This window comes from Actinotalea sp. Marseille-Q4924 (genome assembly GCF_916618755.1).
Taxonomy (GTDB): domain Bacteria; phylum Actinomycetota; class Actinomycetes; order Actinomycetales; family Cellulomonadaceae; genus Actinotalea.
Genome location: NZ_CAKAKB010000003.1, coordinates 569,605 through 684,130 on the forward strand (window position 1 = coordinate 569,605; position 114,526 = coordinate 684,130).

Annotated in this window: 104 protein-coding genes, 2 tRNA genes and 1 pseudogene (1 of these 107 cut by a window edge); 76 read left to right on the forward strand and 31 right to left on the reverse strand. The window is 73.8% G+C overall.

Going from position 1 to position 114,526, the window contains the following annotated elements:
- From LG379_RS09340 to LG379_RS09350, 3 genes are all read left to right on the forward strand, one after another.
- A protein-coding gene (locus LG379_RS09340; protein WP_225754923.1) for a GNAT family N-acetyltransferase crosses the window boundary here: on the forward strand, nt 1–44 show its final stretch. The gene continues 460 nt to the left of window position 1, outside the view; only the last 44 of its 504 coding nucleotides appear in the window; the start codon falls outside the window, past its left edge; the stop codon is at nt 42–44.
- Nucleotides 45–107: 63 nt separating this feature from the next.
- Nucleotides 108–2,204: a M3 family metallopeptidase gene (locus LG379_RS09345; RefSeq protein ID WP_225754284.1), complete on the forward strand. Its 2,097-nt coding sequence runs from the start codon at nt 108–110 to the stop codon at nt 2,202–2,204.
- Nucleotides 2,205–2,271: 67 nt separating this feature from the next.
- Nucleotides 2,272–3,609, forward strand: a complete 1,338-nt coding sequence (locus LG379_RS09350; protein WP_225754285.1) for a M20/M25/M40 family metallo-hydrolase — start codon at nt 2,272–2,274, stop codon at nt 3,607–3,609.
- 36 nt (nt 3,610–3,645) lie between these two features.
- Here the strand turns inward: LG379_RS09350 and LG379_RS09355 are convergent, their stop codons facing one another.
- Nucleotides 3,646–3,879 (reverse strand): DUF5703 family protein, encoded by a 234-nt coding sequence (locus LG379_RS09355; protein ID WP_225754286.1) that lies wholly within the window; start codon nt 3,877–3,879, stop codon nt 3,646–3,648.
- Nucleotides 3,880–3,943: 64 nt separating this feature from the next.
- Between LG379_RS09355 and LG379_RS09360 the strand changes: the two genes are divergently transcribed.
- Nucleotides 3,944–4,231 (forward strand): primosomal protein, encoded by a 288-nt coding sequence (locus tag LG379_RS09360; protein WP_225754287.1) that lies wholly within the window; start codon nt 3,944–3,946, stop codon nt 4,229–4,231.
- A 15-nt stretch (nt 4,232–4,246) separates the two neighbouring features.
- Here LG379_RS09360 and LG379_RS09365 read toward each other — a convergent pair whose 3' ends face one another.
- Entirely contained in the window at nt 4,247–5,203 is a 957-nt protein-coding gene (locus LG379_RS09365; RefSeq protein WP_225754288.1) for an aldo/keto reductase, read from the reverse strand.
- A gap of 168 nt (nt 5,204–5,371) precedes the next feature.
- On the opposite strand from LG379_RS09365, the gene LG379_RS09370 reads away from it, so the two are divergent.
- Nucleotides 5,372–6,247: an undecaprenyl-diphosphate phosphatase gene (locus LG379_RS09370; RefSeq protein ID WP_225754289.1), complete on the forward strand. Its 876-nt coding sequence runs from the start codon at nt 5,372–5,374 to the stop codon at nt 6,245–6,247.
- 47 nt (nt 6,248–6,294) lie between these two features.
- Here the strand turns inward: LG379_RS09370 and LG379_RS09375 are convergent, their stop codons facing one another.
- The 4 genes from LG379_RS09375 to LG379_RS09390 all read right to left on the reverse strand — a co-directional run bounded on the left by LG379_RS09375 (nt 6,295) and on the right by LG379_RS09390 (nt 9,995).
- Complete coding sequence (locus tag LG379_RS09375; RefSeq protein WP_225754290.1) at nt 6,295–6,927, reverse strand: nucleoside/nucleotide kinase family protein; 633 nt, start codon at nt 6,925–6,927, stop codon at nt 6,295–6,297.
- Complete coding sequence (locus LG379_RS09380) at nt 6,924–7,796, reverse strand: ATP-binding cassette domain-containing protein (protein WP_225754291.1); 873 nt, start codon at nt 7,794–7,796, stop codon at nt 6,924–6,926. The genes LG379_RS09375 and LG379_RS09380 overlap by 4 nt, the downstream gene beginning before the upstream one ends.
- On the reverse strand, nt 7,793–8,815 hold the full coding sequence (locus LG379_RS09385; RefSeq protein ID WP_225754292.1) for an ABC transporter permease: 1,023 nt from the start codon (nt 8,813–8,815) through the stop codon (nt 7,793–7,795). Before LG379_RS09385 ends, LG379_RS09380 begins: the two co-directional genes overlap by 4 nt.
- A gap of 133 nt (nt 8,816–8,948) precedes the next feature.
- Nucleotides 8,949–9,995 (reverse strand): substrate-binding domain-containing protein, encoded by a 1,047-nt coding sequence (locus LG379_RS09390; protein ID WP_225754293.1) that lies wholly within the window; start codon nt 9,993–9,995, stop codon nt 8,949–8,951.
- A gap of 126 nt (nt 9,996–10,121) precedes the next feature.
- Here LG379_RS09390 and LG379_RS09395 point away from each other — a divergent pair, with 126 nt between their 5' ends.
- Together LG379_RS09395 and mshC are read left to right on the forward strand one after the other, a co-directional pair.
- A complete protein-coding gene (locus LG379_RS09395) occupies nt 10,122–11,132 on the forward strand; it encodes a LacI family DNA-binding transcriptional regulator (protein WP_225754294.1) in 1,011 nt (336 codons plus the stop codon).
- Nucleotides 11,133–11,236: 104 nt separating this feature from the next.
- Complete coding sequence (gene mshC / locus LG379_RS09400) at nt 11,237–12,496, forward strand: cysteine--1-D-myo-inosityl 2-amino-2-deoxy-alpha-D-glucopyranoside ligase (protein ID WP_225754295.1); 1,260 nt, start codon at nt 11,237–11,239, stop codon at nt 12,494–12,496.
- Between the two features lie 25 nt (nt 12,497–12,521).
- Here the strand turns inward: mshC and LG379_RS09405 are convergent, their stop codons facing one another.
- Nucleotides 12,522–13,382 (reverse strand): PAC2 family protein, encoded by an 861-nt coding sequence (locus LG379_RS09405; RefSeq protein ID WP_225754296.1) that lies wholly within the window; start codon nt 13,380–13,382, stop codon nt 12,522–12,524.
- Nucleotides 13,383–13,478: 96 nt separating this feature from the next.
- Here LG379_RS09405 and LG379_RS09410 point away from each other — a divergent pair, with 96 nt between their 5' ends.
- Complete coding sequence (locus LG379_RS09410; RefSeq protein ID WP_225754297.1) at nt 13,479–14,231, forward strand: HAD family phosphatase; 753 nt, start codon at nt 13,479–13,481, stop codon at nt 14,229–14,231.
- Between the two features lie 9 nt (nt 14,232–14,240).
- On the opposite strand, the gene LG379_RS09415 is transcribed toward LG379_RS09410, so the two are convergent.
- The gene (locus LG379_RS09415; RefSeq protein ID WP_225754924.1) at nt 14,241–15,110 is read right to left on the reverse strand and encodes a PD-(D/E)XK nuclease family protein; all 870 of its coding nucleotides are present in this window, start codon (nt 15,108–15,110) and stop codon (nt 14,241–14,243) included.
- Between the two features lie 221 nt (nt 15,111–15,331).
- Here LG379_RS09415 and LG379_RS09420 point away from each other — a divergent pair, with 221 nt between their 5' ends.
- The 10 genes from LG379_RS09420 to hisF all read left to right on the forward strand — a co-directional run bounded on the left by LG379_RS09420 (nt 15,332) and on the right by hisF (nt 26,296).
- Nucleotides 15,332–16,474, forward strand: coding sequence for a site-2 protease family protein (locus LG379_RS09420; protein WP_225754298.1), 1,143 nt, complete (start codon nt 15,332–15,334; stop codon nt 16,472–16,474).
- An 11-nt stretch (nt 16,475–16,485) separates the two neighbouring features.
- Nucleotides 16,486–17,598, forward strand: a complete 1,113-nt coding sequence (locus LG379_RS09425) for a tRNA (adenine-N1)-methyltransferase (RefSeq protein WP_370634483.1) — start codon at nt 16,486–16,488, stop codon at nt 17,596–17,598.
- A 111-nt stretch (nt 17,599–17,709) separates the two neighbouring features.
- Nucleotides 17,710–19,470, forward strand: a complete 1,761-nt coding sequence (gene arc, locus LG379_RS09430) for a proteasome ATPase (protein WP_225754299.1) — start codon at nt 17,710–17,712, stop codon at nt 19,468–19,470.
- Nucleotides 19,471–19,566: 96 nt separating this feature from the next.
- Nucleotides 19,567–21,216, forward strand: a complete 1,650-nt coding sequence (gene dop / locus LG379_RS09435; RefSeq protein WP_225754300.1) for a depupylase/deamidase Dop — start codon at nt 19,567–19,569, stop codon at nt 21,214–21,216.
- A 155-nt stretch (nt 21,217–21,371) separates the two neighbouring features.
- Nucleotides 21,372–21,572, forward strand: a complete 201-nt coding sequence (locus LG379_RS09440; RefSeq protein WP_225754301.1) for a ubiquitin-like protein Pup — start codon at nt 21,372–21,374, stop codon at nt 21,570–21,572.
- 6 nt (nt 21,573–21,578) lie between these two features.
- Nucleotides 21,579–22,403, forward strand: a complete 825-nt coding sequence (prcB, locus tag LG379_RS09445) for a proteasome subunit beta (RefSeq protein WP_225754302.1) — start codon at nt 21,579–21,581, stop codon at nt 22,401–22,403.
- On the forward strand, nt 22,400–23,107 hold the full coding sequence (gene prcA / locus LG379_RS09450) for a proteasome subunit alpha (protein WP_225754303.1): 708 nt from the start codon (nt 22,400–22,402) through the stop codon (nt 23,105–23,107). The genes prcB and prcA overlap by 4 nt, the downstream gene beginning before the upstream one ends.
- A 3-nt stretch (nt 23,108–23,110) precedes the next feature.
- The gene (gene pafA / locus LG379_RS09455; RefSeq protein WP_225754304.1) at nt 23,111–24,472 is read left to right on the forward strand and encodes a Pup--protein ligase; all 1,362 of its coding nucleotides are present in this window, start codon (nt 23,111–23,113) and stop codon (nt 24,470–24,472) included.
- 169 nt (nt 24,473–24,641) lie between these two features.
- Nucleotides 24,642–25,526, forward strand: coding sequence for an FKBP-type peptidyl-prolyl cis-trans isomerase (locus tag LG379_RS09460; protein WP_225754305.1), 885 nt, complete (start codon nt 24,642–24,644; stop codon nt 25,524–25,526).
- Nucleotides 25,526–26,296, forward strand: coding sequence for an imidazole glycerol phosphate synthase subunit HisF (gene hisF, locus LG379_RS09465; protein WP_225754306.1), 771 nt, complete (start codon nt 25,526–25,528; stop codon nt 26,294–26,296). Before LG379_RS09460 ends, hisF begins: the two co-directional genes overlap by 1 nt.
- A gap of 46 nt (nt 26,297–26,342) precedes the next feature.
- On the opposite strand, the gene LG379_RS09470 is transcribed toward hisF, so the two are convergent.
- Complete coding sequence (locus tag LG379_RS09470; RefSeq protein WP_225754307.1) at nt 26,343–26,993, reverse strand: TIGR03085 family metal-binding protein; 651 nt, start codon at nt 26,991–26,993, stop codon at nt 26,343–26,345.
- A 267-nt stretch (nt 26,994–27,260) separates the two neighbouring features.
- Here LG379_RS09470 and LG379_RS09475 point away from each other — a divergent pair, with 267 nt between their 5' ends.
- The 15 genes from LG379_RS09475 (at nt 27,261) to pyk (ending at nt 46,993) form a co-directional block, all read left to right on the forward strand.
- The gene (locus LG379_RS09475; protein ID WP_225754926.1) at nt 27,261–29,027 is read left to right on the forward strand and encodes an ABC transporter ATP-binding protein; all 1,767 of its coding nucleotides are present in this window, start codon (nt 27,261–27,263) and stop codon (nt 29,025–29,027) included.
- Nucleotides 29,024–30,880: an ABC transporter ATP-binding protein gene (locus tag LG379_RS09480; protein ID WP_225754308.1), complete on the forward strand. Its 1,857-nt coding sequence runs from the start codon at nt 29,024–29,026 to the stop codon at nt 30,878–30,880. Before LG379_RS09475 ends, LG379_RS09480 begins: the two co-directional genes overlap by 4 nt.
- A 66-nt stretch (nt 30,881–30,946) precedes the next feature.
- Nucleotides 30,947–31,366, forward strand: coding sequence for a phosphoribosyl-AMP cyclohydrolase (hisI, locus tag LG379_RS09485; protein WP_225754309.1), 420 nt, complete (start codon nt 30,947–30,949; stop codon nt 31,364–31,366).
- Nucleotides 31,367–31,407: 41 nt separating this feature from the next.
- The gene (locus LG379_RS09490; RefSeq protein ID WP_225754927.1) at nt 31,408–32,979 is read left to right on the forward strand and encodes an anthranilate synthase component I; all 1,572 of its coding nucleotides are present in this window, start codon (nt 31,408–31,410) and stop codon (nt 32,977–32,979) included.
- On the forward strand, nt 32,976–33,626 hold the full coding sequence (locus LG379_RS09495; protein WP_225754310.1) for a Trp biosynthesis-associated membrane protein: 651 nt from the start codon (nt 32,976–32,978) through the stop codon (nt 33,624–33,626). The genes LG379_RS09490 and LG379_RS09495 overlap by 4 nt, the downstream gene beginning before the upstream one ends.
- A gap of 87 nt (nt 33,627–33,713) precedes the next feature.
- A complete protein-coding gene (locus LG379_RS09500; RefSeq protein ID WP_225754311.1) occupies nt 33,714–34,016 on the forward strand; it encodes an HGxxPAAW family protein in 303 nt (100 codons plus the stop codon).
- 18 nt (nt 34,017–34,034) lie between these two features.
- Nucleotides 34,035–34,544 carry a DUF4190 domain-containing protein gene (locus LG379_RS09505; RefSeq protein WP_225754312.1) on the forward strand — a complete coding sequence of 170 codons (510 nt, stop codon included), beginning with the start codon at nt 34,035–34,037 and terminating at the stop codon, nt 34,542–34,544.
- A gap of 37 nt (nt 34,545–34,581) precedes the next feature.
- On the forward strand, nt 34,582–35,118 hold the full coding sequence (locus tag LG379_RS09510; RefSeq protein ID WP_225754313.1) for a DUF2752 domain-containing protein: 537 nt from the start codon (nt 34,582–34,584) through the stop codon (nt 35,116–35,118).
- Between the two features lie 124 nt (nt 35,119–35,242).
- On the forward strand, nt 35,243–36,055 hold the full coding sequence (gene trpC / locus LG379_RS09515) for an indole-3-glycerol phosphate synthase TrpC (RefSeq protein WP_225754314.1): 813 nt from the start codon (nt 35,243–35,245) through the stop codon (nt 36,053–36,055).
- 189 nt (nt 36,056–36,244) lie between these two features.
- Complete coding sequence (gene trpB, locus LG379_RS09520; protein WP_225754315.1) at nt 36,245–37,543, forward strand: tryptophan synthase subunit beta; 1,299 nt, start codon at nt 36,245–36,247, stop codon at nt 37,541–37,543.
- A 56-nt stretch (nt 37,544–37,599) separates the two neighbouring features.
- Nucleotides 37,600–38,403: a tryptophan synthase subunit alpha gene (gene trpA / locus LG379_RS09525; protein WP_225754928.1), complete on the forward strand. Its 804-nt coding sequence runs from the start codon at nt 37,600–37,602 to the stop codon at nt 38,401–38,403.
- Nucleotides 38,400–39,287 carry a prolipoprotein diacylglyceryl transferase gene (gene lgt / locus LG379_RS09530; RefSeq protein WP_225754316.1) on the forward strand — a complete coding sequence of 296 codons (888 nt, stop codon included), beginning with the start codon at nt 38,400–38,402 and terminating at the stop codon, nt 39,285–39,287. The genes trpA and lgt overlap by 4 nt, the downstream gene beginning before the upstream one ends.
- A gap of 155 nt (nt 39,288–39,442) precedes the next feature.
- The gene (gltB, locus tag LG379_RS09535) at nt 39,443–44,002 is read left to right on the forward strand and encodes a glutamate synthase large subunit (RefSeq protein ID WP_225754317.1); all 4,560 of its coding nucleotides are present in this window, start codon (nt 39,443–39,445) and stop codon (nt 44,000–44,002) included.
- Entirely contained in the window at nt 43,995–45,476 is a 1,482-nt protein-coding gene (locus LG379_RS09540; protein WP_225754318.1) for a glutamate synthase subunit beta, read from the forward strand. Before gltB ends, LG379_RS09540 begins: the two co-directional genes overlap by 8 nt.
- An 89-nt stretch (nt 45,477–45,565) precedes the next feature.
- On the forward strand, nt 45,566–46,993 hold the full coding sequence (pyk, locus tag LG379_RS09545; RefSeq protein WP_225754319.1) for a pyruvate kinase: 1,428 nt from the start codon (nt 45,566–45,568) through the stop codon (nt 46,991–46,993).
- Nucleotides 46,994–47,051: 58 nt separating this feature from the next.
- On the opposite strand, the gene LG379_RS09550 is transcribed toward pyk, so the two are convergent.
- Nucleotides 47,052–48,437: an FAD-dependent oxidoreductase gene (locus tag LG379_RS09550; RefSeq protein ID WP_225754320.1), complete on the reverse strand. Its 1,386-nt coding sequence runs from the start codon at nt 48,435–48,437 to the stop codon at nt 47,052–47,054.
- A 108-nt stretch (nt 48,438–48,545) separates the two neighbouring features.
- Complete coding sequence (locus tag LG379_RS09555) at nt 48,546–48,989, reverse strand: DUF4383 domain-containing protein (RefSeq protein WP_225754321.1); 444 nt, start codon at nt 48,987–48,989, stop codon at nt 48,546–48,548.
- A 188-nt stretch (nt 48,990–49,177) separates the two neighbouring features.
- Between LG379_RS09555 and LG379_RS09560 the strand changes: the two genes are divergently transcribed.
- Nucleotides 49,178–49,381: a hypothetical protein gene (locus LG379_RS09560; RefSeq protein ID WP_225754322.1), complete on the forward strand. Its 204-nt coding sequence runs from the start codon at nt 49,178–49,180 to the stop codon at nt 49,379–49,381.
- A 31-nt stretch (nt 49,382–49,412) separates the two neighbouring features.
- On the opposite strand, the gene LG379_RS09565 is transcribed toward LG379_RS09560, so the two are convergent.
- Entirely contained in the window at nt 49,413–50,885 is a 1,473-nt protein-coding gene (locus LG379_RS09565; protein ID WP_225754323.1) for an NAD(P)/FAD-dependent oxidoreductase, read from the reverse strand.
- 89 nt (nt 50,886–50,974) lie between these two features.
- Between LG379_RS09565 and LG379_RS09570 the strand changes: the two genes are divergently transcribed.
- The 4 genes from LG379_RS09570 (at nt 50,975) to LG379_RS09585 (ending at nt 54,932) form a co-directional block, all read left to right on the forward strand.
- On the forward strand, nt 50,975–51,517 hold the full coding sequence (locus tag LG379_RS09570) for a metallophosphoesterase (RefSeq protein ID WP_225754324.1): 543 nt from the start codon (nt 50,975–50,977) through the stop codon (nt 51,515–51,517).
- Between the two features lie 54 nt (nt 51,518–51,571).
- Complete coding sequence (locus LG379_RS09575) at nt 51,572–52,327, forward strand: LamB/YcsF family protein (protein ID WP_225754325.1); 756 nt, start codon at nt 51,572–51,574, stop codon at nt 52,325–52,327.
- A complete protein-coding gene (locus LG379_RS09580; protein WP_225754326.1) occupies nt 52,324–53,976 on the forward strand; it encodes a 5-oxoprolinase/urea amidolyase family protein in 1,653 nt (550 codons plus the stop codon). The genes LG379_RS09575 and LG379_RS09580 overlap by 4 nt, the downstream gene beginning before the upstream one ends.
- A gap of 89 nt (nt 53,977–54,065) precedes the next feature.
- On the forward strand, nt 54,066–54,932 hold the full coding sequence (locus LG379_RS09585) for an SMP-30/gluconolactonase/LRE family protein (protein WP_225754327.1): 867 nt from the start codon (nt 54,066–54,068) through the stop codon (nt 54,930–54,932).
- A gap of 84 nt (nt 54,933–55,016) precedes the next feature.
- Here LG379_RS09585 and LG379_RS09590 read toward each other — a convergent pair whose 3' ends face one another.
- The 3 genes from LG379_RS09590 to LG379_RS09600 all read right to left on the reverse strand — a co-directional run bounded on the left by LG379_RS09590 (nt 55,017) and on the right by LG379_RS09600 (nt 57,286).
- Complete coding sequence (locus LG379_RS09590; protein WP_225754328.1) at nt 55,017–55,271, reverse strand: hypothetical protein; 255 nt, start codon at nt 55,269–55,271, stop codon at nt 55,017–55,019.
- A 56-nt stretch (nt 55,272–55,327) separates the two neighbouring features.
- Complete coding sequence (locus tag LG379_RS09595) at nt 55,328–55,774, reverse strand: ATP-binding protein (RefSeq protein ID WP_225754329.1); 447 nt, start codon at nt 55,772–55,774, stop codon at nt 55,328–55,330.
- Nucleotides 55,775–55,858: 84 nt separating this feature from the next.
- Complete coding sequence (locus tag LG379_RS09600; RefSeq protein ID WP_225754330.1) at nt 55,859–57,286, reverse strand: hemolysin family protein; 1,428 nt, start codon at nt 57,284–57,286, stop codon at nt 55,859–55,861.
- 274 nt (nt 57,287–57,560) lie between these two features.
- Here LG379_RS09600 and LG379_RS09605 point away from each other — a divergent pair, with 274 nt between their 5' ends.
- Both LG379_RS09605 and LG379_RS09610 read left to right on the forward strand, forming a co-directional pair.
- Complete coding sequence (locus LG379_RS09605) at nt 57,561–58,658, forward strand: TerC family protein (RefSeq protein ID WP_370634484.1); 1,098 nt, start codon at nt 57,561–57,563, stop codon at nt 58,656–58,658.
- A gap of 121 nt (nt 58,659–58,779) precedes the next feature.
- The gene (locus LG379_RS09610; protein WP_225754332.1) at nt 58,780–59,121 is read left to right on the forward strand and encodes a cupin; all 342 of its coding nucleotides are present in this window, start codon (nt 58,780–58,782) and stop codon (nt 59,119–59,121) included.
- Between the two features lie 10 nt (nt 59,122–59,131).
- Here LG379_RS09610 and LG379_RS09615 read toward each other — a convergent pair whose 3' ends face one another.
- Nucleotides 59,132–59,803 (reverse strand): alpha/beta family hydrolase, encoded by a 672-nt coding sequence (locus tag LG379_RS09615; RefSeq protein ID WP_225754333.1) that lies wholly within the window; start codon nt 59,801–59,803, stop codon nt 59,132–59,134.
- 16 nt (nt 59,804–59,819) lie between these two features.
- Nucleotides 59,820–59,893, reverse strand: a tRNA-Leu gene (locus tag LG379_RS09620).
- A 107-nt stretch (nt 59,894–60,000) separates the two neighbouring features.
- On the opposite strand from LG379_RS09620, the gene LG379_RS09625 reads away from it, so the two are divergent.
- Both LG379_RS09625 and LG379_RS09630 read left to right on the forward strand, forming a co-directional pair.
- Complete coding sequence (locus LG379_RS09625) at nt 60,001–60,681, forward strand: ANTAR domain-containing response regulator (protein WP_225754334.1); 681 nt, start codon at nt 60,001–60,003, stop codon at nt 60,679–60,681.
- A gap of 233 nt (nt 60,682–60,914) precedes the next feature.
- Nucleotides 60,915–62,204 (forward strand): ABC transporter substrate-binding protein, encoded by a 1,290-nt coding sequence (locus LG379_RS09630; RefSeq protein WP_225754335.1) that lies wholly within the window; start codon nt 60,915–60,917, stop codon nt 62,202–62,204.
- A 182-nt stretch (nt 62,205–62,386) separates the two neighbouring features.
- Here LG379_RS09630 and LG379_RS09635 read toward each other — a convergent pair whose 3' ends face one another.
- From LG379_RS09635 to LG379_RS09650, 4 genes are read right to left on the reverse strand one after another with little or no spacing between them, the layout of a single operon-like run.
- Nucleotides 62,387–63,211 (reverse strand): ABC transporter ATP-binding protein, encoded by an 825-nt coding sequence (locus LG379_RS09635; protein WP_225754336.1) that lies wholly within the window; start codon nt 63,209–63,211, stop codon nt 62,387–62,389.
- Nucleotides 63,208–64,131, reverse strand: a complete 924-nt coding sequence (locus tag LG379_RS09640; protein WP_225754337.1) for an ABC transporter ATP-binding protein — start codon at nt 64,129–64,131, stop codon at nt 63,208–63,210. The genes LG379_RS09635 and LG379_RS09640 overlap by 4 nt, the downstream gene beginning before the upstream one ends.
- The gene (locus LG379_RS09645; protein ID WP_225754338.1) at nt 64,121–65,107 is read right to left on the reverse strand and encodes a branched-chain amino acid ABC transporter permease; all 987 of its coding nucleotides are present in this window, start codon (nt 65,105–65,107) and stop codon (nt 64,121–64,123) included. The genes LG379_RS09640 and LG379_RS09645 overlap by 11 nt, the downstream gene beginning before the upstream one ends.
- A 10-nt stretch (nt 65,108–65,117) precedes the next feature.
- Nucleotides 65,118–66,500: a branched-chain amino acid ABC transporter permease gene (locus LG379_RS09650; protein ID WP_225754339.1), complete on the reverse strand. Its 1,383-nt coding sequence runs from the start codon at nt 66,498–66,500 to the stop codon at nt 65,118–65,120.
- Between the two features lie 377 nt (nt 66,501–66,877).
- Between LG379_RS09650 and LG379_RS09655 the strand changes: the two genes are divergently transcribed.
- Nucleotides 66,878–67,612: a GNAT family N-acetyltransferase gene (locus LG379_RS09655; RefSeq protein WP_225754340.1), complete on the forward strand. Its 735-nt coding sequence runs from the start codon at nt 66,878–66,880 to the stop codon at nt 67,610–67,612.
- Here the strand turns inward: LG379_RS09655 and LG379_RS09660 are convergent.
- Complete coding sequence (locus tag LG379_RS09660) at nt 67,525–67,989, reverse strand: PaaI family thioesterase (protein ID WP_370634485.1); 465 nt, start codon at nt 67,987–67,989, stop codon at nt 67,525–67,527. The genes LG379_RS09655 and LG379_RS09660 overlap by 88 nt on opposite strands.
- On the opposite strand from LG379_RS09660, the gene polA reads away from it, so the two are divergent.
- Nucleotides 67,988–70,693, forward strand: coding sequence for a DNA polymerase I (polA, locus tag LG379_RS09665; RefSeq protein WP_225754341.1), 2,706 nt, complete (start codon nt 67,988–67,990; stop codon nt 70,691–70,693). The two genes, LG379_RS09660 and polA, sit on opposite strands and share 2 nt — an antisense overlap.
- On the opposite strand, the gene LG379_RS09670 is transcribed toward polA, so the two are convergent.
- The gene (locus LG379_RS09670) at nt 70,690–71,502 is read right to left on the reverse strand and encodes a class I SAM-dependent methyltransferase (RefSeq protein ID WP_225754342.1); all 813 of its coding nucleotides are present in this window, start codon (nt 71,500–71,502) and stop codon (nt 70,690–70,692) included. The two genes, polA and LG379_RS09670, sit on opposite strands and share 4 nt — an antisense overlap.
- A gap of 48 nt (nt 71,503–71,550) precedes the next feature.
- Here LG379_RS09670 and LG379_RS09675 point away from each other — a divergent pair.
- The 7 genes and pseudogenes from LG379_RS09675 to LG379_RS09705 all read left to right on the forward strand — a co-directional run.
- Nucleotides 71,551–71,862, forward strand: a pseudogene (locus LG379_RS09675) (hypothetical protein); the annotation flags it as partial.
- A 123-nt stretch (nt 71,863–71,985) separates the two neighbouring features.
- Nucleotides 71,986–73,011, forward strand: a complete 1,026-nt coding sequence (locus LG379_RS09680) for a 6-phosphofructokinase (RefSeq protein WP_225754343.1) — start codon at nt 71,986–71,988, stop codon at nt 73,009–73,011.
- Between the two features lie 202 nt (nt 73,012–73,213).
- Nucleotides 73,214–74,731, forward strand: a complete 1,518-nt coding sequence (rpsA, locus tag LG379_RS09685) for a 30S ribosomal protein S1 (protein ID WP_225754344.1) — start codon at nt 73,214–73,216, stop codon at nt 74,729–74,731.
- A gap of 110 nt (nt 74,732–74,841) precedes the next feature.
- A complete protein-coding gene (coaE, locus tag LG379_RS09690) occupies nt 74,842–75,477 on the forward strand; it encodes a dephospho-CoA kinase (RefSeq protein WP_225754345.1) in 636 nt (211 codons plus the stop codon).
- Complete coding sequence (pcp, locus tag LG379_RS09695; protein WP_225754346.1) at nt 75,474–76,136, forward strand: pyroglutamyl-peptidase I; 663 nt, start codon at nt 75,474–75,476, stop codon at nt 76,134–76,136. Before coaE ends, pcp begins: the two co-directional genes overlap by 4 nt.
- A 56-nt stretch (nt 76,137–76,192) precedes the next feature.
- Nucleotides 76,193–78,322 carry an excinuclease ABC subunit UvrB gene (gene uvrB / locus LG379_RS09700; protein ID WP_304522433.1) on the forward strand — a complete coding sequence of 710 codons (2,130 nt, stop codon included), beginning with the start codon at nt 76,193–76,195 and terminating at the stop codon, nt 78,320–78,322.
- A gap of 261 nt (nt 78,323–78,583) precedes the next feature.
- On the forward strand, nt 78,584–79,714 hold the full coding sequence (locus LG379_RS09705) for a TerC family protein (protein ID WP_225754347.1): 1,131 nt from the start codon (nt 78,584–78,586) through the stop codon (nt 79,712–79,714).
- 26 nt (nt 79,715–79,740) lie between these two features.
- On the opposite strand, the gene LG379_RS09710 is transcribed toward LG379_RS09705, so the two are convergent.
- The gene (locus LG379_RS09710; RefSeq protein WP_225754348.1) at nt 79,741–80,064 is read right to left on the reverse strand and encodes a YciI family protein; all 324 of its coding nucleotides are present in this window, start codon (nt 80,062–80,064) and stop codon (nt 79,741–79,743) included.
- 152 nt (nt 80,065–80,216) lie between these two features.
- Between LG379_RS09710 and LG379_RS09715 the strand changes: the two genes are divergently transcribed.
- Both LG379_RS09715 and LG379_RS09720 read left to right on the forward strand, forming a co-directional pair.
- Nucleotides 80,217–81,581: a serine/threonine-protein kinase gene (locus tag LG379_RS09715; RefSeq protein ID WP_225754349.1), complete on the forward strand. Its 1,365-nt coding sequence runs from the start codon at nt 80,217–80,219 to the stop codon at nt 81,579–81,581.
- Nucleotides 81,578–82,207, forward strand: a complete 630-nt coding sequence (locus LG379_RS09720) for a hypothetical protein (RefSeq protein ID WP_225754350.1) — start codon at nt 81,578–81,580, stop codon at nt 82,205–82,207. The genes LG379_RS09715 and LG379_RS09720 overlap by 4 nt, the downstream gene beginning before the upstream one ends.
- A 10-nt stretch (nt 82,208–82,217) precedes the next feature.
- Here LG379_RS09720 and LG379_RS09725 read toward each other — a convergent pair whose 3' ends face one another.
- Nucleotides 82,218–82,919, reverse strand: a complete 702-nt coding sequence (locus LG379_RS09725; protein WP_225754351.1) for an MBL fold metallo-hydrolase — start codon at nt 82,917–82,919, stop codon at nt 82,218–82,220.
- A gap of 119 nt (nt 82,920–83,038) precedes the next feature.
- Between LG379_RS09725 and uvrA the strand changes: the two genes are divergently transcribed.
- Nucleotides 83,039–85,900 (forward strand): excinuclease ABC subunit UvrA, encoded by a 2,862-nt coding sequence (uvrA, locus tag LG379_RS09730; protein WP_225754352.1) that lies wholly within the window; start codon nt 83,039–83,041, stop codon nt 85,898–85,900.
- Between the two features lie 2 nt (nt 85,901–85,902).
- Here the strand turns inward: uvrA and LG379_RS09735 are convergent, their stop codons facing one another.
- On the reverse strand, nt 85,903–86,412 hold the full coding sequence (locus tag LG379_RS09735) for an OsmC family protein (protein WP_225754353.1): 510 nt from the start codon (nt 86,410–86,412) through the stop codon (nt 85,903–85,905).
- A 133-nt stretch (nt 86,413–86,545) separates the two neighbouring features.
- On the opposite strand from LG379_RS09735, the gene uvrC reads away from it, so the two are divergent.
- The 9 genes from uvrC (at nt 86,546) to LG379_RS09780 (ending at nt 95,725) form a co-directional block, all read left to right on the forward strand.
- Nucleotides 86,546–88,654: an excinuclease ABC subunit UvrC gene (gene uvrC, locus LG379_RS09740; protein ID WP_225754354.1), complete on the forward strand. Its 2,109-nt coding sequence runs from the start codon at nt 86,546–86,548 to the stop codon at nt 88,652–88,654.
- Nucleotides 88,651–89,589, forward strand: coding sequence for an RNase adapter RapZ (gene rapZ, locus LG379_RS09745; RefSeq protein ID WP_225754355.1), 939 nt, complete (start codon nt 88,651–88,653; stop codon nt 89,587–89,589). The genes uvrC and rapZ overlap by 4 nt, the downstream gene beginning before the upstream one ends.
- Nucleotides 89,586–90,587 carry a uridine diphosphate-N-acetylglucosamine-binding protein YvcK gene (gene yvcK / locus LG379_RS09750; protein ID WP_225754356.1) on the forward strand — a complete coding sequence of 334 codons (1,002 nt, stop codon included), beginning with the start codon at nt 89,586–89,588 and terminating at the stop codon, nt 90,585–90,587. The genes rapZ and yvcK overlap by 4 nt, the downstream gene beginning before the upstream one ends.
- Before the next feature lie 16 nt (nt 90,588–90,603).
- Nucleotides 90,604–91,584 (forward strand): DNA-binding protein WhiA, encoded by a 981-nt coding sequence (gene whiA / locus LG379_RS09755; RefSeq protein WP_225754357.1) that lies wholly within the window; start codon nt 90,604–90,606, stop codon nt 91,582–91,584.
- Between the two features lie 239 nt (nt 91,585–91,823).
- Nucleotides 91,824–92,831: a type I glyceraldehyde-3-phosphate dehydrogenase gene (gap, locus tag LG379_RS09760; RefSeq protein WP_225754358.1), complete on the forward strand. Its 1,008-nt coding sequence runs from the start codon at nt 91,824–91,826 to the stop codon at nt 92,829–92,831.
- Nucleotides 92,832–92,953: 122 nt separating this feature from the next.
- Nucleotides 92,954–94,165 carry a phosphoglycerate kinase gene (pgk, locus tag LG379_RS09765; RefSeq protein ID WP_225754359.1) on the forward strand — a complete coding sequence of 404 codons (1,212 nt, stop codon included), beginning with the start codon at nt 92,954–92,956 and terminating at the stop codon, nt 94,163–94,165.
- Between the two features lie 2 nt (nt 94,166–94,167).
- Complete coding sequence (gene tpiA / locus LG379_RS09770; RefSeq protein WP_225754360.1) at nt 94,168–94,965, forward strand: triose-phosphate isomerase; 798 nt, start codon at nt 94,168–94,170, stop codon at nt 94,963–94,965.
- Between the two features lie 154 nt (nt 94,966–95,119).
- Nucleotides 95,120–95,362: a preprotein translocase subunit SecG gene (secG, locus tag LG379_RS09775; RefSeq protein ID WP_225754361.1), complete on the forward strand. Its 243-nt coding sequence runs from the start codon at nt 95,120–95,122 to the stop codon at nt 95,360–95,362.
- A 15-nt stretch (nt 95,363–95,377) separates the two neighbouring features.
- Nucleotides 95,378–95,725 (forward strand): RNA polymerase-binding protein RbpA, encoded by a 348-nt coding sequence (locus LG379_RS09780; protein WP_225754362.1) that lies wholly within the window; start codon nt 95,378–95,380, stop codon nt 95,723–95,725.
- 76 nt (nt 95,726–95,801) lie between these two features.
- Here the strand turns inward: LG379_RS09780 and pgl are convergent, their stop codons facing one another.
- The 5 genes from pgl to tkt form a co-directional block, all read right to left on the reverse strand.
- Complete coding sequence (pgl, locus tag LG379_RS09785; protein ID WP_225754363.1) at nt 95,802–96,590, reverse strand: 6-phosphogluconolactonase; 789 nt, start codon at nt 96,588–96,590, stop codon at nt 95,802–95,804.
- The gene (gene opcA, locus LG379_RS09790; protein WP_225754364.1) at nt 96,587–97,501 is read right to left on the reverse strand and encodes a glucose-6-phosphate dehydrogenase assembly protein OpcA; all 915 of its coding nucleotides are present in this window, start codon (nt 97,499–97,501) and stop codon (nt 96,587–96,589) included. The genes pgl and opcA overlap by 4 nt, the downstream gene beginning before the upstream one ends.
- A 40-nt stretch (nt 97,502–97,541) precedes the next feature.
- Nucleotides 97,542–99,083 (reverse strand): glucose-6-phosphate dehydrogenase, encoded by a 1,542-nt coding sequence (gene zwf / locus LG379_RS09795; protein ID WP_225754365.1) that lies wholly within the window; start codon nt 99,081–99,083, stop codon nt 97,542–97,544.
- Nucleotides 99,080–100,234 carry a transaldolase gene (tal, locus tag LG379_RS09800; protein WP_225754366.1) on the reverse strand — a complete coding sequence of 385 codons (1,155 nt, stop codon included), beginning with the start codon at nt 100,232–100,234 and terminating at the stop codon, nt 99,080–99,082. The genes zwf and tal overlap by 4 nt, the downstream gene beginning before the upstream one ends.
- A 169-nt stretch (nt 100,235–100,403) precedes the next feature.
- Nucleotides 100,404–102,572: a transketolase gene (tkt, locus tag LG379_RS09805; protein ID WP_225754367.1), complete on the reverse strand. Its 2,169-nt coding sequence runs from the start codon at nt 102,570–102,572 to the stop codon at nt 100,404–100,406.
- A 243-nt stretch (nt 102,573–102,815) separates the two neighbouring features.
- Here tkt and LG379_RS09810 point away from each other — a divergent pair, with 243 nt between their 5' ends.
- The 13 genes from LG379_RS09810 (at nt 102,816) to LG379_RS09870 (ending at nt 114,351) form a co-directional block, all read left to right on the forward strand.
- Entirely contained in the window at nt 102,816–103,820 is a 1,005-nt protein-coding gene (locus LG379_RS09810) for a heme o synthase (protein WP_370634487.1), read from the forward strand.
- Nucleotides 103,821–103,837: 17 nt separating this feature from the next.
- Nucleotides 103,838–104,845: a site-specific tyrosine recombinase XerD gene (gene xerD, locus LG379_RS09815; RefSeq protein WP_225754368.1), complete on the forward strand. Its 1,008-nt coding sequence runs from the start codon at nt 103,838–103,840 to the stop codon at nt 104,843–104,845.
- 50 nt (nt 104,846–104,895) lie between these two features.
- On the forward strand, nt 104,896–105,771 hold the full coding sequence (locus LG379_RS09820; protein WP_225754369.1) for a ParA family protein: 876 nt from the start codon (nt 104,896–104,898) through the stop codon (nt 105,769–105,771).
- Nucleotides 105,761–106,639 carry a ScpA family protein gene (locus tag LG379_RS09825; RefSeq protein WP_225754932.1) on the forward strand — a complete coding sequence of 293 codons (879 nt, stop codon included), beginning with the start codon at nt 105,761–105,763 and terminating at the stop codon, nt 106,637–106,639. The genes LG379_RS09820 and LG379_RS09825 overlap by 11 nt, the downstream gene beginning before the upstream one ends.
- Entirely contained in the window at nt 106,636–107,325 is a 690-nt protein-coding gene (locus LG379_RS09830; protein WP_225754370.1) for an SMC-Scp complex subunit ScpB, read from the forward strand. Before LG379_RS09825 ends, LG379_RS09830 begins: the two co-directional genes overlap by 4 nt.
- 220 nt (nt 107,326–107,545) lie before the next feature.
- Nucleotides 107,546–108,262: a pseudouridine synthase gene (locus LG379_RS09835; protein WP_370634488.1), complete on the forward strand. Its 717-nt coding sequence runs from the start codon at nt 107,546–107,548 to the stop codon at nt 108,260–108,262.
- 136 nt (nt 108,263–108,398) lie between these two features.
- Nucleotides 108,399–108,761, forward strand: a complete 363-nt coding sequence (gene aroH, locus LG379_RS09840; RefSeq protein ID WP_225754372.1) for a chorismate mutase — start codon at nt 108,399–108,401, stop codon at nt 108,759–108,761.
- Nucleotides 108,758–109,918 carry a prephenate dehydrogenase gene (locus LG379_RS09845; protein ID WP_225754373.1) on the forward strand — a complete coding sequence of 387 codons (1,161 nt, stop codon included), beginning with the start codon at nt 108,758–108,760 and terminating at the stop codon, nt 109,916–109,918. Before aroH ends, LG379_RS09845 begins: the two co-directional genes overlap by 4 nt.
- Nucleotides 109,915–110,682, forward strand: coding sequence for a (d)CMP kinase (gene cmk, locus LG379_RS09850; RefSeq protein ID WP_225754374.1), 768 nt, complete (start codon nt 109,915–109,917; stop codon nt 110,680–110,682). Before LG379_RS09845 ends, cmk begins: the two co-directional genes overlap by 4 nt.
- Nucleotides 110,683–110,700: 18 nt before the next feature.
- Entirely contained in the window at nt 110,701–111,405 is a 705-nt protein-coding gene (locus LG379_RS09855) for a 1-acyl-sn-glycerol-3-phosphate acyltransferase (protein ID WP_225754375.1), read from the forward strand.
- Between the two features lie 67 nt (nt 111,406–111,472).
- Nucleotides 111,473–113,122, forward strand: coding sequence for a ribosome biogenesis GTPase Der (gene der / locus LG379_RS09860; protein ID WP_225754376.1), 1,650 nt, complete (start codon nt 111,473–111,475; stop codon nt 113,120–113,122).
- Nucleotides 113,119–114,252 (forward strand): hypothetical protein, encoded by a 1,134-nt coding sequence (locus tag LG379_RS09865; RefSeq protein ID WP_225754377.1) that lies wholly within the window; start codon nt 113,119–113,121, stop codon nt 114,250–114,252. Before der ends, LG379_RS09865 begins: the two co-directional genes overlap by 4 nt.
- Nucleotides 114,253–114,277: 25 nt before the next feature.
- A tRNA-Pro gene (locus LG379_RS09870) sits at nt 114,278–114,351 on the forward strand.
- Nucleotides 114,352–114,526: the final 175 nt, after the last annotated feature.

Below are 114,526 nucleotides of genomic sequence, written 5' to 3' on the forward strand. Positions count from 1 at the left end.
CACCACCGTGGAGGTCGCGCTGCCACCGGCATGAACCCCCGTGAGCACAGCGCCACCGGCGTGACCCCCGGGGGCGCGTCCGGTCCGACCACGAGAGGATCCACCCCATGACATCGACGACCTCGACCGTCCCCGCCCTCGACCCGGCCAACCCCTTCGCGACGCCGTCGGACCTCCCGTACGCCCTGCCCGACTTCGCCGCGATCCGCGACGAGCACTACCTGCCCGCGTTCGAGGCAGGCATGGCCGAGGAGCGCGCGGAGGTCGAGACGATCGTCACGAACCCGGAGCCGCCGACCGAGGAGAACCTGCTCCTGGAGCTCGAGCTCTCCGGCGCGCTCCTGGACCGCGTGAGCACGGTGTTCTTCAGCCGCACCAGCGCGGACACGACGGACGCCCTCGACGCCCTCGAGGAGCAGCTCGCACCGCGGCTCGCGGAGCACCACGACGCCATCTACCTCGACCGTCGGCTGCACGACCGGCTCGAGGCGCTCCAGGCGCGGGTGGAGGCCGGCGAGGTCACGCTGCCCGACGACTCCGCCTGGCTGCTGCACACCCTGCGCCGCGACGTGCGCCGGGCCGGGGTCGCGCTGGAGGAGGGCGCCAAGACCCGCCTGCGCGAGCTGAACGCCCGCATCACCTCTCTGGAGACCGCCTTCGGGCGGGAGCTCCTCGCCGACACCAACGCCTCCGCCGTCCTGCTCGAGGACGAGGCGGACCTGGAGGGTCTGCCGGAGGACGCCGTCGCCGCGGCCCGCCAGGCCGCGCAGGACCGCGGGCACGACACCGGCTGGCTCGTCGAGCTCATGCTGTACAGCCAGCAGCCCGTGCTGGCCTCGCTGCGGCGCCGCGACGTCCGACGCCGCGTCCACGAGGCGTCGGTCCGGCGCGGTGGCCACGGGGGCGAGCACGACACCCGCGCGATCCTGCTCGAGCTGGCGCTACTGCGGGCCGAGCGCGCGCGCCTCCTGGGGTTCGATCACCACGGCGCGTACGTCGCCGACGACTCCACCGCGCGGACGACCGAGGCCGTCGACGGCATGCTTCACCGGCTGGCTCCCGCGGCGGCGGCGAACGCCCGCCGCGAGGCGGCCGACCTCGAGCGCGCGCTCCAGGCGGACGAGCCCGGCGCGACGCTCGAGCCGTGGGACTGGTCCTTCTACGCCGAGCGGGTGCGCCAGGAGCGCTACGCCCTCGACGACGCCCTGCTGCGGCCGTACCTCGAGCTGGACCGGGTGCTCCACGACGGCGTCTTCCACGCGGCCACCGAGCTCTACGGCATCACCTTCACCCGCCGCAAGGACCTGGTCGGCTACCACCACGACGTCCAGGTCTACGAGGTGCACGACGCGGACGGCACGGGCATCGGCCTGTTCCTCGCCGACTGGTACACCCGTGCCTCCAAGCGCGGCGGCGCGTGGATGAACAACCTCGTCGACCAGAGCGGCCTGCTGGGCGACCTGCCGGTCGTCATGAACAACCTCAACATCCCCAAGCCGCCGGCGGACGAGCCGACGCTGCTGTCGTGGGACGAGGTCATCACCATGTTCCACGAGTTCGGCCACGCGCTGCACGGCCTGTTCTCGGCGGTCCGTCTGCCCTCGCAGTCCGGGACCGCCGTACCGCGCGACTTCGTGGAGTACCCCTCGCAGGTGAACGAGATGTGGGCGTGGGAGCCGTCGGTCCTGCGCCGCTACGCCGTGCACCACGAGACGGGCGAGCCGATGCCGGAGGAGTGGGTCGGGACGATGATCGCGTCGCGGCAGTTCAACGAGGGCTTCTCCACGACCGAGTACCTCGCCGCCGCGCTGCTGGACCAGGCGTGGCACCAGCTCCAGGCGGACGAGGTGCCCACCGACGTCGAGGAGGTCGAGGCGTTCGAGGCCCGGGCGCTGGAGGCCGCAGGTGTCGCGGTGCATGCCGTCCCCCCGCGCTACCGCACGACCTACTTCAACCACGTCTTCGGCGGCGGGTACGCCGCGGCGTACTACTCGTACATCTGGTCCGAGGTGCTGGACGCGGACACGGTCGAGTGGTTCGCGGAGAACGGCGGACTGCTCCGGGAGACCGGCGACCGGTTCCGGCAGGCGCTGCTGTCCCGCGGTGGCTCGCTGGACGTCATGGACACCTTCCGCGAGCTGCGCGGACGCGAGCCCCGCATCGAGCCGCTGCTCGCGCGGCGGGGCCTGGCGGACGGCGCCTGAGCCGTCGGGGCGCCCTCGGCCGCTCCGGCGCAGGAAGCACCGGAGCGCGGCGGGTAGCGTGCAGCGCATGACGTCGCACGCCCCCGCCGGCACCGCCCACCCGACCGCCGAGGACGAGGTCGTCGGCCTCTGCCAGGACCTGCTGCGGATCGACACGTCCAACTTCGGCGACGGCAGCGGACCGGGGGAGCGCGTCGCGGCCGAGTACGTCATGGGCGCGCTCACCGACGTGGGCCTGGACCCGGAGCTCTTCGAGAGCGCGCCGGGGCGGGCGAACGTCGTCGTGCGCCTGCCCGGCGTGGACCGCTCGAGGCCCGCCCTCGTCCTGCACGGTCACCTCGACGTCGTGCCCGCCGCCGCGGAGGACTGGTCCGTGGACCCCTTCGCCGGCGAGGAGCGCGACGGGCTGCTGTGGGGACGCGGCGCCGTGGACATGAAGGACATGGACGCGATGATCCTGTCCGTCGTGCGCCAGATGGCTCGCGAGGACCGCCGCCCGGCGCGCGACGTCGTCGTGGCGATGTTCGCCGACGAGGAGGCCGGTGGGCGCTTCGGCGCGGGCTGGGCGGTCGAGCACCGCCCCGACCTCTTCGAGGGCGCCACCGAGGCGATCAGCGAGGTCGGCGGGTTCTCCGTGGACGTCGGTGGGCACCGCACCTACCTGCTCCAGACGGCCGAGAAGGGCATCGGGTGGCTCCGGCTCGTCGCGGAGGGCCGGGCCGGCCACGGCTCGCAGGTCAACACCGAGAACGCCGTCACCGAGCTGGCTGCCGCCGTCGCCCGCGTCGGCACGTACGCCTGGCCGCAGCAGCTGACGCCGACGGTCCGAGCGCTGCTCGAGGGCGTGGCCGAGCTGACCGGCCTGCCCTTCGAGCCGGAGGACGAGGGGGCGGTGGGCCGGCTCGTCGACGCCCTCGGGCCGGCGGCGCGGTTCGTCGGGGCGACGGTCCGCAACACGGCCAACCCCACCCAGCTCGCGGCGGGCTACAAGGCGAACGTCATCCCGGGGCGCGCGGAGGCGGTCCTGGACACGCGCTTCCTGCCGGGCCGCGAGGACGAGGCACGGGCCACGCTCGAGCGGCTCGCCGGGGAGCACGTGCGCGTCGAGGACATCCACCGGGACGTCGCGCTGGAGGTGCCCTTCGAGGGCGACCTCGTCGACGCGATGGTGGCGGCCCTGCACCAGGAGGACCCGGAGGCGACGGTCCTGCCGTACATGCTCTCCGGCGGCACGGACAACAAGTCCCTGTCGCGCCTCGGGATCACCGGCTACGGCTTCGCGCCGCTGCGGCTGCCCGGTTCGCTGGACTTCTCGGCGATGTTCCACGGCGTCGACGAGCGCGTCCCCGTCGACGCCCTGAGGTTCGGCACGCGCGTCCTGGACCGGCTGCTGGCGACCTGCTGAGGCCGGCCGGGCGACATCACCCGGGAGGACGAGTCCTCAGAGGGTGCTGACCGCTCGGATGATCTTCCGCCGCAGCCAGACCTTCCGCTCGCCGCCCGCCTGGACCAAGGTCCGGGCGAGCTCCCAGCGGCCGTACTCGGCCTCCTCGGTGAGCAGCCGGCGGGCGTCGTTGACCCGCGTGCCACGGTCGAGGGTCAGCACGCGGTACGCGTACTCGCCCCGTGCGCGCCACCCCTGCACGGCCGGACGCCGCGTCGTGCTGATCTCCACGTGGACCTCCGTGGTGTCGACGGATCGAGTGTCATTGTGCACGTCCCGGCGCTACGGTCAGGGCATGACGGTAGACCCGCGCGCCGCGCTCGACAGGTTCCAGGCAGCGCTCGAGGCCCACTTCCACGCCGTGAGCACCCGGCGCAACGAGGACGACCCGGCCGTCGACGACGCGTACGACGTCCTGGCCGACGCGTTCGAGGTCTACGACGACGCCCTGGTCCGTGTGCACGGCGAGACGCTCCCGTTCTACCCGGCCGACGACGAGGCGGACGAGGACGACGACATCGACGAGGACGACCTCGACGAGGACGACGAGCTCGACGGCACGGAGCTCGACGAGGACGTCTGACCCTCTCCGGGGCCGTCAGCGGCGCTCGGGGTACCCGACGACGGGTGCGCTGACCTCGTCCAGGGCCGCGGTGATCGCGTCCGGCAGGTCGGTCTGCGCCGTGAGCGCCGCCCGCAGCTGCGCCGCCGTCCTGGCCCCGACGACGGCCGAGGCCACCTGCGGGCGGCCCAGCACCCAGCCGAGCGCCACCTCCAGCGGGCTGCGCGCCAGCCCGTCGGCGGCGGTCACCAGCGCCTCGACGACCGGCGCGGCCTCCCGGCCGAGGTAGGGCTCGACGAACCCGGCCAGGTGCGCGGACGCCGCCCGCGAGTCGGCGGGCACCGCCCGGCGGTACTTGCCCGTCAGGACGCCCCGACCCAGTGGTGACCACGCGAGGACACCCACGCCCAGGTCCGCGGCGGCGGGGACGACCTCGCGCTCGACGCCGCGCTGGAGCAGCGAGTACTCCACCTCGACGGCGGCGAGGCGGCCCGGTCCGAGCAGCGTGGCCGCGCGCGCCGTCTGCCAGCCGGGGTGGTTGGACAGCCCGACGTACCGGGCCCGCCCGGAGGCGAGGGCCAGCTCCAGCGCGCTCACCGTCTCGGCCAGGGGCGTCCGCGGGTCCGGCGTCTGCACGAGCCACAGGTCGACGTGGTCCGTGCCGAGGCGCTCCAGCGACCCGTCCAGGGAGGACAGCAGCGCGCCCCGGGAGGCGTCGACGACCCGGCCGCCGGGGGAGTGGCGCACGCCCGCCTTGGTGCACAGGACGACGTCGTCGCGGGAGACCGCCGTGCGCAGCAGGTGACCGATGAGCTCCTCGGCGGACCCGTCGGCGTACGAGGCGGCCGTGTCGAGGAGCGTGCCACCCGCCTCGACGAAGTCGCGCAGCTGCTCGGCTGCCTCGTGCTCGTCGGTGTCGCGGCTCCAGGTGAGCGTCCCCAGCCCCAGGGCCGAGACACGCAGACCGGTGCTCCCGACGAGTCGTTCCTCCATGGTCGTGCAGGCTACCGGCGGGGAGGGGGACCCGGCCGCAGCGCGCGCGGGGGCGGCAGGGCAGGTGGGCTGCAGGTCGGCTGCAGGTCGGCTGCACGTCGGCTGCACGTCGGCTGCACGTCGGCTGCACGTCGGAGGCTCGTCCGCTCCCGGGTAACGTTGCCCGCCGTGACATGGTGGGAGTCGGTCGTCCTCGGACTCGTGCAGGGGCTCACCGAGTTCCTCCCGGTGTCCTCCAGCGCGCACCTGCGCATCGTCGGGCAGGTCCTGCCGGGCGGGTCCGACCCGGGCGCGGCGTTCACCGCCGTGACCCAGATCGGCACGGAGACGGCCGTCCTCCTCTACTTCCGCAAGGACATCGCGCGGATCGTCGTGGCGTGGTGGCGGGCCGTCTCCGGGCGGAACGGCACGACCCGGCGTGACCGCCTCGGTGCTGACGACCCGGACGCGCGCATCGCCTGGTGGATCGCGCTCGGCAGCGTGCCGATCGTCGTCCTCGGCCTGCTCTTCGAGGAGCAGATCGTCGGGCCGTTCCGCAACCTCTACGTCGTCGCGGGGATGCTCGCGCTCTTCGCCGTGTTCCTCGGGATCGCGGACCGCGTCGGCGCCAAGCACCGCACCCTGGACCGGCTGACGTGGAAGCACGCCGTCCTCTTCGGCTTCGCGCAGGCGATGGCGCTGGTGCCGGGCGTGTCGCGCTCCGGCGGCACCATCACCGCGGGGCTGCTCATGGGCTACACCCGGGAGGCAGCGGCGAGGTACTCCTTCCTCCTGGCCATCCCGGCCGTGCTCGGCTCGGGCTTCCAGCAGCTGTTCACCAGCCTGGACGAGTTCGGGACCGCCGGGACGCCCTCGCTGGCGCTCACCGCCCTGGCCACCGTCGTGGCGTTCGGCGTCGGGTACGTCGTCATCATCGGCTTCCTCAAGGTCGTGTCGACGTACAGCTACATGCCCTTCGTCCTCTACCGCATCGCGCTCGCGGTCGTCGTCGTCGTCCTGCTCGTGGTGGGCGTGCTGGCGCCGCTCGCCGGCGCGGACGCCTGACCGACCGGTCCCGCCCTGGTGAGGGCAGGACCGGCCGGCCGCATGCCTCAGCGGACGATCAGATCGGCACGCTGCCGCGTGGCCGCTATGAGCTCTGCGTTGCGCTGGTCCGATCCGACGGAGCGCTCACGCGCCTCCGTCGGTGAGCGGCCGAACCGCTGGTGACGGGCGATGAGTCGCTCGAGCCGCGGGCCCTCGCCGGGCTCCACGTACCAGCACTCGTCCAGGAGCGGCCCTACGGCGCCCCAGGCCCCCTCGTCGAGCAGGAGGTAGTTGCCCTCGGTGATGACGAGGGGGACGTCGCGGGGGACGGGCACCGACCCGGCGATGGCCTCCTCGATCGACCGGTCGAAGAACGGGGCGTAGACCACTGCGTCGTCGGCGGACCGCAGACGACGCAGGAGCGCCACGTAGCCGAGAGCGTCGAACGTGTCCGGTGCGCCCTTGCGGTCGCGGACGCCGAGCCGGCGGAGCTCCGCCTCCGCGAGGTGGAACCCGTCCATGCCGACCAGTCGGGCACGGTCGCCGAGCTCGGCGGCGAGCGCCTCGGCGAGGGTGGACTTCCCCGCGCCGGGGGCGCCGGTGATGCCGAGGATCCGGCGCCCGCCCGCGTCCGCGAGGCGGTGCGCCCGCTCCAGCAGCGCGGGGTCGAGCGCCGGCACCGGGTCCGTGCTGCTCATGCCTTGCCCGTCTCGCGTCGGTGCGCCCGCTCGTCGTAGTGGCTGCGTCCCCCGACCTCGTCCGGCTCCACGGCGCCCGTCATGATCGCCACGGCGTCGGACATGGTGTGCGTCTGAGGGCTGACGACCGCGATCCGCTTGCCGAGGCGGTGGATGTGGATGCGGTCCGCGATGTCGAAGACGTGCGGCATGTTGTGGGAGATGAGCACCACGGGCAGGCCGCGCGCGCTGATCCGGCGGATGAGGTCGAGGACCATGCCCGACTCCCGCACACCCAGGGCGGCCGTCGGCTCGTCCATGATGACGAGCTTCGTGCCGAAGGCGGCGGCCCGCGCCACCGCCACGCTCTGCCGCTGCCCGCCGGAGAGGCTCTCCACCGGTTGGCGGACGTCCGGGATGCGGACCCCGAGGGAGTCGAGCTGGTGCTGCGCCTCCTCCCGCATCGCGCGAGCGTCGACCATGCGCAGGAGACTGCCGAGCGGTCCGGACCGGCGCACCTCCCTGCCGAGGTACAGGTTGGAGGCGATGTCGAGCGCCGGGGCCACCGCCAGGTCCTGGTAGACCGTCTCGATGCCCTGGGCGCGCGCCTCGATCGGCGAGTGGAACGAGACCGGCTCTCCGTCGAGCAGCAGCTCGCCGCTGTCCGGTGTCACGGCGCCGGACAGCGCCTTCACCAGGGTGGACTTGCCGGCGCCGTTGTCACCGATGACGGCGAGGACCTCCCCGGGCATGAGCTCGAAGTCCGCGTCGACCATCGCGCGCACGTGTCCGTACGACTTCGACAGCTTCCGCCCCTCGAGGACCGGCGTCCGGTCGTCGCCGCGTGCCGCGGTCGCACCGCGCCCGTCCGTGCCTGTGCTGCTGCTCATCGTGCTGCCCTCCTGCGTGACGCCTGGTCGAGAGAGACCGCGACGATGACGAGGACCCCGGTGGCGAGGTCCTGGTACAGGTTGTCGATGCCCGCCTGGGTGAGCCCCGAGCGCAGGACACCGACGATGAGAGCCCCGATCAGCGTCCCGACGACGCTGCCGCGGCCGCCGAACAGGCTCGTGCCCCCGATGACGACCGCCGTGATGCTGTCCAGGTTGGCGGTCTGGTAGGCGTTCGGGTCGGCGTTGGGGATGCGACCCAGAGCCTGCCACGCCGCGAGTCCGTAGAGCGCCCCGGCGGCGACGTACACGGACAGGATCGTCCGGTTGACCTTGATGCCGACCAGCCGGGCCGACTCGGGTGCGTTGCCCACGGCGTACACGTGGCGGCCCCAGGAGGTCTTCGCGAGTGCGAACCAGAAGGCCGAGAAGACCACGATGAGCAGGAGGGTCCCCCAGGTGATCCGGACGCCCCCCACCGTCGTGCCCTGTCCCCAGATCCGCAGGAGCGGCTCGCTCACGGAGTAGCTGCGTGAGCCGGAGTACAGCCGTGCCAGGGCGTAGACGACGGTGAGCATGCCCAGCGTCACGATGAACGGCGGGAGCCCCAGCCGGGTGACGAGGAGGCCGCTGACCGTGCCGAGCGCGATGGTGACGGTCATGCCCAGCAGGAGGGCCAGCAGCGGGTCCCCGCCGTCGAAGACCCACTTGGCCATGACGATGGTCCCCAGCACCGCGATCGCGCCGTTGGCCAGGTCGATGCCGGCAGTGAGGATGATGAGGGTCTGCCCCAGCGCGAGCGTGCCGATGACGATCGACTGCTGGAGGATCAGCGACGCGTTGCCCGCGGTCGCGAAGGTGTCGGTCGTGACCGTGAAGACCACGATCGCGAAGAGAAGTGCTGCGAGCGGACCCACGAGCGGGTTCCGCAGTGCTCGTCCGAGCGCCTCCCGGCGTTCGGTCGACGCGGGGGCCGGTCCGCCCGAGGGCGGGTCGGCGGCAGTGGTCGTGTCGGTCATGGTCGGTCCTCGTCTCGTCGTCAGGTCCCTGCGGCGGCTCGGCCGCGGCGACCGCGGTGGGGAGGGCGCTGTGCCGCCCTCCCCACCGCGGCCGGGCGCCGGCCGCGGTGGGGACGTCTGCGTCCGTGCGCGGTCAGCCCCAGCAGTTCTCCAGGCCCCACTCGGTGTCCTCGGACTCGATGCCTTCCACCGGGTCGTCGGTGATGACGACACTGCCCGTGTCGACGAAGCCCGACGGCGGTTCGCCGCCCTCGGCGGCCTCGATGATGGCGTCGATGCCCTGGCGCACCATCTCGGCGGGGAACTGCATGACGGTGGCCGCGTACTTGCCGTCGGCGACGTCCTGGACGCCCTCGCAGCCGCCGTCGATCGAGCCGATGGTGATCTGGTCGGTGAGGCCCCGGGCCTCGATGGCGGCGTAGGCACCGCGCGCCGCCGGCTCGTTGATCGTGTACACCGCGTTGACGTCCGGGCTGCGCTGGAGGAGGTTCTCCATCGCTGTCTGCGCCGTGTTCTGGTCGCCCTGGGTGTTCTCCATGCCGACGATCTCCGGGTCGCCCTCCTCCAGCCCGAATCCCTCGAGGAAGCCGTCGTGCCGGAGGGTGTCGACCGTGCCCCCGGCCGTGCCGTCGAGCATGATGAGCTTCGGCTCCTCGTCGCCGAGGACGGCGCGGACGTAGGCGCCCTGGAGCCGCCCGGCCTCGAAGTTGTCCGTGGCGAAGGTCGCGTCGACCGCGTCCTCGGGATCGGTGGCCGTGTCCAGGGCGACGACGACGATGCCCTGCGAGCGGGCCTGCTCGATCGCGCCGAGCACGCCGCTGGAGTTGCTCGGCGTGATCATGATGCCGTCGACACCCTGCGCGATGAGGTCCTCGATCGCCCGGACCTGGCCCTCGTTGTCCCCGTCGAACTCGCCCGCGAGCGCGGTCAGCTCGGCGCCCTGCTCCTGGGCGTACTCCGACGCGACCTCACGCATGGTGACGAAGAACGGGTTGGTCTCGGTCTTGGTGACGAGCCCGATGCTGACGTCACCGCCCCCGGTCTCGCCGCCCGCCCCGTCGTCGGGTGCTTCTCCCTCGGAGCCGCACGCGGCCACCAGGCCTGCCACGGCGACCGCCGCGATCACGTGGCCGGGCAGGCGCCGTGGCCGTCCGCTGGTCCTCGGTCGGTGGGTTCTCACTGTGGCGCTCCTTTGCGTTACTGGTGCGTTTCTTTGGCACCTTTGTGGGTACAGCGAGTGAAACAGATCACAGTTAGGACGGGCAAGCGTTTGCGCAAACGCTTGTCTGGGAGCGATCATTGAGGCGTGGTCACCATCACCGACGTCGCACGGCGGGCCGGCGTGTCCGCCTCCACCGTGTCCCACGTGCTCAACAGCACCCGCTTCGTGAGCCAGGAGGCGCGGGACAGGGTGCTCGAGGCCATCGACGCCCTCGACTACGTGCCCAACCACCAGGCGCGTTCGCTGGTGCGGTCGCAGACGCAGCAGATCGGCGTCGCGATGTCTGCGTTGACGAACCTCTACTTCGGTGAGGTCGTCCACGCCATCGAGGAGGCCACGAGCAAGGTCGGATACACCCTTGTCCTCGCCGACACGCACGACGACCCCGCGACGGAGGCGAAGGTCGTCGCGGCGCTGCGCGAGCGACGCCTGGACGGGCTCCTCCTGGCGCCGTCCGCCGGAGCAGGGACCGTCCTCGACCGCCTCGCCCGGAGCGGCCTCCCGACCGTGCTCGTCGACCGGTCACCCGATCCTCGTTTCGACTCGGTCTGCAGCGAGAACGTCAAGCCGATGGCGCAGCTGGTGCTGCACCTGGCGCAGCGCGGTCACCGGAGGATCGCCATGGTGTCGGGGATGCCAGGCCTGACCACCAGCGACGAACGGGTGACGGGCTACCGCAGGGGCCTGGCGGCGGCAGGTCTGCCCGAGGTGCCGGAGCTGATCGTCCGCGGCGACTCCGACGCCGAGCGGACCCATGCCGTCGTCGGGGCGCTCATGGACCTCCCGGAGCCCCCCACCGCGATCGTGGCGGCCCAGAACACGATGGTGATCGCCACCATGCGCACCCTGCGGAGCCGGGGGCTCGCCGTGCCGGCGGACGTCGCCGTCGTCGGCTTCGACGACTTCGAGTGGGCGGACGTGTTCTCACCCCGCCTCACGACGGTCGCGCAGGACGCCGGCGCGATCGGTGCCATGGCGGTGAAGCTGCTGCTGAGGCGCATCGCCGGCACGGCATCGGAGCCCAGGGCGGTGCGGATCCCCGCCACGGTGCAGCATCGCGACTCCTGCGGCTGCACCCATCGGCGCGCGGGATGACAGGTGTGGGCACGGACGCCGTGAGCCTGTGCGCACGCGGTCGCCGCCATCCGGCCGGGAGGACGTCGGCACGAGTGGTGGGACCACTGGCTTAGGCTTCGTGGGTGCAGACCTGGCCGGCCCCCCACGTGCCCGAGCTCCCCGGTCACGGCCCCGAGGTCCGGGTCGTGGACACCACCTCCGGCGAGCTGGTCGTCGCCGCCCCCGGTGCGGTCGCCGAGCTGTACGTCTGCGGGATCACCCCGTACGACGCGACCCACCTCGGTCACGCGGCCACCTACGTCGCCTTCGACCTGCTGCACCGTGCCTGGCTCGACGCCGGCAAGGAGGTGCACTACGCGTCCAACGTCACGGACGTCGACGACCCGCTCCTGGAACGTGCCACGGCCACGGGGGTGGACTGGGAGAAGCTCGCCGAGGAGCAGACCGCCCTGTTCGCGGAGGACATGACCGCTCTGGGTGTGCTCCCTCCGACCACGTACCTCGGTGCTGTGGAGACCATCCCCACCATCGCGGACGCCGTGCAGCGGCTGCTCGACCAGGGCCTGGCCTACCGCGTGCCCATCGAGGAGGGCGCGGGCGGCGACCGTCCCGACCTCGGCGACGTCTACGCGGACGTCCAGGCGGACCCGCACTTCGGCTCCGTGGCGGGCCTGGGCCACGACGAGACCGTCGCGCTGTTCGCGGAGCGGGGCGGCGACCCGAGGCGTCCCGGCAAGCGCGACCCGCTGGACCCGGCGCTGTGGCGCCGCGAGCGTCCCGGTGAGCCCGCCTGGGAGGCGGGGGAGCTGGGGACCGGACGGCCCGGCTGGCACATCGAGTGCACCGTCATCGCCCAGGACGCCCTCGGGTCCGAGTTCGACGTGCAGGGGGGCGGGCGTGACCTGTGCTTCCCCCACCACGAGATGAGCACGGCGCACGCCCGCGCCCTCGGGGGTGAGGGAGCGCGCGCCCACATGCACGCCGGGATGGTCGCCTACGACGGCGCCAAGATGAGCAAGTCGCTCGGGAACCTCGTCCTCGTCTCGCGCCTGCGGGAGCACGGCGTGGACCCGATGGCGGTGCGCCTGGCGATCCTCGCCCACCACTACCGCGAGGACTGGGAGTGGACCGACGAGGCGCTCCGCCGCGCCGCCGCGCGGCTCGAGCGGTGGCGCTCGGCGCTGTCCGGCAACGGCGGTCCCGACGCGACGTCGACGATCGAGGCGATCCGCACCGCGATGGCCGAGGACCTCGACGCCCCGGCCGCGCTGCGGGCCGTCGACACGTGGGCGGACGCCGCACTGAGCGTCGGCGGGGACGACATCGGCGCCCCGGGGCTCGTGGCCCGAGCGCTCGACGCCCTCCTCGGCGTCCGGGTCTGACGCTCCGGGTCCGACGTCGCGGGCGTCAGCCCCCGGTGCTGCCCGGTCCGCCGTCGCGACGCCGCAGGTAGCGCTCGAACTCGCGCGCGATGGCCTCGCCGGACGCCTCGGGCAGCTCGGCGGTGTCCTTCGCCTCCTCCAGCTGCGCGACGTACTCGGCGATCTCCGCGTCCTCGGACGCGAGCTCGTCGACGCCGATCTGCCATGCCTCGGCGTCCTCGGGGAGGTCCCCGAGCGGGACGCTCCCGCCGAGGAGCTCCTCGAGGCGTGCCAGCAGCGCCAGCGTCGCCTTGGGGGACGGTGGGTGCGCGACGTAGTGCGGGACGGCGCTCCACACGGACAGGGCGTGCATGCCCCGCCGGGCCGCCTCGTGCTGCAGCACGCCGACGATGCCCGTCGGCCCCTCGTAGCTGGCCGGCTCGAGGTTGAGCGCCTCGCGCAGCCGCCGGTCGTCGGACGTCGTCGTCACGGGGATGGGGCGCGTGTGGGGGACGTCCGCGAGCAGCGCGCCGACCGTCACCACCGTGCGGACGTGGAGCCGCTCGGCGATCTCCAGCAGCTCGGCGCAGTACGTGCGCCAGCGCATCGACGGCTCGATGCCGTGCACGAGCACCACCTGGCGCCCGGGAGCCGGCTCGGCGAGGGCCACCGTGGTGGACGGCCACGTGATGACACGCGTGCCGTCCTCGGTCGTGCCGATCGTCGGCCGGTTCACCTGGAAGTCGTGGTACTCCTCGGGGTCGAGCTCGTCGACCTGCTCGGCGCCCCAGACCTCGTGCAGGTGCGCGAGCGCCTGCGTCGCGGCGGAGCCCGCGTCGTTCCAGCCCTCGAACGCTGCGAGGAGCACCGGGCCGGGAAGCTGCTCGTCCGGGAGTCCTGCGGTCATGACGCCAGCCTAGGTGCTGCCCGTCAGGGCGCCCGGCCGACGCACGCGGGGGGCCGCGGCCGACGACGCGACCGGCGCCCTCCGTAGACTTCGCCGGTGCCCACCAGCCCAGCCGTGCCCCCGGCCCCGCCCCACGTCGACCGACCCGCCGTCCTGCCGGCAGCCGTCCTGTGGGACATGGACGGCACGCTCGTCGACACCGAGCCGTGCTGGATGGCGGCCGAGCGCCTTCTCGTGGCGGAGCACGGCGGGACGTGGGGGCAGGAGGACGCGGAGGCCGTCGTCGGCCTGCCGCTGACCGACGGCGCGGCGGCGCTGCAGGCGGCGGGCGTCGCGCTCCCCGTGCCGGAGATCGTGGAGCGGATGCTCGACCACGTCATCGCGACGCTGGACGAGCACGCCGACTGGCAGCCCGGCGCGCGCGAGCTGCTCGTCGCCCTGCGCGACGCGGGCGTGCCGTGCGCGCTGGTCACGATGTCCTACCGACGGCTGGCCGAGGCGGTCCTGCGGTCGGCCCCGGACGGGGCGTTCTCGGTCCTCGTCACGGGCGACGAGGTCACCCACGGCAAGCCGCACCCCGAGCCCTACCTCACCGCGGCCGCGGCGCTCGGCGTCGAGGTGACCGAGTGCGTCGCGATCGAGGACTCCCCGCCGGGGATCGGGTCCGCGCTGGCCTCCGGCGCGCGCACCCTCGGCGTCCAGCACATCGTCCCCGTCGACCCGCGGCCCGGCCTGAGCCGCGTGGGCTCGCTCGACGGCGTCACGCTCGACGACCTCGCCCGCCTGCGGGCCGGCGAGGTCATCGACCGCCTGCCCGCGCCGTCGTCGTCCGCCGCGGGCGCGCCCTGACCGACCTGGTCAGTCCCGCGGCGTGATGCCCAGGGCGAGCTCCACCGCCCCGGCGGGCAGGTCCGGTGGTTCCCCGCCGAACGCCGGGCACACGCTCTGGTGGGCGCACCATCCGCAGAGCGCGCTCGTCCGCGGCAGCCACCGACCGGTCTCGGCCGCCGAGCGGATGCCCGCCCAGATCGCTCGGATACGCCTCTCCGTCGTGGCGAGCTCCGCGGGGTCCGGGCAGTGGCGCAGCACCACGCCGTCGCCCAGGTAGACGAGCTGCAGCATCGCCGGCGCGCGCCCGCGCAGCCGCGAGACGACGAGCGCGTAGAACCGCATCTGGAACAGTGCTCCGGACTCGTAGCCCTCTCGCGGCGACCGGCCGGTCTTGTAGTCGACGATGCGGATGGCGCCGTCGGGCGCCACGTCGAGCCGGTCGACGATGCCGCGCAGCTCCAGGCCGTCCTCCAGCGACGTGGCGACGGCCATCTCCCGCTCCGCCGGCTCCAGCCGGTTCGGGTCCTCCAGCGTGAAGTACGTGTCGAGCAGCGCCCCCGCGCCCGAGAACCAGGCCTCGACGTCCTCCGGGTCCTCGAGCACCTCGACCACCTCGGGACGCTCGGTGACGAGGCGGTCCCACTCCTGGGGGACCAGGGCCCGCGCCGTCTGCGGCGTCCGGGTGCCGGCCGGCGCGTCGTAGAGGTTCTCGAGCACCGCGTGCACCAGGGTGCCCCGCACCGCCGCCGCGCTCGGCGGCTCCGGCAGCCGGTCCACCACGCGGAAGCGGAAGAGCAGGGGGCACTGGAGGAAGTCGTTCGCCCGGGACGGCGACAGGCCGGGTCGTCGTCGGCGCGCCGTCTCGTCCGTGCCCGCCGCGCCGTCCGGGGCCGCCACCTCGGCGACGCCACCGGGCAGCACCCCCCCGTCGGGCCCCGCCCCACCGGGCACCGGCCCGGTGGGCAGGGTCGGGGCGGTGGCAGGGTTCACGAGCTCGTCCGTCGGCACGCGCCCCAGGGTACGAGCCGCCACCGACACGGCCGGGCGCCGACCCACCCGCCTGAGGGCCAGGGCGCACGCGACGTGGTCGGCGGCGGTGCGGGACCTAGGGTGAGCGCGTGCGAGCGACGGGACACGACGGCGGGACGCGCGGCTGGGTCGTCGGCAGGGTGGCGGGTGCTCCCGTCGTCGTCTCGCCCGGCTGGCTCCTCGCTGCGGCCGTCCTCACCTACCTCTTCGCGCCGACGGTCCGCAGCCTCGTCGCCGTCTCCGAGGCCGGTGCCTACGCCGTCGCAGGCGTCTTCGTCCTGCTGCTGCTGGGTTCCGTCTTCCTCCACGAGCTCGCGCACGCGCTCATGGCGCGCCGCGTCGGCGTCCCGGTGCAGGAGCTCGCCGTGACGCTGCTCGGCGGGCACACGCGGATGGGCGCCGCCGCGCCGTCGCCGGGCAGCAGCGCCCTCGTGGCCGTCTCCGGTCCGCTCGTCAACCTGGCTCTCGGCGCGGCCGCCTGGCTGCTCGCCGCACCGACGGCGCCCGGTGGCGTCGCCTGGCTCGTGCTCTCCGCCGCCGCGCTGGCCAACGTGTTCGTCGGCGCCTTCAACCTCGTGCCCGGCCTGCCGCTCGACGGCGGGCGGGTGCTCGAGGCGCTCGTCTGGAGGGTCACCGGGGAGCGCGTGCGGGGCACGGTCGCCGCGGGATGGGTCGGCCGGCTCGTCGCCGTGGGCGTCCTGGCGTGGCTGCTCGTCCGGCCGCTGGTCCTCGGCGTGCAGGTCTCCCTGGTCAGCGTGGTGTGGGCGGCGCTCGTCGGGGCGTTCCTGTGGAGCGGGGCGGACCAGGCCGTGCGCGCCGCTCGCGCCGAGCGCACCGTGGACGCCCTCGCGGTCGCCGGGCTCATGCTGCCGGCGGTCGGTGTGCCGGCCCGGGGCACCGTCGGCGACCTCGACACGGTGCTCGTGGGCGCGGCGTCGTCGGCCCCGACCTCGCACGCGCTCCTGCAGGGTCCGGACGGTGCGGTGGTCGGGGTGGTGGACGCGGCAGCGGCGGCGGCCGTGCCGCCGGCGCTGCGGTCCACCACGCCGCTGTCGGCCGTCGCGACGCCGCTGCCCCCCGGCGCCGTGGTGCCGGTGGGCCTGACCGGGCGACGCGCGGTCGAGGCGGTCGCCGCCGTCGCGCGCCTCGCTCCGGTGCTGGCGGTCGTCGACGCCGGTCGGCCGGTCGGCGTGCTGCGCTCGGCCGACGTCGCCCGCGCCCTGCGCTCCTAGACTGCTCCGTCGTGACCACCCCCAGCGAGCCCGCAGCGAGCGACGACCGATCCGACACCGGCGGAGCCGCCCCGGCGCCCAGCACGGGTGCGGCGCAGCGTCGCGGGCTGCTGCGGGAGGGGGAGCGGGTCCAGCTCACCGACCCCCGTGGCCGCCTCCACACCATCACGCTCGCCGCGGGCGCCACGTTCCACACCCACAAGGGCTACTTCCGCCACGACGACCTCATCGACGCGCCCGAGGGCTCCGTCGTGACCAGCAGCGGGGGGGTCGAGTACCTGGCACTGCGCCCGCTGCTCGCCGACGCCGTCCTGTCGATGCCCCGCGGGGCAGCCGTCGTCTACCCCAAGGACGCCGGGCAGATCGTCACGATGGGGGACATCTACCCCGGCGCGCGCGTCGTGGAGGCCGGCGTGGGGTCCGGTGCGCTGACGATGTCCCTGCTCCGCGCCGTCGGCGACGGCGGCCTGCTGCACTCGATCGAGCGCCGAGAGGACTTCGCGGCGATCGCCCGCGCCAACGTGGAGACGTTCTTCGGCGGCCCGCACCCGGCGTGGCGCCTGTCGATCGGCGACCTCGCGGACGTGCTGCCGACCGTGGCGGAGCCGGGCACCGTCGACCGCGTCGTGCTCGACATGCTGGCGCCGTGGGAGAACGTCGACGCGGTCGCCCAGGCCCTGGCTCCCGGTGGGGTCCTGGTGGCGTACGTCGCGACGACCACCCAGCTGTCACGGCTGGCCGAGGGCCTGCGCGCCGACGGCCGTTTCACCGAGCCGCAGGCGTGGGAGTCGATGGTGCGCGGCTGGCACCTCGAGGGCCTGGCCGTGCGTCCCCAGCACCGCATGATCGGGCACACGGGCTTCCTCGTCACCACGCGGCGCATGGCCGACGGCGTCCAGGCGCCCGAGCGCAAGCGGCGCCCCGCGAAGGGCTCCTACCCGGCCGACGACGCCGCCTGGACGCCCGAGGAGCTGGGGGAGCGCGCCGTGTCGGACAAGAAGGTGCGGCGCGTGCGCCGCGACCTCGGGGCCACGGCGGGCGTCGCGGACGTGGCCGACCTGCCGGACGACCCGGAGGGTGACGGCGTGGCGGGAGCGGACGACGACGGGCTGTCCGGCACCTGAGCGCCATCCCGCGCCGGGGACCAGCCCGGACGTAGGGTTGAGGTGCTGCGAGGCGCACCGGACGTCGTCGGCCGACGACGCCCGGCCGGCCCCGTCGTCCAAGGAGGCACCATGAGCCAGACGCCTGAGCACGAGAACCGGCACGCCGCGGGCCCGGACCGTCCCGCCGTGGGCTCGCCGACCACGCCGTCCGCCCTGCCGTCCTCCGGAACCGTGCCCAGCACCTCCGAGCACTACGCCGAGCGGCGCCGCGCCGCCGACGACGCCCGACAGCTGGCCCTCCTCGCCGCGAAGAACGAGCGGCTCGCCGACGCGCTGCGCCAGGCCCGCGAGAAGCTCGCCGAGATGCAGGAGCAGCTGGACGAGCTGGGCCGTCCGCCCGCCACCTTCGCCACCTTCCTCGAGGCGCGTGGGGACGGGACCGCGGAGGTCATCTCCTCCGGGCGCAAGATGCAGCTGCAGGTGGCGCCGCAGGTGGAGCTCGGGACGTTGCGGCCCGGGCAGGAGGTCAAGCTCAACGAGGCGATGACCGTCGTCGAGGCGGGCGCCTACGAGAACGTCGGCGAGATCGTCACGGTGAAGGAGCTGCTCGAGGGCGGCCGCGCGCTGGTGGTCGGCCGTGCCGACGAGGAGCGGGTCGTCCGGCTCGCGGGCCAGGTGCTGGACGGGCCCCTGCGGGTGGGTGACGCGCTGACGGTCGAGTCGCGGACCGGCTTCGTCTTCGAGCGCATCCCGCGGGCCGAGGTCGAGGAGCTCGTCCTCGAGGAGGTGCCGGACATCGACTACACGGACATCGGCGGCCTCACCTCGCAGATCGAGCAGATCAAGGACGCCGTGGAGCTGCCGTTCAACCACCCGGACCTGTACCGGGAGCACGGGCTGCGCCCGCCCAAGGGCGTCCTGCTCTACGGCCCGCCCGGGTGCGGCAAGACCCTCATCGCGAAGGCGGTGGCGCGCTCCCTCGCGCAGACCCGCACCACGGTGGGACCGGACGGGACGTCCGTGCCGGCCGGGACGAGCTACTTCCTCAACGTCAAGGGCCCCGAGCTGCTCAACAAGTACGTCGGCGAGACCGAGCGGCACATCCGGCTGATCTTCGCCCGGGCCCGCGAGAAGGCCTCCCAGGGGACCCCCGTGGTCGTCTTCTTCGACGAGATGGAGTCGCTGTTCCGCACCCGCGGGACCGGCGTCTCCAGCGACGTGGAGACGACGGTCGTGCCGCAGCTGCTCAGCGAGATCGACGGCGTCGAGCGGCTCGACAACGTCATCGTCATCGGTGCCTCCAACCGCGAGGACATGATCGACCCCGCCATCCTCCGTCCCGGACGCCTCGACGTGAAGATCAAGATCGAGCGGCCGGACGCCGAGGCCGCGCGCGACATCTTCACCAAGTACCTGACGCCGGACCTGCCGCTGCACCCCGACGACCTCGCCGAGCACGGCGGCGACGCGTCGGCCGCCGTCGACGCCATGATCCAGCGGACGGTCGAGCGCATGTACGCGGAGACGTCGGAGAACGAGTTCCTCGAGGTCACGTACGCCTCGGGGGACAAGGAGGTCCTGTACTTCAAGGACTTCAGCTCCGGCGCGATGATCCAGAACGTCGTGGACCGCGCGAAGAAGTCCGCGATCAAGGAGTTCCTCGCCACGGGCACCCGCGGCATCCGGGTGGACCACCTGCTGGCGGCGTGCGTGGACGAGTTCAAGGAGAACGAGGACCTGCCGAACACGACCAACCCGGACGACTGGGCACGGATCTCCGGCAAGAAGGGCGAGCGGATCGTCTTCATCCGCACGATCGTCCAGGGCAAGGGCGGCAAGGAGGCCCACCGCTCGATCGAGACGATGACGCCCACCGGCCAGTACCTCTGACCTGCTCTCGCGGGTCCCGGCCGGAGGGTGCGGCCGGCCGAGCCCGACCGGACCCGAGCGAGCCCGGGCCGCCTGGCGCTGACCTACGCTGACGGGGTGACCGTGCGCCGGGTGATGGGGATCGAGACCGAGTTCGGCATCGTGGAACCCGGGCGGCCGCAGGCCAACCCGATGCTGCTGTCCAGCACCGTCGTCTCCGCGTACGCGGCGCTCGCAGCCGGGGCAGGGCGGGCGCGCTGGGACTACGAGGACGAGGACCCGCTGGCCGACGCCCGCGGCTTCCGCCTGCAGCGCGCGGCCGCGCACCCCTCGATGCTCACCGACGACCCGTCCCAGCCCGCCCCCTCGGGCGACGCGACCGCCGACGACGACGCCGCCGGCTGGGACGACGCGGCGGGGCCCCGGCTCGGAGCCACGCACCGCGAGCGGCCCCTCGTGGAGGAGTACGACGACCCGGGGGCCGCCACCACCATCCTGAGCAACGGCGCCCGGTTCTACGTCGACCACGCCCACCCGGAGTACTCCAGCCCGGAGGTGACCGGGCCCCGCGCCGGCGTCGTCTGGGACAAGGCGGGCGAGGAGGTGGCCCTCCAGGCGGTCCGAGCGCTCGCGGGCACACCCGGGATGCCCGACGTGGTCCTCTACAAGAACAACGTCGACGGCAAGGGCGCCTCCTACGGCACGCACGAGAACTACCTCGTCGACCGCGCGGTCCCGTTCGACGTCCTGTCGGCCGCTCTCATCCCGTTCCTCGTCACCCGGCAGGTGTTCACCGGGGCCGGCCGCGTCGGCCTGGGCCAGGCGGGGCAGTCCGCCGGGTTCCAGCTCTCCCAGCGGGCGGACTACATCGAGGCGGAGGTGGGCCTGGAGACGACACTGCGGCGGCCGATCGTGAACACCCGCGACGAGCCGCACGCGGACCGCACGCGCTGGCGCCGGCTCCACCTCATCATCGGGGACGCCACGATGCTCGAGGTGGCCACGTGGCTCCGGCTCGGCACGGCGTCCCTGGTGCTCTGGCTCGTCGAGGCGGCGCAGGCGCGACCGGACCTGCTCGGCACGGTGGCCGAGGTCGCCCTCGCGGACCCGGTCGCGGAGGTGCGCGAGGTGAGCCGCGACCTCGCGCTCACCCACCGCCTGACGCTGGCGGACGGCCGCCGGCTCACGGCGCTGGAGATCCAGCGGGTGTACCTCGAGGCCGTACGCGCCGCCGTCGGGGCCGACCTCGACGAGGAGACCCGGTCCGTGCTGGAGCGATGGGACTCGGTGCTGACGCGCCTCGCCGAGGACCCGCGTCTCTGCGCCCGCGAGGTCGAGTGGGTCGCGAAGCTGCGGCTGCTCGACGGGATGCGGCGGCGGGACCACCTCGCGTGGGACCACCCCCGGCTCGAGGCCATGGACATCCAGTGGTCGGACGTGCGTCCGGAGCGCGGGCTGTACCACCGGCTGCTCGCGGCAGGCGCGGTCGAGCGGCTGGTCGACCCGACGGAGGTCCAGGCGGCGGTCACGGAGCCGCCCACCGACACGCGCGCCTACTTCCGGGGCACGGTGGTGAGCCGGTACGGCCCCCAGGTGCGCGCCGCGAGCTGGGACTCGGTCGTCCTGGACGTGCCCGGCCTGGCGACCCTGCAGCGGATCCCGCTGCGGGACCCGTGGCGCGGCACGCGCGCGCACGTGGGGGCGCTGCTCGAGGAGTGCGCCGACGCCGGTGAGCTCGTGGCACGGTTGGCACCGGCGGCCCGCTGACGCCGACCTGAGGGCCCGCTGACCGGTGGGCCCCTCGAACGGACCACGACGGCGCACCGGTGTGCGGACACGCAGGCCAGGTGTCGGTGCGCATGCCTAGGATCGACAGTGTCCCGACCGTCCCCGGCCCGCCGGGGAGGAGGCAGGAGGTCACCATGGCCGACCAGGAGCACGTCCAGCGTCGTCACGAGGACGCGGAACCAGCCGGACCGCCCGAGAACCCGCCCGCGTCGGCGGCCCCCAGCACCCAGGCGCGCGACGCCGAGGTGGACTCCCTGCTGGAGGAGATCGACGAGGTGCTCGAGTCCAACGCGGAGTCGTTCGTGCGCGGGTTCGTGCAGAAGGGCGGTCAGTGAGCCGCGATGACCGACCTGCACGGAGCACTGCCGCCTGCCTTCCGGATGACGGGCACGTCGTCGTTCCTGGACTTCCTCGCCGCGCACGACCCGAGCCTGCTGCCGGGCGCGCGCGCCGTGCCTGCCGGTGAGGTGAGCGCGCCGCACGGCACGACGATCGTCGCGCTCGCCTTCGACGGCGGCGTCGTCATGGCCGGCGACCGGCGCGCGACGGCCGGGTCGATGATCGCCAGCCGCACGATCGAGAAGGTGTTCCCGGCCGACGAGTACTCCGCCGTGGGCATCGCCGGCACGGCCGGGCTCGCCCTGGAGCTCGTCCGGCTCTTCCAGCTCGAGCTGGAGCACTACGAGAAGATCGAGGGCTCGCTCCTCTCGCTGGAGGGCAAGGCGAACCGGCTCGCGACCATGGTGCGGGGAAGCCTCGGGATGGCCATGCAAGGCCTCGCGGTCGTCCCGCTCTTCGGCGGGTACGACCTGGACGCGGGCACCGGGCGGATCTTCTCGTTCGACGTGACGGGCGGTCGGTACGAGGAGCGGGAGCACCACGCCGTCGGTTCCGGCTCGGTCTTCGCCCGCGGCTCCCTGAAGAAGCTGTGGCGCCCCGGCATGGGCGTGCCCGAGGCGATCCGCACCGCGGTGCACGCCCTGGTCGACGCCGCGGACGACGACTCGGCCACGGGCGGGCCCGACACGCTGCGGCGGATCTACCCCGTCGTCGCGACGGTGACGGCGTCCGGGTACCTGCGGGTGCCGGACGCCGACCTCGCGGACGTCTGCCGCGAGGTCGACGCCCTCCGGCAGCGCACCGAGGGAGCGGGGGAGCCGACATGACCATGCCGTTCTACGTCTCGCCCGAGCAGCTCATGAAGGACCGGGCGGACTACGCGCGCAAGGGGATCGCGCGCGGCCGGTCGGTGGTCGTCGTGGCGTACGACGACGGCATCGCGTTCGCCACCGAGAACCCCTCGCGGGCCCTGCACAAGATCTCGGAGATCTACGACCGCATCGCCTTCGCGGCGGTCGGCAAGTACAACGAGTTCGAGAACCTGCGGGTCGCCGGCGTGCGCTACGCCGACCTGCGCGGCTACTCCTACGACCGCTCGGACGTCACCGCCCGCGGGCTCGCCAACGCCTACGCCCAGACGCTCGGCACCGTCTTCACGACCGAGTCCAAGCCGCTCGAGGTCGAGCTCGTCGTCGCGGAGGTCGGCGACTCGGCCGACGAGGACCAGGTCTACCGCCTGTCGTACGACGGATCGGTCGCGGACGAGCGCGGACACGTCGTCCTCGGCGGTCAGGCGGAGCTGCTCGCCGAGCGGCTCGAGGAGGGGTGGCGCCCGGGCATGGCCCTCGCCGAGGTCGTGAGCCTCGCCGTCGACGTCCTCGGGACGCAGCCGGAGGGACCCGTCCGCGTGCTGGAGCCGGCACAGCTCGAGGTCGCGGTCCTGGACCGGACACGCCCGCGCCGGGCCTTCCGCCGCCTGCCGGCCGTGCTGCTCGCCGACCTCCTGGCCGCCGACGTGGGCGAGGGCTGACGCGTGGACCGCCGGATCTTCGGCCTGGAGACCGAGTACGGCGTCACGTGCGCGGTCGACACCGGCCGGGGGCTGTCGGCGGACGAGGTCGCGCGCTACCTGTTCCGCAAGGTCGTCGCGTGGGGCCGCTCGTCCAACGTGTTCCTGCGCAACGGGTCGCGGCTGTACCTCGACGTGGGCTCGCACCCCGAGTACGCCACCGCCGAGTGCGACGACATCCGGGACCTCGTCGCCCACGACCGGGGTGGGGAGCGGATCCTCGAGGGGCTCGTGGCCGACGCCCAGCAGCGGCTGGAGCACGAGGGCCTGCCGGGGCGGATCCACCTGTTCAAGAACAACACCGACTCGGCCGGGAACTCCTACGGGTGCCACGAGAACTACCTGGTGCGGCGCCAGGGCGACTTCGGCCGGCTCGCCGACGTCCTCGTCCCGTTCCTCATCACTCGCCAGGTCCTCACCGGCGCCGGGAAGGTCCTGCCCACGCCGCGCGGCGCCGTGTACTGCCTCTCCCAGCGCGCGGACCACATCTGGGAGTCGGTCTCGAGCGCCACGACGAGGTCGCGCCCCATCATCAACACGCGCGACGAGCCGCACGCGGACGCCGAGTCCTACCGCCGGCTGCACGTCATCGTCGGCGACTCCTCGATGGCGGAGCCCACGACGCTGCTCAAGACCGGCGCGACGGACCTCGTCCTGCGGCTGGTCGAGGCCGGCGTCCCGATGCGGGAGATCGGTCTCGAGAACCCCATGCGCGCGATCCGGGAGATCAGCCACGACATGTCGGGACACGCGCAGGTGCGCCTGACCAGCGGTCGCACCGCGACCGCCATCGACATCCAGGAGGAGTACCTCGGGCGGGTCCAGGAGTTCGTGGCCCAGTCCGTGGAGCCGACCGACGTCATCAAGCGCACGCTCGACCTGTGGGAGCGGGGCCTGCGTGCCCTGCGCACCGGCGACCTGTCGCTCGTCGACCGCGAGCTGGACTGGGTGATCAAGCACCGGCTCATCGAGCGGTACCGCGCCAAGCACGACCTCGGGCTCGACGACCCGCGGGTGGCCCGGCTCGACCTGGCCTACCACGACATCTCCCGCACCGAGGGGCTGTACAACCTCCTGGCCGCCCGCGGCATGGTCGAGCGGGTCGTCACGGACCTGGACACCTTCGAGGCCACGGCGGTGCCGCCCCAGACGACCCGGGCGAAGCTCCGTGGGGACTTCGTGCGCCGTGCGCAGGAGGCGCGGCGGGACTACACCGTCGACTGGGTGCACCTGAAGCTCAACGACCAGGCCCAGCGGACCGTGCTCTGCAAGGACCCCTTCCGCAGCGTGGACGAGCGCGTCGAGAGGCTCCTGGAGTCGATGTGACCGGCGCCGGCGGACCGCCCGACCGGGTCCGCGCCGGCCGCCGACGCCGCCGGTCGGCCGCCGTCCCGGCGCCGTCGACCATGCCGTCGACCACCCAGCCGGCGCGCAGCCGGACCCCGTACAGTTCCTGACCGTGCCCGCCGTCACGACCACCCGCAGGAGGCCACGCGTGCGCCGTCGACCCGCCGTGACCACGGTCGTGCTCGCGCTCGTCGTGGGCCTGGCCGCGTGCACCACCGAGCCGGAGCCGACGGGCGAGGTCACCGTGCAGGGCGAGGCCGGCAGCGCTCCCGACCTCGTCTACGAGACGCCCCTCGTCGTCGCCGAGCCGACCGTGGAGGTGCTCGCCGAGGGCGACGGGCCCGAGCTCGTCGACGGCGAGCCGGTGCTCGTCGACTACTACGCCGAGGACGGCTCGGACGGCACGGTGGTGGGGGAGACCTACTCCTCCGAGCCGAAGCCGTACCTGCTGAGCGCCGAGTCGCTCGGCGTGGCCATCCACGACGCCCTGCAGGGCAGGACCGTCGGGTCGCGCATCCTCCACCTCGTGCCCCCGGAGGGCGACCGTGGCGGTCCGACCGTCGCCGTCTACGACATCCTGCCGACCCGCGCGTCGGGCGAGCCCGTCGAGCCCCGCGAGGGTCTGCCCACCGTCACGCTGGCGGACGACGGCGAGCCCGAGATCGAGGTGCCCCCGACGGCACCGCCGGAGGACCTCGTGGTGCAGCCGCTGCTGCGCGGCTCGGGCCCCCAGGTGCAGCCCGGCCAGGTGATCATCGTCCAGTACAAGGGCGTGACGTGGTCCGACGGCACCGTCTTCGACTCCAGCTGGGACGACGGCGAGCTCCCCACACCGTTCCCCATCGGGGTCAACTCGGTCCTGCCGGGCTGGGACCTGGGTCTCGTGGAGCAGACGGTCGGGTCGCAGGTGCTGCTGGTCGTCCCGCCGCGCCTGGGCTTCGGCGCCGGGGACACCGAGCTCGCCGACGAGACCCTCGTGTTCGTGGTGGACATCCTCGCCGCCCGGGGCGGCCCGACGGAGGTGGAGAGCTGATGGCTGTCGCGGTCCGGGTCATCCCGTGCCTGGACGTCGACGCGGGCCGTGTGGTCAAGGGCGTCAACTTCCAGGACCTGCAGGACGCCGGTGACCCCGTCGGGCTGGCGCGCCGCTACGACCTCGAGGGCGCCGACGAGATCACGTTCCTCGACGTGTCGGCGTCGTCGTCGGACCGCAGCACCACCTACGACATCGTGAGCAGGACGGCCGAGGAGATCTTCGTGCCGCTGACGGTCGGCGGCGGCGTCCGCACCACCGAGGACGTCGACCGGCTCCTGCGGGCGGGCGCCGACAAGGTGGGCGTCAACACGGCGGCGATCGCCCGGCCGCAGCTCATCTCCGAAATCGCCCGGCGCTTCGGCAGCCAGGTGCTCGTGCTGTCCCTGGACGCGCGCCGCGTGGTCGACGGGCCGCCCACGCCGTCCGGCTACGAGGTCACCACGCACGGCGGACGGCGCGGCACGGGGATCGACGCGGTGGCCTGGGCCCGTCAGGCGGTCGAGCTCGGCGCCGGTGAGGTGCTCCTCAACTCCATGGACGCCGACGGCACCAAGGACGGCTTCGACCTGCAGATGCTCGCGGACGTGCGCCGGGAGGTGCAGGTGCCGCTCATCGCCAGCGGCGGCGCCGGGACGGTCGAGCACTTCGTCCAGGCCGCCCGGGCCGGCGCCGACGCGCTGCTCGCGGCGAGCGTGTTCCACTTCGGCGTGCTGACCGTCGGCGACGTCAAGGCGGCCCTGCGCGACGCGGACGTCCCCGTCCGCTGACGCACGCCGGACGCGCGGTCCCCACGACCCGCGCTGCGTCAAGCCGTCACGAGGACTGGGGGCGGAACGCCTCCAGCGCGGCGAGCTGTTCCGGGCTCCCGGTCACCTCGACGTGCGCGACCGCGGGGCGCTCGTAGGCCCACAGCAGCAGCTCGCCGACGTCACCGTGCACCGTGGCAGGAGCGTCCCCACGGGGCCCCGCCCGCAGGACCTGGTCGCCGTCGGTCAGCACCACGGGGACGGGCGCACGGCCCAGCAGCAACGGCGCCATCCGGCGCAGTGCCGTCCACAGCGCCGCCGTGTGCCGGGCCTCCCGGGGGCGTCCCGGCACGGCTCGCCCGTCGGCACCGCCACGGCGCACGTCCTCGGTGTGCACGAAGTACTCCGCGAGCTGCGCCGGGTCGCCCGCCCACCGCAGCGGGCTCCAGACGGGCGGGCCCTCGGCGAGCCGGTGCAGCAGCGCCTCCCAGGCCGCGGGGGTCGCCGCGCGCGCACCGACCTCCTGCGTGCGGCGCTCCGTCCGGGCCGCCAGCGGCGGCACGACGACGCCCGCGGCGGTGAGCGGGTCGCGCTCCCGCAGGACGAGGTGGGCGGCGAGCTGCTCCGTCCGCCAGCCGTCGCAGAGGGTGGGTGCGCCGGGCCCGGCCTCGCGCAGGGCCGCGACGACGGCGGCGCGTTCCAGGGGGTGCCACGACATGCCGGTCATGCTCGCACGCACGTCGACCGCCGACCTGAGAACGGCCCGTCGGGGGTGGAGGCGCGCGGCCGAGCCCGGCCGGAGCAGTCGCTGAGCGCGGACCGGACGCTTCTTGCGGTGCGTGCAAGAATCGTTTCGACCCCCTCGTCAGGAAGGACCCGTGTGCGCGCGCGCTCCCAGCCCAGCAGGTCGGTGCCCCGCGCCGGCCGGCCCGCGGCGCTGACCGGCGGCACCGTCCGGCGGTCCCTGCACCTCATCGGCCGCGGCATGGCCTCCCAGCCGCGCACGTACGTCCTCGCGGTCATCACCTCGGCGCTGTTCGGAGCCCTCACCGTCGCGGTGAGCCAGCTCCTCGGCTGGGCGACGGACGCCGTCGTCGTGCCGGCGCTGGAGGGCGACGCCCTGGCCCGGGGGCGGCTCGGGTGGGCCGGCCTCGCGCTCGTCGGCGTCGCCGTCACCCTGGCGCTGTCCGTCGCGGGCCGGCGCATCTTCGCCGGCATCGGCTACGCGGACATCCAGGCGGACCACCGCCGAGCGGTCACCCGCCAGTACGTCCGGCTGCCCATGTCCTGGCACCGCGCGCACCCGACGGGCCAGCTGCTGTCCAACGCGAGCTCGGACGTCGAGGCGGCGACCGGGGTGTTCAACCCGCTGCCGTTCGCCATCGGCGTCGTGGCGATGATCCTCGTCGCGGCGGTGGCGCTCTTCGCCGTCGACCCGTGGATCGCGGTGACGGCCCTCGCGGTGCTGCCGCTGGCGGTCCTCGCGAACTTCGTCTTCCAGCGGTACATGTCCCCGGCCGCCACGCGCGCGCAGCAGCTCCGGGCGGAGGTGGCGGACGTCGCGCACGAGAGCTTCGAGGCGGCCCTGCTGGTCAAGTCGCTCGGCACCGAGGACCGCGAGGCCGAGCGGTTCTCCGAGCGCGCCCACACCCTGCGTGCCGCCAACGTCCGCGTCGGCACCATCCGCGCCGTGTTCGACCCCGTCATCGACCTGCTGCCGAGCCTCGGCACCCTCCTCGTCCTGCTCGTCGGCGCGAACCGCGCGGCGGCGGGGGCGGTCGACACCGGTGGCATCGTCTCGGCGGCCTACCTGCTGACCCTCATGGCCGTGCCCGTGCGCGCGTTCGGCTGGGTCCTCGGCGAGCTCCCGCGCGGGCTCGTCGGCCACGACCGCATCGCCCGCGTGCTCGACGCCGAGGGCGAGCTGGCGCCCGGTCGCCGCCCCCTCCCCGGCGGCGGCACCGGCCTGGCGGTCCGCATGGAGGACGTCGGCGTGCAGGTGGACGGACCGACCGGCCCCGCGCACCTGCTGCACGACGTCACGCTCGAGGTCCGGCCCGGCAGCACGGTCGCCGTCGTCGGCGCGACGGGCGCCGGGAAGACGACGCTCGTGTCCCTCCTGAGCCGCCTGCAGGACCCCTCGACCGGCCGGGTCCTCCTGGACGGGGCCGACCTGCGCGACGTCGCCGCCGAGGACCTCACCCGCCAGGTCGCCCTCGTCGCCCAGAACGCCTTCCTCTTCGAGGACACCGTGCGCGCGAACGTCACGCTCGCGGACGCCGACGACCCGGACGCCCCCGACGACGAGGCGGTGTGGGCGGCGCTGCGCCTGGCGCGCGTCGACGACGTCGTCCGAGCCCTGCCCGACGGGCTGGACGCGCCGCTCGGTGAGCGCGGCGCCAACCTCTCGGGGGGCCAGCGCCAGCGCATCGCGATCGCGCGGGCCCTGGTGCGCCGGCCGCGCCTGCTCGTCCTCGACGACGCGACCTCGGCCGTCGACCCCCGCGTGGAGCAGGAGATCCTCGCCGGCTTCCGGCGCACCGACGGTGCCGGGGCGACGGTCGTCATGGTCGCCTACCGGATGGCGTCGGTCCTGCTCGCCGACGAGGTCGTCCACCTCGACGGCGGGACCGTCGTGGACCGGGGGACCCACGAGGACCTGCTCCGCCGTGACCCCGGGTACCGCGAGCTCGCGACCGCCTACCTGCAGGAGTCGGCGCGGCGCGCCGAGGCGCTGGAGGAGGCCCGATGAGCAGCGCGACGACGGGCGCCCGAGGGGCGCGGGGCCCGGGCACGGCGACCGCGGACGGCGTCCGCCTGGAGACCACGAGTGCGCTCGGACCCTGGGCGACCCTGCGTCGCGGCGTGCGGATCTCGCCGCAGCTGCTCGACGGGCTGACCCTGACCGTCCTGCTCGCGCTCGTCGCCGCGGGCGGACGGGTCGTCGTGCCGATCGCCGTCCAGCAGACGGTGGACACCGGCATCCTCGGCGCGGGTGGGCCGGACACCGGCCGCGTGGGGCTCCTCGTGGCCGGAGCGGCCGCCTGCCTCGTCCTCGCCGGCGTCGCGTCGGCGCTGGTCAACGTGCGGCTCTTCCGCTCCAGCGAGGCGGGCCTGGCGCAGCTGCGCACGCGGGCGTTCCGTCACGTGCACGACCTGTCGTCGCTGACGCAGAACACGGAGCGCCGCGGGAGCCTCGTCTCCCGCGTGACGAGCGACGTCGACACCATCTCGCTGTTCGTGCAGTGGGGCGGGATCATGCTGCTCGTCTCGGTGCTGCAGATCGCGGTGGCGACGGTCCTCATGCTCGTCTACTCCTGGCAGCTGACGCTCGTCGTCTGGGCGTCGTTCGTGCCGCTCATCCTCCTGCTGCGACCGGCGCAGCGGCGCGTCAGCGACGCGTACGCGCAGGTGCGCGTCAAGGTCGGCGCCATGCTCGGCGCCATCTCGGAGTCGGTCGTGGGTGCGGAGACGATCCGCGCGTACGGTGTGGGCGCCCGCACGCAGCGCTCGATCGACCGGGCGGTGCGCGCGACCCGGGACGCCATGGTCCGCGCCCAGACCCGCGTCGCGCTCGTCTTCTCCAGCGGCGTCCTCGTCGCGAACGCCGTGCTCGCCGCCGTCGTCGTCGTCGGCACGCTGCTCGGGGTCGACGGAGGGCTGAGCGTCGGGCAGCTGCTCGCGTTCCTCTTCCTGGTCCAGCTCTTCACCGGCCCCGTCCAGATGGCGACGGAGATCCTCAACGAGCTCCAGAACGCGTTGGCGGGGTGGCGCCGCGTCATCGGCGTCATCGACACCGAGGCGGAGGTCACCGACGGGCCCGACGCCGTCGACAGCCCGCGCGGGCCCGCCGCCTTCGCCCTCCGCGACGTGTCGTACGCCTACCCCGGCGGCCCGCTGGTCCTGCGCGACGTGGAGCTGGAGCTGCCGCGCCAGGCGAAGGTCGCCGTCGTGGGCCGGACCGGTTCGGGCAAGACGACCCTCGCGAAGCTGCTCACCCGCATGGCGGACCCGGTGTCGGGCCACGTCGAGCTCGACGGCGTGGACCTGCGCGACATCAGCCTGCGGAGCCTGCGCCACCGCGTCGTGCTCGTCCCGCAGGAGGGCTTCCTCTTCGACGGGACGCTCGCGGAGAACGTCGCCTACGGCGCCCGCGACGTGTTCGCGGACGACGACGCCGCGGCGCGCGACCGCGCGGCGGGACGCGCCTTCGCCGACCTGGGTCTGGAGGACTGGCTCGAGGCGCTGCCCGGCGGCCTGCACGCCGACGTCGGCCAGCGCGGTGAGCGCCTCTCCGCGGGGGAGCGGCAGCTCGTGGCCCTCGCCCGCGCCCACCTCGCCGACGCCGACTACCTCGTCCTCGACGAGGCGACGAGCGCGGTCGACCCGGCCACCGAGGTCCGGATCGCGCGGGCGCTGGACCAGCTCACCGCGGGGCGCGGCACCCTCACGATCGCCCACCGGCTGTCGACGGCCGAGGCGGCGGACGTCGTGGTCGTGGTCGACGAGGGCCGCGTCGTGCAGGTGGGGCACCATGCCGCGCTCCTCGGGCAGGAGGGGCCGTACGCGGCGATGCACGCCGCGTGGCTCTCCCAGACGCGCTGAACCGGGCAGGGGAGCGGTGTTCGGACGGCTTCGGGACGCGCCGCCGCGACGTGGCAGGATCGTCCGGTGCCTGAGAACGACCCGTCCGACGACCGACACGTCACCGCCCTGGACCCGACCGTCGCCGCCCGCCTCAAGCGGGACGAGGCGGGACTGGTGTGCGCCGTCGTGCAGCAGCACGACACGGGGGAGGTCCTCATGGTCGGGTGGATGGACGACGAGGCCCTGCACCGCACCCTGACGACGGGCCGGGTGACGTTCTGGAGCCGGTCCCGGCAGCAGTACTGGCGCAAGGGGGACACCTCCGGCCACGTGCAGCACGTGCGCTCGGTGGCGCTGGACTGCGACGGCGACGCCGTGCTCGTCCGGGTCGACCAGGTGGGCGCGGCCTGCCACACGGGCACGCGGACGTGTTTCGAGGCGGGCGGGGACCTCGGTGCGGTCGTCGGCGGCACGCTGGGTGCGACGACGGCGGAGCAGCGGTGACCGGCGACGGACCGGCCCTGCCGACGACGGACGGGGCCGCCGTGGGCGCCGGCGTCGCCGACGACGCCCCCGGCCCCGGGGACCTCGCCTGGGGGTCGACGTGGCCGCACCTGACGACGTTCCGCGAGCTGGCGCGTCGGCGCCGGGTCGTCCCCGTCGTGCGCAGGCTCCTCGCCGACGACGTGACCCCGGTGGGGCTGTACCGGACGCTGGCGCAGGGCCGCCCGGGGACGTTCATCCTCGAGTCCGCGGAGGTCGACGGGACGTGGGCGCGCTACTCCTTCGTCGGCGTGCGCTCGCGTGCGACGCTCACCGTGGCGGACGGCGAGGCGACGTGGACCGGTGACGTGCCGGTCGGCGTGCCCCGGTCGGGCGACGTGCTGGACGTCCTGGGCGAGACGCTGGAGGTTTTGCGCACCCCGGCGATCGCCGGTCTGCCGCCGCTCACCGGTGGCCTGGTCGGGGCCATGGGATGGGACGTCGTGCGGCACTGGGAACCGACGCTGCCCGCGAAGGCGCCGGACGAGCTCGGCGTGCCGGAGCTGACCCTCTGCCTCGCGACGGACCTCGCCGTCGTCGACCACGTCGACGGCTCCGTCTGGCTCGTCGCGAACGCCATCAACTTCGACGCCACGGACGAGCGCGTCGACGAGGCGCACGCCGACGCCGTCGCCCGGCTGGACGCCATGCAGGCGGCGCTCGCCGAGCCGGTCCGCGTCCCCCCGTCGGTGCTGGGGGACGGGGAGGAGCCGGAGCTGGAGTTCCGCAGCACTCGCGCGGAGTTCGAGGAGGCGGTCCGGGCCGGGAAGGACGCGATCCGCGAGGGCGAGGTCTTCCAGGTCGTCCTCTCCCAGCGGCTCGACCTCGCGTGCCCCGCGACGCCCCTGGACGTCTACCGCGTGCTCCGCACGATCAACCCGAGCCCGTACATGTACTGCTTCCAGCTGCGTGACGCGGCGGGCAAGGACTTCGCCGTCGTCGGCTCGAGCCCGGAGACGCTGGTCAAGGTGACCGACGGGCGCGTGCTCACCTACCCCATCGCAGGCTCGCGCCCGCGGGGGGACGGCCCGGAGGAGGACGCCGCGCTGGCCGAGGAGCTGCTGGCGGACCCGAAGGAGCGGGCGGAGCACATCATGCTCGTCGACCTCTCCCGCAACGACCTGGTCAAGGTGTGCGTGCCGACGAGCGTCGAGGTCGTCGAGCTCATGGCCGTCAAGCGGTTCAGCCACATCATGCACATCTGCTCGACCGTGGTCGGCCGTCTGCGGCCCGGCGCGACGGCCCTGCAGACGCTCGCGGCCACGTTCCCCGCCGGGACGCTGTCCGGCGCGCCGAAACCTCGGGCGATCGCCCTCATCGACGAGCTGGAGCCGGCCCGGCGCGGGATCTACGGCGGGACGGTCGGCTACTTCGACTTCGCGGGCAACATGGACATGGCCATCGCCATCCGGACGGCGCTCATCCGCGACGGCCGTGCCAGCGTGCAGGCGGGAGGCGGGATCGTCGCGGACTCCGTCGAGGCCCTGGAGTACGCGGAGTCGCGGAACAAGGCCGCCGCCGCGGTCCGTGCCGTGCAGGTCGCGTCGCGGCTGCGGACCGCGACCCGCGGATGACCGTGCCCGCCCGCACCGGAGGGCGGGCGCTCCCCGACCGCCGGCGCGCCGTGGTCGGTGCCCTCGCGCTCGGTGCCGTCGCCCTCGCCGCGACGGCGACGACCTGGGTGCGCGCCACGACGTCGAGCGCGCTGCGGTCGCAGGTCGCCCTCGCCGTGCCGGGCTCCGACGCCGCGGCGGCGTCCGCGGCGGGCGCCCTCGTCGTCGTCGCCGCGGCCCTCGCCATGGCCCTCGGTGGCCGCTGGGGAGCCCGGGTGGCCGGGGTCGGCGTCGTCCTCGGCGGCGTGCTCGTCGTGGCGTCGGCCGCCGGGGTGCTGGCCGACCCGCAGGCGCCGGCGGCCTCCGCGGCACAGCGCGCGGTGGGAGTCGGCACCCTCGAGGGCGCCGCGACGACGACGGCCGCGGTGTGGGTCGCGCTGGTGGCCGGCGGGATCGCCGTCGTCGTCGGCCTGCTGGCCGTCGGTGCGGCGGGACGCTGGTCGCGCGGCGGGAGGCGGCACGACCGGCCCACCGGCACCGCGACCGCGGAGCCGGCCCCCGACCGTCCTGACGCGACGGCGGGTCCCGAAGCGACCGGACCCGCCGGCCGGAGGGTCGACGACCAGGACGCCTGGGACGCCCTCAGCCGGGGCGAGGACCCCACATGAGGACACGTCGCCCGCAGGTCCCCACGACGCCACGGCGGCCCCCGCCGTTCGATAGGGTGCGCCCAGTCCACGAAAGGCACGAAGGCAATGGCTGACGATTCCCTCGACAGAACGACGGAGCGGGTCCACCTCCCGGTGGCGTCACCGCCGCGCAACCACGGTCACACGCTGGCCGCGTGGGTGACGGTCATCGTCATCATGTCCGGTGCCGTGACCGCGGCGCTCGCCGTGCTGTTCTCCATGCCCTGGCTGTTCTGGGTGGGCATGGCGATCGTCGTCGTCGGCGGCGTCGTGGGCTACGTCCTGAAGATGCTCGGCTTCGGGCAGCCGACGTCGGGCAGCGGGACGTCGCGGGGCCGGGGCACCGCCGCCGGCCGGACATCCGACTGATCTCGAGGGAGAGAGCACGTGAGCAACCCGACCGGTCCTCAGGACCCGTACGGACAGCAGGGGGACGGGTCCTCGTGGACCCCGGGGCAGGCCGGAGGGTCGTCCTCGGGACCGGGTCAGGGCAGCGGGCCGTCGTGGGGCCAGGGACAGGGCGGCGCACCCGGCGGTGACATGGGAGGCGGGTACTCCGCCCCGCCGCCCCCGCCGGGCTACTACGGCGGCGGCGCCGGCGGTCCGATGTTCTCGGGCACCGAGAAGAACAACCTCGGGGTGTGGGCGCTCGTCCTCGGCATCCTCGGACTGGTGTGCTGCGGCTTCGTCACCGCGATCCCCGCCGTCATCCTCGGCAACAAGTCGAAGGAGGCCGCCGCCATGGGGCAGGCCGACAACGGTGGCCTGGGCCAGGCGGGCGTGGTCCTCGGCTGGATCGGCATCGTGTGGGGCGTCCTGGCCCTCATCTGGCTCTTCTTCCTCGGTGGCATGGCCGTGATCACGGAGGTGTCGACGGGGACCGGCACCGGGTTCTGAGCGCACCGGATCGCGACCCACCGGGCCCGAGCGCACCGTGCACCGCCGCACCCTCGACGCCCCCGCGGACCGGGACCCCGGCCCGCGGGGCCTCGTCGTGCCCGGGTCGGGCCGCCCGTCCTCCGGCCCGGCCGCGCGACCCGCATGGCTCGCCCCGGCCGCCGTCGGCGTGCTGACGACGGCGGCCACGGTCGCCCTCGCGGTCCGCACGCCCTACGCCGGCGGCAGCTACGGCGCGTGCCCGTTCCTGGCGCTGACCGGGCTGTGGTGCCCGGCGTGCGGCGGGCTGCGCGCGGTGCACGACCTCGCGCGCCTCGACGTCGCGGGCGCGTGGGGCATGAACCCGCTCCTCGTGCTCGCGGTGCCGCTGCTCGTCGCGGCGTGGGGGCTGTGGCTCGCCCGGAGCACCGGGCGGCTGCGGCCGGTCGGCGGGCGCGCCTGGCCGGACCGTCTCGCCCGGATCGCCGGGGGTGCCCGGTCGGCCCGAGCCGCGTGGGCCGTGCTGGCCCTCGCGACCGTGTTCACGATCGCACGCAACGTCCCGGCGCTGGAGCCGTGGCTCGCGCCGGTGTGACGTCTCGCGACCGTGCCGCGCACGGCGGTCCGGCAGGCGGGCGTGGCGTGGGCCACATCCCGGCGGCCCTACGATGGCGGAGGTGGAGCGGCGGGGGAGCCGCATCCCGACGGGAGGTGTGGCGATGACGGTCCTGGACGACATCGTCGCGGGAGTGCGGCAGGACCTGGCGGAGCGCGAGGCCCGGACGCCCCTGACGGCGGTCAAGGAACGTGCAGCCCGTGTCCCGGGCGCGAAGGAGTGCCTGGGTCGGCTGCACGACGAGGAGGCCGTCGGCGTCATCGCCGAGGTGAAGCGGTCCAGCCCGAGCAAGGGGGCCCTGGCGGCGATCACGGACCCGGCGCAGCTCGCCACGCAGTACGAGCTCGGCGGGGCCGCGGCCATCTCGGTCCTCACGGAGCAGCGGCGGTTCGGCGGGAGCCTCGCCGACCTCGACGCCGTCCGTGCCGCCGTGGACGTCCCGGTCCTGCGCAAGGACTTCGTCGTCACGCCGTACCAGGTCTGGGAGGCGCGCGCGCACGGCGCGGACCTCGTGCTGCTCATCGTGGCCGCCCTCGAGCAGACGGTCCTCACGTCGCTCGTGGAGCGCGTGCACTCCCTCGGCATGACGGCCCTCGTGGAGGTGCACGACGAGGAGGAGGTCTCCCGCGCCCTGGACGCCGGCGCACGCTGCGTCGGCGTCAACGCCCGCAACCTCAAGACGCTCGAGATCGACCGGACGACGTTCGCCCGCCTCGCGCCCCTCATCCCGGACGGCGTGGTGCGGATCGCGGAGTCCGGCGTCCGAGGTCCTCACGACGTCATGGACTACGCGCGGTCGGGTGCCGACGTGGTCCTGGTCGGCGAGAGCCTCGTCACCGGCCGCGACCCGCGGGACGCCGTCGCCGACCTCGTCGCCGCCGGGGCGCACCCCTCGCTGCGGGCCGTCCGGCACTGACGGCGAGCCGGGCGCTGGACGAGTCCTGAGACGCGGCGGGAGCAGCACCGCGGGCGGACGAGAATCGTCACGTCCCTCCTTGCCGGCCGCGCGTGGCCGGTGGCCACGACGGGGGGACAGCACGAGCCGGCCCCAGCAGCCCCAGCCCAGCACGACAGGGACGACGCACGACCAGGAGTGGACCAGCCCATGACGCAGCAGAGCGCGGAGCAGCCGACGACCCTCGCCGGGGGGCGGCACGGTCCCCCCGAGCCCGAGCTCGGCCCCTTCGCCGCCCTCGCCGGCTCCGGCCCGTACTTCGGCGACTTCGGCGGGCGGTTCGTGCCCGAGGCGCTCATCGAGGCGCTGGACGAGCTGGACAGCGAGTACGCCAAGGCGAAGGCCGACCCCACGTTCGCCGACGAGCTGTCGTCGCTGCACCGCACCTACACGGGCCGGCCGAGCATCATCACCGAGGTGCCGCGCTTCGCCGAGCACTGCGGCGGCGTGCGCGTCGTGCTCAAGCGCGAGGACCTGAACCACACCGGATCGCACAAGATCAACAATGTGCTGGGCCAGGCGCTGCTCACCCGTCGTCTGGGCAAGAAGCGCGTGATCGCGGAGACCGGCGCCGGCCAGCACGGCGTCGCGACGGCCACCGCGGCCGCCCTCTTCGACCTCGAGTGCGTCATCTACATGGGCGAGGAGGACACCCGGCGCCAGGCGCTCAACGTCGCACGGATGCGCCTGCTCGGGGCCGAGGTGGTCCCGGTGACGACGGGCTCCCGCACCCTCAAGGACGCCATCAACGAGGCGCTGCGCGACTGGGTCACCAACGTCGGGACGACCAACTACGTGTTCGGGACCGTCGGCGGGCCGCACCCGTTCCCTGCGATGGTCCGCGACCTGCAGCGCATCATCGGTGTCGAGGCGCGGGCGCAGGTGCTGGAGCTCACGGGCCGCCTGCCCGACGCCGTCACCGCGTGCGTCGGTGGCGGCTCCAACGCGATCGGCATCTTCCACGCGTTCCTCGACGACCCGGGGGTCCGGCTGCTCGGGTTCGAGGCCGGCGGTGACGGCGTCGAGACCGGTCGCCACGCCGCGACGATCACGGGCGGTGCGCCCGGCGTCCTGCACGGCGCACGCTCCTTCCTCCTCCAGGACGACGACGGCCAGACGATCGAGAGCCACTCGATCTCCGCCGGGCTGGACTACCCGGGTGTGGGCCCGGAGCACGCGTGGCTGGCCAGCATCGGCCGGGCCGAGTACCGGCCGGTGACGGACGCCGAGGCCATGGAGGCGTTCCGCCTGATGTGCCGGACGGAGGGCATCATCCCGGCCATCGAGTCCGCGCACGCCCTCGCCGGCACGATGCGCCTCGGGCGGGAGCTGGCGGAGGCCGGGCACGGCGACGCCGTCGTGCTGGTGAACCTGTCCGGCCGTGGCGACAAGGACGTGGAGACCGCGGCGCGGTACTTCGACCTGCTCGACGAGGGAGCGCCGCAGTGACGACGGAGCAGGCGACGAGCGACCAGGGGACCGGCCGGCACCGGGCCGGCGAGCCGGTGACCAGCAGGACCGGGGAGCGCCTCGACGCGCTGCGGGCGGAGGGCCGCGCCGCGCTCGTCGGCTACCTGCCGGTCGGCTTCCCCGACGTCGACGGGTCGATCGCCGCCGCCACGGCGATGGTGGAGGCGGGCGTCGACGTGGTCGAGCTCGGCGTGCCGTACTCGGACCCGGTGATGGACGGCCTCGTCATCCAGGGCGCCGTCGAGAAGGCGCTGGCCGGCGGGGTCAGGGTGCGGGACACCTTCCGCGTCGTGGAGGCGGTCGCCGCCACCGGCGCTCCCGTCCTGGTGATGACCTACTGGAACCCGGTTGTGCGGTACGGGGTCGACGCCTTCGCGCGTGACGTGGCGGCCGCCGGGGGAGCGGGCCTCATCACGCCCGACCTCATCCCCGACGAGGCCGCCGACTGGCTGACCGCGTCCGACGCGCACGGGCTGGACCGGGTCTTCCTCGTGGCCCCCAGCTCGACCCCGGAGCGCCTCGCCCTCACGGCCGGCGCGAGCCGTGGCTTCGTCTACGCCGCGTCGACCATGGGTGTCACGGGCACGCGGGCGAGCGTCGGGTCGGACGCCGAGCGCCTCGTCCGCGACACGCGCGCCGCCGGCGCCGGTCACGTGTGCGTCGGTCTGGGCGTGAGCACCGGGGAGCAGGCCGCGGAGGTGGCCGGCTACGCCGACGGCGTCATCGTGGGCAGCGCGTTCGTCCGCGCCCTCGCCGAGGGCGACCGGGAGGCCGGCCTCGCCGGGCTGCGCCGCGTCGTCGGCGAGCTCGCGTCGGGTGTCCGGTCGGTGACCCGGTGACCGGGCTCGCGGCGCGGCTGCCCGCGGCCATCCCCAGCCCCCCGGAGTCCGTCTGGTACCTCGGCCCGGTCCCGCTGCGCGCCTACGCGCTGGCGATCCTCGCGGGGATCGTCGCCGCCGTCTGGCTCACGCAGCGGCGCTGGGCCGCGCGCGGCGGCGACCCCGAGACCGTGCTGGAGGTCGCGTACTGGGCGGTGCCGTTCGGCATCGTCGGCGGCCGGATCTACCACGTCTTCTCCTCGCCCGACGCGTACTTCGGCGCGGACGGCGACCCGGTCAAGGCCTTCGCCATCTGGGAGGGCGGCCTGGGGATCTGGGGCGCGATCGCCCTCGGCGCGGTCGGCGCGTACATCGGCTGCCGGCGGCAGAAGGTCAGCTTCGCGGTGTTCGCCGACGCCGTCGCGCCCGGCCTGCTCGTGGCCCAGGCGATCGGCCGGCTGGGGAACTGGTTCAACCAGGAGCTCTTCGGCTCACCCACCGACCTCCCGTGGGGCCTGCGGATCGACCCCACGAGCCCCACGTTCCCCGACGGGCTGCCGGCGGACACGCTGTTCCACCCGACGTTCCTGTACGAGATGCTCTGGAACCTCGCGGCCGCGGCCGTGCTCATCTGGGCGGACCGTCGCTTCCGGCTCGGCCACGGCCGGGTCTTCTGGCTCTACGTCGTGCTCTACACGGCGGGCCGCGTGTGGATCGAGGCCCTGCGGATCGACCCCGCCGAGACCGTCCTCGGTCTGCGCCTGAACGTCTGGACGTCCATCCTGGTGGGTGGTGCGGCGCTGGTAGCCTTCGTCGTGGTCGGACGTCGCCACCCCGGGCGCGAGACCACTGTGCAGTCGCGGTCCGTGGACGACGAGGACGCCCACGTCGTCGGACCCGGCTGAGGCGTTCGGGCGCTGAGCCGACGACGTGAGGCGGTCAGGGACCCCGCTCCGCGTCGCCGTAGGCGCCCGTCCCGACGCAACGGGCCGACGGCGTCCCGGTGTGACCCCCCGATCAGGACCCGGGCAGTGCCCGGGTGACAGCGAGGACGGTACACATGAACCGGCCGGCTCACAGCGCCATGCCCGCGGCCCAGGGTCTGTACGACCCTGCCGCCGAGCACGACGCCTGCGGCGTCGCCTTCGTCGCGACGCTGCGGGGCACGCCCGGGCGCGACATCGTCGACGCGGGGCTCACCGCCCTGCTCAACCTGGACCACCGCGGCGCCGTCGGCGCCGAGACCGACAGCGGTGACGGCGCCGGGATCCTCACCCAGATCCCGGACGCGTTCCTGCGCGACGTCGTCCACGCCGAGCTGCCGGCACCGGGCCGCTACGCCATCGGCATGGCCTTCCTACCCACCGACGACGACGCCCGCCGCGCCGCCGTCGACGGCGTCGAGAGCCTGGTGGCGGCCGAGGGCCTGGAGGTCCTGGCGTGGCGCGACGTGCCGGTGACCGCCGAGCTCGTCGGCCCCACCGCCCGCGCCAGCATGCCGGTCTTCCGCCACCTCGTCGTCGCGGCCCCCGACCGCGCCCTGGCGGGCCTCGAGCTGGACCGCCGCGCCTACCGGGTCCGCAAGCGCGCGGAGCGCGAGCTCGGGATCTACTTCGCGTCGATGTCGGCGCGCACGCTCACCTACAAGGGCATGCTGACGACGTCCCAGCTCGAGCCGTTCTTCCCGGACCTGTCCGACCCGCGCTACGCCTCCGAGCTCGCGCTCGTGCACTCGCGGTTCTCCACCAACACGTTCCCGTCGTGGCCGCTCGCGCAGCCCTTCCGGCTCATCGCCCACAACGGCGAGATCAACACGGTGCGCGGGAACCGGAACTGGATGGCCGCCCGGCAGTCGACGCTGAGCAGCGACCTCCTCGGCGACCTCGCGTCGCTGCTTCCCGTCTGCACCCCCGGCGCCAGCGACTCCGGCACGTTCGACGAGGTGCTCGAGCTGCTCCACCTGGCCGGGCGGAGCCTGCCGCACGCGGTGCTGATGATGGTCCCCGAGGCGTGGGAGAACCACGCCGAGATGGACCCGGACCGGCGCGCGTTCTACGAGTACCACGCGTCGCTCATGGAGCCCTGGGACGGCCCCGCCGCCCTGACGTTCACGGACGGCACGGTGATCGGCGCGGTGCTCGACCGCAACGGTCTGCGCCCGGGCCGCTACTGGGTCACGGACGACGGGCTCGTCGTGCTCGCCAGCGAGAGCGGCGTGCTGGACCTGGACCCCTCGACCATCCGCGAGAAGGGCCGCCTGGAGCCGGGGAAGATGTTCCTCGTCGACACCCGCGCCGGCCGGATCGTCGACGACAAGGAGATCAAGGCCACGCTCGCGGCGCAGCGGCCGTACGCCCAGTGGGTCCAGGACCACTCCGTGTTCCTGGACCAGCTCCCCGAGCGGGAGCACGTCCAGCACAGCCCGGCCTCGGTCCGGCGACGTCAGCGGGCGTTCGGGTACACCGAGGAGGAGCTGCGCGTCATCCTCACGCCCATGGCGGCCGTGGGCGCCGAGCCCCTCGGCGCCATGGGGTCGGACACGCCCATCGCCGTCCTGTCGCAGCGTCCGCGCCTGCTGTTCGACTACTTCACGCAGATGTTCGCCCAGGTGACCAACCCGCCGCTGGACGCCATCCGCGAGGAGCTGGTCACCTCGATCGGCGGGGCGATCGGGCCCGAGCCCAACCTGCTGGCCGACGTGCCCGAGCACGCGCGCAAGCTCGTGCTCCCGTTCCCGGTGCTGGACAACGACCAGCTCGCGAAGATCGTGCGCATCGACCGCGACCCGCACCTCGCCGGCGTGTTCCGGACGGTGACGATCCGCGGTCTGTACCGGGTGGACGGCGGCCACGAGGCGCTCGCCAAGCGCCTCGAGAAGATCTTCGCCGAGGTGGACCAGGCGGTCGAGGAGGGCGTGTCCTTCATCGTCCTGTCCGACCGCGACTCCGACGCCGACCAGGCCCCGATCCCGTCGCTGCTCCTCTCGAGCGCCGTGCACCACCACCTCCTGCGGCGACACACGCGGACCCGGGTGAGCCTGGTCGTCGAGGCGGGCGACGTGCGCGAGGTCCACCACGTCGCGCTGCTCATCGGGTACGGGGCGGCCGCGGTCAACCCCTACCTGGCGATGGAGACGGTCGAGCGCATGGCCCGCGAGGGCGCGCTGGGCGACGTCAGCCCCGAGAAGGCGGTCGCCAACCTCATCAAGGCGCTCGGCAAGGGCGTCCTCAAGGTGATGAGCAAGATGGGCATCTCGACCATCGCCTCGTACCGCGGCGCCCAGGTGTTCGAGGCGGTCGGGCTCGCCCAGGAGGTCATCGACCGCTACTTCGCGGGCACGACGAGCCGGCTCGGCGGCGTCGGGCTCGACGTGCTGGCCGCCGAGGTCGCCTCGCGGCACGCCGACGCGTACCCGGCGTCCGGCAACCCCCAGGCGCACCAGCGCCTCACCGTGGGCGGGGAGTACCAGTGGCGCCGTGACGGCGAGGAGCACCTCTTCGACCCGGAGACCGTGTTCCGCCTCCAGCACTCGACCCGGACCCGACAGCTCGACGTGTTCCGGCAGTACACGCGGCGGGTCGACGACCAGGCGCGTCGCCTCATGACGCTGCGGGGCCTGCTGACCTTCGCCGAGGGCTCTCGTCCGCCCGTCCCGCTGGACGAGGTGGAGCCGGTCAGCGAGATCGTCACGCGGTTCAACACCGGCGCGATGTCCTACGGCTCGATCTCGGCGGAGGCGCACGAGACGCTCGCCATCGCGATGAACCGCCTCGGCGGCCGGTCGAACACCGGTGAGGGCGGAGAGGACCCGGACCGGCTGCACGACCCGGAGCGGCGCAGCGCGATCAAGCAGATCGCGTCCGGCCGGTTCGGCGTGACCGCGGAGTACCTCACCAACGCGGACGACCTCCAGATCAAGATGGCGCAGGGCGCCAAGCCCGGCGAGGGCGGTCAGCTGCCCGGGACCAAGGTGTACCCGTGGGTCGCCAAGACCCGGCACTCGACCCCTGGCGTGGGGCTCATCTCGCCGCCGCCGCACCACGACATCTACTCGATCGAGGACCTCGCCCAGCTCATCCACGACCTCAAGAACGCGAACCCGTCGGCGCGGGTCCACGTCAAGCTGGTCAGCGAGTTCGGCGTCGGGACGGTCGCGGCCGGTGTGTCCAAGGCGCACGCGGACGTCGTCCTCATCTCCGGGCACGACGGCGGCACGGGCGCGAGCCCGCTCACGTCGCTCAAGCACGCGGGCACCCCGTGGGAGATCGGCCTGGCGGAGGCCCAGCAGACGCTCGTCCTCAACAACCTGCGCGACCGCATCGTGCTGCAGGTGGACGGCCAGATGAAGACCGGCCGCGACGTCGTCGTCAGCGCCCTCCTGGGCGCCGAGGAGTTCGGCTTCGCGACGGCGCCGCTCGTGGTGAGCGGCTGCGTCATGATGCGGGTCTGCCACCTCGACACGTGCCCCGTGGGCGTCGCCACGCAGAACCCCGAGCTGCGCGCCCGGTTCACCGGCAAGCCGGAGTTCGTCGAGACCTTCTTCGAGTTCATCGCCACCGAGGTGCGCGAGTACCTCGCCGCGCTCGGGTTCCGGTCGATCGACGAGGCCGTCGGCCACGTCGAGTCGCTCGACACGCGCGCCGCGGTCGACCACTGGAAGGCCTCGGGCCTGGACCTCGGCCCGGTGCTCGCGCGCCCGCAGCCCGCTCCCGGCAGCGCCCTGCGCCACACGACCGACCAGGACCACGGGCTCCACAAGGCCCTGGACAACCAGCTCATCGCCCTGGCCGGGGACGCCCTCGAGCGGCGTGAGCCCGTGCGGGTGTCGCTGCCGGTGCGCAACGTCAACCGCACCGTCGGCACGATGCTCGGTCACGAGGTCACGAAGCGGTTCGGCGGCGAGGGGCTCCCGGACGACACCATCGACGTGACGCTCACCGGCTCGGCCGGGCAGTCGCTCGGCGCGTTCCTGCCGCGCGGCATCACGCTGCGCCTGCTGGGCGACGCCAACGACTACGTCGGCAAGGGGCTGTCGGGCGGCCGGATCGTGGTCCGGCCCGACCACGCCGCGGTGCTGTCGGGCGACCGCGACGTCATCGCCGGCAACGTCATCGGCTACGGCGCCACGGCGGGCGAGGTCTACCTGCGCGGGGTCGTCGGCGAGCGGTTCGCGGTCCGGAACTCCGGGGCGACGCTCGTCGTCGAGGGCGTCGGCGACCACGGCTGTGAGTACATGACCGGCGGGACCGTCCTGGTGCTGGGCCGGACCGGACGCAACTTCGGCGCCGGCATGTCCGGCGGCGACGCGTACGTGCTCGACCTGCGTCCCGGGGCGGTCAACGCGCCGGCGCTGGCGACGGGCGAGCTCGAGCTGCGGGCGCTCGGGGACGAGGACGGCGTCGTCGTCGAGACGCTCCTGCGCCGCCACCATGAGGAGACGGGGTCGCTGCGGGCCGCCGAGCTCCTCGCCGACCTGCCCGCCTCGCTCGAGCGGTTCACGAGGGTCGTGCCGACGGAGTACGACCGGATGCGGGCGATGCTCGCGAGCGCGCACGAGCAGGGCCTCGACCTGACCGCCCCCGGTGTGTGGGACCAGATCCTGGAGGTGTCCCGTGGCTGACCCCCGCGGCTTCCTGAAGGTCCGCGACCGCGAGGTCCCGGCCTCGCGCCCCGTGCCGGTCCGGCTCATGGACTGGAAGGAGGTCCACGAGCACCGGTCGTCGCTCGAGGACCCCCAGGGCGCCGTCGTCCTGCAGCGGCAGGCCGGGCGCTGCATGGACTGCGGCATCCCGTTCTGCCACTCCGGCTGCCCGCTGGGCAACCTCATCCCCGAGTGGAACGACCTCGTGCACAAGGGCCTGTGGGCCGAGGCGAGCGACCGCCTGCACGCGACGAACAACTTCCCGGAGTTCACCGGGCGGATCTGCCCGGCGCCGTGCGAGACCTCGTGCGTCCTGGGCATCACCCAGCCGCCCGTCACGATCAAGAACGTCGAGGTCTCGATCGCCGAGGAGGCGTTCGCGCGCGGGCTCGTCACGCCGCAGCTGCCGCACTTCCTCACCGGCTCCACGGTCGCCGTGGTCGGGTCGGGCCCCGCCGGTCTGGCCGCCGCCCAGCAGCTGACGCGGGCCGGCCACACGGTCGCCGTCTTCGAGCGCGACGAGCGCATCGGGGGCCTGCTGCGGTACGGCGTGCCGGACTTCAAGCTCGAGAAGGACCTCATCGACCGTCGGATCGCCCAGATGGAGGGCGAGGGCACGCGCTTCCGGCCGGGCGTCGAGATCGGCGTCGACATCACCTGGAAGGAGCTGCGCGCCCGCTACGACGCGGTCGTCGTCGCGACGGGCGCCCTCGTGCCCCGGCGTCTTCCGGTGCCCGGGAGCGACCTCACGGGGATCCACGTCGCGATGGACTACCTGCACCAGGCGAACGACGTCGTCGCGGGCGTGCCGGTTCCGGACCAGGTCACGGCCACCGGCAAGCACGTCGTCATCATCGGCGGCGGCGACACCGGCTCGGACTGCCTCGGCACCGCCCTGCGCCAGGGCGCCGCGTCGGTCACGACCCTCGCCATCGGCAAGCAGCCGCCGACGGAGCGCCCCGAGAACCAGCCGTGGCCGGTCGACCCGGTGCTCTTCGAGGTCTCCACCTCGCACGAGGAGGGCGGCGACCGGACGTACCTCGCCTCCACGGTCGCGTTCGAGGGCGACGCCGCCGGCCGGGTCACGGGGCTGCGCGTCGCGCGGACCGAGTACCTGCCCGACGGGCGCCGTGTGCCCACGCCAGGGACCGAGTCGGTCATCCCGGCGGACCTGGTGCTCATCGCCATGGGGTTCACCGGTCCGGAGGCGCAGACGCTCACGGAGCAGACCGGCGCGGACGTGACGGGCCGGGGGCTCGTCGCGCGCGGCGAGGACTACGCGACCTCAGTGCCCGGCGTGTTCGTCGCCGGGGACGCGGGTCGCGGGCAGTCGCTGATCGTGTGGGCGATCGCCGAGGGCCGGGCTGCGGCCGCAGCCGTCGACAAGTACCTTCGCGGGAGCAGCGAGCTGCCGGCTCCTGTCACGCCGAGCACCCGCGCGATGCGTCCGTAGGCCGCCGCAGACGAATACCACAGCCGCGGTGGCCCGTCCGGGGACCGTGGCCCGCGGGGCCTGGGGCCCCACCGACATAGGCTGGAGACATGCGCAGAGCCAAGATCGTATGCACCATCGGACCCGCGACGGCGTCGCCCGAGCAGCTCCAGGCCCTGGTCGACGCGGGCATGGACGTGGCGCGGATCAACCGCAGCCACGGTGACGCCTCCGAGCACGAGGTCGTCTACCACAACGTCCGTGCCGCGGCGCAGGCCGCCGGCCGCGCCGTCGCGGTCCTCGTCGACCTCCAGGGCCCGAAGATCCGCCTGGGGCGGTTCGTCGACGGCAAGCACGAGCTCGCCGAGGGCGACGTGTTCACCATCACCACGGAGGACGTCCCGGGCACGAAGGAACTCGTCTCCACCACCTACAAGGGGCTGCCCGGCGACGCCAAGGTGGGCGACCGCATCCTCATCGACGACGGCCGCGTGGCCGTCCGGATCACCGCCGTCGAGGGTCCCCGCGTGGTGACACGCGTGGAGGTCCCGGGCCCCGTCTCCAACAACAAGGGCCTCAACCTCCCGGGTGTCGCGGTGAGCGTGCCCGCCATGTCCGACAAGGACGAGCAGGACCTGCGCTGGGCGCTGCGCCTGGGCGCGGACATCATCGCCCTGTCGTTCGTCCGCAGCGCCGCGGACTACGAGGACGTCGCGCGCATCATGCGCGAGGAGGGCCGGACGGTCCCCGTCATCGCCAAGGTCGAGAAGCCGCAGGCGGTCGAGAACCTCGCCGAGATCGTCGACGCGTTCGACGGCGTCATGGTCGCGCGCGGTGACCTGGGCGTCGAGCTCCCGCTCGAGCAGGTGCCGCTGGTCCAGAAGCGCGCCATCGAGCTGTCGCGTCGCTCCGCCAAGCCGGTCATCGTCGCGACCCAGGTCCTGGAGTCGATGATCTCGGCACCGCGGCCGACGCGCGCCGAGGCCAGCGACTGCGCGAACGCCGTCCTGGACGGGGCGGACGCCGTCATGCTGTCCGGCGAGACCAGCGTCGGCGAGTACCCCATCGAGGCCGTGCGCACCATGGCGCGGATCATCGAGAACACCGAGGAGCACGGCTTCGAGCGGATCGCCCCGCTCGGGTGGACGCCGCAGACCCGCGGCGGCGCCATCACGCGTGCGGCGGCGGAGATCGGCGAGACGCTGGGCGCGAAGTACCTCGTCACCTTCACGCAGTCCGGCGACTCGGCCCGGCGCGTGTCGCGACTGCGCGCGCACATCCCGCTCGTCGCGTTCACGCCGGTCAAGCATGTGCGGAACACCCTGGCGCTGAGCTGGGGCGTGCAGACGTACGAGGTGCCGACCGTCGAGCACACCGACGCGATGGTGCGGCAGGTCGACCAGACCCTGCGCGCGAACGGCATGGCGGAGGACGGCGACATCGTCGTCATCGTGTTCGGCGCGCCGGTCGGCGTCCCGGGCACGACCAACTCCCTCACCGTGCACCGCATCGGCACGGAGGCCCAGCGCAAGGGCTGACCCGCGCCACGACGCCCCCGGGAGCCGCGCGGTTCCCGGGGGCGTCGTGCGTCGCCGGTCAGCGCAGCCGATCAGCGGCGACGGGCCGCACGGCGCCACCGGACGCGACCGCGCGGTCGGCGTCCTCGAGCACGAGGTCGTGGTCGATCGCGATCGCCGCTCGGGCGCCGTCCGCGGCCGCGGTCACCACCTGTGCCTGCGCCTGCGCGACGTTGCCCGCGGCCCACACGCCGGGCACGGCCGTCGCCCCCCGCTCGTCCGTCCGGACGCACTCCCCGAAGGGACCGGCCTCGAGCTCGACGCCGGCGCCGACCAGGAGGTCGTCGCGTGCGACGACGCGCGGCTGCACGACGACGGCGTCGCAGGGCAGCGTCCGTCCGTCCGCCAGGCGCAGGCCGACGACCCGGTCGTCCTCGACGAGCAGCCCCTCCACGTCCCCCTCGACGACGTCCACGCCCGTCGCGGCCAGCCGTCGGCGGGCGACCCCGTCGACGGGCTCGCCGGCGTAGCGGTGCAGGACGAGCGTCACCGTCGGGGACCACTGCCGCACCGTGAGCGCCTTGTCGACCTCGGCCGCGTGCGTCGCGAGCACGACGAGACGCTGGTCCCGGTGCTCCCAGCCGTGGCAGTACGGGCAGTGCAGCACGTCGCGTCCCCAGCGCTCCTCCATGCCCGCGATCTCGGGGAGCACGTCGCGCATGCCCGAGGTCACCAGGACGCGCCGCGCCCGGAGGCGCGCTCCGTCCGCGAGGCTGACCGTCAGCGGGTCGGGATGGGGCGTCACCGCCGGCTGCATCCCGGGGGCCCGCGTCCCGGCAGGCTCCGTGCCGGAGTGCTCCGCGCCGGGCTGCTCCGCCGGCGTCACGGCCGTCACCGTCGCCGTGCGCAGCCGTACGCCGTACCTCTCGACCTCCTCGCGGCCTCGCGCGAGGAGCTCCAGGGGCCGTGCCCCCTCCTGGCCGAGGTAGCCGTGGACGTGGTCGGCGGCAGCGTTCCGGGGCCGCCCGTCGTCCACGACGACGACGTCGCGCCGCGACCGCCCGAGCAGGAGGGCGGCGGTGAGCCCCGCGGGCCCGCCCCCGACGACGACGACGTCGTGGACCCGCCGGTCGTCGTCCTCGTCGGTACCGCCCGCATCCGCCGGGTCGCCCCCGGGCTCGTCCGGGTCGCTGGGGGAGCCGTCCGACGACGTCGGCCGGCTCGCCGTGACGAGCCGGACGTCGGACACACGGCCGGGGGTGTCCTCGCCGCGCAGGAGGGTCAGCAGGCGGTCGACGTCACGGGCGGAGCCTGCGACCCGGATCTCCACGGTGCCGTCCGGCAGGTTCCTGGCCTCGCCCTGCAGGCCGAGCTCGTGGAGCCGCCGGCGCGCCCACCACCGGAAGCCCACGCCCTGGACGCGTCCGGAGACCAGGACGGTGGCGGTGAGCGGGCTGTCGTCCACGGGCTCTCCTTCGCGCGGGGCGGTACGGGCGGGGGACGAACGAAGGGGCGGCCCGGTGGGCCGCCCCTCGTCCAGGCTACGCGCGGGAGAAGGTCGCCGCGCGCACCGTCACACGCGGTCGCGGTGGCGGTCCGGCCACAGGGCGATGACGAGGCCGGCGAGGGCGCTCACCAGGTGCAGCACGTTGTCCGCACCGTTGATGTTGAGGAAGTTGATGTCGGGGTTGTTCACGGCGAGGAGCCCGTACAGGAACGTCGCGCCGTAGCCGACGGCGAGCAACCAGCCGTACGTCCGCGCGCCCGACCGGGTGCGCCACAGGGCCACACCGGCCGCGCCGATGATCAGGTGGACGATGTTGTGCAGCGGGTTCACGTGGAAGCCCAGCAGGCTCTTGCTGTCGTCGTGCTGGGCGAAGCCGTCGAACCCGGTCACGAGGAAGCCTGCGAGCCCCACGAGAAGGTAGACGACGCCGATCGTGAGCGCGAGGTACTGGTACGGCGCACGGTCGGTCGTGCGGGCGGTCCCGGCTGAGCCGGTCGTCGGGTGGGACATGCGGTTCCCCCTTGGTCGATGCATGGTCGGGGCAGGACGGCGTCGGTGCGACGGCCGTCCTGCGTCCGTGTCGGGCCCAGCATGGGTGCCCGTGCTGCCGCGCGCATCTGGGCGTGCACCCGATTGCGGGACGTCCGCCCAGGTGGTCGGCTGGTCGTCCCGGACCCACCCGCCGACGAGGAGCACCCGTGAGCGACAGCATCTCGACCCCCATACCCGACGAGCCGGGGCAGGACCCGGAGGCGTCGCTCGACGAGCCGGGCCGGGACGGCCACGGCCTGTCCGGCTCCCCGCACTCCGGCTACGAGGAGGAGATGGCCGCCGACGGCGTCGGCGTCCCGGCGGCCGACCGGGTGCAGGAGGGCGAGGTCCCGCCCGCCGACCTGCCGTGATCGCGCGTCGGCGCTGACGGCGGTCCCCGCGTCAGGTCGACGTGCGCGGGGCGTCCGACGGGGGACGTCCCGCCGCGGCGGTGAGGTGGCGCAGCTGCTCGCCGGCGGCAGAGGCGTCGTCCTCGTCCCGCTCCCGGGCGGCCTGGTCCTCCAGGGTCGCGAGCGCCTGGCGCGCCCGCACCTGCTGGAGGGTGGCCGTCCGTTCCGAGCGGCCCCGCCCGATGAAGCTCACGGTCCAGTGCAGCAGGGTGGTGACGCGGTTCTTGAACCCGATGAGGTAGAAGACGTGCACGGCGAGCCACATCACCCACGCCGGCAGTCCCGACAGCTCCAGCCCGCGCACCTCGGCGACGGCGTGGAAACGCGAGACCGTGGCCATGCTGCCCTTGTCGCGGAAGCGGAACGGGCGCGTCGTCGTCTCGCCGCGGAGGCGGGCCCGGATGGTGCCCGCCACGTGGTTCCCCGCCTGCATGGCCACCTGCGCCACCCCGGGCAGGTCGTCCAGCGCCATCATGTCGCCGATGACGAACACCTCCGGGTGCCCGGGCAACGAGCAGTCGGGCTCCACCCGGACACGGCCGGCGCGATCGGTGGAGGCGCCCGACTCCTGGGCGAGCTGGGCGCCGAGCGGCGACGCCGCGACGCCCGCGGCCCACACCTTGCACTGCGCCTCGATGCGGGTGGTCGTCCCCGCCTCGTCGCGCAGGTCGACAGCGTCGGCGTCCACGCCGGTGACGAGCCGTCCGAGCTGGATCTCGACCCCCAGGTCCTCGAGCTGCCGCGCCGCCGCGCGCGAGAGGCGTTCGCTGAACGTCCCCAGGATCGACGGGGCGGCGTCCACCAGGACGATGCGGCTCCCGCGCGGGTCGATGTGCCGAAAGTTCCCGCGCAGAGCGCGGTGCGCGAGCTCGGCGATCTGCCCGGCCATCTCCACGCCGGTGGGGCCGGCGCCGACGACGACGAACGTCATCAGGCGTCGGCGCTCGTCGGGGTCGGTGGACAGCTCCGCCAGCTCGAAGGCGCCGAAGATCCGGCCCCGCAGCTCCAGGGCGTCGTCGATGCTCTTCATGCCCGGCGCGTAGCGCGCGAAGTGGTCGTTCCCGAAGTAGGACTGGCCCGCGCCCGCGGCGACCACCAGGCTGTCGTAGGACGTCGTCGTCGTGCCGCCGGGCGAGGTCGAGGTGACCTGCCTCCGGGCCAGGTCCACGTCCGTCACCGTCCCCAGGAGCACGCGGGCGTTGCGCTGGCGGCGCAGCACGTCCCGCGTGGCGGGAGCCACCTCTCCCTCGGACAGGATGCCCGTGGCCACCTGGTAGAGGAGGGGCTGGAACAGGTGGTGCCCGGTCGCGGCCACCAGGGTGACCTTGACCCGGCGGTCGCGTGCCAGGGCGCGCGTGGTGAACAGCCCGCCGAAGCCGGAGCCCACGACGACGACGTGGTGCCGGCCGTGCCTGCCCCCGGCGGAGCGGTCGGACGGGGCGCCCGGCGTGCCCGGTGCGTGCATGAGAGTCTCCTCGCGTCGGTCCTCCGACCGTAGGTCGGACGGCGGTGCCCCGCGCGACGGGGAGCCATGCGCCGGGAGGAGGGGTGGGGATGGCGTCCGAGGGTCCGGGCGGCGCGTCGGTCCGGGTGCTGCTGCTGGCGGACACGCACTGGCCGCGGCGTGCCCGAGAGCTGCCCGAGCCGGTCTGGGCGGAGGTGGACCGCTGCGACGTCGTCGTGCACGCCGGGGACTGGGTCGACGTCCGGCTCCTCGACGCCCTCGAGGAACGGTCGCGCCGTCTCGTGGCGTGCTGGGGCAACAACGACGGCGCCGCGCTGCGGGCACGCCTGCCGGAGGTCGCCCGCGTGACGCTGGGCGGGGTCCGGGTCGCCGTGGTGCACGAGACCGGCCCCGCTGCCGGACGGGAGCGTCGTGCCGACGAGGCGTACGGGTCCGACACGGACCTCCTCGTCTTCGGTCACAGCCACATCCCCTGGGACTCGACGACGCCGTCCGGGCTGCGCCTGCTCAACCCGGGGTCCCCGACGGACCGCCGTCGCCAGCCGCACGCCACGTTCATGACCGCGCGCGTCGGCGCGGACGTGCCGGGACGTGCCGAGGTGACGCTGCACCCGCTGCCCCGCCGGACCTGACGCGCGCGACGACCGACGGGGGGGTCTGCCGTGCCGAGGTGCGAGGCTGGGGCCGTGGACCTCAACAGCGACGTGGGTGAGTCCTTCGGGGCGTGGCGGATGGGTGACGACACCGCGGTGCTGCCGCACGTGTCCAGCGCCAACGTGGCGTGCGGCTTCCACGCCGGGGACCCGCCGACCGCCCGGACGACCTGCGCGCTCGCCGCCCGGCACGGCGTCGTCGTCGGCGCGCACGTGTCCTACCGCGACCTCGCCGGGTTCGGGCGGCGCTTCCTGGACGTGGAGCCCGCCGAGCTCACCGACGAGGTCGTCTACCAGATCGGGGCGCTGCAGGCGCTGGCCCGGTCCGCCGGGACGGCGGTGCGCTACGTCAAGCCGCACGGCGCGCTGTACAACGCGATCGTCCACCACGAGCAGCACGCGGCCGCCGTCGTCCGGGCGGTGGTGGAGGTCGACCCGACGTACCCGCTGCTCGCGCTGCCGGGCAGCGCCGTGGGACGACTCGCGGAGCGCGCGGGCCTGCGGGTGGTCCTCGAGGCCTTCCCCGACCGCGGCTACACCGCGGACGGCAGGCTCGTGCCCCGGACGGCGGCCGGCGCGGTGCTGCACGAACCCGCGGACGTCGCCTCGCGTGCGGTGCGCATCGCCGTCGACGGCACCGTCCCCACCGCCGACGGCGGCACCGTGCGGCTCGACGTGGAGAGCCTCTGCGTGCACGGGGACACGCCCCGGGCGGTCGCCGTCGCCGCGGCGACGCGTGCCGCGCTGGACGCCGCCGGGGTACCGGTGTCCGGCTTCCTCCCGCCGTGAGCGAGCGCGCGCGGACCACCGGGCGCGTCCTGCCGGTGGGGGATCGTGCGCTCCTCGTGGAGTGCGACGGGTCCGCCGATGCCCTGGTCCTGTGGCGCCGCCTGCACCGGGAGCCGCCGTGCGGTGTCGTGGAACCGGTCGTCGCCGCACGCACGGTGCTGGTCCGCGTCGCGGAGGGCAGGCAGGACGCGGTGCGGTGCCTGCTCGAGGAGATCCTGGGCGAGGGTGCCGGTGACGAGGGTGCCGGGACGGGCGCGACCAGCGGGACCGCGCCCGTACCGCAGCACCGCGAGGTGGTCGTCGAGACCGTCTACGACGGCGAGGACCTGACGGAGGTGGCCGCGCACCTCGGCTGGAGCGTCGAGGAGCTCGTCGCCCGCCACGGCGCGACGGGCTGGACGTCGGCCTTCCTGGGGTTCGCGCCGGGGTTCGCGTACCTGCGGTCGGATGCCCGGTGGCCCGACGTGCCGCGGCGCGCGTCACCGCGGACCCGCGTGCCGGCGGGGAGCGTGGCGCTCGCCGGACCGTGGTCGGCGGTGTACCCGTCGGCGTCCCCGGGCGGGTGGCAGCTCGTCGGGCACACCGACGCGCCGGTGTGGGACGTGGGACGTGCGGAACCGGCGCTGCTCCTGCCGGGGACCACGGTCCGGTTCCGGCCGGTGCGGGAGCGCGCGAGGGTGGGGTGGGCCGAGCACGCGGCCCCGCCCGCCGGGCCGGCCGACGTGGCGACTCCACCGGCCGGCCCGGCCGGCGTGGCACCCCGGCCGGCCCTGGAGGTCCTGGGCACCGGTCCGCTGTGCCTCGTGCAGGATCTCGGCCGGCGGGGGTACCTCTCCCTCGGCGTCCCGACCAGCGGAGCGCTCGACCGGCGTGCTGCGGCCCGCGCGAACCGGCTGGTCGGCAACACCCGCGCGCAGGCGGTGCTCGAGGTCCTGCTCGGTGGCCTGGCCGTGCGCGCGCTCGCAGACGTCGTCGTCGCGGTGACCGGGGCTCCGGCGCCGGTCACGCTCCGCCTCGCCGACAGCGCCCTGGTGCGGCCGGGACCGGGACGCCCCGTCCTCGTCCCGGAGGGCGCGGAGCTCCACCTCGGTGCACCCGCGACCGGCCTGCGCACCTATCTCGCCGTGCGGGGTGGCCTCGACCTCCCCCTCGTCCTCGGCAGCCGCGCGACGGACGTCCTGTCCGGTCTGGGCCCCCCACCCCTCCGTGCCGGCGACGTGCTGGGCGTGCTGCCGCCGCCGGGGGAGGCGGTCCCCGCCGGGGTGGACGACTCGGCGTACGACGTCCCACCCGGTCCCGAGCACCAGGTGCGCGTGCTCCCCGGACCACGCGCGGACTGGCTCACCCCTGGTGCCCGCGCCCTCCTGCACGCGCACGCGTGGACGGTGACCGACCGCTCCAACCGCGTGGGTCTGCGGCTCGCCGGTCCGGTGCTGGAGCGGGCCGAGACGTCCGAGCTGGCGAGCGAGGGCACCGTGCCCGGTGCCGTCCAGGTGCCCCCGGAGGGCCAGCCGGTGATCTTCCTCGCCGACCACCCCGTCACCGGGGGCTACCCCGTCGTCGCCGTCGTCGTCGACGCCGACCTCGACGTGCTGGGACAGGTCCGACCGGGGGAGCGGCTCCACCTCGTCGCCGTGGAGCCCGACTGACCGGCCGCCGCGCTTGCGGTGACCGCCGCCGGGTGGTGGCGTGGTTGCGCCCGGTGAGCCAGCCGATGCCGGACGACCGAGGAGGACCGATGACCGCCACGGCGGAGCAGGTGACCGACGCCATCACCTACCACGGCGAGGGGCCGTGCTGGTGGCCCGGATGGGGCGGCCTGCGCTGGGTCGACATGCTCGCCGGCGACCTGCTGACGCTCCGGCCGGGCGGACGGGTCGACCGGCTGCACGTCGGCGAGGTGGCGGCCTTCGTGCGGCCGCGGACGGCCGGCGGCTACATCGTGGCCGTGGAGCGGGGCATCGCCCTCGCGGACGGGCCCGACGACGTCCCGGTGCCGCTGCCCCCTCTGTGGGACGACGCCGGCGTGCGCATGAACGACGGCGGGTGCGACCCCGAGGGGAACCTCTGGGCCGGCTCGATGGCCTACGACGCACGCCCCGGCGGCGGGGACCTGTGGCGGGTGGACACGCGTGGGCGGGGGGCCGTCGTGCTGCGCGGGACGACCATCGCCAACGGCATCGCGTTCCCGTCCGACGGCGGGCCGGCGTGGTTCAACGACAGCGGTGAGGGCAGGACGGACCGCCTGCGGCCCGGGACCCCGCGGTGGGCCGACGTGGGGCCTGAGAGCCTCGACCGGTCGACGGTCCACCGCCCGGACGACGGGGTGCCGGACGGTCTCGTCCTCGACGCCGAGGGGTGCGTGTGGACCGCCCTGCACGGGGCGGGCCGGGTGGTCCGGCTCTCGCCCGACGGCGCGGTGCTCGACGCGGTCACCGTGCCGGCCCACCAGGTCACGGCCTGCACCCTGGGCGGCGACGACCTCCGCGACCTCTACATCACGACGTCGCGCGAGAACCTCGAGGAGCCCGAGGCGCAGGCGGGCGCCCTCTTCCGGGTGCGGGTGGACGTGCCGGGCGTCCCGGTGCTGCCGTTCGGGGGCTGAGCCCACGACGACGGCGGGTGGCCCCGTGGGGGCCCGCCCGCCGTCGTCGTGGTGCGCTCCGGACTGCGGGTCCAGAGCGTGGCGTCAGCCGAGGTGACCCTCGCCGCGGTGTGCGCCGCGGTCGTGGTCATGGTCGTGCGCATGGTCGTGGCCGTGGTGGTCGTGGTCGTCGTGGGGCACCGTCGAGCCGGGCTGGGGGCCCGGAGACGGAGCGCCGTCGATCGGGTTGGCCGCGTGCGAGGGGTCCGTCAGGGGGTCGATGATCTCCGGGGGGTTCTCCTCGCGCCCGCCGCCCGGGTTCGTCGTGCCGGTCACCGGCACATCGCGGTGGTGGTCCATGGTGGTCCTCCCGTCGTCCGCGTGCGCCCTCGGTCTCGGGCGCACGACGTTCACGATCAGACTGTGCTCGTCGGTGCGTTCCCGCAAGCGGGGGCGGGGTCGCGGAAGGTGCAGTCGGTCGCCAGTCTGAGCCACACGACCTTGCCGCCGGTCGTCCGGTCGCGCTCGACACCCCAGTCCTCGCAGAGCCGCTCGACCAGTCGCATGCCGTGCCCACCGAGGTGGGCCGGCCGCCCGGCGTCCACCACGGGGGCGTCCACGCTGCTGTCCGCGACCTCCATGCGCAGGACGGACCCCTCGGCACGGACCGCGACGCGCACGACGCCCCCCGGACCGCCGAACTTGACCGCGTTGGTGATCAGCTCGGAGGCGAGCAGCTCCACGACGGCCAGCGTGCGGGGTCCGACGCCGAGCTCCCGCGCGGCGCCGACGGCGAAGGAGCGACCGCGGCGGATCGAGTCGCCGGTCGCGTCGAACGTGACCTGCTGGAGCGGAGCCTGCATGGGGCCTCGGGTCGGGGAGGGGAGGGCTCCAGCACGCTAGCAGAGGGCCGGACGCCCGGGGCGCGGAGGAGGCCGGCTCCGGTCTCAGGCCTGCCGCGCGGCGCCGGCCTCGCGCCCCGGTCCCTCGATGCCGGCCTCGCCGGGCGGCGGGGCACCGACGTGGTCGTGTCGCCGGTGAGGGTCGTCCGTGGGCACCTCGCCGGCACCTGCGTCGACGCGGTCGGGGCCGGTCGAGGCGGTGCGCGCGGTGATCGGGCGCACGAGCAGCCGTGTGATCCGCCGGTTCTGGACCTCGGTGACGACCACCTCCTGCGTGCCGACGACGACGACGTCGCCCTCCACGGCGAGCCGCCCCAGCCGGTCCAGCACGAAGCCGGCCGCCGTCTCGTACGGTCCGTCCTCCAGCTCGACGCCCGTCCGCTCGGAGAACTCCTCGATGGTCAGGCCCGCGTCGATCGCCGTCGGGCCGCCGGGCAGGTCGTCACGCCTGTCGTCGAGGTCGTACTCGTCCCGGATGTCACCCACGAGCTCCTCGACCAGGTCCTCGAGCGTCACGATCCCGTCGGTGCCGCCGTACTCGTCCACGACGACGGCGATGTGGATCCCCTCACGCCGCATCCGCGACAGGGACGGCAGGACGCGGTTCGTCGACGGCAGGTGCAGGACCTCGCGGGCGAGGCGGCGGACCGTCGTCGTCGCCGGTGCGCCGAGCAGGTCACGGACGTGGAGGAAGCCGATGACGTCGTCGAAGTCCTCGCCGGTCACCGGGTAGCGCGAGTACGGCTTGTCGCCGACCTCCTGGACCGCCTCGGCCACCGTGAGGCGGGCCGGGAGGAAGGCCACCTCACCGCGAGGGCGCATGACCTCGCTCAGGGAGCGGTCGGCGGCGTCGAAGACGTCGTTGAGGATGCGTCGCTCGTCGTCGGCGAGGCCCTCGTGCGCGATGACGAGGTCCCGCAGCTCCTCGTCGGTCATCTCCTCGGACGTCGCGCGCGGGTCGCCGCCGAGGAGCCGGATCACGGCGTTCGTCGAGACGGACAGCAGCCAGATCACCGGCCGCATGAGCCCGGCGAAGCGGTCCAGGGGCGGTCCGACGACGAGCGCGACCGTGCCGGCGCGCTGCAGCGCGAGGCGCTTCGGCACGAGCTCGCCGAGCACGAGGGAGAGGTACGCGATGACGAGGGTGAGGGCCACGAGCGCGACGGGCTCGGAGGCGCCGGAGGGCACCCCGGCCTCCTCGAGCACGGGGACGAAGTCCGGCGCGAGGGTCGAGGCGCCGTAGGCCGCGGAGAAGAACCCCGCGACGGTGACGCCGATCTGGACGGCCGCGAGGAACCGGTTCGGGTTGCGGGCGACGGCGGCCACGCGTGCCCCGCGGTGGCCCTGCTTCTCCAGCCGGTTGACCTGGCTCTCCCGGAGCGAGACCAGGGCGAGCTCCGTGCCGGCGAAGACACCGCCCAGCAGGATGAACCCCAGGACCAGCGCGATGTTGGTCAGCGTGTCCTGGTCCATGCCGCACCCCCTCGGGTGAGCGGTGGCCCGCTCGGTCGGGGGGTGCCGGGACTGCAGGGATCATCCATGGCACGAGTGAACGAAAACCAGGGGCTCCACGTCAAACGGTGAGGCCCCTCGGCAGCACGTGACGGCCGGTGGCCCTCCGCGCGACCGGCACTCCCTGAGGAACTGTGGACACCCGCGTGCCGATGATCGACGGGTCACCTATCCTCGACGGGCCGTTCCGGGCGTGCCACGCCGGCCGGCCCGCCCCGACGACCAGGAGATGCCCGTGCTCGCTCTCGAGACGTCCCCCGTGCCCGGATCCGGGATCACCTCGGTCGCCGACCCTCTCCTGTGGGGTCTGACGATCGCCGGCGTGCTGGCGCTCCTCGTCATGGACTTCGTCATCACGCGCAAGCCCCACGAGGTCTCCATGAAGGAGGCCGTGGGCTGGAGCGTCTTCTACATCGCACTGCCCCTGACGTTCGGAGCCTGGATCTGGGCCCGGTTCGGTTCCCAGACCGGCGTCGAGTACCTCACCGGCTACCTGGTGGAGAAGTCCCTGTCGGTCGACAACCTGTTCGTGTTCATGCTGCTGCTGTCGGCGTTCGCGGTCCCCGCAGCCCTGCAGCAGCGTGTCCTGCTCTTCGGCATCGCCGGGGCGCTGGTCCTGCGCGGCATCTTCATCGCGCTCGGCGCCGCCGTCCTGGCGAACCTCTCCTTCGCGTTCCTGATCTTCGGTGCCATCCTGCTCCTCACGGCGGTGAAGATCCTGCGCGACCAGCTCTCCGAGGGCAGCCATGACATGGACGTCTCGGAGATGCGGTCCGTCAAGCTCATCCGTCGCTTCATGCCGGTGACCGACGACTACCGCGGCCCGCGCCTCAGCGTGCGTGAGGACGGCAAGCGCATGCTCACGCCGCTCGCCGTGGTGGTCACCGCGGTGTTCGCCACCGACGTCGTCTTCGCCGTCGACTCCGTCCCGGCCGTGTACGGCATCACGGGCGACCCGTACCTCGTCTTCGCGACGAACGCGTTCGCCCTGCTCGGCCTGCGCGCCCTCTACTTCGTGCTCCAGGGCGCGCTGAGCAAGCTCGTGCACCTCGGGTACGGCCTGGCCGCGATCCTCGGGTTCATCGGCGTCAAGCTCGTGCTGCACTGGGCGCACGGGGTGTGGCCCGGCGTCCCCGAGATCCCGACCGTGCTGTCGCTGCTCGTCATCCTCGTGGTGCTCGCGGTCGTCACGGCGACCAGCCTCTACGCGACGCGCGACGTCGAGGACCCCCAGGGCTCCGCGCACCTCGCCGAGCCGGGTCACCGCCGTGACCACCACGACGCCGGGACCGCCGCCGACGACGCCGCGCCGGGCCGCGACCGGCGAGCCTGACGGTGCGGGCGGGGTGCGGACGACGCGCCCCGTCGGTGGGCGGCCCGTGCATGCCGGCACGGGATGCCGCCGCCACGCGGGCGTGCTGGGATGGTGATCACGTCGATGCGGAGGAGGCACCATGCCGGACCTGGTCGCGATGGGCCGCCAGCACCTGGACCTGGCCCGGGCGGGGGAGCACGGCCGCAGCGCCGAGATGCTCGTCCACGACGGCGTGCTGCGGCAGACGGTCATCGCCATCGTGGGCGGGGGCGAGCTCGGTGAGCACAACTCCCCCCATGCCGCGAGCATCCAGGTGCTCCTCGGTCGGGTCGAGGTCACCGGGCAGCCCAGCACGGTCGTCGAGGAGGGCCACCTGGTCGAGCTGACGCACCAGCGGCACGCTGTCACCGCCCTGGAGGACAGCGTGTTCCTCCTCACGACGGTGACCGGCCTGGAGGCGGATCAGATCGGCCGCGCGTGACTGCGGGCGGTCAGTGGCCGTCGGGCGTCGTCGCAGCACCGCGAGTCACACGGGCGCGGAGCCACGGCTCGACCGCGGGACCGATGGCCGCGACGCCCTTGCGCAGGGAGTGGTCTCCGTCGACGACCACCACCTCGACGACGCCGCCGGCCGGTGGGCGGCCGAAGGGGTCCGCGGCGCCCTGGACGACGAGCACGGGGACGCGCACCGCCGCGAGCTCGTGGAGCCGGTCCGGCGCGCCCGCCTTGCCCGGTGGCCGCACGGGGAACGCGAGGCAGAGCACGCCGATCGCCCCGGTCGCGTCGGCCGTGCGACACGCGACGCGGGCTCCGGAGGACCGCCCCCCGACGACGAGCGGGAGGCCGGCGACCGCACCTGCGCGCAGGGCGGCGACGACGTCCTCCCAGGCGGCGTCGAGCGTCGGTGCCCGCGGGGGCACCCGCTGCCCGCGCACCCGGTAGGGCTGCTCCACCAGCGCGACGCGGTACCCGGCGGCGACGGCGATCCGCTCCACCTCGACGAGATCCGGGGCCTCCACCGTCCCACCGGCGCCGTGGCCCAGGACGAGGGCGGCACGGGCCTCGGCGTCGCCGGGGCCGAGATGCACCCGGGCGGTGCCGTGGCGGGTCTCGACCTCGAGCACCGTCCGACCGCTGTCCGCGCCCTGCGCCGTCGTCGCCACGTCGTCCTCCGTCAGGTGCCCCGAGTGGGATTCGAACCCACACTGGATCGGGTTTGAGCCGAACGCCTCTGCCGGTTGGGCTATCGGGGCCTGACGGCGCAGCGCCCGGACCCGTCATGCCGGTGAGACGACGATCACGGGTCCGCTCCGCAGGGCGCTCTACGCAGCCCGCGGAGGTCGGCACTAGGCTAGCGCGCGTGACCGACAGCGACGTTCCGCAGACCCCCGAGCGCGACCTCCTCACTGAGGTCGGCACCGCATCCGACGCGGCTCCCGAGGCCGCGCCCACCGGTGAGCGCCCGCGTCGTCGCGCCGTCGTCGTCGAGGACGAGGCGCTCATCCGCATGGACGTCGTGGAGACGCTGCGGGATGCCGGCTTCGACATCGTGGGGGAGGCCGGCGACGGCGAGACCGCGGTGGCACTGGCGGTCGAGCTCCGTCCCGACGTCGTCGTCATGGACGTGAAGATGCCGGTGATGGACGGCATCACCGCCGCCGAGAAGATCGGCAAGGAGCACGCCGCCCCGGTGGTCCTGCTGACGGCGTTCTCCCAGACGGAGCTCGTGGAGCGCGCGCGCGACGCCGGTGCCATGGCCTACGTCATCAAGCCGTTCACGCCCGCGGACCTCCTGCCCGCCGTCGAGATCGCTATCTCGCGGTACCGGCAGATCAGCGCGCTGGAGGAGGAGGTCGCGGACCTCGCCGAGCGCTTCGAGACGCGTAAGCGCGTCGACCGGGCCAAGGGCCTGCTCATGACGAAGATGGGCCTGACGGAGCCGGAGTCCTTCCGGTGGATCCAGAAGACCTCGATGGACCGGCGCCTGACCATGCGTGAGGTGGCGGACGCGGTCATCGAGCAGGTGGGCGGCGGCGCCTGACGCACGGGCTGCGCCCGGCACGGGCGACGCGCGGGGCTGCGCCCACCGAGGGGCGTAGGCCTCCGCAGGCCGCTGACCAGCATGTGGGACCTACGTCACAAGTCGGCAACGGCTCGATTTGGTACCGCGGGTTTCACCAATCGGACACGGTTCAGGGGTACTTTTCGTCCACACAGTTCACCGTGGGCGACGAGATCCGCGGTGATCACCACCTGGAACGAGGGGTGCCCCGAATGAAGAGAACCACCCACACGGCTCGAGCAGCGGCGCTCGCCGGTGCCGTCGCGCTGGTCCTCGCCGCCTGCGGCGGCGGCGACGGCGAGGCGGAGGAAGGCGACGGCGGGACCGACAGCGGGGAGGCGTCCGGCGAGGGCGGCGGCGACGGCGAGCCGCTCGTCATCGGTTCGCTCCTGCCGCAGACCGGCTCGCTGGCCTTCCTGGGCCCGCCCGAGATCGCGGGCGTGGATCTGGCGATCGAGGAGATCAACGAGGCCGGCGGCGTGCTCGGGCAGGACGTCGAGATCATCCACACCGACTCCTCCGACGCGGACAACGCCGAGGTGGCGACGCAGTCCGTCACGGACCTCCTGAGCCAGAACGCCCAGGTCGTCATCGGTGCGGCGTCGTCGTCCGTGACGCTCAACGTCGTCGACGACGTGACGGGCGCCAACGTCGTCCAGATCTCGCCGGCGAACACGGCCACCGCGCTGAGCGGCTACTCGCCGTTCTATTTCCGCACGGCGCCGTCCGACCTCATCCAGGGCAACGCGCTGGGCAACCTCATCGTCAACGACGGTCACGCGAACGTCGCCTTCCTCGTCTTCAACGACGACTACGGCATCACGCTGCGCGACGTCGCCAAGGAGACGATCGAGGGAGCAGGCGGCACGGTCACCTACGGCAACCCCGGTGAGGAGTTCGACCCGGCCTCCGACGACGTCATCCCGTCGGCCGTCACCGCGGCCCTGGCCACGAACCCGGACGCGATCGTCATCATCGCCTTCGACCAGACGCGGCTCATCGTCCCGCAGCTGGCCGCAGCGGGCTTCGACACCTCCAAGCTGTACTTCGTCGACGGCAACCTGTCGAACTACAGCGAGGAGTTCGAGCAGGGCACGCTCGACGGGGCCCAGGGCACGCTGCCCGGTGCCTTCCCCGACGAGTCCTTCCAGGAGCGCCTGCTCGGCATCGACCCGGACCTCAACGACTTCTCCTACGCGGCGGAGTCGTACGACGCCACGATCCTCGCCGCGCTGGCGGCGGTCCGTGGCGGTGCCACCGACGGCGTGACCATCCAGGAGAACCTGGCGTCCGTCTCCGGTGCCGAGGGCGGGACGGAGTGCACGGGCTTCGCCGAGTGCGCCGAGCTGCTCGAGGGGGGCGAGGACATCGCCTACCAGGCCGTCTCGGGTGCCGGCCCGTTCAACGAGGACAACGACCCGTCCTCGGCGTTCGTCGGCATCTACAAGTACGGCGCCGACAACACCTACGAGTGGGTCAAGGCGGAGTTCGGCGAGCTCTGATCGCCGAGCGCTCCACCGTCTGACAGCGCACCACCGACGGCCCGGCCGGGACACCGGCCGGGCCGTCGTGCTGTCACCACCGGCTCCCCCCACGACGTCGGCGTCGTGCCGGCGTGCGGCCCGCCGGCAACGACGACGGCGCCCCACCCCGGGCAGGGGGCGAGGCGCCGTCGTCGTGCGGGTCAGGAGGGGTCAGGCGTGGCCGGGCGGCGCTCCTTGTTGTGACCGGAGGCGCTCTCCACGTCGGCCGCGAGCGTGCCGAGGTAGAGCTCGATGACCTTCGGGTCGTTCATGAGATCGCGGCCCGACGCGGTGTACGCGTTCCGGCCCTGGTCCAGCACGTAGCCGCGGTCGCAGATCTGCAGGCACCGGCGGGCGTTCTGCTCGACCATGATGATCGAGACCCCCGTGCGGTTGATCCGGCGCGTCCGCAGGAACGTCTCGTCCTGACGGACCGGGGAGAGGCCGGCCGAGGGCTCGTCGAGCAGGAGCACGGACGGCTCCATCATGAGGGCGCGCGCCATGGCGACCATCTGGCGCTCGCCTCCCGACAGCGAGCCGGCGCGCTGCCTGCGCCGGTCACCCAGCGTGGGGAACAGGTCCACCATCGCCTCGAAGCGCTCGGCGAACTTCCGGGGGCGCTGGAAGCCGCCCATCTGGAGGTTCTCCTCGATCGTCAGGGTCGGGAAGACGTTGTTGTTCTGCGGGACGAAGCCGACGCCGCGGTGCACGAGCGCGTCCGCGCGCATGTTGGTGATGTCGTCGCCGCCGAGGGTCACGCGGCCGCTGCGCACCGTGACCAGCCCGAACAGTGCCTTGAGCAGCGTCGACTTGCCGGCGCCGTTGGGCCCGATGATCCCGATCAGCTCACCCTGGTGCAGGTCCAGGTCGCAGCCGTTGAGGATGTTCACGCCCGGCAGGTACCCCGCGACGATGTCGGAGGCCCGCAGGAGGAGCTCGCCCTCGCGACGCGGTGCGGGGGCGGGGGAGGGGTTCGTCGCCGTCATCGCTGCTCCTCCTGGTGGGCGCGCTCCTCGGCGGCGGCCTCCTCCTCGAGCTGCTTGGCGACCGACTCGTCGAGCAGCCGGTCGTCACCCAGGTCCGTGTCGTGGTGCGCGCCGAGGTAGGCGTCGACGACGGCGGGGTCGGCCATGACGGAGCCCGGCGGGCCCTCGGCCACGAGGCGGCCCTCGGCCATGACGGCCACCCAGTCGGAGATGTGCCGGACCATGTGCATGTCGTGCTCGACGAAGAGCACCGTGGTGCCCTCGTCGCGCAGGGCCTGGATGTGTCCCAGGAGCGACTGGGTGAGGGCGGGGTTCACGCCGGCCATCGGCTCGTCCAGCATGACCATGGTCGGGTCGCTCATGAGCGCCCGAGCCATCTCCAGCAGCTTGCGCTGGCCGCCGGACAGGCTCCCGGCGAAGTCGTCACGCTTCTCGTGGAGCTTGAACCGTTCGAGCAGCTCCTCCGCCTTGGCGGTGATCTCCTTCTCGCGGGCGCGCCACAGCGGTGGGACGAGGGCCTTGGCGAGGCTCTCGCCCGGCTGGTCCTTCGCCCCCAGACGCATGTTCTCCATGACCGTCATGCGGCTGAGCGCCTTGGTGAGCTGGAACGTCCGCACCATCCCGGCCTTGGACACCCGCGCGGCCGGGACGCCCGCCAGCGAGCGGCCCTCGAAGGTCCAGGACCCGCTGTTGGGCTGGTCGAAGCCGGTGAGCAGGTTGAACAGGGTCGTCTTGCCGGCGCCGTTCGGTCCGATGAGCGCGGTGATCGTGCCCCGCTGGACCTCGATGTGCTTGACGTCGACCGCCGTCATGCCGCCGAACCGGCGGGTGACCTGGTCGGCGACGAGGATGGCGTCAGGCTTGGGGGCGCCGGGCGTGCGGGGGACGGTGGCGAGCGCCGTGATGGCCTCAGCGGACATTGATCGCCAGCTCCTTCTTGTCGCCGAGGATGCCCTGTGGTCGGAAGATCACCAGGAGCATGAGCGTCACGCCGACGATGATCCAGCCGAACTGCTCGATCTGCGCCGTGGACATGACCGAGCCGGGGATGGTGGCGCGGCCGACGACCCGGATGAGCATGAGCACCGACCAGAACAGCATCGCACCGAGGACGGGGCCGAACACGGTCGCGGCTCCCCCGAGGAGCAGGATCGTCCAGACCCAGAACGTCATGGGGCGGCCCATCGAGTCGGGCTGCACGGCCCGCGGCAGCACGTACAGGATGCCCGCGACCGAGCCGATGACACCGCCGAGGATGAGCGCCTGCATCTTGTAGGCGTACACGTTCTTGCCGAGCGAGCGCACCGCGTCCTCGTCCTCGCGGATGCCCTTGAGCACGCGCCCCCATGGGCTGCGCATGAGGCGCCAGACGAGCAGGCACGCCAGCGCCACGACCACCCACGCCACCACCCGCAGCCACCAGCTGTTGGAGAAGCTGTTGGAGTAGGTGAACGGGCCCAGCGTCGTCGTGCCGTCGCCGAACGGCGACAGCGCGTGGAAGGTCTCCTTGTAGCTGTCGCCGCGCAGGCCCGACGACGCTCCGGTGACGTCGGTGAGCGCCGTCGAACGCCCGACGATGCGCACGATCTCGGCGGCCGCGATGGTGACGATCGCGAGGTAGTCGCCCCGCAGCTTGAGCGTCGGGATGCCCAGGATGAGGGCGAAGAGCGTCGAGCAGGCGACCGCCACGAGGAGCGCCGCCCAGATGGGCATGCCCGCGATCGTCGAGACGGCGAAGCCGTACGCCCCGAGCAGCATGAACCCGGCCTGGCCGAAGTTCAGGAGACCGGTGAGGCCGAAGTGGATGTTGAGGCCGATCGCGGCGAGCGCGTAGGCCGCCGTCGTCGGAGCGAAGAGCTCGCCCGCGACGGTGGTGAGGATGCGTTCGAAGTCCATGCTGACCGCCTTATCCGATCCGCTCGGCCCGGCCGAGGATGCCCTGGGGCCGCAGGAGCAGCACGAGGATGAGGATGACGAGTGCGCCGGCGTACCTCATGTCCGACGGGATGACGAGGTTCGACATCTCCACGACGAGGCCGATGACGAGGGACCCGACGAGCGCCCCGAAGGCCGTGCCGAGGCCGCCGAGCGTCACCGCGGCGAACATGAGGAGCAGGATCGTCGCGCCCATGTTCCACGCCGTGGCGTTGAAGTAGAGCCCGAGGAAGACGCCGCCGAGGGCTGCGAGCGCGCCGCCGATCGTCCACACGAGCCGGATGATCCGGTCGACGGCGATGCCGGAGGCCGCGGCGAGCGCCGGGTTGTCCGACACCGCGCGGGTGGCGCGCCCCGTGCGCGTCCCGACGAGGAAGTACGCGACACCGCCGAGGACGAGGAGGCCGACGACGAGGCCGACGAGGGATTGCGTCGTGATGAAGACGGGCCCGAGGTTCACGGTCGACGGGTTGGCCGTGACGATGCGCAGCGAGCCACCGCCGAAGAAGAACTGGAAGACGTACTGGGCCGTGATGGCGAGGCCGATGGTGACGATGAGCTGCTGGGTCAGTCCGACGCGCCGCTTGCGCAGCGGTTTCCACATGCCCGCGTCCTGCACCCAGCCCGCGAGCGCCCCGACCGCGACGGCGAGCACGACCGCCGGGACGAGGGGGAGGCCGACGACCTGGACGAAGACGAAGGCCGCGAGCCCGCCGAGCGTGACCATCTCGCCATGGGCGAAGTTGCTCAGCCCCGTCGTGCCGAAGATGAGGGAGAGGCCGACGGACGCGAGCGCGAGGAGGGTGCCGAACACGAGGCCGGCCATGGCCTGCTGCGCGACGCGTGCCCACGTGATCGACGACCCGCCCGAGCCGCCCTGGGTGGGCGTGTCGAGACCGGGCTCGCCCCCTCCCGCCGCGGGTGGTGCGGCGGGGTCGTCGGTGCCGCCCTCGGCGGGCGGTGCCGTCGGCCCGCTGGGTGCCGACGGCTCACCCAGCGGGAAGAGCGCACCGGCCGACGAACCGAGGGTGACGGTCACCGCGCGCGGGTTCGCGGCAGGGTCCCGCAGCGACTCGCCCTCGGGGAGCGTCGCCTCGTCGACCGCGACCTCGTACGTGCCGGCCGTCGCGACCTCCGCGAACCATCGGCCGTCCTCGCCGGTGACGGCCGTGGTCTCCTCCGGTCCGGTGACCGAGAGCTCGACGCCGACGGCCGGCTCGCCCGCCGCCGTGCGGATCGTCCCGTTGAGGCAGGCCGTGGTGGGCGTCGGGGAGCAGCTCGTGACGGCCGCCGTCGCCGGTGGGGCGAGCACGGTGAGGAGGGTGCCGAGGAGCAGGAGCAGGCCGGCGATCAACGGTCCGCCCCGGGCCGCCGTGCGCGAGGCCGGGGGCCTCGTCCGTGGGGTCGCTGCAGGTGGCACCTGTGCCCTCCGTCTGCCGTGCGCTCTCGCGCTCGTTCGTTCCACGGGCGTCCGTGCCCGTGTCGGGTCCCGCGTCGCCCCGCCTGGGCGGCGAGCGGCAACGATAGGCAATCCGGATGTCATGGACGTTTCACGACGTGGAGAGGATGCCAGGTGAACGGGCCGTAGGACACCACCGTCTCGGTGGTTCGCCTCTCAGGTGCTCTCACCCAGGGCCTCACTTCCCTCGGGCGGCGCGCACCGTTATCTTTTCGTCATCTCCCGGGCATTCCCCCCGACCGCCCGGGTCCCTGTGCCGAAGGAGGACACCCGTGCGTCCAGGTGTCGAGGTGCGACCTGTCGAGCCAGGAGACGTCGAGGGCGTCCTGACGCTCGTCCAGACGGCTCGTGCCGAGTCCTCCGTCGGCTCGCAGGTCTGCAGCGGCGAGCGCGACGCCCTCCGCCGGCAGCTCGGCACGCTCACGGCCGTGCCCGGCGGCACCGTCCTGGTCGCGGTGTGCGAGGGCGACGTCGTGGGGCTGCTCCTGGGCCGAGTGACCCAGCCCAACCTCTTCACCGACAGCGCGAGCCTCGCGGTCGACGTCGTCTACGTGGTGGCGTCCCACCGTCGGCGGGGCGTGGGCCGCGCCCTCATGCTGGGTGCCACCGAGGTGGCTCTGGCCGCGTCCGCCGAGCACGTCTACGTGGCCCCGCTGCCGGGTGCCCGCGGGATGCAGCGGTTCGTCGTGCAGCTGGGCTTCGCCCCGGCCGCAGCCCACCGGGTGGCGACCGCGGCGGCCCTGCACCGCCGCCTGACGCACGACGCGCCCGTGGCCCGCCGCTCGCCCCGACGCATCGAGGACCTCATCGCCCGCCGGCGGGAGAGCCGCCGGCGCGAGGGCGGGTCCACGGAGCCGGAGGCGTCACCGAAGCACGGCCACGCCACGGCGGTCCTGGGCGACGTCGTCGAGCCGGCGGCTCAGCCGCCCCGCCGGGCGATCAGCAGGCAGGTGAGCCGCGCGGTGCAGACGCGCTTCGACCTCGAGTCCTCCACGACCACCTCGTAGGTCGCCGTCGTGGCGCCGAGGTGCACGGCGGTCGCCGTGCCGGTGACCACGCCGTCCCGGGGGCCGCGGTGGTGGCTGGCGCCGACCTCGACGCCGACCGCCTGACGGTCTGGGCCTGCGTGGAGCATCGCCCCGAAGGACCCGAGGGTCTCCGCCAGCACCACGGAGGCGCCCCCGTGGAGCAGTCCGTACGGCTGCGTGTTCCCCGCGACCGGCATGGTGCCCACGACCCGCTCCGGGCCCGCCTCGAGGATCTCGATGCCCATGCGCTCCATGAGGGTGCCCGCGAGGGACGCGCGCACCTGGCCCAGGGCGTCCGGCGCGGACGGTGCGGGGGCTGCGGCGGAGGTGCCCGCGGCGGCTGGCGTGTCGGTCATGCCCGCTAGGTTGGCACCCGTGACTGACCAGGCGCGAACCCGGCCCCTCCTGCTCCTCGTCGACGGCCACTCGATGGCCTACCGGGCGTTCTTCGCACTGCCGGCGGAGAACTTCTCGACCCGCACCGGTCAGACCACGAACGCGGTCTACGGGTTCACGTCCATGCTCGCGAACCTGCTGCGCGACGAGGAGCCCACGCACGTCGCCGTGGCCTTCGACGCCGGCCGGGTGACCTTCCGGACGGAGGAGTACCCCGCGTACAAGGGCACGCGCGACGCGACCCCTGCGGAGTTCAGCGGTCAGGTGCCGCTCATCCGGGAGATCCTCGACTCGCTCAACGTCACCACGCTGCAGAAGGAGGGGTTCGAGGCCGACGACGTCATCGCGACCCTCGTCACGCAGGCGCAGGCGGCCGGGATGGACGTCCTCGTCTGCACCGGCGACCGCGACGCCCTGCAGCTCGTGGCCGGCGACGTCACGGTCCTGTACCCCCGCAAGGGCGTCTCGGACCTCGTGCGGTTCACGCCCGCCGGCGTGGAGGAGAAGTACGGCGTGCCGCCGGAGTCCTACCCCGACCTCGCCGCGCTCGTGGGCGAGACGAGCGACAACCTGCCGGGCGTGCCCGGCGTCGGTCCCAAGACGGCGGCCAAGTGGATCACCACCTACGGCGGGCTCGACGGGGTGCTGGCGGCGGCGTCGACCATCACGGGCAAGGCGGGAGAGAGCCTGCGCGCCTGCGCGGACCAGGTGCGGGTCAACCGGCGGCTCAACGGTGCCGTCCGCGACGTGGAGCTGCCGGTCGCGGTCGGCGACCTCGGGGTCCGGCCGTGGGACCGCGAGGCGATGCACCGCGTCTTCGACGCCCTGGAGTTCCGCACCCTGCGGGAACGCCTCTTCGCGATGGTGCCGGAGGACGTCGTGGAGGCCGAGGGCTTCCGCCTCGACGTCGTGGTCCCGGCGCCGGGCGAGCTCGGGGGGTGGCTCGCGGCCCGGCGCGGTCGCCGTCTGGCGCTCGAGGTCGCCGGGACGTCGGCGCCCACTCGCGGCGACGCGTGGGCCCTCGGGCTCGCCGACGGCGCGGACCACGCGGTCGCCCTCGACCTCGCCGACCTCGGCCCGGAGGACGAGGCGTCCCTGGCGGCCTGGCTCGCCGACGAGCAGGCGCTCAAGGCGGCCCACGGCGCCAAGGACGTGTGGCACGCGCTCGCCGGTCGCGGCCTGCCGCTCGCCGGGGTCACGGTCGACACGCTGCTCGCGTCGTACCTGTGCCACCCGGACCAGCGGTCGTACGACCTCGCCGACCTGTCGATCCGGCACCTGCACCGCGAGCTGCGGACCGAGGACGAAGGTGACGGCGCCCAGGGCGCCCTGGACCTGTCCGTCGACGGCGGACCGCCGCACCAGTCCACGGCGCTGCGCGCGGCGGCCGTCGCCGAGCTCGCCGAGGTCCTCGAGGGCGAGCTCGAGGACCGGGGCGCTCGTCGCCTGCTGGCCGAGGTCGAGCTCCCGCTCGTCGACGTCCTCGCGCGGATGGAGCAGGGGGGCATCGCCGCCGACCGCGCGTACCTCGACGGGCTGGAGGGGGAGTTCGCCGCGGCCGTGGCCGACGCGGCGGCGGAGGCCTACGCGGTCATCGGCCGGGAGGTGAACCTCGGCTCGCCCAAGCAGCTGCAGGAGGTGCTCTTCGACCAGCTCGCGATGCCGCGGACGAAGAAGATCAAGACCGGGTACACCACCGACGCGGCGTCGCTCACGGACCTCTTCGAGCGCACGCAGCACCCGTTCCTCGCGCACCTGCTCGCGCACCGGGACGCGTCGCGGCTGCGGCAGACCGTCGAGGGTCTGGTCCGGTCCATCGGTGACGACGGTCGGATCCACACGACGTTCCAGCAGACCATCGCGGCCACGGGGCGGCTGTCCTCGACGGACCCCAACCTGCAGAACATCCCCATCCGCACCGAGGCGGGCCGCCAGATCCGCCGCGCCTTCGTCGTCGGAGAGGGCTACGAGACGCTCCTGACGGCGGACTACAGCCAGATCGAGATGCGGATCATGGCGCACCTGTCGGGGGACGCGGGTCTCATCGCGGCGTTCCGCTCGGGGGAGGACCTGCACAACTTCGTCGGGTCCCGGGTGTTCGGCGTGCCGACGGACCAGGTCACGCCGGCGATGCGATCCAAGATCAAGGCCATGTCGTACGGCCTCGCGTACGGCCTGTCCGCGTTCGGCCTGTCCAAGCAGCTCTCGATCCCGGTGTCCGAGGCCTCCGGACTCATGGAGGACTACTTCTCGCGGTTCGGCGGCGTGCGTGAGTACCTCGGCGGCGTCGTCGACGAGGCACGGCGCAGCGGCTACACCGCGACCCTGCTCGGACGCCGCCGCTACCTCCCGGACCTCACCAGCGACAACCGCCAGCGCCGCGAGATGGCCGAGCGCATGGCGCTCAACGCACCGATCCAGGGCAGCGCGGCGGACATCATCAAGGTCGCGATGCTCGGTGTCGACGAGCAGCTCCGCGCGGACGGCCTGCGATCTCGCCTGCTCCTGCAGGTCCACGACGAGCTGGTGCTCGAGGTCGCGCCGGGGGAGCGCGAGGCGGTCGAGGCCCTCGTGCGCGACCAGATGGGTCGGGCGGTCGAGATGTCCGTGCCCCTGGACGTGTCGGTCGGCGTCGGCCGCAGCTGGCACGAGGCCGGGCACTAGGCCCCGGGGGGCTCCGACCGCGCGACGAAGACGGCCGTGCCCGGGATCCGCGCGCCGCGCAGCGGGCTCCAGCCGCCCCAGGTCCGGCCGTTGTCCGGCGGCCACTCCGGCTCCACGACGTCCACCAGCCGCAGCCCGGCCGCGGTGACCCCGCGGACGTGGTCGCCCACGGTCCGGTGGTACTCGGCGTAGGCCACGGCGCCGTCGTCGTCGACCTCGACGTACGGCGTGCGGTCGAAGTAGGACCGGGTCGCCGTGAGACCGCGCTCGCCGGGGTCGTCCGGGAACGCCCAGCGGACCGGGTGCGTCACGGCGAACACCCACCGGCCGCCGGGGCGCAGGACGCGCGCCACCTCGCGGTGGACCGCGTCGGCGTCCGGCACGAACGGGATCGCTCCGTACGCCGTGAAGACGACGTCGACGGCGTCGTCGGCGAGCGGCAGGCGCCGGGCGTCCGCCTGGAGCAGCGGCGTCGTCGTGCCGGCGACCGCGTCGAGCCGTCGGGCGGCCGCCAGCATCCCCGCCGAGACGTCGCTGGCGACCGCGTCGACGCCGCGTGCACGCAGCCAGCGCGTGCACTGGGCGGCGCCCGCCCCGACCTCCAGGACACGGCGTCCGTCCAGGTCGCCGAGGAGCCCCGCCTCGTCCTCCCGCAGGCCCTCCGGGCACCAGCGGAACTCGGCGACACCGAGGTCGTCGCCATGCTCGTCCAGGTACTCCTCGGCGTGGCCGTCCCACCACCGGCGGGCCGCGCGCCCGTCGTCGTCGGCCGGCTGGTACCCGGCTCGTCCGAGCCCTGGCGCGTCCATGGGGACAGTCTCGCGGGGTTCTCACGGTGAACCACCTGCCACCGGGCCCTCCACACGATCTACCGCACCATCGAGGAGCCGCTGCGGGCGCACGAGGTGGGGTCCGGCGCGCATCGCCGCAACCGGGTCCACCTGCTCGCCGACCTGCAGCACCGGCTGGGGCTGTCCTACCTCTTCATCAGCCACGACCTCGCCGTGGTCCGGCAGATCGCCGACCAGGTGTGCGTCATGGAGCGGGGTCGGATCGTCGAGCAGGGCACCGTCGACGACGTCTTCGACCGCCCGCAGCAGGACTACACCCGGGCGCTCCTCGACGCGATCCCCGGCGGCCGGCTGGACCTCGGGCCCCAGGCGGCCTGACGCGTCGCCGTCGGTGCAGCGGTGCGGGGGACCTCCGCCCCGTCGACCCGCTGACGGCGCCGCTAGGGTGGTCGCGGCGCATCGCGGCGCCGGCCCCCACCCCCGTCCCTGAAGGAGAGCGTCGTGCGCGTCGGACTGCTGACAGGTGGGGGTGACTGCCCGGGCCTCAACGCCGCGATCCGTGCCGTGGTCAAGCACGGCGAGGGCACCTACGGCCACTCCATCATCGGGTTCCGCAACGGCTGGCGCGGGGTCGTCGAGGGCGACGTCATGCCGCTGGGCCGCCAGCACATCCGCAACGTCCTTCCCGTGGGCGGGACGCTGCTGGGCACGGCGCGGTTCCACCCGAACGCGGAGGACGGCGGCATCGACGCCGTCCTGTCGACCCTCGAGGCCGAGCGCATCGAGGCGCTCATCTGCATCGGCGGTGACGGCACGCTGCACGCCGCCAGCAAGGTCGCCGACGCCGGGGTGAAGATCGTGGCGATCCCCAAGACCATCGACAACGACGTGTCCGGGACGGACCTGTCGATCGGCTTCCACACCGCGGTGAACATCGCCACGGAGGCCATCGACCGCATCCACACGACCGCGGAGAGCCACAACCGGGTCATGGTGGTCGAGGTCATGGGCCGGCACGCGGGCTGGATCGCGATCAACGCCGGCATCGCGGGCGGGGCCGAGCTCGTCCTCACGCCCGAGGACCCGTTCGACATCGACCAGGTCGTCAAGTTCCTCAAGCACCGCCACCGCGCGCACGCGAACTTCTCGATCGTCGTCGTCGCCGAGGGTGCCGAGCCGCGCCGGGGCGGGTCGATGGACTTCACCACGCAGCTGGGCCGGTTCGGCGAGATCGTGGCGGGCGCCGTGGGTGACCGCCTCGCGCACGAGATCGCCGAGCGGACGGGCTTCGACACGCGCGTGACGATCCTCGGTCACGTGCAGCGCGGCGGCTCCCCGACGCCGACCGACAGGATCCTCGGCAGCCGCTTCGGGGTGGCGGCGATCGACGCGGTCGTCGAGGGCCGCACGGGTGTCATGACCGCCCTGCGGGGCGAGGACGTCGTCCTCGTGCCGCTCAGCGAGGTGGCGGGCAAGCCGAAGCGGGTCCCGCCCGACCTCATCCGCACCGCGCAGGTCCTCGCCTGACGTCCCGGGCCTTTTGACCCTCGTTTCGCCTCCGGCCTAAGATGGCCGGTGGCGTGACGCGTCCTGCGCCGGATCCTGTCCGTTCGTGCGTCGCACCGCCGCGTGTGGAGCGTCCCCGGGGCCTCCTCGTCGCGCAGGCACGTCTTCACCAGCACGTTCCCTGTCCGCACTACTCCCTGTCCGCATCGGAGCTCGAAACTCAATGACCATCTCCACCCCCGCCAAGCCGACGACGCCGCAGGTCGCGATCAACGACATCGGCACCGCCGAGGACTTCCTCGCCGCGATCGACGCGACCATCAAGTACTTCAACGACGGCGACATCGTCGAGGGCACCATCGTCAAGGTCGACCGCGACGAGGTCCTCCTCGACATCGGCTACAAGACCGAGGGGGTCATCCCCTCGCGCGAGCTCTCGATCAAGCACGACGTCGACCCCGACGAGGTCGTCAAGGTCGGCGACGCGGTCGAGGCCCTCGTGCTCCAGAAGGAGGACAAGGAAGGCCGCCTGATCCTGTCCAAGAAGCGCGCCCAGTACGAGCGCGCCTGGGGCACGATCGAGAAGATCAAGGAAGAGGACGGCGTCGTCACCGGCACCGTCATCGAGGTCGTCAAGGGCGGCCTCATCCTCGACATCGGCCTGCGCGGCTTCCTCCCGGCGTCGCTGGTCGAGATGCGTCGTGTGCGCGACCTCCAGCCGTACGTCGGCAAGGAGATCGAGGCGAAGATCATCGAGCTCGACAAGAACCGCAACAACGTCGTCCTGTCGCGGCGCGCGTGGCTCGAGCAGACGCAGTCGGAGGTCCGCTCCACCTTCCTGCAGACCCTGCAGAAGGGCCAGGTCCGGCCGGGTGTCGTCTCCTCGATCGTCAACTTCGGCGCGTTCGTGGACCTCGGCGGCGTGGACGGGCTCGTGCACGTCTCCGAGCTGTCGTGGAAGCACATCGACCACCCGTCCGAGGTCGTCGAGGTCGGCCAGGAGGTCACCGTCGAGGTGCTCGACGTCGACTTCGACCGGGAGCGGGTCTCGCTGTCGCTCAAGGCGACGCAGGAGGACCCGTGGCAGGCGTTCGCCCGGACGCACGCGATCGGTCAGGTCGTGCCGGGCAAGGTCACCAAGCTCGTCCCCTTCGGTGCGTTCGTGCGCGTCGAGGACGGCATCGAGGGCCTCGTGCACATCTCCGAGCTCGCCGTCCGGCACGTCGACCTGCCCGAGCAGGTCGTCAACGTCGGTGACGAGACGTTCGTCAAGGTCATCGACATCGACCTGGAGCGTCGCCGCATCTCGCTGTCGCTCAAGCAGGCGAACGAGGGTCTGGACCCGCACAGCGAGGACTTCGACCCGGCCCTGTACGGCATGGCCGCCGAGTACGACGACAAGGGGAACTACAAGTACCCCGAGGGCTTCGACCCGGAGACCAACGAGTGGCTCGAGGGCTACGAGACCCAGCGCGAGGCCTGGGAGGCGCAGTACGCCGCCGCCCACTCGCGCTGGGAGGCGCACAAGAAGCAGGTCCTCGAGGCCATCGAGGCGGACGCGCAGGCCGCGACGTCCAGCAGCAGCACGAGCAACAGCAGCAGCAGCAGCGGCGGCGGCGGTCGCGCCGACGCCGGTCCGTCCACCGCGTCGAGCTACTCCTCGGCGGCCGAGCCGGTCGGTGGCACGCTCGCCTCGGACGAGGCCCTGGCGGCCCTGCGCGAGAAGCTCACGGGCAACTGACCCGGTCCCGGTCCGTCCACGGACCGGTGCCGCGGTGAACGACGGGCCGACCACCTCCGGGTGGTCGGCCCGTCGTCGTCCCCGGACCGGGAGCGGCTAGGGTCCACGGTGTGCTGAGGATCGGGCTCACGGGCGGCATCGCCGCGGGCAAGTCGGTCGTCGCGCGCCGGCTCGCGGAGCTGGGCGCCGTCGTCGTCGACTACGACGCGCTCGCCCGGGAGGTCGTCGCGCCGGGCACGCCGGGGTACGCGGGCGTGGTCGAGGCGTTCGGGCCCGAGGTGGTGACGCCCGCCGGGGACCTGGACCGCGCCGCGCTCGCCGGGGTCGTCTTCACCGATGCGGCGGCGCGCGCACGGCTCAACGCGATCGTGCACCCGCTCGTCCGGGCGGCCGCGCGTCGACGCGAGGAGGAGGCGGTGGCCGGCGGTCGGTCCGTCGTGGTGCACGACATCCCGCTCCTCGTCGAGACCGGGGACCCCGCCGCGTTCGACGAGGTCGTCGTGGTCGAGGCCCCCGCGGACGTGCGGCTGGCCCGGCTGGTGGAGGGACGCGGCATCGCGGAGGAGCAGGCACGCGCCCGGCTCGCCGCACAGGCCGGTGAGGAGGAGCGCAGGGTCGCCGCCACCGTGCTCCTCGACGGCTCCGGGACCGTGGAGCACCTCGCGGCGCAGGTGGACGCCCTCTGGCTGCGGTGGGTCGACCGGACGCCCGACGCCGGCCCCGGTGCGGGCGAGGCGGGCACGTGACCCGGACGGTCCTGGTCACCGGGTTCGAGCCGTTCGGCGGTCGCCCGGTGAACGCCTCCTGGGAGGCCGTCTCCCGACTCGGCCGTCTCTGGCGCGGCCCCGAGGAGCTGGTCGTCGACCGGCTGCCGGTCGACTTCCGCGCCGCTCCGGACCGCCTCCGGGCGCTGATCGCCGAGGTGGCGCCGGACCTCGTGGTCTGCGTCGGCGAGGCAGGCGGCCGGCAGGTCGTCTCCGTCGAGCGCGTCGCGCTCAACCTCGTCGACGCCCGCATCCCCGACAACGCCGGCGCGGCGCCGGTCGACGAACCCGTCGTCCACGGCGGGCCGACGGCCTACCTGTCCTCGTTGCCCGTCAAGGCGTGCGCGGAGGCGGTCCGCGCCACCGGTGTGCCGGCGGAGGTCAGCCACTCCGCGGGGACCTTCGTCTGCAACGCCACCTCGTACGCGCTGCTCCACGCGCTGGAGGAGGTAGGTCCGCCCGGCGACGCCGGCGCGCCCGGTGCCGTGCGTGGCGGCTTCGTCCACGTGCCCACGGCCCTGGAGGGCTCGGCCGACGCCGACGAGGACGCCGCACGCCTCGCGCGGGCTCTCGCCGCGGTGGTCCGCGCAGCGCTCGACGCGCCGGTGGACCTGTCGACCAGCGCGGGGAGCCTCGACTAGGGCGAGGCGCCGACGGGCCGCCCGGTCGTGTCGGTGGTCCGACGTACCGTTGTCCCATGCGTCCCGTGACCGACCTGCAGCGCCGCGTCGCCCCGTTCGAGGTGGTGTCGGACTACCAGCCCTCCGGCGACCAGCCCCGGGCCATCGAGCAGCTCACCCGCCGCGTCCGCGCGGGGGAGAAGGACGTCGTCCTGCTCGGAGCGACCGGTACGGGGAAGTCGGCGACGACGGCCTGGCTCGTGGAGCAGCTGCAGCGGCCGACGCTGGTGATGGCGCACAACAAGACCCTCGCCGCGCAGCTCGCCACGGAGTTCCGCGAGCTGCTGCCCAACAACGCGGTCGAGTACTTCGTCTCGTACTACGACTACTACCAGCCCGAGGCGTACATCGCGCAGACGGACACCTACATCGAGAAGGACTCCTCCATCAACGAGGAGGTGGAGCGGCTGCGGCACTCCGCCACCAACTCGCTCCTCACCCGTCGGGACGTGGTCGTCGTCGCGTCGGTGTCGTGCATCTACGGCCTGGGCACGCCGCAGGAGTACGTGGACCGGATGGTCCGGCTGGCCGTCGGCGACGTCATCGACCGGGACCAGCTCCTGCGCCGCTTCGTCCAGATGCAGTACGCGCGCAACGACATGGCCTTCACACGCGGGACCTTCCGCGTGCGGGGCGACACGGTCGAGATCATCCCGGTCTACGAGGAGCTCGCCATCCGGATCGAGATGTTCGGGGACGAGGTCGAGTCGATCCAGACGCTGCACCCGCTGACCGGGGAGGTCCTCCGCCAGGAGCAGGAGACCTTCGTCTTCCCCGCCTCCCACTACGTCGCCGGACCGGAACGCATGGAGCGCGCGGTCGGGAGCATCGAGGCCGAGCTGGAGGAGCGCCTCGCGGAGCTGGAGCGCCAGAACAAGCTCCTCGAGGCGCAGCGGCTCCGGATGAGGACGACGTACGACATCGAGATGATGCGCCAGGTCGGCACGTGCGCCGGCATCGAGAACTACTCCCGGCACATCGACGGCCGTGCGGCGGGCACCCCGCCGCACACGCTCCTGGACTACTTCCCCGAGGACTTCCTCCTCGTCATCGACGAGTCCCACGTGACGGTCCCGCAGATCGGGGCGATGTACGAGGGCGACATGTCGCGCAAGCGGGCCCTCGTCGAGCACGGGTTCCGGCTGCCCAGTGCGATGGACAACCGACCGCTGCGCTGGGAGGAGTTCGTCGAGCGCATCGGGCAGACGGTCTACCTCTCCGCCACCCCGGGGCCGTACGAGCTGTCCCAGTCCGACGGCGTGGTGGAGCAGATCATCCGGCCGACCGGCCTGGTGGACCCCGAGGTGGTCATCAAGCCGACCCGCGGGCAGATCGACGACCTCCTCGAGGAGATCCGCGTCCGTGCCGAGCGCAACGAGCGGGTGCTCGTGACCACGCTGACCAAGAAGATGGCCGAGGACCTCACCGACTACCTGCTGGAGAAGGACGTCCGGGTGCGGTACCTGCACTCGGAGGTCGACACGCTGCGGCGCGTGGAGCTCCTCCGCGAGCTGAGGATGGGCCTCTTCGACGTGCTCGTCGGCATCAACCTGCTGCGGGAGGGCCTCGACCTGCCGGAGGTGTCGCTCGTCAGCATCCTCGACGCGGACAAGGAGGGGTTCCTGCGCTCAGGCACGTCCCTCATCCAGACCATCGGGCGTGCGGCACGCAACGTGTCCGGCGAGGTCCACATGTACGCCGACACGATCACGCCCTCCATGGCGCAGGCGATCGACGAGACCAACCGGCGGCGCGAGAAGCAGGTCGCGTACAACCGCGAGCACGGCATCGACCCGACGCCGCTGCGCAAGCGGATCAGCGACGTCACCGACATGCTCGCGCGGGAGGACATCGACACGGCTCAGCTCCTCGAGGGCGGTTACCGCAACCCCGGCAAGGGGACGGGCAGGGGCAAGGGCAAGGGCCGCGCGCCGGTACCCGCCGGCGGTGTCGGCGGCGAGGGCGACAGCCCGCGGGCCCGGATGGCCGCGGTCCCGGCCGGCGAGCTGGCGGAGCTCATCCAGGAGCTCTCCGAGCAGATGCACGGGGCCGCGGCCGAGCTCCAGTTCGAGCTGGCCGCCCGTCTCCGCGACGAGATCTCCGGGCTGAAGAAGGAGCTGCGCGACATGCAGGCTGCGACCGCCTGACCTCTGCCGGGGTGGGGCTCGGCGCTCTCGTGGCAGGGCTTCTCAAGGGACTCGCAGCCCTCCCGGGACCGGGCGCACCTCACCGCGAGCAGAGCGCGGGGTCCGCTGCGGGTCTATGCTCACCCGGTTGGAGGGGAGTACTCCCGCCGCGGTGGCATCGTCATCACGGCTGACGTGACCGTCAGCCCGGTGCGCCGGTCCGGCCCTCAGGGGCGGGCGGAGGAGACCTCCGGTACCCCGATCTCTCGTACCGGAGGTTCTGTGGACGTCCCCCTGTGGGTCTGGCTCGCGACTGTCATCGGCGTCCTCGCCCTGGTCGTCTTCGACTTCTTCGCGCACGTGCGGACCCCGCACGAGCCGACGTTCCGGGAGTCGGCGATCTGGTCGACCGTGTACATCGCCCTCGCCATCGTGTTCGGACTCGGCCTCATGGCGGTCGCCGGCACGACGTCCGGCGGCGAGTACTTCGCCGGCTACGTGACGGAGAAGAGCCTGTCCGTCGACAACCTCTTCGTCTTCCTCATCATCATGACCAGGTTCGCGGTGCCGCGGCCGTACCAGCAGAAGGTCCTGCTGGTGGGGGTCGCGATCGCGATCGTGCTGCGCGGCCTGTTCATCTGGGCGGGCGCCGCGGCGATCGAGCAGTTCTCGTGGGTCTTCTACCTGTTCGGTGCCTTCCTGGTGTACACGGCGGTGAAGCTCGCCCGCGAGAAGCACGACGAGGACGCGCCCGCCGAGTTCAAGGACACCCGGCTGCTGCGGCTCGTCCGCCGCGTCGTACCGTCGACCACCGAGTACCACAGCGACCGGCTCTGGGTGCGCAAGGCCGGTCGGCGGGTGGCCACACCCATGCTCATCGTGATGATCGCCATCGGGTCGACCGACCTGCTGTTCGCGCTCGACTCGATCCCGGCCATCTTCGGGCTCACGAAGGAGCCGTACATCGTCTTCACGACGAACGCCTTCGCGCTCCTCGGGCTGCGGCAGCTGTACTTCCTCCTCGGCGGCCTGCTCCAGCGGCTCGTGTACCTGTCCCAGGGCCTCGCTGTGATCCTCGGCTTCATCGGCGTCAAGCTCGTCCTCGAGGCGCTCCACACGAACGAGCTGCCGTTCATCAACGGCGGTGAGCACGTCGAGTGGGCGCCCGAGATCCCGATCTGGCTCTCCTTGATGGTGATCCTCGGCACCCTCACGGTCGCCACGATCGCCAGCCTGCTCGCGACGCGCCGCCGCGAGCAGCACGTCGAGTCCGTCGCGGAGCAGGGCGACCTCAGCCGCCAGGGCGTCGACCCGGAGTCGGCAGGCACCCCGGTCGCCGAGGCGCCCCTGAGCCACTCCGCGCGGGTCAGCCGGCTCGGCGACGCGACGGACGAGCGGGACGCGCGCGACTGACCGGCGTCGGCGCCGCCCGGGAGCCCCTACGCGAAGGCGCCGGTGACCAGCTCCCACTCGCGGACCGTGCGCGACGCGATCAGTCCGGCCCCCCGGAACGGGTCGTCGTCGAGGATCCGCAGGGCGGCCTGCGCGCTGTCGGCACGGAGCAGCAGGAGCGCGCCGGGCGCTCCGGGCTCGCCGGGAGCGGCGGCGCCGTCGTCGGTCAGCGGCTCGCCGCGCAGCGGGCCGCTCGCGAGCAGGACCCCGTCGGCGTGGAGCCGTCCCATGAAGCTGCGGTGCGCGGGCCGGCCGGCGTCGAGGACACCGGGCCTGGAGTCGTAGCGGTACTCGATCGCGTAGATGGGCACGGGACCAGTGTGACGTGCCGGCGCCGCCGGGGACGCCGGCTCGGCGTGCATCTCGTCGCTCTGAGCCGTAGCGTCTGAGCGGTGCCCTGCGCGAACCGGCGGCACCGCCATGATCGGCCGGACGAGGTCGGCGCGGGACGAAGGAGAGGGACGTGACGCCAGGGCCTGTCGACGTGGCCCACGGCGTCGTCCTCGACGGGCGGTACCGCATCGAGGACGTCGTCGGCCAGGGCGGCATGGCGACCGTGTACCGGGCGCACGACGAGGCGCTCGGCCGCGACGTCGCGGTGAAGCTCTTCCCTCCCACGCCCGACTCGGACGAGGTGCTCCGGCACCAGGCCGAGATCAAGGTGCTCTCGCAGATGAACCACCCGGGCCTCGTCGCCCTCCACGACGCCGGCTCGGCCTACGCCGGGGGCCCCCTCCAGCAGACGTACATCGTCATGGAGCTGGTGCCGGGGCCGACGCTCGCCGACCTCCTCGCCACGGGTCCGCTGACGTCGACGCACACCGCGCGGATCGGGCGTCAGCTCGCCGAGGCGATCGCGACCGTGCATGCCGCCGACGTCGTCCACCGTGACATCAAGCCCGCCAACATCCTGCTCGTCGAGCGCGCCTCCGCGGTGCGCGAGGCGCCGGACGCAGCCCTGACGACGGGCCCGATCGTCAAGCTGGCGGACTTCGGGATCGCCCGCTTCGCCGACGGCGCCCGGCTCACGATGACGGGGACGACGCTGGGCACGGCCACCTACCTCAGCCCCGAGCAGGCGACGGGGGCGGGCGCAGGTCCGCCGACGGACGTGTACGCGCTCGGCCTCGTGCTGCTCGAGTGCCTGACCGGCCGCAGGGCCTTCACGGGCACCGTCGCGGAGGTCGCGGCGGCGCGCCTGACGACGGACCCGCCCATCCCGCCCGACGTCGGCCCGGAGTGGACCGCCCTGCTCCAGGGCATGACCGCGCGGGAGCCGGAGGCGCGGCTCACGATGGTCGAGGCGGCACGTCGTCTCGGTGCGCTCGCCGGGGCCGGCCGTGGCACCGGCGCTGCCGAGCAGGCCGTGCTCCTCGCCCCGGCGGCGCCGGGGATCGTCGTGCCGGGGGACGCCGACGGGACGGCGCCGCACCGCATGGGGACCGACACCGGCCCGGCAGCCATGCACGCCACGCATGCCCCCGCCCCGTCGCGCCGCGACCGGCGCGCGGCGGCGGGGACCGTCCAGCGGCCCGGGCGAACGGACCACGACCCGGACGCCACCGGGCGGACCCAGCCGATCCCGCTCGTGCCCGCGTCGGTCCCACCCGCGACGGCCCGCGGGCGCGCGGGCGCGCGTGCCCGGCAGACCGTCCGGCGGCGCTGGGCGATCCTCGTGGCGGTCGCCGTGGTGCTGCTCGCCTCGGTGGCCCTGGTGATCGGTCTCGCGGCCGGGGACCGCGGTGCCTCCGAGCCGCCGCCGTACCCGGCCGTCGAGGGCGAGCTCGGTGAGGTCCTGGAGGACCTGCAGCGGAGCGTCGAGCCGTGAGCCGCGTCGGGATGCGCCACCGGACGGCCGCGGTGCTGGTGGCGGCCGCGACGGCCCTGGCCGGCTGCGGCGCGCAGCCTGTGGACCTCGCCGCCGACGCGGCGGCGCGGCTCCAGGAGGCCGTGTGGTCCGTGTCGTCGGCGGCCGCGCAGGGACGCCACGACGCCGCTGCGGCAGCGCTCGCCCGCGTGAGGTCCGAGCTCGACGTGGCGGTCGAGGACGGTGACATCTCCGTGCAGCGGTACCGCGCGGTCGACGAGGCCCTGCGCGCCGTGGAGGCCGAGCTGACCGCCGTGCGGGAGGCGGTCGCGTCCCCGGCGGACGACGACGCAGCTGCCGAGGCCCCGGTGGCCGAGGAGCCCGGGACCGAGGTGGTGGAGCCGGTCGTGCCGGTCGACCCGGCGCCGCCGGCCCCGCCGGCACCGGCCCCCCAGGCGCCGGCCGACGAGGACGCGCAGCAGGGCAACGAGGGGAACCAGGGCAACGGCGTGGGGCCGGACGGCAACCGCGGGCGTGGCGGCGGTCAGGGCGGCTCCGGCAAGGGTCAGGGGCGCTCGCCGGCCCACGCGCCGGGGCAGTCGCCGGTCCACCCCTCCGGCCAGCGGGGTCCCGCCGGGCGGGAGTGAGGCCGGCGTCTCACCAGCCGCGGCGCCACCACTCGGCACGGTGCGGGCGCTCCGCCCCGAGCGTCGTGTCGCGACCGTGGCCGGGGTACACCCACGTGTCGTCCGAGAGGGTGCCGAAGACGCGCTGCTCGAGGTCGGTCATGAGCGTCCGGAACGCGGCCGCGTCGGCCGTCTTCCCCGGTCCTCCGGGGAACAGGCTGTCCCCGGTGAACAGGTGCGCGCGGCCGGGGACCGCGTCGGGGCCGGCTCCGCGGGCGGGCTCGCGGTACAGGAGCGCGAGCGAGCCGGGCGTGTGCCCGCGCAGCGCCACGACCTCCAGGACGACGTGGCCCACCGATACGAGGTCGCCGTGGTGCAGCCGACGGTGCACCGCGGCGGGGACGGCGGCCGCGTCGTCCGCGCCGCACGCGTGGTGCGCGCCGGTCACGGCCAGCACCGACTCCAGGGCACCGACGTGGTCGGCGTGGCGGTGCGTGGTGACGACGGTGCTCAGCCGGGCCGTGGGGGAGCCCTCCCTGATGAGCGCCAGCAGCCGGTCCGGCTCGGCGGCAGCGTCGACCAGCAGCTGGTCACCGCCGACGCGGGAGGTCAGCAGGTAGGAGTTGTTGTCCATCGGCCCCACGGAGAGCTTGCGGATCACGACCTCGTCGAGGACGCGCGCCTGCGGCGGCCCGCCCGGGACGACGTCTCCGGTGTAGCTCATGGCGTCCATCGTGCTCCTCGTGGGGCGCCGGCGCAGGGGCCGCTCGTCCCGGCCGTCGACGGCTGAGGACGGGCTGGGTGTGACATCGAACACTTGTACGACAGTCGGCGGGCACGTACGATGCTGCGGTGAATGACCGACTGCGCGTGCAGGGTGCGCGCGAGCACAACCTCCGCAACGTCGATCTCGATCTTCCCCGGGACAGTCTCATCGTCTTCACGGGTCTGTCCGGCTCGGGGAAGTCCTCGCTCGCCTTCGACACGATCTTCGCCGAGGGCCAGCGGCGCTACGTCGAGTCGCTCTCCGCCTACGCCCGCCAGTTCCTCGGGCAGATGGACAAGCCGGACGTCGACTTCATCGAGGGCCTGTCCCCGGCGGTGTCGATCGATCAGAAGTCCACGAACCGCAACCCTCGTTCCACGGTCGGGACCATCACGGAGGTCTACGACTACCTCCGGCTGCTCTTCGCCCGCGCCGGCACGCAGTTCTGCCCTGTCTGCGGCGAGCAGGTCAGCCGCCAGACCCCGCAGCAGATCGTCGACCGGCTCCTCGAGCTGCCGGAGGGCACGCGGTACCAGGTGCTCGCGCCCGTCGTCCGCGGGCGCAAGGGCGAGTACGCCGACCTGTTCCGCGAGCTGCAGGCGAAGGGCTTCGCCCGGGCGCGGGTGGACGGCGAGGTCCGCCAGCTGACCGAGGCGCCGGTGCTGGAGAAGAAGCTCAAGCACACGATCGAGGTCGTGGTCGACCGGCTCGTCGCGCGCGACGGCGTTCAGCGCCGGCTCACGGACTCGGTCGAGACGGCGCTGACCCTCGCGGGTGGGCTCCTCGTCGTCGAGCTCGTCGACGCGGACGAGGACGACCCCGGCCGGGAGCGTCGGTTCTCCGAGCACCGGGCCTGCCCGAACGACCACCAGCTGACGCTCGAGGAGATCGAGCCGCGGACGTTCTCCTTCAACGCCCCGTACGGCGCCTGCCCGGAGTGCACGGGCATCGGCAGCCGGCTCGAGGTCGACCCCGACCTGATCATCCCGGACGAGGACGCGACGCTCGCCGGCGGTGCCGTCGCGCCGTGGTCGCAGACGTCGTCGGAGTACTTCCAGCGCGTCCTGCGCGCGCTGTCCGAGGACCTCGGCTTCTCGATGGACGTGCCGTGGCGCGCCCTGCCGGAGCGCGCCCGCCAGGCGATCCTGCACGGCAAGGACCACGAGGTCCACGTCCGGTACCGCAACCGGTGGGGGCGCGAGCGGCAGTACAGCACGGGCTTCGAGGGCGTCGTGTCGTTCATCGAGCGCCGGCACGCCGAGACGGACTCGGAGTGGTCGAAGGACAAGTACGAGGCCTACATGCGCGAGGTGCCGTGTCCCGTGTGCGCCGGCTCGCGCCTCAAGCCCGAGGTGCTCGCCGTGCGCGTCGGCGGCCGGTCGATCGCCGACGTGTGCCGCCTGCCCCTGCGGGAGGCGCGCGACTTCCTCGCCGCCCTCGAGCTCGGGGAGCGCGAGCGCGCCATCGCGGCGCAGGTCCTCAAGGAGATCCAGGCGCGGCTCGGCTTCCTCCTCGACGTGGGCCTGGACTACCTCTCGATGGACCGCGCCGCCGGCACGCTGTCCGGCGGCGAGGCGCAGCGGATCCGGCTCGCGACCCAGATCGGGTCCGGACTCGTCGGCGTCCTGTACGTGCTGGACGAGCCCAGCATCGGGCTGCACCAGCGCGACAACCGCCGCCTCATCGACACGCTGACGCGGCTGAGGGACCTCGGGAACACGCTCATCGTCGTCGAGCACGACGAGGACACGATCCGCACCGCCGACTGGATCGTCGACATCGGCCCCGGCGCCGGCGAGCACGGCGGCCGCGTCGTGCACTCCGGGGACCTCGAGGGTCTCCTCGCCTCGACGGAGTCCGTCACCGGCGCGTACCTCTCGGGGCGCCGCAGCATCCCGACCCCGGAACGTCGTCGGACCATCGACCGCAAGCGCCAGGTGACCGTCGTGGGCGCGCGCGAGCACAACCTGCGCGGCATCGACGTCAGCTTCCCGCTCGGCTGCTTCGTCGCGGTGACCGGCGTCTCGGGCTCGGGCAAGTCGACGCTCGTCAACTCGATCCTCTACACGGTCATGGCGAACGAGCTGAACGGCGCGCGTCAGGTGGCCGGTCGGCACACCCGGGTCACCGGGCTGGACCACCTCGACAAGGTGGTCCACGTCGACCAGGGCCCCATCGGGCGCACGCCGCGGTCCAACCCCGCCACGTACACCGGGGTGTGGGACCACGTGCGCAAGCTCTTCGCCGAGACGACCGAGGCGAAGGTCCGGGGCTACACCCCGGGACGGTTCTCCTTCAACGTCAAGGGCGGCCGGTGCGAGGCGTGCTCCGGCGACGGCACGCTGAAGATCGAGATGAACTTCCTCCCCGACGTCTACGTGCCGTGCGAGGTGTGCCACGGCTCCCGCTACAACCGGGAGACCCTCGAGGTGCACTTCAAGGGCAAGACCGTCGCCGACGTGCTCGACATGCCGATCGAGGAGGCGTCGGAGTTCTTCGCCGCCGTCCCGGCGATCTCCCGCCACCTCAAGACGCTCGTGGACGTCGGGCTCGGCTACGTGCGGCTCGGTCAGCCCGCGCCCACGCTGTCCGGTGGTGAGGCGCAGCGCGTCAAGCTCGCCGCCGAGCTGCAGCGTCGGTCGACGGGCCGCACGGCGTACGTCCTGGACGAGCCGACGACGGGCCTGCACTTCGAGGACATCCGCAAGCTCCTCGGCGTGCTGCAGTCGCTCGCCGACAAGGGCAACAGCGTCATCGTCATCGAGCACAACCTCGACGTCATCAAGAGCGCCGACTGGGTCATCGACATGGGCCCGGAGGGCGGCTCGGGCGGCGGCGTCGTCGTCGCGCAGGGCACGCCCGAGCAGGTGGCGCGGGTCGAGGACAGCCACACCGGGCGCTTCCTGGCCGAGCTGCTCCTCCAGCGCAGCATGGCCGCGTCCGCCTGAGGTCAGCCGACGGCGCCCTGGGCCACGCGGGAGGGGGCGGCGTCGAGGCGGACCGGGAAGTTGACGGAGCGGGCGATGAAGCAGTGCTCGTGGGCGCGTGCGTGCAGGCCGGCGAGCTCGCCGTCGGTGACCGTCCGGCCGTCGTCGCGCAGCGGCCCCGCGAGCGTCACGCACGGCCGCAGGACGACCTCGCGGAACTGGCCGTGGCCGGCGCCCTCGACCCGCATCGTGCCGGTGGCGCGGTCGGTGTAGCCGACGACGACCACGCCGTCCGCCGACGCGAGGTGGAGGAACCAGAGCATGTGGCACTGGGCCAGCGCGGCGACCAGGAGCTCCTCCGGGCTGAACCGCCCGGGGTCGCCGCGGAAGGCGGGGTCGGCGGAGCCGAGCAGCGGCGGCTTGGACCCGATCCGGACCTCGTGGTCCCGGGAGTACGCGGTGTAGCTCGTCGTGCCGGACTCGCCCGCACCGGTCCAGACGACGTCGGCTGTGTAGCTGTGCAGGAGTCCCATCTGCCGAGGCTACCGGCCGCACCGGCGTGCGCCCAGGACCGGCGCGGAACCCCGTCGGGCAGGAGCCGTCCTCGGCGGCCACCGGCGCGGTCGTCGTCCGGGTCTGTCGGTGCGGCGAACTAGGCTCGTGCGCATGGCCGATCCCGCCACGTACCGTCCGCGACCCGGCCAGGTCCCCGACTCTCCCGGCGTGTACCGCTTCAAGGACGAGCACGGCCGGGTGGTCTACGTCGGCAAGGCCAAGAGCCTCCGCTCGCGGCTCGCCAGCTACTTCCAGGACCTCTCCGCGCTGCACCCGCGCACCCAGCAGATGGTCACGACCGCGGCGTCGGTGGAGTGGACGGTCGTGGGCACGGAGGTGGAGGCCCTCGCGCTGGAGTACTCCTGGATCAAGGAGTTCGACCCCCGCTTCAACGTGAAGTACCGGGACGACAAGTCCTACCCGTACCTCGCCGTGACCCTCGGCGAGGAGTACCCCCGGGTCCAGGTGATGCGCGGCCGGAAGCGGCCCGGGACCCGCTACTTCGGCCCGTACGCCCACGCCTGGGCCATCCGCGAGACGGTCGACCTGCTGCTGCGGGTCTTCCCGGTCCGCACGTGCAGCGCGGGCGTGTTCCGTCGCGCCAGGCAGACGGGCCGGCCCTGCCTGCTCGGGTACATCGACAAGTGCTCGGCGCCGTGCGTCGGCCGGGTGAGCGAGGCCGAGCACCGCACCCTCGCCGAGGACTTCTGCGACTTCATGGCGGGGGAGACGGCGCGCTTCACGCGTCGCCTCACCGCCCAGATGAGGGCGGCCGCCGCGGAGATGGACTACGAGCGGGCGGCCCGCCTCCGGGACGACATCGGCGCCCTCGAGCGGGCGACCGAGAAGAACGCCGTCGTCCTCGCCGACGGCACCGACGCCGACGTCTTCGCCCTGGTCGGGGACGAGCTCGAGGCGGCCGTGCAGGTCTTCCACGTCCGGGACGGGCGCATCCGCGGTCAGCGGGGCTGGGTCGTGGAGAAGGTGGAGGACATCACCGACGCCGAGCTCGTCGAGCACCTCCTGCAGCAGGTCTACGGCGACGAGGGCGGCTGGTCGGCCCCCGAGCGCGACTCCGGGGGTGCGCGGCGCCCGGAGCAGGTGCGGGTCGCCGAGAGCGCCGTGCCGCGCGAGGTCCTCGTGCCGGTCCTGCCGCCGGACGTCGAGCAGGTGACGGCGTGGCTCAGCGGCGTGCGGGGCTCGCGCGTCCGGGTCCGCGTGCCGCAGCGCGGCGACAAGCGCGACCTCGCCGAGACGGTGCGGCGCAACGCGGAGCAGTCCCTGGTGCTGCACCGCACCCGACGCGCCGGCGACCTGACGACCCGGAGCCAGGCGCTCCAGGAGCTCCAGGAGGCGCTGGACCTGCCGACGGCGCCGCTGCGGATCGAGTGCTACGACATCTCGACCACGCAGGGCACGCACCAGGTGGGGTCCATGGTGGTCTTCGAGGACGGCCTGGCGCGCAAGGGGGAGTACCGCAGCTTCGTCGTCCGCGGTGCGGACGGGGAAGGCGCCCGGGACGACACCGCCGCGATGTACGAGGTGATCACCCGGAGGTTCCGGCGCTACCTGCAGGAGCAGGAGGAGTCCGGGGACCTGCCCCTCGGCGAGTCCGACGACGACGTCCTGCCGCACCCGTCGCCGGGACGGGAGGTGTCCGCCGAGGCCCGTCGGCCCGGCCGGTTCGCGTACCCGCCGCAGCTCGTCGTCGTGGACGGGGGGCCGCCGCAGGTCGCGGCCGCCGCCCGCGCCCTGGCGGACCTCGGCATCGACGACGTCGCCCTGTGCGGCCTCGCGAAGCGGCTGGAGGAGGTCTGGCTGCCGGGGGCGGACTACCCGGTGATCCTCCAGCGCAGCTCCGAGGGCCTGTACCTGCTCCAGCGCGTCCGCGACGAGGCGCACCGGTTCGCCATCCGGCACCACCGGTCGCGCCGGAGCAAGAGCATGACGGTGTCTGCGCTCGACGGCGTACCGGGCCTCGGCCCGTCCCGCAGCGCGGCGCTGCTCAAGCACTTCGGCTCCGTCAAGAGGCTCCGTGCCGCGACCGTGGAGGAGATCGCGACCGTCAAGGGCATGGGGGCGAGGACGGCGCAGGCCGTGGTGGACGCCCTGCAGCGCGAGGGCCGTGCCGACCAGGACGGTCCCGACCGGAACGGTGCCGACCACAGCGGTGGAGGCCGCGGCACCCGCCAGGACGCGCCTGGCATGCTGGAGGCATGAGCTCGGAGCCGCCCACGACCACCGTCCCGTCCGGCATCCCGGTCCTCGAGGCGACGACGCCGACCCCGCGGGGAGAGCTGCCCGAGCTGCTGCTCATCACCGGCATGTCGGGCGCCGGTCGCAGCCGGGCCGCCGCGGTCCTCGAGGACCTCGACTGGTACGTCGTGGACAACCTGCCACCGCAGCTCCTGCCGCAGATGGTGCGGATGATGAGCGCGGCACACGGGGCGGTCCACCGTCTCGCGGCCGTCGTCGACGTCCGCGGACGGGAGTTCTTCCGCGACCTCGTCGAGGTGATCGACGGCCTCCGCGAGTCCGGCTTCCCCTACCGGCTGCTGTTCCTCGACGCGTCGGACCCGGTGCTGGTCCAGCGGTTCGAGGCCGTCCGGCGCCCCCACCCGCTGCAGGGTGAACGCCGGATCCTCGACGGCATCGCCGACGAGCGCGAGCTCATGCGCGGCATGCGTGAGCGCGCGGACATCGTCATCGACACCACCGAGCTCAACGTGCACGACCTCGCCCGCGAGGTGCGCGCGGCCGTGACCGGGGGCGAGGGCGACGCGCTGCGGGTCAACGTCCTGTCCTTCGGCTTCAAGTACGGCCTGCCGCTCGACGCGGACCACGTCGTCGACGTGCGGTTCCTGTCCAACCCCTACTGGATCGGCGAGCTGCGCCACCTCACCGGGCGGGACGAGCCCGTGCGCGACTACGTGCTGGGCCTGCCCGGCGCGTCGCTGTTCGTCGAGCGGTACGTCGACGCCCTCGAACCGGTGCTCGCCGGCTACGAGACGGAGGACAAGCGGTACGCGACGGTCGCCGTCGGGTGCACCGGGGGCAAGCACCGCTCCGTCGCGATCTCCGAGGCCGTGGCGGCCGCGCTCCGGCAGAGGGGCCACCGCGTCGTCGTGTCGCACCGCGACCTGGGGCGGGAGTGACGGGCCCCGCGCCGGGGCTGCACCCCGGTGGTGTGGGCCCGGCCGTCGTCGCTCTCGGTGGTGGGCACGGGCTCTCCGCGAGCCTGTCCGCGCTCCGGCTCATGTCCGACCGCCTGACGGCGGTCGTCACCGTCGCCGACGACGGCGGCTCGAGCGGCCGGCTCCGGCAGGAGATGGGCGTGCTCCCGCCGGGGGACCTCCGGATGGCGCTGTCGGCGCTGTGCGACGACACCGACTGGGGCCGCACCTGGCGCGACGTCCTCCAGCACCGGTTCACGTCCGACGGGTCGCTGGACCAGCACGCCGTCGGCAACCTGCTCATCGTCGCGCTGTGGGAGCTCCTCGGGGACACCGTCGCCGGGCTCGACTGGGTCGGCCGGCTGCTCGGCTCGCGCGGTCGCGTCCTGCCCATGGCCGCGGTCCCGCTGGCCATCGAGGCGGAGCTCGTCGACACGGTCGACGGTTCCGAGCGCGTCACGGTCGTGCGGGGGCAGAGCCATGTCGCCACCGCCGCCGGCCAGGTCAGGTCCGTGCGGCTCCTGCCCGCCGAGCCGCCGGCGTGCCCCGAGGCGGTCGCGGCCGTCGACGCGGCGGACTGGGTCGTGCTCGGCCCCGGCTCGTGGTTCACGTCCGTCATGCCGCACCTCCTCGTGCCCGAGCTCTCCGCGGCGCTGCACCGCACGGCCGCACGACGCTGCCTCACCCTCAACCTCTCCGCGGAGACGGGGGAGACCCCGGGGATGCGCGCCCACGACCACCTCGTCGCCCTCCGGCGGCACGCCCCGGACCTCCGCATCGACGTCGTCGTCGCCGACCCGAGCGCGATCGACGACGTCTCCGCCCTCCAGGACGAGTGCGCCGCCATGGGAGGGCACCTCCTCCTGCGCCAGGTGCGGGTCGGCGACGGCACGCCGTGCCACGACCCGCTGCGGCTCGCGGCGGCCTACCGCGACGCCTTCGAGGGCTTCCTGGGCGACATCGGGACGAGGGCGCGGTGATGGCAGGATGACGCCCATGGCGTTGACCGCACAGGTGAAGGACGAGCTCGCCCGTCTCCCCGTCGACAAGACCTCCCACCGCAAGGCGGAGGTGTCGGCGACCCTGCGGTTCGCCGGTGGCCTGCACATCATCTCCGGCCGCATCGTCATCGAGGCGGAGCTGGACACGGGGGTCGCCGCGCGGCGGCTGCGCCAGTTCGTGGCGGAGGTCTACGGCCACACGAGCGACGTCGTCGTCGTCAGCGGCGGCGGCCTGCGGCGGGGCACCCGCTACGTCGTCCGCGTGGTCAAGGACGGCGAGTCGCTGGCGCGTCAGACCGGGCTCCTCGACAACCGTGGCCGGCCCGTCCGCGGCCTGCCGCCCCAGGTGGTGTCGGCGGGGACGGGGGAGGCGGAGGCCGCCTGGCGCGGGGCGTTCCTCGCGCACGGCTCGCTCACCGAGCCGGGCCGGTCGGCCGCGCTGGAGGTGACGTGCCCCGGACCGGAGGCCGCCCTCGCGCTCGTGGGCGCCGCGCGGCGGCTGGGGATCGCCGCCAAGGCCCGAGAGGTCCGGGGCGTGGACCGCGTGGTCATCCGGGACGGGGACGCGATCGGCGCGATGCTGACCCGCCTCGGCGCCCACGACGCGGTGCTCGTGTGGGAGGAGCGGCGCATGCGTCGGGAGGTCCGCGGCACCGCGAACCGCCTGGCCAACTTCGACGACGCGAACCTGAGGCGGTCCGCGCGCGCGGCCGTCGCGGCGGGTGCCCGCGTGGAGCGCGCCTTCGAGATCCTCGGCGAGGACCTGCCCGAGCACCTGCGCGAGGCCGGGATGCTGCGGCTCCAGCACAAGCAGGCGTCCCTGGAGGAGCTGGGTCAGCTGGCCGACCCGCCGCTGACGAAGGACGCCGTCGCCGGTCGCATCCGGCGGCTCCTCGCCACGGCGGACAAGAAGGCCGCGGAGCTGGGTCTGCCGGACACCGAGGCGGGCCTGACGGCCGACATGCTCGACGTCTGAGCCGACCGGCACGATCGGTCCCCGCCCAGGTGGGGGGCCGTGAGAAAGCAGCACGTCCTGCGGCGTCGCTGCCGGACGAACGTCCCGACGACGCGCGTGTGCCCGCCGTGTAACCTGGGCAACATCTGGGACAGAGATCGAGCCTCGTGGTGCGGTCCCCAGGGCGTACACCGCCGTGCGCAACCCGTCAACGACCCATCGTGCGTACCGGGAATGCGGTGCGCCTTGAGGAGGGCATAGTGACCATCCGCGTCGGAATCAACGGCTTCGGCCGCATCGGACGTAACTTCTTCCGCGCAGTCCTGGAGTCGGGCGCCGACATCGAGATCGTCGGTGTCAACGACCTCACGGACAACAAGACGCTGGCCACCCTGCTGAAGTACGACTCGATCCTGGGCAGGCTCGCGCAGGACGTCACGTTCGACGAGGAGAGCATCACCGTCGGCGGGAAGTCCTTCAAGGCCCTGGCGGAGCGCGACCCGTCGGCGCTGCCGTGGGGCGAGCTGGGTGCGGACATCGTCATCGAGTCGACCGGCATCTTCACGGACGCCACGAAGGCGAAGGCGCACCTCGACGCGGGCGCCAAGAAGGTCATCATCTCGGCGCCGGCGAAGAACGAGGACGCCACCTTCGTCATGGGTGTGAACCACACCGAGTACGACGCGGCGAACCACCACATCATCTCGAACGCCTCGTGCACGACGAACTGCCTGGCCCCCATGGCCAAGGTCCTCGACGAGAACTTCGGCATCGTGCGCGGTCTCATGACGACGATCCACGCGTACACCCAGGACCAGAACCTCCAGGACGGCCCGCACAAGGACCTGCGCCGTGCGCGCGCCGCGGCCCTCAACATGGTCCCGACGTCGACCGGTGCCGCCAAGGCCGTCTCGCTCGTCCTGCCGCAGCTCAAGGGCAAGCTCGACGGCTACGCCATGCGCGTGCCCGTCCCGACCGGCTCCGCGACGGACCTGACCTTCACGGCCTCCCGCGAGGTCACGGTCGAGGAGGTCAACGCCGCGGTCAAGGCCGCGTCCGAGAGCCCCGAGCTCAAGGGCATCCTCACCTACACCGAGGACCCGATCGTCTCCACTGACATCGTCACCGACCCGGCCTCGAGCATCTTCGACGCCGGCCTCACCAAGGTGATCGGCGACCAGGTCAAGGTCGTCGCCTGGTACGACAACGAGTGGGGCTACTCCAACAGCCTCGTCAAGCTCGTCAGCTACGTCGGCGACCGTCTCTGACCGTCGTCCGTCCTCCGACGAGCACCGCACGATGACCGACGTCCGCGTGCGCCGCAGCCCCGAGCCCGCGGCGCACGCGGACGTCGTCGCGTCCGCCCCCTGACAGACACCGAGGAAGGCACATGAAGACCATCGACGACCTGGGCGACCTGCGCGGCAAGCGCGTGCTGGTCCGCTCCGACTTCAACGTCCCGCTGGACGGCAGCACGATCACCGACGACGGCCGCATCCGCGCGGCGCTGCCGACGCTCCAGAAGCTGATCGACGCCGGTGCCCGGGTCGTGGTGACGGCCCACCTCGGGCGGCCCAAGGGCGCTCCCGATGCCAAGAACTCCCTCGCCCCGGTCGCGGTCCGGCTCGGTGAGCTGCTCGGCGTGCCGGTCCGCCTGGCCGAGGACACGGTGGGCGAGTCCGCTCGCGCCACGGTGGAGGGCCTGGCCGACGGCGAGGTCGCGCTCCTGGAGAACATCCGCTTCGACGCGCGTGAGACCTCCAAGGACGAGGCGGAGCGCTCTGCGCTCGCCGACGACCTCGCCGCGCTCGCCGACGCCTACGTCTCGGACGGTTTCGGCGTCGTCCACCGCAAGCAGGCGTCCGTCTACGACGTGGCGCTGAAGCTGCCGGCCGCCGTCGGCGGGCTCGTGCTGTCCGAGGTGAGCGCGCTCCGTCGCGCCACCGACGACCCCGAGCGGCCCTACGTCGTCGTCCTCGGCGGGGCGAAGGTGTCCGACAAGCTCGGCGTCATCGCGAACCTCCTGACCAAGGCCGACCGTCTGCTCATCGGTGGCGGGATGGTCTTCACGTTCCTCGCGGCCAAGGGCTGGTCGGTCGGCACCTCGCTGCTCGAGGAGGACCAGGTCGAGACGGTGAAGGGCTACCTCGCCACGGCCGAGGAGCGCGGCGTGGAGATCGTGCTGCCCACCGACGTCGTCGTCGCCGACGCCTTCGCCGCCGACGCACCCCACGACGTGGTGCCGGCGGACGCGATGCCCGACGGCCGGATGGGCCTGGACATCGGCCCGGAGTCCGCCGAGCTGTTCGCGGCGAAGATCCGTGACGCGCGGACGATCGTGTGGAACGGACCGATGGGCGTCTTCGAGTTCGAGGCGTTCGCCGCCGGCACCCGGGCGGTGGCCCAGGCCATGGTCGACGCCGGCCGGGACGGCGCGTTCTCGATCGTCGGCGGTGGCGACTCCGCCGCGGCCGTCCGTCAGCTCGGCTTCGACGAGGCGGGCTTCGGGCACATCTCCACCGGTGGTGGGGCGAGCCTGGAGTTCCTCGAGGGCAAGGAGCTCCCGGGTATCGCGGTCCTCGAGCAGAAGACGGAGAAGTGACGATGGCGACGGTCCGCACCCCGCTCATGGCGGGCAACTGGAAGATGAACCTCGACCACCACCAGGCCACGCACCTCGTGCAGAAGCTGGCGTGGACGCTCAAGGACGCGAAGCACGACTACTCGGCCGTCGAGGTCGCCGTGCTCGTGCCCTTCACGGACCTGCGCTCCGTGCAGACGCTCGTCGACGGCGACAAGCTCGACCTCGTGTACGGCGCGCAGGACGTCTCCGCCCACACGGAGGGCGCCTACACCGGCGAGATCTCGCCGGTCATGCTCGCCAAGCTGGGCGTCACGTACGTCGCCGTCGGCCACTCCGAGCGCCGCGAGTACCACCGCGAGGACGACGCGCTGTGCGCGGCGAAGGTCCGGTCGGCGTTCGGCCAGGGCATCGTGCCGATCCTCTGCGTCGGAGAGGGCCTGGACGTCCGCAAGGCGGGCGAGCAGGTCCCGTACACGCTGGCGCAGCTCGACGGTGCCCTGGAGGGGCTGCCCGCGGAGCACGCCAGCCGGATCGTCGTCGCGTACGAGCCGGTCTGGGCCATCGGCACCGGTGAGGTCGCCACCCCGGAGGACGCGCAGGAGGTCTGCCAGGCCATCCGTGAGCGGCTGGCCGAGCTGTACTCCCGCGAGGTCGCCGACGGCGTCCGCGTCCTGTACGGCGGCTCCGTGAAGTCCGGCAACGTCGCTGCGATCATGGCGCAGCCGGACGTGGACGGCGCCCTCGTCGGTGGCGCGAGCCTCGACGCCGAGGAGTTCGCCAAGATCGTCCGCTACCAGTCGCACAGCACGGGCCTCTGATCGACGCCCGTCGGCCCCCGTCCGGACGGGCGGGGGCCGACGCGTGCCACGCCCGAACCGGTGACGCGTGCGGGTTGCCCGCCCCGCGTCGCCTATCCTTGAGCGGGCGCCCGCCGGTGCCCTGCTGCCGCACGAGTGAGGAACAGACGAGTTCGTGGACGCCCTGCGCATCATCCTTCAGGTCCTGCTGGTCCTCTCCAGCTTCCTCGTCATCGTTCTCGTGCTCCTGCACAAGGGCAAGGGAGGCGGCCTGTCGGACATGTTCGGCGGCGGCATCTCGAGCGGTGCGGGCAGCTCCGGCGTGGCCGAGCGGAACCTCAACCGCATCACCATCGGCCTGGCCGTCCTCTGGGCGGTCGTCGTCGTGCTCTTGGGCCTGATCCAGCGCGTCAGCTGACAACGGAGGTCGACCGTGGCGAGCGGTAGTGCAATTCGAGGGTCCCGCGTCGGCGCGGGACCGATGGGTGAGGCCGAGCGCGGGGAGTCCGCTCCCCGGTTCTGGGTGTCGTACTGGTGCGCCAACGGCCACGAGACGCGTCCCAGCTTCTCCGAGGAGGCCGGAGCCGAGGCGCCGGAGACGTGGGACTGCCCGCGCTGCGGCTACCCCGCCGGTCAGGACCAGGAGAACCCTCCGGCCCCGGTGCGGAACGAGCCGTACAAGACGCACCTGGCCTACGTGAAGGAGCGTCGCACGGACGAGGACGGCGCGGCCATCCTCGACGAGGCGCTCTCGGCCCTGCGGGCCCGACGGGGCGGCTGAGCCCACCACGGCTCCGGCCGCGGCGGGCGGCACGGCGGCTGCGGCCGTCGGGCCGGTGCGCCGTGCCCGCTGGACGTCAGTCCGCCGACGGCACCTGGCTCGCCGCCTCGACGTCCAGCAGCCAGAGGGTCCGCCGCCGCCCGAGCGCACCGGCAGCCGGGGTGCTCACGATGTCGTCGCCCGCCAGCCCGCGGGCGGCCGCCTCGGCCTTGTCCGCGCCGGCGACGACCAGCCACACCTCGAGGGCCGCCTCGATCACCGGCCACGTCAGGCTCACGCGTTCCGGCGGCGGCTTCGGTGAGCCGTGCACGCCGACCACGGTGCGGTCCACCACGGTGAGCGCCTCGTGGCCCGGGAAGAGCGACGCGACGTGGCCGTCGGGTCCCATGCCGAGCAGCAGCACGTCGAACGTGGGGACGGCCGGACCCGCGTCGTCGCCCGGCTCGTGCTCCGCCGCGAAGCTCCCGAGCTCGGTGGCATAGGCCTCCGCGGAGTCCTCGGGCGTCGCGATCCCGGGGGCGTCCGCCGCCGGCATGGCGTGGATGTTCCCGGCGGGGATCGGCAGGGCTTCCAGGAGCGCCTCGCGGGCCTGCGTCTCGTTCCGGTCCGGGTGCCCCGTGGGCAGGAACCGCTCGTCGCCCCACCAGAGGTGCACGCCGGTCCAGTCGACGGCGTCCCGCAGCGGCGAGGTGGCGACCTCGCGCAGCGTCCGGATGCCCACCGTGCCGCCGGTGAGTCCGACGTGCAGCGGTCGGTGCGTCGCCTGGCCGTCGAGGAGCAGCAGGAGGAGCCGGGCCGCGGTGGCGGACGCGACGGTGGCGGCGTCGGGGTGCACGACGGCGAGCCGCCCTGGTCGTGTCGTCATCGGTCGACCCTCTCCAGCCCGATGGTGAGCACCTCGCCGAACACCTCGTCGGGGTCAAGTCGCCGCAGGTCCTCGGCGACGCACTCGGTCAGCTGGCGCAGCGGCATGGACACGCGCCGCTCCGGCTGACCGGGCTGCTGCAGGGTCGCGACACGACCGTCCGGCCGGTCGATGACGACCGGCCCGCTGCTGCGCTCGAGCTCCACCCGCGTCACCGCCTCCGCGTCGAGGGTGACCACGTCCACGGGGCAGTCCAGCGACTCCGCCAGCCACGCCGCCAGCAGCCACACGCTGGGGTGCCGTCCGGAGCCGTGCACGGCGGCGCGGGTGACCGGCTCGTGCGGAGGCTGGTCCAGGGCCGCGGCGAGGAGACCGCGCCAGACCGTCAGCCGGGTCCACGCGAGGTCCGTGTCCCCGGCGGCGTAGGCCGCCCGGAGCCGGCGCAGGGCGTCCCGCGGCTCGGCGCAGCGGACCGTGTCGGTGATCCGTCGCTGCGCCATCCGGCCGAGCGGGTGCTCGGCGGGCACGTCCGGCATCGAGTCGGGCCACCAGACGACGATCGGCGCGTCCGGCAGGAGGAGCGGCATGACCAGGGTGTCCCCGTGCGCGAGCATCTCGCCGGACGCGCGGAGCACGACGACCTCGCTGGCACCCGCGTCGCCGCCGACGCGGATCTGGGCGTCCACCCGGCCGTGCTCGCACCGCTGGTCCTCGGCCAGGACGATCACCCGGCAGGGGTGCTCCCGGCTCGCCGCGTTGGCGACGCCGACGGCGTCCTCGAGGTGGTCCGCCGCCACCTCCACGAGCAGCGTGAGGACCCGTCCGAGGGCGACCGCGCCGCCCTCGTCGCGCAGTCGGAGCAGCGCCTTCGCCACGGCGGACGTCGTCGTGTCGGGCATGTCGTGGATCATCGTCGTCCTCCGTCGCTGGGCACCGCAGGCACCGTCCCGCTCATGGCCGGCGCCAGCTGCGTCCGTCGCGGGCCATCATCGCGTCCGCCGACTCCGGCCCCCACGTCCCCGAGCGGTAGGGCTCGGGCCGGCCGTTCTCCGCCCAGTACGCCGTGATGGGGTCGAGGATGCGCCAGCTGAGCTCGACCTCCTCGTGGCGGGGGAACAGCGGCGGGTCACCGAGCAGGACGTCGAGGATGAGCCGCTCGTAGGCCTCGGGGGACGACTCCGTGAAGGCGTGCCCGTAGCCGAAGTCCATCGTGACGTCGCGGACCTCCATCGCGGTGCCGGGGACCTTGGAGCCGAACCGCATCGTCACGCCCTCGTCGGGCTGGACGCGGATCACCAGCGCGTTGTTGCCCAGCTCCTCCGTCGCCGTCGACTCGAACGGCAGGTGCGGTGCCTTCTTGAACACGACGGCGATCTCGGTGACGCGCCGGCCGAGCCGCTTGCCGGCCCGCAGGTAGAACGGCACCCCGGCCCAGCGCCGCGTGTCGATGTCGAGCCGGATCGCCGCGTACGTCTCGGTCGTGGAGTCCGGGCCGATGCCCTGCTCGTCGAGGTACCCGACGACCTCCTCCCCGCCCTGCCACCCGGCGGCGTACTGGCCGCGGGCCGTGTGACGGGCCAGGTCCTTGGGGATCCGGACCGCCGAGAGCACCTTCTCCTTCTCGGCGCGCAGCGCGTCCGCGTCGAAGGAGACCGGCTCCTCCATCGCCGTCAGCGCGAGCAGCTGCAGGAGGTGGTTCTGGATGACGTCGCGTGCGGCGCCGATCCCGTCGTAGTACCCCGCGCGGCCGCCGATGCCGATGTCCTCGGCCATCGTGATCTGCACGTGGTCGACGAAGTGCGCGTTCCAGATCGGCTCGAACAGCTGGTTCGCGAACCGCAGCGCCAGCATGTTCTGGACGGTCTCCTTGCCCAGGTAGTGGTCGATGCGGAACACCGACTCGGGCTCGAAGACCTCCGAGACGACGTCGTTGAGCTCCCGGGCGCTCGCCAGGTCGTGGCCGAACGGCTTCTCGACGACGACGCGCCGCCACGCCCCCTCAGGCTGCTCCGACAGGCCGGAGCGGGCGAGCTGACGGCAGACGAGAGGGAACGCGCTTGGCGGCACGGACAGGTAGAACGCGTGGTTCCCGCCCGTGCCCCGCTCCGCGTCCAGCTCGGCGACGGTCGTGCTGAGCCGGTCGAACGCCGCGTCGTCGTCGAACTCGCCCTGGACGAACCGGATGCCCTCCGCGAGCTGCTTCCACGTGGTCTCCCGGAACGGCGTCCGGGCGTTGGCCTTGACCGCGTCGTGGACGACCTCGGCGAAGTCCTGGGTCTCCCAGTCGCGGCGTGCGAAGCCGGTGAGCGCGAAGCCCGGGGGGAGCAGCCCCCGGTTGGCCAGGTCGTACACCGCCGGCATGAGCTTGCGGCGTGCGAGGTCTCCCGTGACGCCGAAGATGACGAGGCCGCAGGGGCCCGCGATCCGGGGCAGTCGGCGGTCCCGCGGGTCGCGCAGCGGGTTGAGCTCCGCCGTGACGGGGCTGGGGCTCACTCGGCGCTCTCCCCGTCCTGGCCGGTGCCCCGCAGGCCCTCCGTCACCGTCTGCAGCAGCTCGGCCCAGCTGGCCTCGAACTTCTCCACGCCCTCGACCTCGAGCTGCTCGGTCACTGCGTCCAGGTCGATGCCGACGGCGGCCAGGCGCTCCATCCGGGCGGCGGCGTCGTCGTACGCGGTGGTCACGGTGTCGCCGCGGACCTCGCCGTGGTCGGCGACGGCCTCGAGGGTCTTGCCGGGCATGGTGTTCACCGTGTCCGGCGCGACGAGCTCGTCGACGTAGAGCGTGTCGGGGTACGCGGGGTCCTTGACCCCCGTCGACGCCCACAGGGGACGCTGGACCTGCGCGCCGGCGGTGGCGAGGCCCTGCCACCGGGGCGAGGCGCACACCTCCTCGAAGTACTTGTACGCGAGGCGCGCGTTGGCGATCGCCGTGGTGCCCCGCAGGTCCGCCGCCTCGGGGCTGCCGATCGCGTCGAGCTGCGGGTCGACGGCCGCGTCCACGCGCGAGACGAAGAAGGACGCGACGGACTCGATCGTGGTGAGGTCGAGGCCCTTCGCCCGGGCCTGCTCCAGGCCGTCGAGGTAGGCGTCGACCACGGCGCGGTAGCGCTCCAGCGAGAAGATGAGCGTGACGTTCACGCTGATCCCCTCCGCGATGGCGGCGGTGATCGCCGGCAGGCCCTCCACGGTCGCGGGGATCTTGATGAAGAGGTTCGGGCGGTCGACGGTGGCCCACAGCCGGCGGGCGGCCGCCAGCGTGCCGTCGGTGTCGCGCGCGAGCCGCGGGTCGACCTCGAGGGACACGCGGCCGTCCCGGCCGGTCTCCTGGTGGACCGGGGCGAGGAGGTCGCACGCCTCGCGGACGTCGTCGGTGGTGATGGCGAACACGGCCTCGTCGACGTCCGCCCCGGACGCCGCGAGCTCGCGGAGCTGCTCGTCGTAGGCGTCGCCCTTCGACAGGGCGGACGCGAAGATCGTCGGGTTGCTGGTCACGCCGACGACGCCGCGCTCGTCCACGAGCCGCTGGAGCTCACCGGTGCGCAGGAGCTCACGGGACAGGTCGTCGAGCCAGATGGCGACACCCGCCTCGCTCAGGCGGGTGACGGGGGCGGGGGTGGTACCGGCTGCTGCGGTCTGCTCGGTCATCGTTCCTCCTGCGGTGAGGTGGTGTCGCCGTGCACGGTCCGGACGGTGTGCGTCGGCTGCGGGACGGTCGGTGCGGGTGGACGTGCCGGCGAGGTGGACGCGGACGGTGGGGCGGGCCGGGCCTGCGACGTCGGGCCGGGGGCGGCTGCCCGCCCCCGGCCCGGCGTGCTCAGCGGTCCGCCGTGCCGCCCTCGGTGGGGCGGGGCGGGGAGCCGGGCGTGGCGGACGCGGCGCCCGCCAGCGACTCCCGGGCCGCCGTGACGACCGCCTCGGGGGTCAGCCCGAACTCCCGGAAGAGCGTCTTGTAGTCCGCCGAGGCGCCGAAGTGCTCGACCGAGATCGTGCGGCCGGCGTCGCCGACGAGGTCGCGCCACCCGAGGGAGACGCCGGCCTCCACCGAGACACGCGCGCGCACCATGGCGGGCAGCACCTGCTCGCGGTACTCGTCGGGCTGCTCGTCGAACCACTCGCGGCAGGGGACCGACACGACGCGGGTCGGGACGCCGTCGGCCTGGAGGGCCTCCCGGGCGGCGACCGCGATCTGCACCTCCGAGCCCGTCGCGAGGAGGATCACCTCGGGCGTGCCGCCCGCGGCCTCCGCAAGGACGTAGGCGCCGCGCGCCACGCCGTCGGCGGCCGCGAACGTGTCGCCGTCCGCCGCGCCGTCGCCGCGCTCGAACGTGGGGACGTTCTGCCGCGTCAGCACGATGCCGGCCGGGTTCGACGTCCGCTCGAGCACCGTCCGCCACGCCCACGAGACCTCGTTGGCGTCGGCGGGCCGGACGACGTCCAGGCCCGGGATGGCGCGCAGCGCGGCGAGGTGCTCGATCGGCTGGTGCGTCGGGCCGTCCTCGCCGAGGCCGATGGAGTCGTGCGTCCAGACGAACGTCGTCGGGATCTGCATGAGGGCCGCGAGCCGGACGGCGGGCCGCATGTAGTCCGAGAACACGAGGAACGTCCCGCCGTAGGGCCGCGTGCCCCCGTGCAGCGTGATCCCGTTGAGGATGGATCCCATCGCGTGCTCACGGATGCCGAAGTGGAGCGTCCGGCCGTACGGGTTCCCCTGCCAGCTCTTGGTGGAGCGGTGCGTGGGGATGAAGGAGGGCTCGCCCTCCATCGTCGTGTTGTTGGACTCCGCCAGGTCGGCGGAGCCGCCCCACAGCTCGGGCAGGACCGGCGCGAGTGCGGTGAGGACCTTGCCGGACGCGGCGCGGGTCGACACCTCCTTGCCGCCCTCGAAGACCGGCAGCGCGTCGGACCAGCCGGCCGGCAGCCGGCGCTCCGCGAGCCGGTCGAAGAGCTCCGCACGCTCGGGCTGGGCCGCGCGCCACTGCTGAAACGTCTCGTCCCAGGCGGCGTGCGCCTCGCGACCGCGGTCCACGACGCCACGGGCGTGGGCGAGCACCTCGTCCTCGACGACGAACGACGCCTCCGGGTCGAAGCCGAGGAGCTCCTTGAGCGCCGCGACCTCCTCCGTGCCGAGCGCGGAGCCGTGGATCTTCCCGGTGTTCTGCTTGGTCGGCGCCGGGTACCCGATGATGGTGCGCAGCGCGACGATGGAGGGTCGGCCCGTCTCCTCACGGGCCGCGCGGAGGGCGGCGTCCAGCGCGGGGACGTCCTCGTGGTAGCCGTCGGCGCCCTCGGTCCAGTCCACGCGCTGCGTGTGCCAGCCGTAGGCCGCGTACCGCGCGAGCACGTCCTCGGTGAACGCGACGTCCGTGTCGTCCTCGATCGAGATCTTGTTGTCGTCGTAGATCACGACGAGGTTGCCGAGCTCCTGGTGGCCGGCGAGCGACGACGCCTCCGACGTCACGCCCTCCTGGAGGTCGCCGTCGGACACGATGGCCCAGATCGTGTGGTCGAAGGGGCTCTGCCCGGCCGGCGTCTCCGGGTCGAAGAGCCCGCGCTCGCGCCGGGCGGCCATCGCCATCCCGACGGCCGAGGCGAGCCCCTGGCCCAGCGGACCGGTCGTGATCTCGACACCGTCCGTGTGCTTGTACTCCGGGTGGCCCGGGGTCCGCGAGCCCCAGGTCCGCAGGGATGCGATGTCCTCCAGCGTCAGGTCGTAGCCCGACAGGTAGAGCTGGAGGTACAGCGTCAGGGAGGAGTGGCCGGCTGAGAGGACGAAGCGGTCTCGCCCCGCCCAGTGGGAGTCGCTCGGGTCGTGCGCGAGGAGCTGCTGGAAGAGCAGGTACGCGGCCGGGGCCAGGCTCATCGCCGTCCCGGGGTGGCCGTTGCCGACCTTCTGCACGGCGTCCGCGGCCAGCACCTTGAGGGTGTCGACGGCGCGCCGGTCCAGGTCTGTCCAGGTCAGCTCGTCGGTGGGGGGCACGTTCACAGGACCTCTTTCCCGCCCGGGATCGTCCGGGCCATCAGCCTCGGCCGGCACCGGCCGAGTCGTCGTCTGTCGCGTCGAGCACCGTGGTCGAGACTACTCAGCGTCCCACCGTCAGGACGGGCGTGCCGGTTGGTGGGACGACGCCGCCCGGGCGACGGTCCTCAGGGCGCCTCGGCGTGCGCGGTGCCCGGTGACCGCTGTCACCTGAGCCGGGCCGCTGACCAGCGCGCCGTGGCCCTTACCATGGGTGGAGCACCCCCGACCGAACGGAGCCCCCGCACCGTGCTCAGAGCCAGCCCGGCCCCGGTCGAGCGGACGCCCGTGACGCCTGCCTCCGGGGACGGGACCACCGGTCCGCGCAGGCGGTGGGGCAGGGTCGGTGCGTTCGTGGCGCTGACGAAGCCGCGGATCATCGAGCTCCTCCTCGTGACCACCGTGCCCACGATGGTGCTCGCCGAGCGCGGCATGCCGTCGATCTGGCTCGTGCTCGCGACGCTCGTCGGAGGTGCCGCCTCGGCGGGGTCGGCGAACGCGCTCAACTGCTACATCGACCGGGACATCGACCGCGTCATGCACCGCACGAAGCGGCGACCCCTGGCGACGGGCGAGGTCGGTCCGCGGGAGGCGCTGGTCTTCGGGTTCGCGCTCGGCGCGTTCTCCCTGGTCTGGTTCGCGCTGACCGTCAACGTCCTCTCGGCGGCCCTGGCCCTCGGCGCGATCGTCCTGTACGTCGTCGGGTACACGATGATCCTCAAGCGACGGACGCCGCAGAACATCGTCTGGGGCGGGGTGGCCGGCTGCATGCCGGTGCTGATCGGCTGGTCGGCGGTGACCGGCAGCCTCGCGTGGGCCCCCGTCGCCCTGTTCGGCGTCATCTTCTTCTGGACGCCCCCGCACTACTGGCCGCTCTCGATGCGGTTCCGCCGGGACTACGCCGCGGCCGGCGTCCCGATGCTGCCGGTCGTCGCCTCGGACGTGCGCGTCGCCCGGGAGATGCTCGCGCACACCGTCGCGATGGTCGCGTCCTCGCTGGCCCTCGTGCCGCTCGCCGGGATGACGTGGGTGTACACGGCGGTGGCCGTCGCCCTCGGCCTGTGGTTCGGCGGAGCGACCGTGGCGTTCGCGCGCCGTGCGGGCAGCCGCCGGCCCGGTGTGAAGCTGCGCGAGATGTCGCTGTTCCACAAGTCGATCACGTACCTGACGCTGCTGTTCGTCGCGGTGGGCGTCGACCCGTTCCTGCCCCTGTGACCGGGCCCTGACGCCGGATGGTCGGGGGAGGGCGCAGCGCGGCGCCGCACCAGGAGCGCGGGACACCGGGGGCCGTCGAGGGCCCCGAGGTCCCGGCGGCGCTGGGCGACGCGCTGCGGACCTACCTCGACCACCTCGCCGTCGAACGCGGCCTCTCGGCCAACACGCTGTCCGCCTACCGGCGTGACCTCACCCGCTACCTGTCCTTCCTCGCCGGGCGCGGTCTGGGCACCCCCGCCGAGGTGCGGGAGCACGACGTCCGGGACTTCGTGGTCGACCTGAGGACCGGGCACGACGGCGCCCGCGGGCTGGCGGCGTCGTCGACCGCGCGCGTCGTCGCCGCGGTGCACGGGTGGCACCGCTTCTGCGCGATGGAGGGCATCAGCCACGACGACCCCTCCCGCGGCGTGCGGCCGCCGGCCCGGCCGCAGCGGCTGCCGAAGGCCCTCTCCACGGACGACGTCGAGCGCCTCCTCGAGGCCGCCGGCCTCGGCGACGGTCCCGTGCCGCTGCGGGACCGGGCGCTGCTGGAGCTCCTGTACTCGACCGGCGCGCGGATCAGCGAGGTCGTCGGCCTGGACGTCGACGAGCTCCACCTGGACCCGGCCGCGTCGTCGGTGCGGGTCTTCGGCAAGGGCAGCAAGGAGCGGGTCATCCCGGTGGGCTCGTACGCCCGCGAGGCGGTCGAGGCCTATCTGGTGCGCGGCCGGCCGGCTCTCGCGGCCGCCGGGCGGGGAGGGCCGGCCCTCTTCCTCAACACCCGGGGCGCGCGGCTGAGCAGGCAGAGCGCCTGGGCGGTCCTGCGGCTCGCCGCCCAGCGGGCCGGCATCGCGCGGGCCGACGACGTGTCCCCGCACACGCTGCGGCACTCCTTCGCCACCCACCTGCTGGCCGGAGGTGCCGACGTGCGCGTGGTGCAGGAGCTCCTCGGGCACGCCTCGGTGACGACGACGCAGATCTACACGCACGTGAGCGTCGACACGCTGCGCGAGGTGTACGCGGCGGCTCATCCCAGGGCCCTGTGACGCGGCGCGCGTCCCGCGTCCGACGGGGGTCGCTGCTGTAGCCTCGGCGCGTGAGACGCCAGGCCCCGGACGACCTCGACACCCCGCTGACCGACCCCGTCGGCCGGCCGCTGCCCGAGTTCCCGGACCCGGCTCCGCTGTCGGCCCACGGGCCGGCCCGCATCATCGCGCTGTGCAACCAGAAGGGCGGCGTCGGCAAGACGACGACCACCATCAACCTCGGCGCCGCGCTCGCCGGGTACGGCCGCCGCGTGCTCGTCGTCGACTTCGACCCGCAGGGCGCCGCGTCCGTCGGCCTGGGGACCAGCCCGCACGAGCTGGACCGCACCGTCTACAACCTGCTCATGGAGCGCGGCACCGACTGCCGCGAGATGGTGCGGGGGACGTCGGTCGAGGGCCTGGACCTGCTGCCCGCCAACATCGACCTCTCCGCCGCGGAGGTGCAGCTCGTCGGCGAGGTCGCCCGGGAGTCGATCCTCAGCCGGGTCCTGCGGCCGGCCGAGGAGGAGTACGACGTCATCCTCGTGGACTGCCAGCCGTCGCTGGGTCTGCTGACCGTCAACGCGCTCACCGCGGCGCACGGCGTCCTCATCCCGCTGGAGTGCGAGTTCTTCGCGCTGCGCGGCGTGGCGCTGCTGGTGGAGACCGTCGACAAGGTGCGCGACCGGCTCAACCCGCGGCTTCAGGTCGACGGGATCCTCGCGACCATGCACGACCCGCGCACCCTGCACTCGCGCGAGGTGCTGGCCCGGGTCCACGAAGCCTTCGGCGACCAGCTCCTGCACACCGTCATCGGTCGGACCGTGAAGTTCCCCGACTCCTCCGTGGCGGCCGAGCCGATCACCTCCTACGCGCCGAGCCACCCGGGCGCCACGGCGTACCGCCAGCTCGCGCGCGAGCTGGTGGCGCGTGGCGATGCGGCCTGAGGGCCCCCAGGACCCTGAGCCGACCGGGACCGCCGCGCGGGCGGGCGGGGCTGCCTTCGAGGTGCACCTCGACAACTTCACCGGTCCGTTCGACCTGCTCCTGGGCCTCATCGCCAAGCACAAGCTCGACATCACCGAGGTCGCGCTCGCGCAGGTGACGGACGAGTTCATCGCGGCGGTCCGCGCGGCGGAGGCCGGCGACGAGCCGTGGGAGCTCGGCCGGATCAGCGAGTTCCTCGTGGTCGCGGCGACGCTGCTGGACCTCAAGGCGGCACGCCTGCTCCCCGCGGGCGACGTGGAGGACGCCGAGGACCTCGAGATGCTGGAGGCGCGGGACCTCCTCTTCGCCCGGCTCCTGCAGTACCGGGCGTACAAGGACGTCGCCGCACGGCTGGCCGAGCAGCTGGAGCAGCAGGCGCGCAGCCTGCCCCGCGCGGTGGGCCTCGAGCCGCACCACGCGGCCCTGCTGCCCGACCTCGTCCTCGAGATCGGCCCGTCGGAGCTCGCGATCCTCGCTGCGCACGCCCTGCGGCCGCGCGTCACGCCGACCGTCGACATCGGCCACCTGCACGCCCCGGCCGTGAGCGTCCGGGAGCAGGCGGCGATCCTCGTGGACCGCCTGCGCCGCTCGGGCTCGGCGGCGTTCCGGACGCTGGTGCAGGACGCGGACTCCACCCTCGTCGTCGTGGTGCGGTTCCTCGCGGTCCTCGAGCTCTTCCGCGAGGGCGCGGTCGCGTTCGACCAGGTCAGCCCGCTGGGCGACCTCACGGTGCGCTGGACCGGCGGCCAGGACGGCGACGTCGAGGTCACCGACGACTACGACGACGCGGCGGAGCCGGCCGTGAGCGCGCAGGAGGGACAGGGATGACGACCCAGGACGACGCCACGCAGGACACCCGCGAGCGCGTCACGGCGGACCACGTCGCGGACGGCGCGGGACCCGCGCCGGACGAGCTGGCCTTCGACGTGGAGCAGCTGCCCGGGGGCGCTGCGGCGGCGCTCGAGGCGGTGCTCATGGTGGCGGACGAGCCGATCCCGGCCGTCCGGCTCGCGACGGCGCTCGGTCTGACGACGGAGCGCGTCGAGGCGCTCCTGAGCGGCCTCGCGGAGGAGTACGCGGGCGTCGACGGGGGCCGTCCGCGGGGCTTCGTGCTGCGCCACGTCGCGGAGGGCTGGCGGTTCTACTCGGCCACGGCGCACGCCGACGTCGTCGGGCGGTTCGTCCTCGACGGACAGACGGCCCGGCTCACCCACGCCGCGCTCGAGACGCTGGCGGTCATCGCCTACCGGCAGCCGGTCACCCGGGGTCAGGTCTCGGCGGTGCGCGGGGTCAACGTCGACTCGGTCGTGCGGACGCTCGTCGCCCGTGGCCTGGTGGCGGAGCAGGGCACGGAGCCCAGCGGTGCCGTCCTGTACGGGACGACGTCGTACTTCCTGGAGCGCCTGGGGATGACGAGCCTGGACGAGCTGCCCCCGCTCGCGCCGTACCTGCCGGACCTCGAGGGGTTCGACGTCGACGGTGACGGGCGTCGCGACGCGGGAGGAGAGGGCTGATGGCACAGGGTCGTGGTGCAGGAGCACGGGGGAACGCGGGCGGGAGCCCGGGTGCGGCTCGGACCGGGGGCACCGGTGGTCGTGCCGGCGGGCAGGGGAGCGGGGCACGCGGGACCGCCGCAGTGGCCGTGCCGGGGGTGCGGGTGGCCGTCCGCCCCGTCCCGCACGCGCCCCGTCCCGACCCGCCGAGCCCCCGCGCGACGTGCACGACCCGGACGGCGTGCGGCTGCAGAAGGTCCTCGCCACCGCGGGCCTCGGCTCGCGACGCAAGTGCGAGGAGCTCATCAGCGACGGCCGGGTGAGCGTCGACGGCGTCGTCGTGCGCGAGCTCGGCGTCCGGGTCGACCCGCGCGGCGCCACCATCCACGTCGACGGGATGCGCCTGCAGCTCGACACGTCGCTGGTCACCCTCGCGCTCAACAAGCCCGCCGGCGTCGTGTCGACCATGCACGACCCGCAGGGGCGGCCGTCCCTCGCCCCGTTCGTGGCGGACCGCGCGGAGCGGCTGTTCCACGTCGGGCGCCTCGACGCGGAGACCGAGGGCCTGCTGCTCCTCACGAACGACGGCGAGCTCGCGAACCGCCTGGCCCATCCCGCGCACGGCGTCCTCAAGACCTACCTCGCCACCGTGGAGGGCAGCGTGCGACCCGGCGTCGGGGCGCGCCTGCGCCGCGGCGTCGAGCTCGAGGACGGTCCTGTGGTGGTCGACGGGTTCCGCGTGGTCGACGCGACGCCCGGGGCAACGATGGTCGAGGTCGTGATCCACGAGGGTCGCAACCGCGTGGTGCGTCGCCTCTTCGAGGAGGTGGGCCACCCGGTGACGCGGCTCGTGCGGACCCAGGTGGGCCCGATCCGCCTCGGCGACCTGCGTCCGGGGCGCACGCGGGTGCTGGGCCGCGAGGAGCTGGGCCGTCTCATGGCGGACGTGGGCCTGTAGCGGTCGCCGTCGCGCCGTGCCGCCGCCCGGCGGTCGGTCCCGCCGCGCTCACGGGCCGGTCGGCCCGGGTCGGCGCCGACGACGGCCGGTAGTCTCGCGCCGTCCCGCAGGCGGCGGGACGTGGAGGAGGTGCACCGTGACCGTCCGCGCGATCCGTGGGGCGACCCAGCTCGACCGGGACGAGCGGGAGCACCTGTTCGAGCGCACCGGCGAGCTGGTCCGCGAGGTGCTGCGCGCGAACGACCTCGCGGTCGACGACCTCGTCTCGATCCTCTTCACCTGCACCCCGGACCTGCGCAGCGACTTCCCCGCCGCGGCCGCGCGCGAGATGGGCATGGGCGACGTCCCCCTCATGTGCGCGGTCGAGATCGACGTCCCGCAGGCCCTGCCGCGGGTCGTGCGGCTCATGGCCCACGTCAACGTCGACCGCCCCCGCACCGACATCCGCCACGTCTACCTGCACGGCGCGACCGTGCTCCGCAAGGACCTCGCGCAGTGAGCGTGCCCGGGAACTCCTCGACGCCAGGGACGGGACCGGCGCCCGCGGCCACGCGCGGTCCCGTGCGGATCGTCGGGACGGGTCTGCTGGGCACGAGCATCGGGCTGGCCCTGCGCGCCCACGGGGTGGATGTCGTCCTGCACGACCCCTCGCGCACGACCGCGGTCCTCGCCCGGGACGTCGGCGCGGGCCGCCTGGCGACCGCGGACGACGCCCCCCGGCTCGTCGTCGTCGCGGCGCCCCCCGACGTCACGCCGGACGTGGTCCTCGCCGAGCTGGCCGCGCACCCGGGCGCGGTCGTCACCGACGTCGCCAGCGTGAAGAGCGCGGTGCTGGCCGAGCTGGAGCGGTCCGGTGCCGACCTGGCGCGCTACGTGGGCTCCCACCCGATGGCGGGCTCGGAGCGGTCCGGGCCGACGGCGGCGCGGGCGGACCTGTTCGCGGGCCGTCCGTGGGTCGTCGTGGGGTCCGGGGCGTCGAGCCCGCAGGCGGTGCTCGCCGTGCGCGACCTCGCCGCCGACGTCGGCGCCGCACCGGTCATGCTCGACGCGCGCGCTCACGACGACGCCGTCGCCCTCGTCTCCCACGTCCCCCAGATCGCGGCGTCGCTGGTCGCCGCCCGTCTCGCCGACGCGGACCCGGCGGCGCTGGCGCTCGCCGGGCAGGGCCTGCGGGACGTCACGCGCATCGCCGCGAGCGACCCGGGGCTGTGGACCTCCATCCTCGCCGCCAACGCCGAGGCCGTCGTGCCGGTGCTGGACGTGCTCCGCTCGGACCTGGACCGCCTGCTCGGCGCGCTGCGGCACGCCGCGGTGGCCCGCGACGCCGAGTCCGTGGTCGCCGGGGCGCTCGGCACGGTCGCCGAGGCCATCGCGGCCGGCAACGCCGGCGTGAGCCGGGTCCCGGGCAAGCACGGCGGCATCCGGCGGGCGTACGACGTCGTGACCGTGCTCGTGCCCGACCGGCCCGGCGAGCTGGCGCGGCTCCTGGCGGAGGTCGGCGCCGCCGGGGTGAACCTCGAGGAGCTGCAGCTCGAGCACGCGCCCAGCCAGCCGGTCGGCCTGGCGTCGCTGTCGGTGCTGCGCGGGCTCCGCGACACGCTGGAGCGCGCGCTGACCGAGCGCGGCTGGCGCCTGGCAGGATCCTCCGGCGGATGACACCCACCCGTCCCGCACCCCACGAGGAGGCTGCCGTGCCCCACCCGGACACCGGAGGCGCCGGTCGTCCCGTCGTCGTCGCCGTCGACGGACCGTCCGGCTCCGGGAAGTCGAGCGTGTGCCGGCGCGTCGCCGCCGCGCTGGGCCTGGCGTACCTCGACACCGGGGCGATGTACCGCGCGGCGACGTGGTGGTGCCTCGAGCGCGGCGTCGACCTCGCCGACGAGGACGCCGTCACCGCGGCCGTGCGGGACATGCCGCTCGAGGTGGGCGTGGACCCCCAGGCCCCCACGTTCACGGTCGACGGCACGGACGTGGCGGCCGCGATCCGCACCACCGCGATCTCCTCGGTGGTGAGCCGGGTGGCGATGAACCTCGAGGCGCGCGCGGACCTCGGCACCCGCCAGCGGGCCGTCATCGGCGCCGAGCGGGGACCCAGGGGGTGGAGCGGCGGCCGCGGCGTCGTCGTCGAGGGCCGCGACATCACCACGGTGATCGCACCGGACGCGGACGTGCGGATCCTGCTCACGGCGAGCGAGGAGGCGCGCCTGGCGCGCCGGGCCTTGGAGGTCCACGGCAGCGCGGACACGGCGAGCGTGGCGGCGACGCGGGACCAGGTGGTCCGACGCGACGCGCAGGACTCCACGGTCGTGGACTTCCTCACCGCCGCCGACGGCGTCGTCACCGTCGACTCCTCCGACCTCGACCTGGAGCAGACGGTCGACGCGGTCCTCGCGGTGGTCCGCGAGGTCGCGGCGCGGTGAGCACCCGATGAGCGCCCGATGAGCGCAGCGAGGGCGACGACCGGCGGGGGCCTGCCCGTCCCGTCGGAGTCCGGCCCCCGGTGGTCGCGCCAGATCGGCCGCTTCCTGGCCCACGTCGTGTGGGACACCGAGGTGCTCGACGCCCACCACGTGCCCCTGGACGGGCCGGTGATCATCTCCGCCAACCACATCGGGTTCGTCGACGGCCCGCTCGTGCACGGGGTGGTCCCGCGCGGCACGCACATCCTCGTCAAGGAGGAGATGTTCCGCGGTCCGGTCGGGTCCGTCCTGCGCGCAGCCGGGCAGATCCCGGTGGACCGCCACGGGGGCCGTCCGGCGCTCGCCGCAGGGCTCGGTGTGCTGCGGCGCGGCGGCGCCGTCGGGATCTTCCCCGAGGGGGTGCGCGGGCGCGGCGACGCGACCCAGGCGCGCGCCGGCGTCGCGTGGCTGGCCGTGAACTCGGGAGCGCCCGTGGTGCCCACGGCGGTCCTCGGCACGCGGCGGACCGGCGAGGCCGTCGGGCACGTGCCCGGGCTGCGGCGCCGGCTCGTCGTGGCGTTCGGCACGCCGGTCCACCTGGACCGCGCCCCCGGGGTGAGCGGTCGTCAGGTGGTGGCGGAGGCGCACGAGGTGCTGCGGGTGACCCTCGCGGAGCACGTTCGGGCGACCGTCGCCCGGACCGGGCTCGTGCTGCCGGACGACGCCCCGCTCGGGGACGGCTGAGCCTCGGCGCCGCGGGCGTGAGGGCCCGGTTCGTCGTCGGGTGCCGCGGCAGGGGAGGATGGACCCCATGACCGACCAGCCCCACGCCGACCGCACCCAGCTCGACGAGCCCCGCCCCGCCGCCGAGGAGCTCGCCGACGCCGCGGGGCTGACCGGCGCGCCCGCGGACCCGCACGAGGCCGCGGGCCTCGACGGCGAGGGTGCAGGCGAGGACGGGGACGCCGAGGACGACGAACCGTCCCTCGAGCCGACCTCCGCGCGGGCCGGCGCGGAGACCGACGACGACCTGGTCCGCGCGCAGTCGCTGCGGGCCGGCCTGGAGGACTACGACCTCTCGGGCGAGGACCTGGCGCTGCTGGACCACCCCGGCGAGGGCGACGCCGACGCGGCGCCGAAGGGCCCGCTGCCGGTCCTGGCCGTCGTCGGGCGGCCGAACGTCGGCAAGTCCACGCTCGTCAACCGGATCCTCGGTCGCCGGGAGGCTGTCGTCGAGGACACGCCCGGTGTCACCCGGGACCGCGTGAGCTACCCGGCGGAGTGGGCGGGCACCGACTTCACGCTCGTGGACACCGGCGGCTGGGAGGTCGACGTCGCCGGCATGGAGGCGCGCGTCGCGGAGCAGGCCGAGGTGGCGATCGAGCTGGCCGACGTCGTGCTGTTCGTCGTCGACGCGACCGTGGGCCCGACGGCGACGGACGAGAAGGTCGTCCGCCTGCTGCGCAAGGCGAAGAAGCCGGTCGTGCTGGCCGCCAACAAGGTCGACGGGCCCCGCCAGGAGTCCGACGCTGCCGCCCTGTGGAGCCTCGGCCTCGGCGAGCCGCACCCCATCTCGGCGCTGCACGGCCGCGGCACGGGTGACCTCCTGGACGCCGCGGTGAAGAAGCTGCCGGAGACGGCGCAGTTCGGGGGGGTGCTGCGCCCGGAGGGTCCGCGGCGCGTCGCGCTCGTGGGCCGGCCGAACGTCGGCAAGTCCAGCCTGCTCAACAGGCTGGCCGGCTCGGAGCGCGTCGTCGTCGACGCCACGGCCGGCACGACCCGGGACCCGGTCGACGAGCTCATCGCCCTCGGCGGCAAGCCGTGGGTGTTCGTGGACACCGCCGGCATCCGCCGGCGCGTGCACCAGACCAAGGGCGCGGACTTCTACGCGTCGCTGCGCACGCAGGCCGCGATCGAGAAGGCCGAGGTCGCTGTCGTGCTCGTCGACGCGAGCGTGCCGATGACGGAGCAGGACACGCGCGTCATCCAGCAGGTCATCGACGCCGGCCGCGCGCTCGTCATCGCGTACAACAAGTGGGACCTCATGGACGAGGACCGCCGGCCGTTCCTCGAGCGCGAGATCGAGCAGGACCTCGTGCAGATCCAGTGGGCACCGCGCGTGAACCTGTCCGCGCAGACCGGGTGGCACAAGAACCGGCTGGTACCGGCGATCGAGCGCGCGCTCGACTCGTGGGACACCCGGATCCCCACGGGCCGGCTCAACGCGTTCCTCGGCGAGATGGTCGCGGCGCACCCGCACCCGCTGCGCGGCGGCAAGCAGCCGCGGATCCTCTTCGCGACGCAGGCGGACACGCGGCCCCCGCGGTTCGTCATCTTCGCGACCGGCTTCCTCGAGGCCGGCTACCGCCGGTTCATCGAGCGGCGCCTGCGGGAGACGTTCGGCTTCGAGGGCACGCCGATCTCCATCTCGGTGCGGGTGCGGGAGAAGCGCAAGCGGTGAGCACGGCGTCGGCGGGGCGTCCAGCGGCGTCGCCGTCGGGCGTGGCCCAGCGTCCGGTGCTGCTGCGCTGGGGCATGCCGCGCGACCCCGCGGCCTCGCGACACCTCGCGGCGTTCCTGGTCACGACCGTGGCGAGCGTCCTGCTGACGCGGGCCTTCCTCGCCGCCGCGGGCTACCCGCAGATCGGTGGCGGTGGCCTCCACGTCGCGCACGTCCTGTGGGGCGGCCTGCTCATGGCGCTCGCCTTCGTGCTGCTGCTGTCCTTCGCCGGGCCGGTGGTGCGACCCCTGGGCGCCCTCGTCGGCGGGGTCGGCTTCGGCCTGTTCATCGACGAGATCGGCAAGTTCGTCACGTCCGACAACGACTACTTCTACGAGCCGACGGCCGCGCTCATCTACGTGACCGTCGTCGCGCTGGTCCTCATCGCCGAGGCGCTGCACGGGCGGCGACCGCACCGGCCGGAGGAGTACCTGGCCGGGGCGGCGGACCACGCGGTGTCGGGGCTGACGGGCGGCTTCACCCCACGGACGCGGGACGAGGCGCACGGCCTCCTCGAGCGCGCCGGCGACGTGCCCGGTGCGCAGGAGGTGCGCCGGCTCCTGGACGAGATCGAGGAGGACCACGCCGAGCTGCCGAACGTCGTCGACCGCAGCGCCGCGCTCGTCGTCACGGGCTTCCGACGGCTCGTGACGGCGCGGTGGGTGCCGTGGGTGACCGTCGGCGCCCTCCTGCTGGCCACCGGCGCCGGGGTGCTGCAGGGGCTGCTGGCGTGGTCCAGCGGCACGGACGTCCCGGGGTGGATGCTCGTGGCGCTCGTCGTGAGCGCGGGGGTGTCGACGCTCGTCGCGCTGGTGGGGCTGGCGGTCGTCCGGCGGAACCGGCCACGGGCGTACCGGCTGTTCCGGCGCGCGGTGCTCGTGAGCCTGCTGGTCACGCAGGTCTTCGTGTTCCGGCTGCAGGAGTGGGCGGCGACGGCCGGACTGCTCGTCGACCTCGTGGTGCTGGGTCTCGTCGTCGCCGAGCTGAGCCAGATGGAGGCGGCCGAGGCACGCCGCGAGGCGGCGGCGAGGGAGGCCGAGGACGCCCGCGCGGCGGGCACGGCGTCCGACGGCGGGCCGGAGGTGCGGTAGAGTATCGGCGGCTCGACGAGCCGTTCGGGATGTGGCGCAGCTTGGTAGCGCACTTGACTGGGGGTCAAGGGGTCGCAGGTTCAAATCCTGTCATCCCGACAGTGAAAGAGCAGGTCAGAGGGCCGTTCCGCTTCCGCGGAGCGGCCCTCTGGTCGCCGAGGGACGCCTCAGGGGGAGCCCAAGTACGCTCTGGACGAACATGGCATCGACGTGCCACGGATGGGTGGCGCGTCCGCGCGAGCCGAGCCTATGTGAGGCCAGTTCCGTGTCAGCG

What these genes read in the sequence shown, in the direction of transcription:
- pgl (WP_225754363.1), bottom strand. Translation starts at nt 96,590, where the DNA reads ATGACGACACGACCAGGGCGGCTCGCCGTCGTGCACCCCGACGCCGCC.
- uvrB (WP_304522433.1), top strand. Translation starts at nt 76,193, where the DNA reads ATGCGTCCCGTGACCGACCTGCAGCGCCGCGTCGCCCCGTTCGAGGTG.
- LG379_RS09345 (WP_225754284.1), top strand. Translation starts at nt 108, where the DNA reads ATGACATCGACGACCTCGACCGTCCCCGCCCTCGACCCGGCCAACCCC.
- LG379_RS09645 (WP_225754338.1), bottom strand. Translation starts at nt 65,107, where the DNA reads ATGGACTTCGAACGCATCCTCACCACCGTCGCGGGCGAGCTCTTCGCT.
- LG379_RS09350 (WP_225754285.1), top strand. Translation starts at nt 2,272, where the DNA reads ATGACGTCGCACGCCCCCGCCGGCACCGCCCACCCGACCGCCGAGGAC.
- der (WP_225754376.1), top strand. Translation starts at nt 111,473, where the DNA reads ATGACCGACCAGCCCCACGCCGACCGCACCCAGCTCGACGAGCCCCGC.
- pgk (WP_225754359.1), top strand. Translation starts at nt 92,954, where the DNA reads ATGAAGACCATCGACGACCTGGGCGACCTGCGCGGCAAGCGCGTGCTG.
- LG379_RS09365 (WP_225754288.1), bottom strand. Translation starts at nt 5,203, where the DNA reads ATGGAGGAACGACTCGTCGGGAGCACCGGTCTGCGTGTCTCGGCCCTG.
- LG379_RS09440 (WP_225754301.1), top strand. Translation starts at nt 21,372, where the DNA reads ATGGCCGACCAGGAGCACGTCCAGCGTCGTCACGAGGACGCGGAACCA.
- LG379_RS09475 (WP_225754926.1), top strand. Translation starts at nt 27,261, where the DNA reads ATGGCCTCCCAGCCGCGCACGTACGTCCTCGCGGTCATCACCTCGGCG.
- rapZ (WP_225754355.1), top strand. Translation starts at nt 88,651, where the DNA reads ATGAGCTCGGAGCCGCCCACGACCACCGTCCCGTCCGGCATCCCGGTC.
- tal (WP_225754366.1), bottom strand. Translation starts at nt 100,234, where the DNA reads ATGACCGAGCAGACCGCAGCAGCCGGTACCACCCCCGCCCCCGTCACC.
- LG379_RS09855 (WP_225754375.1), top strand. Translation starts at nt 110,701, where the DNA reads ATGAGCGCAGCGAGGGCGACGACCGGCGGGGGCCTGCCCGTCCCGTCG.
- cmk (WP_225754374.1), top strand. Translation starts at nt 109,915, where the DNA reads ATGACACCCACCCGTCCCGCACCCCACGAGGAGGCTGCCGTGCCCCAC.
- LG379_RS09735 (WP_225754353.1), bottom strand. Translation starts at nt 86,412, where the DNA reads ATGGGACTCCTGCACAGCTACACAGCCGACGTCGTCTGGACCGGTGCG.
- pyk (WP_225754319.1), top strand. Translation starts at nt 45,566, where the DNA reads ATGCGCAGAGCCAAGATCGTATGCACCATCGGACCCGCGACGGCGTCG.
- LG379_RS09470 (WP_225754307.1), bottom strand. Translation starts at nt 26,993, where the DNA reads ATGTCGTGGCACCCCCTGGAACGCGCCGCCGTCGTCGCGGCCCTGCGC.
- whiA (WP_225754357.1), top strand. Translation starts at nt 90,604, where the DNA reads ATGGCGTTGACCGCACAGGTGAAGGACGAGCTCGCCCGTCTCCCCGTC.
- LG379_RS09810 (WP_370634487.1), top strand. Translation starts at nt 102,816, where the DNA reads ATGGGTGGAGCACCCCCGACCGAACGGAGCCCCCGCACCGTGCTCAGA.
- gltB (WP_225754317.1), top strand. Translation starts at nt 39,443, where the DNA reads ATGAACCGGCCGGCTCACAGCGCCATGCCCGCGGCCCAGGGTCTGTAC.
- trpC (WP_225754314.1), top strand. Translation starts at nt 35,243, where the DNA reads ATGACGGTCCTGGACGACATCGTCGCGGGAGTGCGGCAGGACCTGGCG.
- arc (WP_225754299.1), top strand. Translation starts at nt 17,710, where the DNA reads ATGAGCCAGACGCCTGAGCACGAGAACCGGCACGCCGCGGGCCCGGAC.
- LG379_RS09635 (WP_225754336.1), bottom strand. Translation starts at nt 63,211, where the DNA reads ATGACGGCGACGAACCCCTCCCCCGCCCCCGCACCGCGTCGCGAGGGC.
- rpsA (WP_225754344.1), top strand. Translation starts at nt 73,214, where the DNA reads ATGACCATCTCCACCCCCGCCAAGCCGACGACGCCGCAGGTCGCGATC.
- LG379_RS09595 (WP_225754329.1), bottom strand. Translation starts at nt 55,774, where the DNA reads ATGCAGGCTCCGCTCCAGCAGGTCACGTTCGACGCGACCGGCGACTCG.
- hisF (WP_225754306.1), top strand. Translation starts at nt 25,526, where the DNA reads ATGGCTGTCGCGGTCCGGGTCATCCCGTGCCTGGACGTCGACGCGGGC.
- LG379_RS09500 (WP_225754311.1), top strand. Translation starts at nt 33,714, where the DNA reads ATGGCTGACGATTCCCTCGACAGAACGACGGAGCGGGTCCACCTCCCG.
- LG379_RS09610 (WP_225754332.1), top strand. Translation starts at nt 58,780, where the DNA reads ATGCCGGACCTGGTCGCGATGGGCCGCCAGCACCTGGACCTGGCCCGG.
- uvrC (WP_225754354.1), top strand. Translation starts at nt 86,546, where the DNA reads ATGGCCGATCCCGCCACGTACCGTCCGCGACCCGGCCAGGTCCCCGAC.
- LG379_RS09825 (WP_225754932.1), top strand. Translation starts at nt 105,761, where the DNA reads ATGCGGCCTGAGGGCCCCCAGGACCCTGAGCCGACCGGGACCGCCGCG.
- LG379_RS09385 (WP_225754292.1), bottom strand. Translation starts at nt 8,815, where the DNA reads ATGACCGACACGACCACTGCCGCCGACCCGCCCTCGGGCGGACCGGCC.
- opcA (WP_225754364.1), bottom strand. Translation starts at nt 97,501, where the DNA reads ATGATCCACGACATGCCCGACACGACGACGTCCGCCGTGGCGAAGGCG.
- LG379_RS09360 (WP_225754287.1), top strand. Translation starts at nt 3,944, where the DNA reads ATGACGGTAGACCCGCGCGCCGCGCTCGACAGGTTCCAGGCAGCGCTC.
- LG379_RS09660 (WP_370634485.1), bottom strand. Translation starts at nt 67,989, where the DNA reads ATGACCGACACGCCAGCCGCCGCGGGCACCTCCGCCGCAGCCCCCGCA.
- prcA (WP_225754303.1), top strand. Translation starts at nt 22,400, where the DNA reads ATGACCATGCCGTTCTACGTCTCGCCCGAGCAGCTCATGAAGGACCGG.
- LG379_RS09630 (WP_225754335.1), top strand. Translation starts at nt 60,915, where the DNA reads ATGAAGAGAACCACCCACACGGCTCGAGCAGCGGCGCTCGCCGGTGCC.
- prcB (WP_225754302.1), top strand. Translation starts at nt 21,579, where the DNA reads ATGACCGACCTGCACGGAGCACTGCCGCCTGCCTTCCGGATGACGGGC.
- LG379_RS09405 (WP_225754296.1), bottom strand. Translation starts at nt 13,382, where the DNA reads ATGACCGCAGGACTCCCGGACGAGCAGCTTCCCGGCCCGGTGCTCCTC.
- LG379_RS09495 (WP_225754310.1), top strand. Translation starts at nt 32,976, where the DNA reads ATGACCGTGCCCGCCCGCACCGGAGGGCGGGCGCTCCCCGACCGCCGG.
- polA (WP_225754341.1), top strand. Translation starts at nt 67,988, where the DNA reads ATGCCCGCTAGGTTGGCACCCGTGACTGACCAGGCGCGAACCCGGCCC.
- LG379_RS09565 (WP_225754323.1), bottom strand. Translation starts at nt 50,885, where the DNA reads ATGCACGCACCGGGCACGCCGGGCGCCCCGTCCGACCGCTCCGCCGGG.
- LG379_RS09480 (WP_225754308.1), top strand. Translation starts at nt 29,024, where the DNA reads ATGAGCAGCGCGACGACGGGCGCCCGAGGGGCGCGGGGCCCGGGCACG.
- tpiA (WP_225754360.1), top strand. Translation starts at nt 94,168, where the DNA reads ATGGCGACGGTCCGCACCCCGCTCATGGCGGGCAACTGGAAGATGAAC.
- LG379_RS09555 (WP_225754321.1), bottom strand. Translation starts at nt 48,989, where the DNA reads ATGTCCCACCCGACGACCGGCTCAGCCGGGACCGCCCGCACGACCGAC.
- LG379_RS09600 (WP_225754330.1), bottom strand. Translation starts at nt 57,286, where the DNA reads ATGGACCAGGACACGCTGACCAACATCGCGCTGGTCCTGGGGTTCATC.
- xerD (WP_225754368.1), top strand. Translation starts at nt 103,838, where the DNA reads ATGGTCGGGGGAGGGCGCAGCGCGGCGCCGCACCAGGAGCGCGGGACA.
- LG379_RS09375 (WP_225754290.1), bottom strand. Translation starts at nt 6,927, where the DNA reads ATGAGCAGCACGGACCCGGTGCCGGCGCTCGACCCCGCGCTGCTGGAG.
- LG379_RS09725 (WP_225754351.1), bottom strand. Translation starts at nt 82,919, where the DNA reads ATGGACGCCATGAGCTACACCGGAGACGTCGTCCCGGGCGGGCCGCCG.
- LG379_RS09590 (WP_225754328.1), bottom strand. Translation starts at nt 55,271, where the DNA reads ATGGACCACCACCGCGATGTGCCGGTGACCGGCACGACGAACCCGGGC.
- LG379_RS09830 (WP_225754370.1), top strand. Translation starts at nt 106,636, where the DNA reads ATGACGACCCAGGACGACGCCACGCAGGACACCCGCGAGCGCGTCACG.
- trpB (WP_225754315.1), top strand. Translation starts at nt 36,245, where the DNA reads ATGACGCAGCAGAGCGCGGAGCAGCCGACGACCCTCGCCGGGGGGCGG.
- LG379_RS09380 (WP_225754291.1), bottom strand. Translation starts at nt 7,796, where the DNA reads ATGAGCAGCAGCACAGGCACGGACGGGCGCGGTGCGACCGCGGCACGC.
- LG379_RS09640 (WP_225754337.1), bottom strand. Translation starts at nt 64,131, where the DNA reads ATGTCCGCTGAGGCCATCACGGCGCTCGCCACCGTCCCCCGCACGCCC.
- LG379_RS09570 (WP_225754324.1), top strand. Translation starts at nt 50,975, where the DNA reads ATGGCGTCCGAGGGTCCGGGCGGCGCGTCGGTCCGGGTGCTGCTGCTG.
- LG379_RS09585 (WP_225754327.1), top strand. Translation starts at nt 54,066, where the DNA reads ATGACCGCCACGGCGGAGCAGGTGACCGACGCCATCACCTACCACGGC.
- LG379_RS09670 (WP_225754342.1), bottom strand. Translation starts at nt 71,502, where the DNA reads ATGGACGCGCCAGGGCTCGGACGAGCCGGGTACCAGCCGGCCGACGAC.